We start from the raw sequence: 109,062 nt of genomic DNA, 5'->3' as shown, positions 1-109,062 counted from the left end.
CGGGAATCGCGGGCGTGCTGCGGGAGGAACCGGGAGAAGGGAAACCGCCCTGCGATTCCCCATTCCCGATTCCCTATTCCCGTCAGAGCGTCCGCGCCACCTCGATGCGCTCGAAGCACTCGATCTGGTCGCCCGGCTTGATGTCGTTGTACGCCTTCACGCCGATGCCGCATTCGGTGCCGTTGCGGACTTCGTCCACGTTTTCCTTGAAGCGGCGCAGCGATTCCAGTTCGCCTTCGAAGATGACGGTGCTGTCGCGCAGCACGCGGATCGGCTTGTTGCGCTTGACCACGCCCTCCACGACCATGCAGCCGGCGACCGCGCCGAACTTGGAGCTGCGGAACACGTCGCGGACCTCGGCGGTGCCGATGATCTCTTCGCGGATTTCCTTGCCCAGCAGGCCCGAAGCCACCTGCTTCACCTGATCGATCACGTCATAGATGATCGAGAAGTAGCGCAGGTCGACGCCGTTGGCCTCGATGATGCGGCGTGCGGACGCATCGGCACGCACGTTGAAGCCGATGACCGTCGCCTTGGCGGTGACCGCGGCGTTGGCGTCGGATTCGGTGATGCCACCGACGCCGGCGGTGATCACGTTGATGCGGATCAGCTCGTTGGACAGGCCGACCAGCGACTGCTTCAGCGCTTCCACCGAACCCTGCACGTCGGCCTTGATCACCAGGTTCAGCACCTGCTGGCCTTCGCCCTGGCCCATCTGCGCCAGGATGTCCTCCATGCGGTTGCCGGCCTGCTTGACCAGGCGCGATTCGCGGCGCTTGGCGTCGCGCTGCTGCGCCACGTCCTTGGCCAGGCGCTCGTCCTCGACCACCACGAAATCGTCGCCGGCGTCGGGCACGCCCGACAGGCCCAGCACCTGCACCGGAATCGACGGGCCGGCCGAGGCCGGCTGGCCGCCGGTCTCGTCGAACAGCGCGCGCACGCGGCCGTACTGGATGCCGCACACCAGGTAATCGCCCTTCTTCAGGGTGCCCTGCTGCACCAGCACCGTCGCGACCGGGCCGCGGCCCTTGTCCAGCGAGGATTCGATGACCACGCCGCTGGCGCGGCCGTCCTGCACGGCCTTCAGTTCGAGCACTTCGGCCTGCAGCGAAATCGCGTCCAGCAGTTCGTCGATGCCCTGGCCGGTCTTGGCGGAAATCTCGACCATCTGGGTGTCGCCGCCGAAATCCTCGGCGACCACTTCCTCGGCCAGCAGTTCGTTCTTGACCCGCATCGGATCGGCGTCGGACTTGTCGATCTTGTTGACCGCGACGATCAGCGGCACCTTGGCCGCCTTGGCGTGCTGGATGGCTTCCTTGGTCTGCGGCATGACGCCGTCGTCGGCCGCCACCACCAGTACCACGATGTCGGTCAGCTTGGCGCCGCGGGCACGCATCGCGGTGAACGCGGCGTGGCCGGGGGTATCCAGGAAGCTGATGACGCCCTTCGGCGTTTCCACATGGTACGCACCGATGTGCTGGGTGATGCCGCCGGCTTCGCCGGTGGCGACCTTGGTGCGGCGGATGTAGTCCAGCAGCGAGGTCTTGCCGTGGTCGACGTGGCCCATGATGGTGACCACCGGCGGACGCGAGACCTTGTCGCCCTGGTGCTCCTCGGTGTGGGCCAGCAGTTCGCTCTCGGCGTCGTTGCTCTCGGCGCGGATTGCCTTGTGGCCCAGTTCCTCGGTCACCAGCGCGGCGGTGTCGTGATCGATGGTCTGGGTGATGGTCGCCATCACGCCCATCTTGAACATCGCCTTCACCACGTCGCCGCCCTTCAGGGCCAGTTTCTGCGCCAGGTCGGCCACGGTGATGGTTTCACCGATGGCGACCTCGCGCACGACCGGCGCGGTCGGGCGCTCGAAGCCATGCGCGCCGCCGCCACCGCCACGGCTCTGTTCCATCTGCCGGCGCGGCTTGGGTTTGCCGCGCGAGGTGGTGCGGCGTGCGCGCTCGGCGGCGGACAGGTGCAGCTGGCCGGCGAAGCGGCTGGCCGCGTCGTCGTCCTCGATGCCGCTGACCATCGCGTGCGAGCCGCGGGTCTTGTGCTTGTTCGCCGCCGCGGCGGCGCCGTTGCGGTCGTCGACGCGCGGCGGATCCTTGCGAACCACCTGCTTGGGCACGTGGTGTCCACCGGCACGCGCGGGACGCTCCTCGCCGGAAGTTTCGCCGGCGTTGGCGGCGTTGGCTTCGGCCTCGGCGCGCGCGACGGCTTCGGCGGCCGCGCGGGCGGCTTCCTCTTCCTTGCGCTTGCGCTCGAGTTCCTCGGCACGGCGACGATCGTCCTCGGCCAGGCGTTGCTGTTCCTGCAGGTTGCGCTGCTTGGATTCCTCCAGCTTGCGCAGGATCTCGGCGCGCTCGGGATTGGTCTCCGTCTGCGAGGTGGTCGCGACGACGGGCGCGTCGGCCTCGTTCGGCTTCACGTAGGTGCGCTTCTGGCGCACTTCCACGTTCACCGTGGTCTTGCTGCGGCCGGCGGCGACGGTCACTTCCTGCACCTTGCGGCGATTCAGGGTGATCTTCTTCGGCGCGGCGGTCTCGTCCGCCGGCTTCTCGGTCTTGCCGTGGGTACGGCGCAGGAAGCCGAGCAGCTTCATCTTCTCGGTGCTGGTCACGACCTGGTCGGGACCGCTGAACTTCATGCCGGCCTCGGCCAGCTGTTCCAGCAGTTTCTCGACCGGCGTATTGACCAGTTCAGCCAGCTTGCGGATGGTGGTTTGCTGCGACATTCGGATCCTAGTTTCTTTGTAGCGCCCCTCTGCCGTCAGCGAAGGAGCGCCCCATTTCAAGGTTGGGGATTCTAAGCCCTGCGGGTGCCAGGGCGGTGCTCATCGGTGGATCATTCGCCGCGCTCCAGGCGGGCGATCTCCTCGGCTCGGGCGGCCAGGATCAGCGCCGCGGCGCGTCCCTCGTCCATCCCTTCGATGCCAAATTCCACCACTTCGTCGGCGGCCAGGTCCGACAGGTCCTCGCTGGTACGGACGCCATGCGCGGCCAGCGCGTAGGCGGTTTCCTCGTCCATGCCTTCCAGTGCCAGCAGGTCGTCGGCGGGCTGGTTCTCCTCCAGGCCCTCCTCCTCGGCCAGGGCCTCGTTCAGCAGGGCGTCGCGGGCGCGGGCCCGCAGTTCCTCGACGATGTCCTCGTCGAAGCCTTCCACGGCCAGCAGCTCGCCGACCGGCACGTAGGCGATTTCCTCGACCGTGCTGAAGCCCTCGCTGACCAGGATGGCGGCGATTTCCTCGTCCACTTCCAGCTTGTCCATGAACAGCTGGCGGGCCACGGCCTGCTCGGCCTCGGACTTGGCGGCGACCTGGTCCTGGGTCATGACGTTGAGCTGCCAGCCGGTCAGGCGGCTGGCCAGGCGCACGTTCTGGCCGCCCTTGCCGATGGCCTGGGCCAGCCGGTCCTCGGCCACCGCCAGGTCCATCGAGTGCTTTTCCTCGTCGACGATGATCGACTGCACCTCCGCCGGCGCCATCGCGTTGATGACGAAGGTGGCCGGGTTGTCGTTCCACAGCACGATGTCCACGCGCTCGCCGTTGAGCTCGTTCGACACCGCCTGCACGCGCGAACCGCGCATGCCGATGCAGGCGCCGATGGGATCGGTGCGGCTGTCGTGCGCCAGCACCGCGATCTTGGCGCGGTCGCCCGGATCACGCGCGCAGGCCTTGATCTCGACCAGGCCCTGGCCCACTTCCGGCACTTCCAGCTTGAACAGCTCGATCATGAATTCCGGCGCGGCGCGGCTGATGAACAGCTGCGGGCCGCGGGGCTCGGAACGCACGTCGTACAGGTAACCGCGCACGCGGTCGCCGGCGCGCAGCACGTCGCGCGGGATGCCCTTGTCCTTCGGGATGAAGGCTTCGGCGTTGCCGCCCAGGTCCACGTAGATGTTGCCGCGCTCGGCGCGCTTGACCACGCCGGTGACCAGTTCGCCGACGCGGTCCTTCCACGCATCCACCACCTGCTGGCGCTCGGCTTCGCGCACGCGCTGCACGATCACCTGCTTGGCGGCCTGCGCGGCGATGCGCCCGAAGTCCGGGTTCTCGATCTGTTCCTCGATCCAGTCGCCGACCTCGACGCCCTCGGCTTCGTCCACGGCGTCCATCAGGCGGAGCTGGCGATCCGGCGATTCCATCACCACGTCGTCGGCCACCACTTCCCAGCGGCGGAAGGTTTCGTAGCTGCCGTCCTTGTGATCAATCGAAACGCGCACCGACACGTCCTGATCCAGGTAGCGCTTCTTGGCGGCGGACGCCAGCGCGGCTTCGATGGCATCGAAGATCACCTCGCGCGGCACGCCTTTCTCGTTGGCGACCGCATCCACCACCAGCAAAAGTTCCTTACTCATCAGTTCACTCCGCACGCGGCTTGCGAGCCGCCGGCTTGTTGGGTTGTTGCTTGGATTCCTGCTTCGCCGCGCCCTTCTTGCCGGCTGCGGCTCCGCCAGCGGTACCGGCCTTGCGGCCGCCACCCTTGGGTTTTTCGGGGGCCAGGCCCAGGGCCGCCCAATCGGGGACCAGCCTGGCCTTGTCAATATTATCGAACGCCACGGACAACGCCGCGCCGTCGACGGTGAAAACGATCTGCCCGTCCTCGACCCGGGTGATTTCCCCCTGCAGGCGGCGACGCCCGTCCTGGGGCAGCTTCAGCACCACCTTGGCGCTCTCGCCCTGGTGGCGCGCGAACTGCGCCAGGGTGAACAGGGGCCGGTCGACGCCCGGGGAAGACACTTCCAGGGTGTAGTTGCCGGAAATCGGGTCCTCGACGTCCAGTTGCGCCGATACCTCGCGGCTGACCGCCTCGCAGTCGTCGATGTTGACGAAGCGGCTGTCGCGCTCGGCTTCCTGCACGTCGATGTACAGCCGCACGGTGGCGCCGCCGGGCGCGGGCAGATACTCGATGCCCAGCAGCTCGAGCCCGAGCGCCTGCACGGTGGGGGCCAGGAGTTCCGAGATTTGAGTGGCCTTGTCGCTCACGGAATGACCTTTTTGCCAGGTAAAGTCTGGTTGCAGAAAACGACAAGGGGCCCGGTGGGCCCCTTGTCCGATAACGCTGGATTTCGGTGTGAAAGCGGAAGCATGCGCTTTCACGAGCCCGAGCTTCGGACGTGGAAGTCTTGATGACTTCCGCGACCGCAAAGCTTGGTAGCGGGGGCAGGATTTGAACCTGCGACCTTCGGGTTATGAGCCCGACGAGCTGCCAGACTGCTCCACCCCGCAGCAGAAGCGGAATTATGAAGGCTTCCGTGGATTCTTGCAAGCCTTCCCATCAACAAAAACTATCCGTCGCCCGAAAAACATCGGCCGACGGAGGTGAAACGGTTCAGCCGGCGAACGCCTGCTGGCACCACGCCATGATCGGGTTCCAGAAGATGCCCAGCACCAGCAGCGCCAGCGCGTTCACCCCGAACACCACCGGCACCACCCGGTCCTGACGCGCCGGCTGGCGCTCGCCCACCGGCTCGTCGAAGTACATGACCTTGATGACGCGCAGGTAGTAGAACGCGCCGATCACCGCGCAGACCACGCCCAGGATCGCCAGCCAGGTGAAACCGCCCTTCAACGCGGCGCCCAGCACCACCAGCTTGGCCCAGAAGCCGAGGAACGGCGGCACGCCGGCCAGCGAGGCCATCACGCACAGCACCAGTCCGGCCTGCCAGGGGTTGCGGGCGTTCAGGCCCTTGAAGTCGTCGATCTTGTCGGCCTCGAAACCCTGCCGCGACAGCACCACGATGGCGCCGAACGCCGCCGCGGACATGAGCGCGTAGCTGATCGCGTAGAACAGCGCCGCCGAGTAGCCGGTCGCGCCGCCGCCGGCGAAGCCGACCAGCAGGAAGCCCACGTGCGAGACGGTGGAGTACGCCAGCATGCGCTTGAGGTTGGTCTGGGCGATGGCGATCAGGTTGCCGATCACCAGCGATGCCGCGGCCAGGCCGGCCAGCAGCCACTGCCACTGTTCGTTGACCGGACCGACGCCGCTTTCCAGCAGGCGGTAGGCCATGCCGAACGCGGCCAGCTTGGGACCGGAGCTGATGAACAGCGTGATCGGGGTCGGCGCGCCCTGGTAGACGTCCGGCAGCCACATGTGGAACGGTGCCGCGCCCAGCTTGAAGGCCACACCGGCAACCATGAACACCACGCCGGTCAGCAGCAGGGTGCGATCGGTGGCACCCGCGATGGCGGCATGGATGCCGTCCAGGTGCAGCGTGCCGGTGGCGCCGTAGACCAGCGACATGCCGTACAGCAGCAGGCCCGAGGCCAGCGAACCCAGCACGATGTACTTCATCGCCGCTTCCGCCGACAGGCCGTCCTCGCGATTCAGCGCGACCAGCGCGTACGAGCACAGCGCCAGCAGCTCCAGGCCCAGGTAGACCATCACCAGGCTGCCGGCCGACACCATCATCATCATGCCGGCGGTCGCCAGCATCACCAGCACCGGCACTTCGCCCGGATACAGCTTGCGCTCGCGCAGGTACGGCCAGGCGTAGACCAGCGACAGTCCGCTGACCAGCAGGATCGCCAGCTTGGTGACATTGGCCATCACGTCGCGGACGAACATGCCGTTGAACACGGCCCCGCTGCCACCGACGTCGCCGAGGATCATGAAGAACGAGACCGCCAGCGTGGCCAGGGCCAGCAGGTGGGTGATCACCCGCTGGCGGTCACTCAGGAACAGGTCCAGCATCAGCAACGCGAAGGCGCCTGCGATCAGCACGACTTCCGGCAGCAGCGGCAGCAGGTCGGCGGCGGTGGGGAGCATCGACGTGGTCATCATTCTTCCTTACAGCTTGCTGTTGGCGAGCTGCATCGCCAGGTTCGCAATCGACGGTTCCATCAGGTCAACCAGCGGCTTGGGATACACGCCCAGCACCAGCACGCCGATGGCGAACACGCCCAGCACCAGCGCCTCGCGGCCGTTGATGTCCTTGAGCTCGGCCACGTGCGAATTGGCCACTTCGCCGTACATCACCCGCTTGATCAGCCACAGCGTGTAGGCGGCTCCGATGATCAGGGTCAGCGCGGCGAGCAGCGCGATCAGCGGATGCTTCTGGAAGCTGGCCACGATCACCATGAACTCGCCGACGAAACCGCTGGTGCCCGGCAGGCCCGAGTTGGCCATGCCGAACAGCACGAAGAACACCGCGAACCAGGGCATCACGTTGGCGACGCCGCCGTAGTCCTTGATCATGCGGGTATGCATGCGGTCGTACAGCACGCCGACGCAGGAGAACATCGCGCCGGAGACGAAGCCGTGCGAAATCATCTGCACCATCGCGCCCTGCAGGCCCAGGCGGGCGCCGTCCAGGTTGCCGTAGTCGCGGACCAGGCCGAAGGCGATGAAGATGCCCAGGGTGACGAAGCCCATGTGCGAGACCGACGAATACGCGATCAGCTTCTTCATGTCGTCCTGCACCAGCGCCACCAGGCCGACGTAGACCACGCCGATCAGCGACAGCAGGATCACCAGCCAGGCCCACTCGAAGCCGGCGTCCGGCACGATCGGCAGGGTGAAGCGCAGGAAGCCGTAGCCGCCGATCTTCAGCATGATCGCCGCCAGGATCACCGAACCGGCTGTCGGCGCCTCCACGTGCGCGTCCGGCAACCAGGTATGGACCGGGAACATCGGCACCTTGACCGCGAAGGCGATCAGGAAGGCGAAGAACAGCCAGGTCTGCTCCTTGGCGTTCAGCGGCAGCGTGTACAGGTCCGCCAGCTGGAAGCTGCCGCCCTTCAGGTACAGGTAGATCAGGCCGATCAGCATGAACACCGACCCGAGGAAGGTGTACAGGAAGAACTTGATCGAGGCGTAGATGCGGCGCGGGCCGCCCCACACGCCGATGATCAGGAACATCGGGATCAGCATGCCTTCGAAGAAGACATAGAACAGGATGGCGTCCAGCGCGCAGAACACGCCGATCATCAGGCCTTCCAGGAACAGGAACGCCGCCACGTACTGGCTGACCCGCTTCTCCACCGACGACCACGCGCCGATCAGCGCCAGCACGGTGGTCAGCGTGGTCAGCACGATCAGCGCGACCGAGATGCCGTCGACGCCCAGCGCGTACCAGATGTTGAACGCCGGCACCCACGCACGCTTCTCGGCGAACTGCATGCCGGGATTGGCGAAGTCGAAGCCGGTCAGCAGCGGCAGGCTCGCCAGGAAAGTCAGCAGCGCCACGCCCAATGCCACCCAGCGGGCGGCACTGGCGCGACGGTTGCCCAGGGCGAGGACCAGCGCGCCGCCGAGAATCGGCAGCCAGATCAGAATGCTAAGCAAAGGCCAGTTCGACACGAGTGGTATCCGTTAGTTCAGCGCCAGGGCGGTCATTGCCAGAACCGGATGAGCACGGCCAGCAGTGCAATCAGGCCGAGGATCATCGCGAAGGCGTAGTGGTAGAGGAAACCCGACTGGGTACGGCGCAACAGGTTGGCGGCCAGGTCCACGACGCGGGCGCTGCCGTTGACGGCCACGCCATCGATCAGATGGGTGTCGATCGCACGCGAAGCCTTGCCGAGCTTGATGCCGCCGCCGGCCAGGCCGCCGATCCACAGATGGTCGGCCCAGTACTTCTTGTCCAGGATGTTGGCCAGGAATGCGCCGATCGGGCTGTTGCGCATCCGCTCCGGCACGCTCGGCGGCGCCACGATGTACAGCAGGGTCGCCAGGACGAAGCCGGCCAGGGTCAGCCAGAACGGCGCCGCCTTGATGCCATGCAGGGCGAACTCCCACGGACCGTGGAAGGTTTCCTTCAGCTGGCCCACGGTGTCCGCGGCCGGGTTGATGAAATCGATCGCGCCCAGGAAGAACGGCAACTGCTCGTGGTGGCCGCTCCAGTCGGTGCCGAACAGCATCGGACCGATGGTGAAGTAGCCGACCAGGATCGACGGGATCGCCAGCAGGATCAGGGGAACCGTCACCACCCACGGGGATTCGTGCGGCTCGTGCGCGCCGTGGTGGCCGTGATCATCGCCATGATGATCGTCGTGATGCGCATCGGCATGGTGATCGTCATGGCCGTGATCGGCATGGGCCTCGCGGAAGCGCTCCTTGCCGTGGAAGGTCAGGTACAGCAGGCGGAAGCTGTAGAAGCTGGTGACGAACACGCCCAGCAGCACCGCCCAGTAGCCGTAGTTGGCGACCCATTCGCTGGGGCCGCTGATGCCCTGCGCCATCGTGCCCAGTTCGGCCACCTTGTGGGCGAACTCGCCGGCCTGCTCCTGGTGGTGCTTGGCCGCCTCGATGATGGTGTCCTTGGAATAGAAGCCGGACAGGAACGGCGTGCCCACCAGCGCCAGGGTACCGATCAGGCTGGTGATCCAGGTGATCGGCATGTACTTGCGCAGGCCGCCCATCTTGCGCATGTCCTGCTCGTGGTGCATGCCGATGATGACCGAGCCGGCCGCCAGGAACAGCAGTGCCTTGAAGAAGGCGTGGGTCATCAGGTGGAACACCGCCGCCGAATAGGCCGACACGCCCAGCGCCACGGTCATGTAGCCGAGCTGCGACAGGGTGGAGTAAGCGACCACGCGCTTGATGTCGTTCTGCACGATGCCGATCAGGCCGGTGAAGAACGCGGTGGTGGCGCCGATGAACAGCACGAAGTCCAGCGCGGTCTGCGACAGTTCGAACAGCGGCGACATGCGGGCGACCATGAAGATGCCGGCGGTCACCATCGTCGCCGCGTGGATCAGCGCCGAGATCGGGGTCGGGCCTTCCATCGAGTCCGGCAGCCAGACATGCAGCGGCACCTGCGCCGACTTGCCCATCGCGCCGATGAACAGGCAGATGCAGATCAGGGTGGCCATCGACCAGATCACCGGCTGATCCAGCACCTGCCAGGTAAACACGCCCGGGATGCTGATGGCGCCGGACCATACCGGAATCGCCTTGCCCGCCAGCATCGGCGCGTTGGCGAACACCGTCGCGTAATCGAGCGTGCCGAACATGAACAGAACCGCGGCGATGCCCAGCAGGAAGCCGAAGTCGCCCACGCGGTTGACCAGGAACGCCTTGAGGTTGGCGAAGATCGCAGACGGGCGCTTGAACCAGAAGCCGATCAGCAGGTACGACACCAGGCCCACCGCTTCCCAGCCGAAGAACAGCTGCAGGAAGTTGTTGCTCATCACCAGCATCAGCATGCTGAAGGTGAACAGCGAGATGTAGCTGAAGAAGCGCTGGTAACCCGGGTCCTCGGCCATGTAGCCGATGGTGTAGATGTGCACCAGCAGCGAGACGAAGGTGACCACGACCATCATCATCGCGGTCAGCTTGTCGATCATGAAACCGACGTGCGCGCTGTAGTTGCCCACCTCGAAGAAGGTGTAGACGTTCTGGTTGAACGGCGAAGCGCCCTGCCCGACCAGCTGGTACAGCACCCAGCCCGACAGCGCGCAGCTGACGGCCACGCCCAGGATGGTGACGACGTGCGAGCCGGCACGGCCGACCTGGCGGCCGAACAGCCCGGCGATGATGCTGCCCAGCAGCGGCGCCAGCACGATGGCCAGCAGCACGTTCTTGGAAATAGCGACTTCCAGACCTGTCATGGGTGCATCAGCCTTTGAGCGTGTCGACTTCGGCGACGTTGATCGTGCGCCGGGTGCGGAACAGGGTGACCAGGATCGCCAGGCCGATGGCGGCCTCGGCGGCGGCCACGGTCAGGATGAAGAACACGAAGATCTGGCCGGCGGCGTCGCCCAGTTCGCGGGAGAAGGCGACGAAGTTGATGTTCACCGACAGCAGCATCAGCTCGATGGACATCAGCAGCACGATGACGTTCTTGCGGTTGAGGAATATGCCGGCCAGGCTGATGCAGAACAGCACCGCGCCCAGCGCCAGCAGATGACCCAGGGTAATCATGCCTTGCCCTCCCCTTCGGCGGCTTCATCGGCGGATGCGCGGACCGGCTTCTCGGCCGCCATCTTGACCATGCGGATGCGATCGCCGGCCTTGACCCGCGACTGCTCGGACGGATCCTGGTGCTTGGCGCCCGCGCGACGGCGCAGGGTCAGCATCACGGCGGCGACCACGGCCACGGTCAGGATCACCGCGGCGAATTCGAACGGCAGCAGGAATTCGGTGAACAGGCTGCGCGCCAGCCAGGCGGTGTTGGACACGTCGGCCGCGGCGGCGGCGGCGTTGTCCGGGAACGCGGCGGCGGTGCGCGCCTTGACCCCGATCAGGGTCAGCATCTGCACCAGCATGGCGACCGCGACCACCACGCCGACCGGAAGGAACTTCACCCAGCCCTCGCGCATCTTGGCGACGTCGATGTCCAGCATCATCACCACGAACAGGAACAGCACCATCACCGCGCCCACGTAGACGAGGATCAGCGCCACGCCGAGGAACTCGGCCCCGACCAGCAGCCAGATGCAGGCCACCGAGAAGAAGGTCAGGATGAGGCACAGCACGGCGTGCACCGGGTTGCGCACGCTGATCACCGCGCCGGCGGCGACCGCCGCCATGGCGGCGAAGATCCAGAAAGCGATATTTACCCAATCCATCTCTTGGACCTCAGCGGAATGCGGCGTCGGCGGCGCGACGCTCGGCGATTTCGGCTTCCAGCCGATCGCCCAGCGCCAGCAGCTGCGGCTTGGTGACGATGTTCTGGCCGCGCTTGTCGAAGTGGTACTCCAGCACGTGCGTCTCCACGATCGAGTCCACCGGGCAGCTTTCCTCGCAGAAGCCGCAGAAGATGCACTTGAACAGGTCGATGTCGTAGCGGGTGGTGCGGCGGGTGCCGTCCTCGCGCGGGGCCGAGTCGATGGTGATGGCCAGCGCCGGGCAGACCGCCTCGCACAGCTTGCAGGCGATGCAGCGCTCTTCCCCGTTGGGATAGCGGCGCAGCGCGTGCAGACCGCGGAAACGCGGCGACTGCGGGAACTTCTCCATCGGATACATCACGGTGTACTTGGGCTTGAACGCGTATTTCAGCGTCAGCCACAGTCCGCCCAGCAACTCGAGCAGCATCAGGCTCTTGAAGTAATGGATGACCTTGTTCATTGCGTCAGACACCCTTCTCGAACACGCCAAAGAACACCATCACCGCCGTCACCGCGATCCACGCGATGGTCAGCGGAATGAACACCTTCCAGCCCAGCCGCATGATTTGGTCGTAGCGGTAGCGCGGGAAGCTCGCGCGGAACCAGATGTAGGCGCTGGCGAAGAACAGCACCTTCAGCAGCAGCCACGGCCAGCCGCCGGTCCAGATCCAGTTGACCCAGGGCGACACGTCCGCGGTGATCCAGCCCTGCAGCGGGCTGAGCCAGCCACCCAGGAAGAACAGCGCCACCAGGAAACTGACCAGGATCATGTTGGCGTATTCGGCCAGGAAGAACAGCGCGAACGCCGCGCCCGAATACTCGACCATGTGGCCGGCGACGATTTCCGATTCGCCTTCCACCACGTCGAACGGCGAGCGGTTGGTTTCGGCGACGCCGGACACCCAGTACACGATGAACAGCGGGAACAGCGGCAACCAGAACCATTCGAAGAAGCCATTGTTGCCAGCCTGCGCCATCACGATGTCGCTGAGGTTCAGGCTGCCGGCGGCGATCAGCACGCCGACCAGGGCGAAGCCCATCGCGATTTCGTAGCTGACCACCTGCGCGGCCGAGCGCATCGCGCCCAGGAACGCGTACTTCGAGTTGGACGCCCAGCCGGCGATGATGATGCCGTACACGCCCAGCGAGGTCATCGCCAGCAGGTACAGCAGGCCCGCGTTGGCGTTGGACAGCACCAGCTTGGCGTCGAACGGCACCACCGCCCAGGCGGCGAACGCCGGCGCCAGCGTGATCAGCGGGGCGATGATGTACATCGCCTTCTGCGCGCTGCTGGGCTGGATGATTTCCTTGAACAGCAGTTTGAACACGTCGGCGAAGGCCTGGAAGATGCCCATGCCCACGTACATCGGTCCGTGGCGGACGTGCATCCAGCCGATCAGCTTGCGTTCCCAGACCACGTAGAAGGCCACCGCGATGATCACCGGCACGGCGATCACCAGGATCTTCAGCACGATCCACAACGCGACACCGATGTCGCCCAGCGCGAAGAACCACTCGCGGAGCGGTCCGACGGCATTGATCAACAGCTCGTTCATGCGCTCACCACCGTGACACGTCCGGCGCCCAGCGGCGCGGTCGCGCCGTAGCCGCTCTCAATCCACGCGCTGCCCTTGGCCACGCGGGCATCCACCACCACCGGCAGGGTCGCGGTGCCGTTGGCCGAACCGACCTTGGCCATCGCGCCTTCGGCCACGCCGCTCGACTGCGCGTCGGCGGGATTCAGCACGATGCGCGCGCCCGTGTTGAGCGGATGCGCCTGCAATGCCTCGGCCCGCCGGACCGTGCCGTCGGTGCGGTAAATCCCCGCGGTGACCGCCAGTTCCAGGCCCTCGCCCGCCGCGGCGGACGCCGCCGAACGCGCGATGGTCACCGGCGCGGTGCCGGCGATGGCGGCGCGCAGCCCGGCCAGATCGGTGAACTCGAACGACGGCAACTGCAATTCGCCGCCGAGCGCGCGCAACACGCGCCAGCCGTCGCGGGCCTCGCCCGGCAGCTTGCCGGCGGCCTGGGTACGCTGGTCGGTGCCATCCAGGTTGGTCAGGGTGGCTTCGATTTCCGGCAGCGCGCCAATCGGCAGGATCACGTCGGCGACGTCGCGGGTCGACTTGCAGGCGAAATGGCTGAACGCCACCACCTTGGCCGACGATAGCGCGCGCGCGGCGGCCGGCGTATCGGCGAAGTCCAGGCCCGGCTCGATGCCATAGATGACGTAGGCCTTGCGCGGCTCGGCGAACATGCCGGCCACGTCGCGGCGCGACGGCAGCACGCCGTGGCGGGCCAGGCCCACCGCGTTGGCGCCCTGCGGGATGCGGCACAACGAGGCGCCGGTGGCGGCGGCGAATTCGCCGGCGGCCTGGCGCAGCGCCGAAGCCTGCGGATGGTTCTCGGCGATGCCGCCGACAATCAGCACGGCATGGTTGCCGGCCTTGGCGGCCTCGCGCAGGGCGGCTTCGTTGAGCGCGCCGGCCAGCTGCGACGGCGGCACGATGTGCTTGCCGGCGATGCCGAACGCGAAGTCGAAGTCGACCGGGTTGACCACGTGCACCCTGGCGCCCTTGCGCTGGGCCTTGCGGATGCGCTGGTGCAGCAGCGGCAACTCGTGGCGGATGTTGGTGCCGAACAGCACGATGACGTCGGCCTTTTCGATATCCGCCATCGGCAGCGCGAACGGTTCGGCCACGGCGCCATCGGAGAAGTCGCGGTTGTTGATGCGGTGATCGACGTTGCCGCTGCCGAGGCCGGCGGCCAGCTTCGCGAGCAATCCACCCTCCTCGTTCGAGGTCGCCGGATGCACCAGCACGCCCAGTTCGTCGCCGGCGTTGCCGCGCAGGATCTCGGCGGCGGCGGCCAGGCCCTCGGACCAGGACACTTCGCGCCACTCACCATTGACCTTCTGCAACGGCTTGACCGCGCGGTCGTCGCTGTACAGACCCTGGTGCGAATAGCGATCACGATCCGACAGCCAGCATTCGTTGACCGCCTCGTTCTCGCGCGGCACGGTGCGCAGCACCTGGCCTCGGCGAGAATGCACGAACAGGTTGGAACCCATCGCGTCGTGGTAACCGACGGATTCGCGCGCAATCAATTCCCACGGACGGGCGCGGAACTGGAACACCTTGTTGGTCAGCGCGCCCACCGGGCAGACGTCGATGACGTTGCCGGAGATTTCGGTGGTCAGCGGCTTGCCGTCATAAGTGCCGATCTGCAGGTTCTCGCCGCGGTACATGCCGCCCAGTTCGTAGGTACCGGCGACATCCGCGGTGAAGCGCACGCAACGCGTGCACTGGATGCAGCGGGTCATCTCGGTGGCGACCAGCGGGCCGATGTCCTCGTCGGGCACCACGCGCTTGCGCTCCTGGAAGCGGCTCACGGAGCGGCCGTAGCCCAGCGACAGATCCTGCAGTTCGCACTCGCCACCCTGATCGCAGATCGGGCAGTCGAGCGGATGGTTGATCAGCAGGAACTCCATCACGTTGCGCTGCGACTTCAGCGCCTTCTCGCTGCGGGTCTGGATCTTCATGCCGTCCATGACCGGCGTGGCGCAGGCCGGCGCCGGCTTGGGCATCTTCTCGACGTCGACCAGGCACATGCGGCAGTTGGCCGCGATCGGCAGCTTCTCGTGGTAGCAGAAGCGCGGAATCGGAATCCCGGCCTTGTCCGCGGCCTGGATGATCATCGAACCCTTCGGCGCGGCCATCTCGACACCGTCGATGAAGACGGTGACGTGGTCGGGCGGGAGGTTCGGGTTGACGGGCTGCGCACTCATGCGGCCACCTTGCCTTCAATGACCGTGCCGGCGCGCTGGTCGTCGACCAGGAAACGCTTGTTGACGATCGCGTACTCGAATTCGTGCCAGAAGTGGCGCAGGAAACCCTGTACCGGCCACGCCGCGGCTTCGCCGAAGGCGCAGATGGTATGGCCCTCGATCTGGCCGGCGGCGGCCTTCAGCATGTGCAGGTCGTCCAGGGTCGCCTTCTGTTCGGCGATGCGGGTCAGCATGCGGTACATCCAGCCGGTGCCTTCGCGGCACGGCGTGCACTGGCCGCAGCTTTCCTTGAAGTAGAAACGCGCGATGCGCTGGCAGGCGCGCACCATGCAGGCAGTCTCGTCCATCACCACGACCGCGCCCGAACCCAGGCCGGAACCCGCCTTCTGGATGCTGTCGTAGTCCATGGTCAGGCCCATCATGGTCTCGCCCGGCAGTACCGGCATCGAGGAACCACCCGGAATCACCGCCTTGATCTTGTGGCCGTTGCGGATGCCGCCGGCCATTTCCAGCAGTTCGGCGAACGGCGTGCCCAGGCGGATCTCGTAGTTGCCAGGACGCGCGACATGGCCGGAGACCGAGAAGATCTTCGGACCGCCGTTGTTGGGCTTGCCCAGGTTGAGGAACCACTCCGCGCCGTTGCGGATGATCGCCGGCACCGAGGCGTAGGTCTCGGTGTTGTTGATGGTGGTCGGCTTGCCGTACAGGCCGAAGTTGGCCGGGAACGGCGGCTTGAAGCGCGGCTGGCCCTTCTTGCCTTCCAGCGACTCCATCAGCGCGGTCTCTTCGCCGCAGATGTAGGCACCCGCGCCGAGCGCGTTGAAGATGTCGATGTCGATGCCGGAGCCCAGGATGTTCTTGCCCAGCCAGCCGTGCTTGTAGGCTTCGGCGGTGGCCTCTTCCAGGTGCTCGAACGGCTCGTGGTGGAACTCGCCGCGCAGGTAGTTGTAGCCCACGGTGGAACCGGTGGCGTAGCAGGCGATCGCCATGCCCTCGATGACCGCGTGCGGGTTGAAGCGCAGGATGTCGCGATCCTTGGCGGTGCCCGGCTCGGACTCGTCGGAGTTGCAGAGGATGTACTTCTGCATGTCGCCCTTGGGCATGAAGCTCCACTTCAGGCCGGTCGGGAAGCCCGCGCCGCCGCGGCCGCGCAGGCCGGACTGCTTGACCATCTCGACCACATCGGCCGGCGGGATCTTCTCTTCGAGGATCTTGCGCAGCGCGCTGTAGCCGCCGGTCTTCAGGTAGTTCTCGTACGACCACGGCTTGTCGAAATGCAGCGTGGTGTAGACGACCTGGTGCTCCTTCGGCGCCGGGCCCACCGGGCCGTAACCTTCGGATGTGTGCGGATGATGTGCCATGCGCTTACTCCAGCCCGTCCAGCAATTCGTCGACCTTGGCCGGCGTCAGCTTCTCGTGGTAATGGCCGTTGATCACGACCACCGGCGCGCCGCAGCAGGCGGCGACGCATTCTTCTTCCCGCTTCAGGAACACCCGGCCATCGGCGGTGGATTCGCCCAGCTTGCAGCCGAGCTTCTTCTCGGCGTGCTTGACCAGATCCTCGGCGCCGTTGAGCCAGCAGCTGATGTTGGTGCAGAAGGCGACGTTGTTGCGGCCCACCTTCTCGGTCTCGAACATCGAGTAGAAGCTGGCGACCTCGTAGGCCCACACCGGCGGGATGTCCAGGTACTTGGCGACCGCGGCGATCAGCTCGTCGCTCAGCCAGCCGCCGTTCTGCTCCTGCGCGGCGTGCAGACCCTGCAGCACCGCCGAGCGCTTGCGGTCGGGCGGGAACTTGGTCAGCCAATGATCGATATGCGCGCGCGTCTTGTCGCTCAGCGCCACCAGGGGATCGACGTTCTGCGTCGCCTCGAAATTGCCTGTGGCCCTCATCGGTCCACCTCACCGAAAACCAGATCGTAAGTACCAATCATGGCGACCACGTCCGGCAGCATGTGGCCGCGGACGATGGCATCCATGGAAGAAAGATGGGCGAAGCCCGGCGCGCGCAGCTTCACCCGGAACGGCTTGTTGGCGCCGTCGGACACCAGGTAGCAGCCGAATTCGCCCTTGGGCGCTTCCACCGCCGAGTAGGTCTCGCCGGCCGGCACGCAGTAGCCTTCGCTGAACAGCTTGAAGTGATGGATCAGCGCTTCCATGTCGTCCTTCATCTCCTCGCGCGAGGGAGGGGCGACCTTGAAGTTCTTGACCATCACCGGGCCGGGATTGGCCTTCAGCCACTTCACGCACTGGGCGATGATGCGGTTGGATTCGCGCATCTCGGCCACGCGGACCAGGTAACGGTCGTAGCAGTCGCCTTCCACGCCCAGCGGGATGTCGAAATCCACCGCGTCGTACTTGGCGTACGGCTGCTTCTTGCGCAGATCCCAGGCGATGCCCGAACCGCGCAGCATCACGCCGGTCATGCCCCAGGCGCGGGCCTGATCCGGGCTGATCACGCCGATCCCGACGGTGCGCTGCTTCCAGATGCGGTTGTCGGTGAGCAGGGTTTCGTACTCGTCGACGCGCTTGGGGAACTCGCGGGTGAAGTCTTCCAGGAAGTCCAGCATCGACCCGTCGCGCGCGTTGTTCAGGCGCTTCAGCGCCTGGCCCTTGCGCCAGGGCGATTCCTTGTACTTCGGCATCCGGTCCGGCAGGTCGCGGTAGACACCGCCCGGGCGGTAGTAGGTCGCGTGCATGCGCGCGCCGCTGACCGCCTCGTAGCAGTCCATCAGCTCCTCGCGCTCGCGGAAGGCGTACAGCATCACCGCCATCGCACCCAGGTCGAGCGCGTTGGATCCGATCCACATCAGGTGGTTCAGGATGCGGGTGATCTCGTCGAACATCGTGCGGATGTACTGCGCACGTTCCGGCGCCTCGATCCCCATCAGGGTTTCGATGGCGCGCACGTAGGCGTGCTCGTTGCACATCATCGACACGTAGTCCAGGCGATCCATGTAACCGATCGACTGGTTGAACGGCTTGGACTCGGCCAGCTTCTCGGTGCCGCGATGCAGCAGGCCGACGTGCGGGTCGGCGCGCATGATGGTTTCGCCGTCCATTTCCAGGATCAGGCGGAGAACACCGTGCGCCGCGGGATGCTGCGGGCCGAAGTTCATCGTGTAGTTGCGGATCTCCTGCTTGGACTCTTCAGGATTGCTCGCAAACGCGGTGGGGGACTGTTGCGTACTCATCACTTGCTGCCCTCGCCCGCGGCGGCTTCGCCGATCGCGGTCTGGTAGCGCGCGTCGTCGCGGATCACGCGCGGCACGCCGACGCGCGGCTCGACCGAGGTGACCGGCTCGTAGACCACGCGCTTCTTCTCTTCGTCGTAGCGCACTTCGACGTTGCCGATCAGCGGGAAGTCCTTGCGGAACGGATGGCCGACGAAACCGTAGTCGGTCAGGATGCGGCGCAGATCCGGATGGCCTTCGAACACGATGCCGTACAGGTCGAACGCCTCGCGCTCGAACCAGTTGGCGCCCGGCCACAGGTCGGTGACCGAGGCCACCACCGGCAGATCATCGTTCGGCGCGAAGCAGCGCACGCGCAGGCGCTGGTTGTGCTGGTACGACAGCAGGTGCAGGACCACCGCGAAGCGGCGCTCGGGACCGGCGCCGCGCGGTCGCTGTTCCCAGTCGAAGCGGCCCGGGCCAAAGCCCTCGACGCCACGGCTGAACCCTTCGGACGACACGTCCGAGGTATCCCACTCTGCACTGCCGTAGCCCAGGTAGTCGACGCCGCAGACGTCGACCGCCTGCTCGAATCCGAACTCGTCGCGCAGGGCGCGGCAGACCTCATGCCAGGACGCGGACGGCACCTCGAGGGTGACCTCTTCGCGGGTTCCGGCAACCGTGATCACCGCATCGGCGAAGCGCGCGCGCAACCGGTCGGTGAAATTTGCAGCTTGCTCGGCCATGGGGCGTAGCGTGCTCTCGAAAAGGAAAACGGGTGGAACGGGAAGCAGGCCGGCGCGCTCAGCGCGCGATGGTCTGCGTGCGCCAGATCTTCTTCTGCAACTGCAGGATGCCGTAGACCAGCGCTTCGGCGGTCGGCGGGCAGCCCGGCACGTACACGTCGACGGGCACGATGCGGTCGCAGCCGCGCACCACCGAATACGAGTAGTGGTAGTAGCCACCGCCATTGGCGCAGCTGCCCATCGAGATCACCCACTTGGGGTCGGGCATCTGGTCGTAGACCTTGCGCAGCGCCGGGGCCATCTTGTTGACCAGGGTGCCGGCGACGATCATCACGTCCGACTGGCGCGGCGACGGACGGAACACCACGCCGTAGCGGTCCAGGTCCAGGCGCGAGGCGCCGGCGTGCATCATCTCGACCGCGCAGCAGGCCAGGCCGAAGGTCATCGGCCACATCGAGCCGGTGCGCGCCCAGTTCATCAGCGCGTCGACGCTGGTGGTCACGTAGCCCTTTTCCAGCAGCGGGTTGTCGCCTTCCGGCCGCAGGATGTCGTCCACCCGCCCTTCCGGGATCGGGTTGGTCATCAGGCGATCGAGGGTCTGGATCACTCCCATTCGAGCGCTCCCTTCTTCCAAACGTAAATGAAGCCGAGGAACAGCATGCCGACGAACAGGCCCATGGTGACCAGTGCGCGGGCGCCGAGCTCCTGGAAGACCAGGGTCCACGGGACGATAAAAATGATTTCCAGGTCGAAGACGATGAACTGGATGGCAATCAGGTAATAGCGCACGTCGAACTTCATGCGCGCGTCTTCGAAGGCCTCGAAGCCGCATTCGTACGGCGACAGCTTCTGGGCGTCGGGGCGCCGGGGGCCGAGGAAGCGTCCCGCCAGGATCAGCGCGATGCCGATGCCGGTGGCGACGATCAGGAACAACAGGGTCGGCAGATAGTTGGCCAGCACTCGCGTTTCTCTTCTTGTCCTACCTGCCCCGCTCCCGGCCTGCACGCCGGAGCGTGTCGCCTTGGTGGGGCACTGCATTCCGCTGTGGGACCGCGTGGTACGCGCGGTTTGCGCGGGTGCGCAAGGAGCAGCGGTCGAGGTGACTCGGGCCCGGCCGCGGCATCCACCGTGTCCCGCCGCAGGCGGCGGTGACCGATCCGATCCTGGCCCTTCCGCAGTTCGTACCTGGCCTGGAATGGATCGGCGGAATTGTACCGGTTAGTGAACTGACTAGTAAACGTTTACGAAGCTGTACGCGGCGCTTTTCATGGACAAAAGAAAAGCCCGCTTGCGCGGGCTTCGCTTTCCATTGCCGCGGCCGGCCGGCGTGTCGCCGGTTCGCCGCTTCGATTGGTGCCCAAGAGGGGACTCGAACCCCTACAGCTTTCGCCGCTACCACCTCAAGGTAGTGCGTCTACCAATTCCGCCACCTGGGCATTGAAACTCTGCAACCGGTCACCGATTGCGGGCCGGTATTGTAGCCCGGTTCAACCGCCCTGTGACGGTGCTTCCACCGGCGGCAGGGCCTGCTGCGGCTGGCTGCCGGTTTCCGGTGCCTGCGCCGGCGCGGCCGGCACGGTGGTCGGGGCCGGCTGCGGCTGGGTCGCGGGCGCCGCGGGCACCGTGGTCGGCTGCGCGGGGACGGACAGCTCGCCGGCCGCGGGCGCGCCGGCCGCCGGAGCCTGCTGCTGGGTCATCACGCCCAGGTTCTGCTGGGTGGTCGGGCGCGCGCTGTGCGAGGCGTGCCAGGCCATGAACAGGGTGATGCCGAAGAAGGCGATCGCCAGCCACTTGGTGCTCTTGGACAGGAAGTTGGAGGCGCCGCGCGCGCCGAACACCGTGCCGGAGGCACCGGCGCCGAAGCCGGACCCGGCCTGCGCGCCCGAACCGCGCTGCATCAGCACCAGCGCGATGATCGCGATGGCGATCAGCACGTAGACCACATTGAGGATCAGCATCATTTCGAATTCGTCCCGAAACAGGTTGGAAGGCCCGGCCACGGCCGGACCCGCGGGGGATCAGCCCCGCTCCGCCGCCGCTTTCGCGATGGCGAGAAAATCGCGCGCCACCAACGACGCACCACCCACCAGCCCTCCATCGACATCGGGCTGCGCGAACAGTTCCGCGGCGTTGTCGGGCTTGACGCTGCCGCCATACAGGATGGGCAGCGAATCGGCGATTCTAGCATCGCGTCCGGCCACTTCGCCACGGATGAATGCATGAACGGCCTGGGCCTGGGCCGGGCTGGCATTGCGGCCGGTACCGATGGCCCAGACCGGTTCATAGGCCACGATGGCCCGTTCGAACGCCTCCACCCCGGCGGCGTCCAGGACCGCCCGCAACTGCGCGCCGACCACGGCCTCGGTCTGCCCCGCGTCGCGCTGCGCCAGGCTTTCGCCCAGGCAAAGTACCGGCACCAGGCCGGCGTTGCGCGCGGCGATGAACTTGCGCGCGACCAGTTCGTTGTCCTCGTGGTGGTACTGGCGGCGTTCGGAATGGCCGACCAAGCCATGGGTGGCACCGACATCGACCAGCATCGAGGCGGAGACCTCGCCGGTATACGCGCCCTTCTCGTTGCTGCTCACGTCCTGCGAACCCAGCGCGAAGCCCTGCGGCGCGTAGTCCTCGACCAGCTCGCCCAGATACGGCAGCGGCGGGAGGATCAGCACGTCCACCCCGGCCAGCGGCAGGCCCGTGGCAATCTCGTCCATCAGCGCATAGGCGAACTGGCGGTCGCCGTGGAGCTTCCAGTTTCCGGCCACGATTTTGCGGCGCATAAGACCAATTCCTGTCCAGTGGGCGCGCAAGGATAGCCGATGTGGGATTTCCGGCAAGCGCGGCCGCACGCATTACCATGCGGCGGAACCCGAGTCTTGGCATCGACAGGAGTCCTCGCATGTCCCCTACGCCTTCCGGCTACGCCCTGATCACCGGCGCCTCCAGCGGCATCGGCGCGGAAATCGCGCGTGAATATGCGCGCCGTGGCGTACCGCTGATCCTCACCGCGCGCCGGCGGGAGCGCCTGGAAGTATTGGCGGCGGAACTGCGCCCGCAGGTGCCGGTGGAAGTGATTGCCGCCGATCTCGCCGCCGCCGATGGCGTGGCCGGCCTGTGCGAGGCCATCCAGGCGCGCGGCCTGGCCGTGCGCGTGCTGGTCAACAACGCGGGCTTCGGCGTGCCCGGCCGCTACCAGAACCGCGAATGGCCGGACCATGCCGCGTTCCTGCAGGTGATGATCCATGCGGTGTGCGAACTGACCTGGCGGCTGCTGCCCTCGCTGCGTGCTTTCCCGGACGGTCGCATCCTCAACGTCGCCTCTTTCGCGGGGCTGATGCCGGGCTCCAACGGCCAGACCCTGTACGCCGCCGCCAAGGCCTTCCTGATCAAGTTCAGCGAGTCGCTGGCGCAGGAAAACGCGGATCGCGGCGTGAAGGTCTGCGCGCTCTGTCCCGGTTTCACCTGGTCGGAATTCCACGACGTCACCGGTACCCGCGTAATGATGGACAAGCTGCCGAAGAAGCTCTGGCTGCAGGCCGACGCGGTGGCGCGCGCCGGCATCGACGGACTGGAGCGCGGACGCGTGATCGTGGTGCCGGGCTGGCGCTACCGCCTGCTGCACGGAGTCACCCGGCACCTGTCGGATCACGTGCGGTTCCGGTTGATGAGCCGGAATTCCTCGCGGATCCGCAAGGCCGATTGAGCTTCGGGAAAATCTTGCGGCGGGCGGAAAATCCGTGGCCGGATAGAAAAAGCTCGCGGCCGGAGGCCGCTCCTACCATCTGTCGCATTCCGCGCGGTAGGAGCGCCGTCCCGGCGCGAGCTTCTTGCCTGAGGGCACCGGATGCCACAGGCGTGGCATCGACGCGTGCTTACTTGAGCTTGATCTCGCGCAGGCGCTCTTCGAGGTAGCCCTGCGCGGTGATCGCCTCGGGATAGCGCTTGGGATTGTCGGTGCTGATCGTCGAGGGCAACACGTCGATCAGGAAATCGGGATTCGGATGCAGGAAGAACGGCACCGAATAGCGCGGCTTGCGCGCCTCCTCGCCCGGCGGGTTCACCACCCGATGGGTGGTGGATGGATACACGTGGTTGGTCAGGCGCTGCAGCATGTCGCCGATGTTGACCACGATGGTGTCCGCGTCGGAGGTGAACGGCACCCACTCGCCCTGCTGGGACTTCACTTCCAGGCCGGCGGCGCTGGCGCCGACCAGCAGCGTGATCAGGTTGATGTCCTCGTGCGCGCCGGCCCGTACGTTGGGAATGTCGTCGGCGGTGATCGGCGGATAGTGGATCGGCCGCAGGATCGAATTGCCGGAGTTGGTCTTGTCGGCGAAATAGTCCTCCGCCAGCCCGATGTGCAGCGCCAGCGCCGACAGCACCCGCGCGCCCAGCTTGTCCAGCGCGTCGTAGAGGCCATAGCCGTGCTCGCGGAATCCGGGCACTTCGTCCGGCCACAGGTTCGGCGGCATCACCTCGCGATACTTCGAGTCATCGGGAATCTCGCGGCCGATGTGCCAGAACTCCTTCAGATCGAAATGCTTGGAGTCCTTCGCGGTCTCCACGCCGAACGGCGTGTAGCCACGCGCGCCGCCGCTGCCCGGCACGTGGTACTTGCGCTTGGTCTCTTCCGGCAGTGCGAAGAAGCGCTTGAACACGTCATAGGCGGCGTCGATGTCGGCCTGCGGGATGCCGTGGTTGCGGATGCCGGCAAATCCCCATTCGCGGTAGGCGGCGCCCAGCTCGGCGACGAAGGCCTCGCGGTCGGTGTCGAAACGGGTGATGTCCAGGGTGGGAATACGGGAACTCATTCACTTGCTCCAGGAGGGCGCGGCGGCGTCATTCCAGCCGACCGGCGCCAGGATTGCATTGATCGGCCTCAAGCGGCCGCGGCGCGCACGGCCTCGGCCAGCTTCTCCAGCGTGGCCTGCATCAGCGCGTCGTCGTCGGCCTCGACGGTCACCCGCACCACCGGCTCGGTGCCGGACGGGCGCAGGAAGGCGCGGCCGCGGCCGGACACCGCCGCCTGCGCCTCGGCCAGCGCGGCCTGCACGCTCGCGGCCTCGGCCGGACGCCCGCCGTTGGCCAGCTTCACGTTGATGGTCTTCTGCGGCACCTTGGACAGGCCGGCCAGCGCCTGGCGCAGCGACTGCCCACCGCTCTTGAGCACTTCCAGCACCTGCAGCGCGCTGACGATGGCGTCGCCGGTGGTCGCGCGATCCAGGCACAGCAAGTGGCCCGAGGTTTCGCCGCCCAGCACGCCGCCGCCCTCGACCAGGCCCTGGTGGACATAGCGATCGCCGACCTTGACCCGCAGGAACGGCACCTGGCGCTCGGCCAGCGCGCGCTCCAGGCCGTAGTTGGTCATCAGCGTGCCGACCACCGCGCCCTTCAGCCGCCCGCTCCGCTGCCAGGCCGTGGCCAGGACGTACAGCAGATCATCGCCGTCGACCGGATTGCCCTGGTCGTCGGCCATCAGCACGCGATCGCCGTCGCCGTCGAAGGCGATGCCCAGATCCGCGCCGGTCTCGCGCACCTTGCGGGCGAGATTGTCGATATGCATCGAGCCGACGCCGTCGTTGATGTTCACGCCGTTCGGCTCGGCGCCGATGGCGACAACCTCCGCTCCCAGCTCGCGGAACAGCAGCGGCGCGATGTGATAGGTCGCGCCATGCGCGCAGTCCAGCACGATCTTCAGGCCCCGCAGATCGAAGCCGCGCGGCACGCTGGCCTTGCAGAACTCGATGTAGCGGCCGACCACGTCACGGCTGCGGATCGCCTTGCCCAGCTTTTCCGACTCGACGGTGACGAAGTCGCCATCCAGCGCGGCCTCGATCGCCGCCTCGGTGGCGTCGTCCAGCTTCTCGCCTTCGGCCGAGAAGAACTTGATGCCGTTGTCGTAGTGCGGGTTGTGCGAAGCGCTGATGACGATGCCCGCGTCGGCGCCGAGGGTACGCGACAGGAACGCCACCGCCGGGGTCGGCATCGGCCCCATCAGCTGCACGTCGGCGCCGGCGGCGACCAGCCCGGCTTCCAGCGCGGCTTCGAACATGTAGCCGGAAATGCGGGTGTCCTTGCCGATCACCACGGTCGGGCGCCGCCCGGTGTTCTCGGACAGTACGCGACCCAGCGCGTTGCCCAGGCGCAGGACGAAATCGGCCGAGATCGGGCCCTGCCCGACCCGCCCGCGGATGCCGTCGGTACCAAAATACTTGCGACTCATCGGAGTGCCTCCTTGCTCAAGCGATGACTTCGGTTTCTTGCGGCCGCGGCTGGTTCAGCAGCAGCGCCAGCAGATCGCCCAGGCGATCGCGCATTTCCCGGCGATCGCAGATCTGGTCGATGGCGCCGTGCTCCAGCAGGAATTCGGCGCGCTGGAAACCTTCCGGCAGCGTTTCGCGCACGGTCTGCTCGATCACGCGCGGACCGGCGAAGCCGATCAACGCTTCCGGCTCGGCGATGTTGATGTCGCCCAGCATCGCGAACGAGGCCGAGGCGCCACCGAAGGTGGGATGGGTGCTGACCGAGATGTAGGGGATGCCCTGCTCGCGCAGGCGCGCCAGCGCGGCCGAGGTCTTGGCCATCTGCATCAGCGAGAACAGGCTTTCCTGCATGCGCATGCCGCCGCTGGCGGCGAACGACACCAGCGGCACGCGGTCGGCCAGGGCGCGTTCGGCGGCACGGGCGAACTTCTCGCCGCTGACCGAACCCATCGAACCGCCCATGAAGGCGAAGTCCATGGCGCAGGCCACCAGCGGACGCTGCTTCAGGGTGCCTTTCATCGCCACCAGCGAGTCATGCTCGCCGGTCGCCTTCTGCGCCGCCTTGAAGCGGTCGGAATACTTCTTCTGGTCGCGGAACTTCAGCACGTCGACCGGCGCCAGCCCGGTGCTGATTTCCTCGATGCTGCCCGGGTCGAACAGCGCCTGCAGGCGCGCGCGGGCGCGGATGGACATGTGGAAGCCGCACTTGGGGCAGACCTCCAGGTTTTCTTCCAGTTCCGGGCGGTAGAGCACCGCGCCGCAGCGGTCGCACTTCTCCCACAGCCCTTCGGGCACACTGCGTTTGCTTTTGGCGCCACCGCCCTCGGTGCGGATGCCCGACGGCATCAGTTTGCTGAGCCAGCTCATGCGTTATCGACAATCCCGTTCAGGGGCCCATCCCGCGGATGGGCAGACGGGTCAGTTTAGCAGGCCGTCCAAGGCCGCCCCTCACCCCGGAGGGGTACGGGCTCAGGGCTGGTCCAGGGCGTGCCGGATGTAGCGCCGCGCGATAAATCGCCCGGCGTAGGCGCGATAAATCACTAGCGGCTCGGGTTGCAGGGGGCGCAAGGAAATTGCGTCTCCTGCATTGTACCGGCTAGGCCGCCGACAGCGGCCGCCGGCTGAACGCCGGCTCCCACGTCGCCACCGCCTCCTCCTGCTCGACCCGAGTCACCCGGCCATCGGCCGCCTCGGCGACGACCTGACCCAGCAGCCGGACGCCCATCGGCCCCAACTCCCGCCGCCATAGGGATGCCGCGTCGTCGTCAGGGCGCACATGGCACCAGTCCTGCGCCGCGATCGGGCCGGCATCCGCCCGGTCGGTCATCCAGTACGCCGTCCCGCCGGTCACCGGCTCCCGCATGTGGATGACCCATCGGACCGCATCGCGGCCTCGGTGACGCGGCAGCAGGCTCGGGTGGTAGCCCAGCGCCCCCAGCCTTGCCCGCTGGCGGGCACGCCGGGTAATGAAGCAATGGGCATGCGCCGCGACCAGCAGGTCGACACCTTCGGGCACCCACGCCGCCGCCAGCGACGCGCCGGGGTCGCCGGTCGGAATGCCGGCGGCCACTGCCGCCGTCGCCAGCCGGTCGCCGACTGGCGCCGCTACGGCCGCCACCTCGTGGCCTTGGCTGAGCAACATCGCCAACACCTCCGTGCCCAGCCATTTCTGGCCGATCACCATGACGCGCATCAGGCGGCCTCCCCTAGGTAGCGGAAGCCCTGGACGGCGCGGAAGTGACCGCCGAAGCCGGAACCGATGGCAGACATCCGACCGCGTTCCACTGCCTTGCGCAGCTGCATCACGGACCGAGCACGGTTCTCCCCGACCAGCATGGCGCTTACCTGCGTCCAACGGGGGTCACGGCGCAGGGCGGCGCACAGGCCGGGGTGGCTGGTATGGAACAGCGTGGGGACGCGAATGCCGTGCCGGTTCTTGCCGGTCCGCCAGCGCTCGCAGACGGCCGCCAGAAAGCGAAGGCCGATGCCGGCGCCCTGCCACTCAGGCATCACCACCAGACGGCACGCGCGGGCCTCTCGCAGGCCCGGACGGGTGGACACGGCCACATGCGCAACCAGCTGGTCCTCCACCGTGGCGACGTAGTAAGTCGCAGCGATCATCGCCGGCAACCTCAGATAGTGATGCGGCTCAAACGCCGGCCACAGCCGCCGGTCCGCTTCCCGAACGTCGAAAGTGATCGGCGGCCGTCGCCGAAGACGCCTCCCGGCTTTCGCCCGCTCGAACTTCCCGGAAGCCGTGTCCAGAATCCAATCCGGTTCCACCCAATCGAGGATGTCGTAGTGGCAGGACAGGAGCACCGCCTGCCCGGCGCCGCGCCGCCAACTCTTGGCGAACGCCATCGCGCCGACGCGCGCGATTTGCCGGTCCACCACGCTGCTGAACTCATCGACCACCGCACGGGCGGGCCGTTCCGCTATCAGCCGGGCCAAGTCGGCACGGAAGCGCTCGCCGTTGGAGAGCACGTCATACGGCCGCAGCCACGCCGGCACCGAGCCGAGGCCGACCGCCGACAGCGCCGCCGGCACCGTGTCAAAGTCGCCGCCGGGGGCGATGGCATCGACGATCGGCGCGCCCTTCGGCCAGCGCGGCGCCCACATGGCGCGCGGGCCGAACAGTTGCCGCCCGAGGCTGGTCTTGCCTGAGCCGGACGGGCCGACGATGACGCCCACGGACCAGTCCGGATCATCGATGGTCAGGTCGACCTCGAGGTCGAACCGGGCGCCGCTCTCGCAGTTGAAAAGCGACTTCACGCGCGCCGCGCGGTAGCTGTCGAACTCGGCGCAGGAATGGCTAACGGCCAGCTTCATACGGTCACCACGCGCAGCTTGTTGAACCCGGCGCGCTTGAGGCGCTCGAAAGCCCGCTGCTGGGCCTGTTCGTCATCACAGACGACGACGATGCCGAACTGCTGTTTGTACCGGTAGCCATTGCGACCCGGCGTCTTGCCGGCGGCGCGCGGCGCCGGCCCCTTCTTGCTCGATTGCTTCACGATCTCAGCCTTTGCGATGGGGGAAGGCCAGACTTGTCCTGCTCTCGCGAGAGCAGCAGGGTCTAGGCCAAAGCCACGCGGCTGAATCGCGTGTGTTGCGGCGGCGGGCCGGCAGTTGCCGCTGTCGTCCCGTCGCCCTGTTTCTTACGGGTGACTCAGGTTGTTTGCCACCTGCGAATTCGCGCCGCAGACCATCACACCACGCACATAAGCCTTATAGCCGGGGCCGTTGCCGAGCACCGGGTTGGCGAGGTTCTGCGCGAGCATGTTGTGCCGGATGATGTTGTTGTCCGCCGCGTAGCTCTCGGCCGCGTAGACGAACGGCGCATCCGGTGTGTCGCCGCCGCCGAATTGGCAGAAGTTGCACGCGGTGCTGCCGGCGACGCCCAGGCTGGTCGGCATGTTCTCCAGCCGTGCCGTGTGCGTCCCGGTGACGATGGCGTACCAGTCGCCGGCCGCGTCGCCGTTGCTGATAAAGCAGTTCCAGACCTCGCCCACTTCCAGCCAGAGCGGGTCGTTGGTGGTGAGGACCATCTTGCCGCCGGACGCCACGATCGAGGCGATGGTGTTGGGATTGCCCACCATCTGATAGGTGAAGGTGTTGGCGTCCACCACGGTTGGGGAGAAATAGCCGTTGTAGTCGTTCGGCGCGCCGTTGTAGCAGTGAATGAGCTGACCGGTCTGCACCGTGTGCCCGGCGCGAGTCACCGTCACCGTGGTGCCGCTGCGGGTCACGGTGGTGGGTGCTTCCTCGCGCGTGTCGGCCGGATACTCGACGATGCCGTAATTCTGCGTCCGGCCGCCGTGGTTGATCAGGCGCGGCGGGTTCACCTCGGTCCCGTTCTTCGCGTCCATGTTCAGCGGCACCGAGCCGGCCTGGGGAATGTCGGTGCAGGTGTTGCCCTCCACGATGCACCAGCGGGCGCCGTTGAGCGCGATCCCGTTGTAACCGTTGCCCGGAACGCCGTCAGTTACCGTCAGGCCATTGGACTCGCAGGTATTCCCGTTGATGCGGTGGAACTTGCCGATGACCGCGATCCCGTCGCGGCCGTTGAAAGCGCAGGTGTTGCCCTCGATGATGCAGCCCGCGTTCTCCTGAACGCTGCTGTTGGCAGGGAACGCTTCCAGAACCGCGATGCCGGCACCGAAACTGTCCATCACCCGGTTTCCCCGGATGATGTGCCGGCCGCCTTTGTTGCCGGCGGTGTAGTCGGCCGTGATGCCGTGAATGTTGGAGCCGCCGCCGGCCGCGTACCCGGCATGGACGATGGCATTATCCGCGACGATATTGGTGTGACCGTTGTGCAACCAGATAGCGGAATAGCCGCTATCGACGATCGTGTTGCCGCTGATCTCGCTCAGCGAGCAGCCGGCAACGCGGATGGCCTGATAGCCGGCAGAGTGCGCATACGTGCCCGGATAGATCTTGTTGTTGCGGCAGGCCACGTTCCAGCTGTCGATGAGCAGGATCGCGTAGTAGCCGCTATCGGTAATCACGTTTCCGGAAACGGTGATGTGGCTGGAACCGTCCACCATCGGGCCGCCGCCGTCGATCTGGTAGATGCCGTTGGCATAGCAGCGGTTGTTGATGAACTCGCCGCCCCGGCTAAAAACGAAATAGTTGGTCTCGTAGTAGGAGCCGGTGAACTCGCAGTTCTGGATCAGAAATCCCTCGACGCCACAGAAGCTAACGCCTTCGCCGGACTGTTCAACGAGATTGCCGTTGAATTTTAGGTCATGAACGACGATGTTCCGGTCGACCACGGTCTTCGGCAGGCCGATCGCGCCGCGATTGACCATCATATGCGTGGTCGCGAAGTCGCCACGCCCGTCCGTGGTGCCAGGACTCGGCAAGGTGTCGATCAGCTTGATCTCGCTGCGGCTGCCAACGCCGAAAATCCGCACGTTCGACGGCACCAGCAGGCCGGCGTAGTTACGCCGGTTCGAGGACAACGTGACCCACAGGTGGCTCGTCTCCACCGGCTTGATCATGTAGGTGCCGGCGGGAAAGAAGAGCGAGCCGCCGCCGCGCTGATGGAGCTCGTCCAATGCCTGCTGGATCGCCGCCGTGTCGTCGGTCTGACCGTCACCGCGCGCGCCGTAGACCTTGACGTTGATGACGCCTTCGTCCCGAAGGTGGCGCGGATCCATGTTGCCGTTCTCGTCCAGGCCGGGAACGCCACCCGGCGCTCCCACCACGACACGCACGTCCCGCCCGCCCTGATCGCCAGCCAGGGAGGTGTTGGACGGGTTGATCGTTTGCGGCAGATTCCGGATGTAGTCCGACATGCATCAGTCCTCGGTGGGCGCGACCATCACCGGCCACGAAATTTCATGGGGGAATCCCGCCTGCTGCGGGACTGCCCGCAGCGCCTTCCGATACTCGACCCATGCCGCACGTTCGGCCTCGGGCATCGGATAGTCGGGCAGCATCCGCGCGTCGCTGGCCTTGAGCAGGTTGTCGCGGCGGCGGCGGGCGAACTTTGCCAGTTCCTCGGCATCGGCGGCCCAGCCATCTTGCAGGGCTGGGCGGCCGCCGGCACCGATGCCGATCACCTTGCCCTCGGCTTGACCTCGTTGCAGCAGCTGGTGCTCGGCGGCGGTGATCTCGATGGCGTCATCGGGAATGTCGCGGTGGACGCCTTCGATCAGGAAACCGCGCAAGGAGGGAGAGTAAAAGTGCTTCATATGGTCAGACTCCGAGGGCGAAGAATTCACAGCCGTGCCAGCCGGTGCCGACCACGTCTGGCGTGGACATCGCCTGGATCATGGCGCGGAAGAAAGCGCGATCCTTGATGTAGAGCTCGGCGTAGTTGTCGCTCACGATGGTGGCGTTGAAGTTGATGTCCGTGAGCCAGACGCCGAAGCACTGTGCGGGGAAGGTGATCGGGAAGGAAATCGGCGGCGTCGCGCCTTCCTCTTGGAACGCCTGATACGTGCCCCATTGCATGATCAGGCCGTTGGGCAGCTTGCACCACCCATTCGCTGCCAGCGACTTGCCCGGATCCAGCGCGGCGGCAAGGCCGGCAATATCGGCGATGCCAAAGTTGTGCGTGTGGCCGGTGTTGGACTTACCAGCGAGCGCAGCAACAAGGTCCGCTTGGTTGGCGAGATTGCCGGAAATGCCACCCCACACCAACGGCGCGCCGCCGGTAGCGATCAGCGTAAGGATCGCCGCTACCACCTGCCCACGGTTCGCCTTCGACGGATTGATGCCGGCGGCCGCGAGGATCGCCATGAGCTCTTCCTGCACCATGTTGAACCAGTCCATGCCGGGAATGGTGGCCGGCTGGCCGGTCTGCGGATTGCCTTCGGTGAAGTAGCCCGGCGTGCCGGCGGCAGCAGGCGCACTCAGGGTCTGGGCTGCGGTGGGAACATCGATTCGGAACATGATCGGCCTCGGTTACGAGTTGAGGAGGATGTAGCCGCCGTCGTTGAGCAGAATCGGCGTGCCGTCGTTGAGCAGGAGGTAGGACTCGCGGCCGGTGTAGATGAAGATCAGCACCGAGTGCGCGGGCTTCAGTTCGTTGAGCCGGCATTCCAGGGACTGGTTTCCCCAGCGCGACAGCGGCTCGGCGACCGAGCTCTGTCCCACGGTCCAGAAGGTTTGAGTGACATTGGGCGCGATGACGGCCCAGACGTGCGCCCAACGCCCGTCGTTGATGGGTTCGTTGACCGCGCTATGGCCGACGCGGAACGGGTGATATTCCTGAATCTCGATCGCGTAGCCGAGTGCCTTTGCGATCTCGATGAAGTAGGCCGGCGTCTGGCCGCCCACGGCGTTGAGTTTGCTGACCAGATCCTGCCGGCGACCGAGCAGCGTCGGCCGCAGTTCGCCACTGCAATTATCCGGCAGGCCGGCGGTGCGCTCCCAATCCGGCAGCAGTTCCAGCGTGGTGCGCGGGTCCGCTTCGTCCATGACGGACTCGGCGCGCGCTTCGATGCGCGCGAACTCCTGCGCCAGACCTTCGAGCACACGCGACAACAACGCGCCGGGCGCGCGCGTCCATGCCTTGCCCAGCGGGAGCAAGGCTTGCAGCTGGCGCAGGTAGTCGCGGCCCGTCATACCCACGTAATCAGCCCGAGGACGGGAATCTGCGCAGGACCGGGCTGCACGTCCGCCGAGGGGATCTGCAGATCGTGGTCTTGCTCGCCGGCAGCCAGCGAGATCGCCTCGCGGATGTGGGTCAACGGCAGCCGGACACCGGGCGCGCCCACGCGGCGGTAAAGGTCCGCCAGTTCGGCCTGGACAGCGGCGCGCACGGCGGGCGTGTCCGGCCGCACCGAAAGACGCATGGCCACCGGCATCGGCTGCGGTGCCACGACGTAGACCTCGGCGGTTACCGGGCGGCGTTCCATGATGTAGGCGCGCACCGTCGCGATCTCGCCGGCATCCGGAATAAAATTGCCGTCGCCGTCACGCACGAAGAGCACGCCCACCGTGCCCGGCCCTTGCCACAGCGGGCGACACCATGCGCGCGTCACGCCCGGAATCTGTTTCGCCCAGGTCTCATAGTCGTAAGCCGCGCCGCCCTGCGGTGGGCGCTGGATCCGGTTGAGCAGGTTGGCGCGCAGGGATTCGTCGGATTCCAGATCGCTACCGCCGCCCAGGCCACCGGTTGCGACCTTGGCCGTGGCAGATACGCCGATGATCTGCGCGGCGACTGCGAGTGACACATTGGCGTCGGTGTTGCCGGCTGCGCCCGGCTCAACCGCTGAAACAGGCACCACGGCCTGCCCGACAGCAATGACCGCCTCGGCGGTGGTCGCGAACTCCGCGCCATCCGCCCGCATCATCCGCGTGTCCGCCGGAATCGCGATACCGTTGGTGCCAGTGAACACCACCGAGCCGGTCGCGGGTGCTGCTGGCCGGCGCCCGACGCCCCACACGCTGGCCCAACGGGCAAGGAACTCACCCTCAGCAAGGTCCGGAATGACCTGTCGTGCGAGCCAGCTGATGAAGCCATAGAGGCCGTGTGCAACGCCGGCAACGGCGCGACCGATGACGCCCAGGTTGCTCCGACGGGGAATGGCGTTGCCGCCGGTCACCCGCGAGGAAATATCCGCGAGGACGCGCTCGACGAGCTCTTTCAGGGTGGGGCGGGAAAAGGCCATCTCAGGAATTCCAGAAGGTTTCAAAGCGGTACACGACGGGGCCGCCGATCGCGCGCTCGATCGTCACGGCATAGGCCACGACCTCCGCGCGTGGAAACTCGGCCTGCACGGTGACCGACCGGGCAATGCCGTCCTCGACGAGCCAACGTAGGGATTGCTCCGCATAGCGCCGCAGCCGTTCGAGGACGGACGGCAGCTGCTTCTCGCGCGACAGCAGCCACAGCTTGGAACCGACGTGGTCGCCTTCCTGGTCGGCGTAGTCATCGCCCCACCAGCCCCGGCGGTTGGCCGAACCGTCCGGCACAACGTCGTCGCGGTCGGCAAGCCGATCGGTGAAGAGGCTCAGCACGACCGCCGTTTCGAGGCCGTCGTCGCTTTCCAGATCACCGCCTGCCAGCAACCAGTCGCAGGACTGCTCCTCGCCGACGAACACCGTCCGAATGTCCATCAGGTCATCCTCGGCAAAGGCTGCGGCGTCGCGCCGTGGGTATGCTGGTTGTAGGTCTCGCGCTGCTCCTGCATGGATCCGTTCTTGTCGCTCACGTCGCCATCGCAGGTAATTTGCCCATTGACGTGCAAGTTGCCCAGGAACTCGGCTTCCGGAGCGTCCACGCGTAGCCGCGTGCCGGCTTTCACCTCAACGATGCGCCCACGCTTGAGCAAGACGTAGTCGCCTTCGTCGGTATAGAGCGCGACTTCACCCGGTTTCAGATCGCGCTTCCGGTAGCGCCGGTCGTCGGTGGCCACCACCACCATGTGGGAGCGCGACCCGCCCACCGCTACGGCGATTGCCTCGGCGCCATCGCGCGGCACGCTGGTGAATCCATACTCCTGGAATCGCTCCACACTGGCGCGCGCTTCGTCGTCCAGCATCGTTACCTGATTGCCCTGGACTTTCAGGGCGTCGTCGACCAGCCGGATCACCGCGCGGCTGATCATCAGACGGACCTTGCTCATCATCGGAAAACGTCCTCCGCGTCGTCCGACTTGCGGCCACGGCGGGCGGGCGCCTTGCGCTTCGCCGGCATTTCAATCATCGAGTAAGCCTCGCGCGGGGTAAGCACCATCTGGCAGCGCTGGCCGCCTTCATCCAGCAGGTACTCGACATCACGAATCAGTAGTTCCCGATCAATCCGTAGCACCTCGTCATAGACCTGCGCGAGCGTGTTCTTCCGCCATACGCCCCCGGCGTGCTTCCAGCCCTGCACGGTGCATTCGATGGTCAGACCGCGCGCCGCGCGCACGGTTGCCTCCCATTTCGCGCGGCGCTGGAAGCCGGCAATGTCGCCCTGGTCTTCGTCAATGACGATCAGCGGGCGGTGCCGAGTGATACCGGCGTCCGCCGCCCTCGCCCTGACGGCCGCGGCCGCTTCGCCGTAGGCGTCATCGGTGCCGGCCATCTGTCCCTTCACGATGTATTCGCTGAACCGGTCGCCCTGATCGTTGCGGCTGCGCATGGAAAGCACGTTGTCACCCGTGCGTAGGGCGGTGGGAACCTTCGTGGTGCCCGGCTTGCCAATCACGAGGGCGCCTTGCCCGTCGCTGGTCAGGAGCACGCCCCGCTGCCGGGAAGCGCGTTCCAGCGTGCTAAAGACCGTTTCGCCCGGCTCAATTGTCCACACCGGGAACGGCGCACCGATGTCGCCCTCGACGATGACGCGGATGTTGAAGGGCTTGACCAGATCGCGGGCGATGACGTCCAGACGGGCATTGCGCCATTCCCCTTTCGCATGGACCGCCGAGCAGTCCACGAGGTCGGCGGTGCTGTCCCGGCCGGTCACGCTCAGGTCGTGCGCGTGCCCATCGTGGCCGTGGTCGATGGAATCGACATAGCCGGTGATGATGGCCTCGCCATCGATGCGCAGCCGGGCGAAGGCGCCCTCGGGGATGACCAAGGGGCTGCTCTGTTCCGGCCAGCGCTCCGACAACCCGAGCGTGTACTGGCCGGACATATCTTCCAGGCTGGTGCTGGCTTGAACGCTCTTCCAGCCGCCGAAGGCGGTTCCGCCGATGTCCAGTGTGATCTCAGCCATCGACCAGCACCTCCAGCGTCACGCCGCCCGGCACGAAGCCCGGATGACGAATGCGGTTGCGCTCGGCCAGTTCCAGATCGCGGCCGGAATCCTGATACAGGGTCCACGCCAGCACGACCGCCGGCATCGTCGCCGGCATCGGGTACGACGCCACGCGGGCCAGATTCGCCCCACGCGCGTCCAGGTCGCGCACGACCGCAGCGCGCAGGTCGGACAGCGCGTGATACAGCGCGTCCTCCTGCGTGACTTCGGCGATCGCGTCGATCTGGTCCGTGATGGCGTCGCGCAGGGTCACGGCCTGGTTGTAGTCGGTGAAGACGGTCCGGGACAGCGCAACGGCGGCCTCAGCCACGGCGGCACCGCGCATCAGTTCGAGCATCGTGTCCCGGTTGCGCGCCTGCGCCCGCGTGCTGGGCGTGGTGGGCGGGACGAAGGTCTGCCCGGCCTGGAAGCCTCCGAGCGTCTGTAGCGCGCGCGTGGCGTCTCTGGCGGGCAATGCAAGCCGCAGCGAGCGGACGATGCCGATCACGCTTTCGGCCATCGCCAGAGGCGCGCGCAGCTTCCCGGCCAATCCCGAATTGAGCGAGGAAACCAGCGCCAGCACGTCGCCCCGGTCGATGGCCTGGGCGATCGGCGCGACGACGGCGCGTACCTCCGACAGCCAGTCCTGCGCCCTCAGCAGCGCGTCATCGCTTGCCCATGCCGGCAGGCCACTCAGGTCGAAGATCGACGCGAAGCGCTCGCGTAGCGTTTCCTGCGCGTCCTCGGCGCGCTCTTCCACAACGTCCGCCGTTGCGGCCTGCGCGCTGGGGAATCGGGCATCCCCGGTTTCCACACATGAAAACTGAATCCGGCAGCAGCCACCCTCTGCGGTGCTGGTCTCGATGTCCACGCCGTAGCTGATGCTCACCTGCATCTCGCCGTACTGCGGGTGAACCAGTTTTCCGCTGCCGGCTTCCTCGACGGCCGCGATCAGCGCATCCCGGCGCTCCATGTAATCGGAGCCAACGATGATGGCGCGGATCTGGAGCTCGCGCGCGCGGCGGCCGAGATCTTCGACGAACGGCACGTCGCGGAAGGGGAACTCGTGCAGGACGGTTCTGCGCCCGAAGGTCGCGCGCTCGTCGAGCACCTCGAATGGAACGCCCCGGAACGACGCCGGCAGCAGCTGGTCGCGCCACGCCATTACGAGTCACCCATCACGCGGCCGCGCCGATAGCGCCGGCTCGGCCCGCTGGTTCCGGAAGTGCGCACATTGCCGACGCCGGAAGCGCCGCCAACGGATACCGAAACGCGGTCATCGCGGACATTGATGTTCAGGTCGACCTTTCCCTGCTGCGCCTGGAACTGGCGGAAGAAATCGGTGGTGGCGGAGATCCCGGCGCCACGGTTCACGCGATCACCCAGCCAGCCCCGAAAGCCTCCCGGCATGGGGCCACGGCCCTGCTGCGCGGCTGCGGCTTCGGCGCCGGCATTGCCGCCGTACATGGCGAACGCGAGCGGCACGGTGGCCACGGTGGCGAACCTGCCCAGGCCGGTCGCGGCGCCGGCCAAGCGGCGGCGCAACAAGCCACCGACCGTGGTCGTGGCGCGTCCGCCGGCAGCGGTGGTGCCGCCGGCCACGATCGGGGACATGCCGCCGCCCGCGCCGCCGCCGAACACGCCGGGCGCGGCGCCGACGACAAACACGGGTGTAGCGGCACCCACGTTCTCCAGGGCTTGGCCCATCGCCACGCCGGTTCCCAGCGTCGCGGCGCCGCCGGACAGGCGGCCGAGCAAGCCCTTGCCCAGCCGCCCGCCGGCATAGAGCGCGGCGAGGCTGATGCCGCCAGCCAGGGCCATCTCACCGCCGGACATTTCCAGCCCGCCCTTTTCCTTACTGCGCAGCGCCCAGTCGGTCAACCGGGTGAATGCGTTGTTGATCGGCTTGGCGAAGCGATCGGCGGCTTCGATCAGGTTGGCCTTGAGCCGACCCGAAGCACTGACCGCATTGTTGATGGCGTTCGGCAAGTCGCGCTCGATGGTGCCGGTCGCGCCGCGAATGTCGGCGGTGAAGGTGCTGATCTTGGACAGCGCGCTACCACTGAGCAGAGCGCGCAGACCTTTGATCGTGTCCAGGTCCGCATTACCGAAAGCACGGGAAAGGAAGCCCTCGCGCTGGGCGTCGGTCTTCATCCCATCCATGATCTTTTTCATGTCGGCCAGAATCACCAGCGGATCACGCCGGCCGCCGGCATTGTCGAAAAATCGCACGCCGGTCGCCTTCTGCGCGTCCTTCATGTATTTGGCATTGGTGAACAGCCGCAGCGTGCTATCGGCCAGCGTCGCCAAGCGCTCGGGCTGGCGCTCGATCATGGAAAGCCCTTCGATGAAGGCGAGCGTCGACTCGAACCCGAAACCCGCGCCCCGCGCGTTCATGCCCACGCGGGAAAAGATGCTGCCGAGGTTCTCCAGTTCGGCATTGCCCTTGCGGCCGGCGACGGTCATCTTGTCGAGCAGTTCCAGCGCTTTGCCCGGCTTGGCGAGATCGAAGTCGAAGGCGGTCGACGCGACGCCCAGGGCGCCGGCAAGCGTGTCCGCTTGCGCGCCGGTCACCGCCATTGCCTTGCCGACGCCATTGATGGTCGAGCGCGCTTCATCCCACCGCATGCCCGATGCGATGAGGACATCGACACCCGCCTGGAGATCGGCGACGGCTTCGCCGGTCCCCTGCGCCAGCTGGTGAAGTTCCCCACGCAATCCGGCGATCTGCCCCTTCGTTGCATCGGCGGTTTGCCCCGTCCGCGCCAGGGCTTGATCCATCCGCGCCGACCGCCGCAGTTCGTTGGCAAAGGAGACGCCGGCCCCGATGCCTGCCAGCTTTCCGGTGGTGGAAGCCATGAATCCGCGAAGTTCGGCGAATTCCCGCTTTACACCGGCAACGAAGCCGCGCGTGTCCGCACGGCTTCGGCTCAATCCTTCGGACCACTTGCGCGAGTCCAGTTGCAGGCGGGCGGCGAGAGTCAGATTGCTATTCATCGGGCGTCAGAATCTCGACGTAACTTTGGAATTCGGCCAACGGGAGGGCGCGGATTGTTTCTCGGCTCCAGCCGGTGTACTTGGCGATCAGCAGCTCGGCTCGGTGGAGCGTTTCTAGGCGGGCTGCTCGCCTTCCCCCAGGTTTTCGGCCTCATCCCGCTTGTCCAGGAGCAAGCGCAGATCGCCGGGGTGCAGCTTGCCCAGCATGGACAGCGTGAACGGCCCCTCGAAACTCCCGATCCGCACCAGCTGCCGCACGGCCAGCGACGTGCGGAACGTGATGAACCGGGTCGAATCGGGGCAATCCACTTCCGCCTCGAAATAGTCCGACGCGGTAGGGGCGCGAAGCACGAATTCCTTATGCACCGTTTCGCCGACCTTGAGGCCGCGCTTGAAAGTGCCGCTGACGCGGATGTCTTCGCCGGACATCAGCCGATCTCCTCTGCGGCCGGGCCCTCGAACACGAAGCGCGCGGTGCCGGCGCCAGAGTCCACGACGGGCGTCTCGACGGACCACGCATTCCGGATGGACCAGTTCTGGCCGGTATCGGCCTCGAAGGTGATGGTGGCGTCTTCGACGTGCAGGTCTTCGACGCGCGTGCCGCCCTTGATGGAGACGGTGCATTCCAGGCGGGACTGTTTTTCGGCCTCGGTGAAACCAAGGACGGCATTGGCGCCGACCTGCGACGTGCGGGTCGTACCGCCGATGTCCAGCGTTGCGCCCGGCATCGTTTCGAGCGTCACGCCGCCCATCTTGATCTTCGCCTTGCCGAGGCGCTTCAGGGGATTTGCCATTGTGGACTCCGTTACTTGATGAACTGGATGAGGCCGGCGAAGGTGCGCAGCTGGTTGACCAGATCCGGCGGGATGAGGGCGTCGACACGATCGCGATCGGCCGCGTTCCGCTCGACGACGAGATCCGCCTTGAACTGGTCGAAGTTCTCGACCAGCCCTTCGGCCTCCAACTCGCGGAACAGATGGATCAGTTCCCCACGGATGAGGCTGGGCGTGGCGACCGCCTGACCCGGCGCGAACGCCGTTCCATCATTCGCCAGCTTGTGACGCGGGAACCGCTGCGCGATGCGGGTACGGATCGCGAGGCGGATGTACGCCAGCGTGCGCACCGTTTCGATGTTCAGATAGGACTCGTCGGGATTGCCCGTCGCGTCCTCCTGGTAGGTGGTGATCAGGCGTTCGACCCGGACCATGCCGCCGGCATCGAGCGTGTGCGTGCTGATGCCATCGAAGAGCAGCAGGTTGCGCTCGGCCTCGTCGAAGCGGTCCGCGATGGCGGCCGGCAGCAGGCCGGGCAGCGCGAGCGTTTGGCGCGGACGCGCCGGATCAGTCTCGGTGGCGTCCACGGCCGCCGTGGTGGCCGCCCACAGCCAGGGCGGGCTCGGCGACTTGCCGGCGCCCATGATGGTCAGGTGCGGGCTGTTGCGGGAGTCGCCCAAGGTCACCAGCGCGGCATGGGTGCCGGTCGCGCCCACGAAGGCATGTCCCTCCTTCTGCGCCATCGGCCCCCAACGCCGCGCCAGTTCGGCCTCCATTGCGGCCAGATTCGTGGCATCGGTGAAGCCCAGGGCGATCGTGTGGTACTGCTCGTCCGCCATCGCGGCAATCGCGGCAGTGATGTCCGGATTGCCTGCGCCGCCCCCCATCGCGGCGATGGTCAGGCCGAGCCCGGTCGGCAGGGATTCACCGACGTTGTAGCTATGGCGCACGTCGATGGAGTTGCCGATGACGCCCTTGTGCCGGGCAGTCAGGGTGACGGCGCTACCGACCACGGCCGCCGTCACCGGCAGCTGCGTCACGGCGTTGATAGCTGCGCCGATCGCGGTTGCAATGCTGGCGGTGGTGGCGCCGGCCGCGACGCCCACCTGGATGCGCGTGCCGGCGACGTAGAGCGCCAGAACGCCGGAGGCGGTCGGGGCGTTTGCGACGGTGATCGTACCCGTCGCCGCGACACCGGCCTCGAGGTCGTCCAGCGCGATCACAGTCAGATCCAGACGACGATTGACGGCCTTAACCGCCGCCACCATCGCGGCGGCCTGCGAGCCGCGGCCGAATGCTTCCTCGGCCGCTGCCGTCGACAGGATCGGCGTGGGCACGTTCGCCGCCACCACGCCGACCGCGAGGCGCATGCCGATGATCAGCATCTTGTGCTGGACGATCGGAAGACCGCGCGAGGCTTGGCTGTTGTCGAATTCCAGGTACTGGCCCGGCGTGCGCAGGTTCAGGGGAATCAGGTTGAATGAAATCACTTCTCGGTCTCCTGCGTGGTGGGCTTGGTGGTCTTGGCCTTCGGCGGTGCGCCTTCGGCCACGTCACCGTCATCAATGCGGCGCTGCCAGTAGGCGTCGCGCGCGACCTCTTCACCTTCCGGGGGCAGCGGGCGCCGGGTTTCCGGATTGATGACGCGGAGGCCGCGTGCGGGAATGAGGTACAGCCGGATTTGTGCCATCGGTTACTGCTCCAGGTTGGTGATGTCCGACGCCAGAACCCGGCCATCCTTCGGCGCGGGATCGATGTCGTCGTGGAAGGTGCGGAAGGTGCCCAGGTCGGGTTGTTCCCCGTTCTCTGGTGTCACGAACATGGGCAGGGAAAACTCGACGCCATAGATGGAAGCGCCTTGCTTCTCCACCCCATCGGTAAACAGGTTCTTGATGCTGCGGAGTTTCATCTGTCCATGACCCGGCACGTCGTGGTCGTGCAGCAGCGTGGTCAACACCTCGACGATCTCGTAGGCGCCGATCTCCCGCTGATCGCCGTGCCGCCGAGCGAGCTCGCCGCCGGCATGGGTGGTCACGGCAGTGAATCCCCACTGGCCCTCGATCACCGGCCGGCCCTGCTCGTCGAACGACGGATCGGCGTCACCGCCTCCGAACACGACGAACACGCCCGGCGCTTGCCGCAGAATGCGGCGGAAGGTGTCATCGTCCCAATCCGCCGGTAGGCTCTCGACCGCGCGCACCCTACGCGCGAAACGCGCCTTTATGAGCGCGACGAAATAGTCCTCGACTTCGCGGATGCTCATCCGGTGAAGTCCCCCAGCGTGCGGCGATCGAACACGGTCGGACCGGAACTGAATTCCGGAAGGTCCGTGCCGGTCGGCGTCTGGCCGCCCGGATCCACGCCGATGCTCACTTCGTCGGCGGCGACCTTCGTCAGAAAGTCCAGGCCAGCCTTGTATCGCCGCACCACGTCATCCGTGGCGCGGTCGTCGTACAGGTGATAACGGGCAATGTCGCACGCTACGCGCTTGAGCACGGTCGGCACGGTCGGAAGCGGCAGCTGGAACCGCTTTGCCAGATAGGCGTCGATCTCCGCGTCAGCATCAGCCAGCTTCGCGGCCACCACCGGCACGTTGATCGTGCCGGTGTTGTCGCGATCGCTCAGCTGGATGACCTCGGTTTCACCGAAGCGCTCGACCAGGTCGTTTTGCGTGGCGTAAGGCATCGTGGCCGCCGATTACTCGATGAAGGTTCCGGACGCCGGGTCGAACGGCGACACGTCGAACTCACGGAACTCGACCGGCTTGATGACGCCCTCGCGCAGGTAAGGCGTCAGCGCCTCCAGCGCATCCGGGTTCCCGATGATGTTCATGCCGGGCTTCATCACCACGCCCTGGTACTTGAACGGTGTCACCACGTCGAAGATCGGACGCTCCCCCAGATTCGGCGGCCGCTTGGCGTCATCGAAGGGATTGCGCGACTCCGTGGCCGTGCCCCCGCCGAGGGCTTCCTGCGCTCCCTGGCCGCCCTCGGCGTTGGTGCCGCCGCCGGCATCCTTTTCGGCATCGGCGGCGTCGCTCGCGGTGGTATTCGTTGCGCCGGCATTGGCCTCGGCGGCGGCGGCCTGCATTCCTTGGCCGCCGCCGAGTTCCGCACTTCCTTCGCTGGCGTTGGTGTTGGTGTTGTCGGCGGCGTCGGCCGGCGGTTGGCTGGCGGTCGCCTGAGTGGCGCCCTGGTTGTCTTTTGCCTGCGGCGCGGCGGGCGCGCGGCTGGCGGCATTCGTGCGGTTCCGGGACATGCGGTGCTCCTGGGAAAAGTTGGGGCGACGCGGCTAGGCCGCGCCGCCCCGGTGGTGCCGGATAGCCGGCGGCGTGACGATGCGGCGGATTAGGCCGGCGGCGCGCCCGCGCCCTGGATCAGATAGCCGGCGGTCATACCGGAGAGGACCGGGGTCTGGTCGCTGGCCACCGGATAGACCCACGAACGCGTGCCGCGATCGTTGTAGGGCTCTTCGACCGAAGGCATGCCTTCGATGAGGTAGCTGTAGCCGTAGCTCGGCTCTTCCATGTTGCCCATGCCATCGCCGGAACCCTGCGCGACGTAGGCAACGACCACGTCATCGCCCCACACGTTGCTGAACGCATCGTTCGGGCCGGTCGCGGCCTTCGCGCCGCCCACCACGATGTTCTCGACGTCCCACAGCGCCTTGAGGAGTTCGATGGTCACCGAGTCGCGCGAGGTGTGCTTGATGCGGTCGATGATCTTCGGATTCAGCTTGCAGGCATTGAACGCGGAGCGGGAAAGCAGAACGGTGTTGCCCTCGATGCCGATGCTGTCGCCGATCGCTTCCATGCCCAGCTGGACGTCCTTGTTCGGATCGCTGGTGTCGCTCTTCCAGCGGTCACCAGCCAGCAGCGCCACCTTGTGGTCGTTGTCGTACTTGGTCGCATCACGCGCGATCTGGGCGCAGTCATACTCGTGCCCGAGTTCCATCGCGGCGAGCACCACGTTGACCGCGCGCGAGCCCAGGTTGATGCCGGGCACCGCGTCGGCATCCTTCAGGTGCTCCCACGGGACTTGGCCCTCCAACGCGGACGGGGTGATGGCGTAGGGCTCACCCGCATAGCCCAGATTGATGCGCTTGACGGTCGAGCCGGGGGCGCGCTTGGCGTTGTAGAGGCGGAACGCCTCCTTGCCGAAGGTCAGCACCTTGCCGCCGTAGGCGGTGACGGGAGCGCGCGGGAACAGCGAATAGCCCACGTTGCCGGGGCGGCGGTAGCCGCGCGCGTGCTCCGACAGAATCGGATCGACGACGCGGACCTGGGCGGAATTCTGAGACATGCGGTTTTCCTTGGATGATTGGGATCAGGTAGTGCGGTACTGCGTTGGGAGTCGGCGCGTCAGTTCTGGATGAGCAGGACTTCGATGCGGTCGCCATCGGCGGAGGCCGCCTGGAGCGCTCGCGCGACGGTGATGCCTGCGTTCTTGGTGACCGCCTTACCGGCCGCGCCAACTTCGATGGCGGCTCCCTTCGCAATGGCGCCGCCGGCCGTGACGATGGCGGTGCCGATGGCATTGACGGTGAAGATCTGGCCGATGGCCGCGTCGGTTTCGGAGGCGCCCAGGGCGTTGCCGGCGGGAGCGGCCGGCGCGCCGGCAGCAGATACGAAACGCTCCTGCAGGACGGCAGCGGTGGCGGCGATGGACAGGGCGAGCAGCGTGGTTTTCTGAGTCATGGGTTCGTTCTCTTGGGCGCGATGGCCGTGGTGTGTGGATTAGCCGCCGACCGCCTGGACTGCATCCAGCCAGGACGTGTTCGGATGTTCCTTCTGGTACGCCTTGGCCTTGGCGTGCAGCTGCGCCTTGTCGGCATGCACGTGCGCGCCGTTCGGTGCCGCGAACTCGACCGATTCCAGGTGCTCGCCGCCGCCGCCGGAGCGTTCGGAAAAGCTGATCTGCGCGGGACGCTCGGAGAGCAATTCCCGCAGCAGGGCGACCGGCGGCTTCTCCACGCGATCGTCCCCTTCGCCGAAGGACACGGACGTATCGGCGGGCTGCAACAGCAGCAGCTCGACGGCGGCCGCCTTTTGCTTGGGAAGCAACTTGCCGTCCTTGACCAGCCCTTCGGCGAACTCGGCCGCCTCAGTGCGGCGCGCGGCGAGCGCATGGGCGGCGATCCGCTGTTCGGCGGCGGCCACGGCATCCTCGCGCTGTTTCAGAGCGGTATCGCGCTCGGCGAAGTCGTTGGGTTCTTTCGACACGGCAGGTTCCTCGGTTGGCTCGGTGAAAGTGGATGCGGAATCGGGCTGGCCGGCTTCGTTCAGCGAATCGATCATCCAGCGCGGCAAGACTTCGTCGGCCTTGTCCAGACCCTTCTCGTCGATCAGCCAGTCGCGGAACCTCTGGAAGAGGTCGGAAGCGGTGCGGAAGCCCCAGCGGCGATCAGACAGCGCGAACTCAACGACGCCGTCGTCGTCTGCGGCGAACTCGTAGTGCTTGAGCCCCTTCACGGCCGGCGGCGTCGCGCCCAGCCAGCCGACATGCTTGAGGTAGAACTTGCCCGGCGTCGGATTGGACGGAGATTCGGGGTGGTAGAAAGAAGCGCTGCGGTTCTTGAAACGGCCGGCGTTGCGCATCTCGTTGAACTGCGGTTCGACCTGTTCTTCCTCGACGTAGAGGGAATCACCCTGGACGACGACGCGGCTCACCCAGCCATAGGCGGGGTCATCGGTCTTCGGGTGCCCGACCACGAGCGGCGCCTGCGACAATTGCGGATCGTAGGACTGCGCGATCGCCTGGAGATCGGCGGCAGAGAAATCGTGGACGTGGCCTTTCGAGTCACGGCGCCGGCCGGCGCGGAAAATCTCGATGAGGCGGGGCTTGTTGGGAACAGCGGCGGGCTTGGTCATGGCCGCCATCTTTTTCGATGTTCGGCCGTGCGTCTTGGAAACGAGTTTCCAGACCCATCGACACGCGCGCGATGTCAGTCGATGGCGGAGATCAACCTAGCACACCAGCAGCGCGCTTTCGTTCGGGCATCAATCGAACAGAAAACGGTGTCTGACACTTCCGCGCCCCGGCGCGGGCGTCGTCGTACCGCAAAGGGGGGTCATCGGCCTCAAATCGCCGCGCGTTTAACGCGCCCCCGGCGCTGCGTGTTGGCGCAGGATGGCGAGGATGCGCGCGCGGTCGTTGTCGGTGAAGCCGAAGATCTCGCGCCGTGGCATGAACATCAGGCGGGCGAACGATTTGACGGCGACCGCCTTCACCGACATGCCGCCTTCCCACCGCGTGCGCCGCATGCGGCGGTGCGCCCGCACGTTGACAATCTTCCGGACCCCGTAATGGTGCGCCTTCGCGTAGATCACGTTCGTGCCAACTTCGGCGTAGGCGGCCCCGGCGCGCCATGTGATGGAGCGGAACAGACGGTTCGTATCCCGCAAGGTCTGGCCGCCTTGCTCCTCAGCACGCCGGCTCGGCCACCAGCGGGAGCCGTCTGGTGCTTCGCCGCGTGCGAACCGCAGCTGCGTGCTGGTCTTCATGAACCGCGCCACGGCGGCCATCGCGCGCGGCGCGTTGCCGTTGGTGGCGATGTCCAGGCGGCGCAGTTCCGCCAGCACCGCCGCATCGTTGATGTCGATGCGCGGCTCCATTACTGGCCCCTGAGCGCGGCTTGCTTGGTGGCCAGCGTCTCGTCTAGATGAGATTTCCGATCGGCGCCGGGGTTGTAGTCCCAGCCCGGATCAATGCCCAGGGGAACCTGCATCACTTCGCCCGTTCGCTTGTTGACCCACTCGCGACGCTTCACCGGAGGCGCCTTGTCCGGCGCCTTGCCCATCGCGTGCAAGTCTTCACCCGACAGCTGGATCACCGAGCACCGGCAATTCCATCCGTTCGGCGGCCGATGTGTACGCCACCACGGATCGTCCCAGCGCAGCGCGATTCCATTCCAGGCGCGGTGCTGCTCCCGCGTCCGGTTGTCGTCGACGGCGTCGTACATGAGGAACGGTGCATCCTCGGCCGTCTGTTCGATCTGCGCCCATTCGCCTGCCGAGTAGGCGGTCATCAGGTTGGTGCGAAAGATGGTTTGAAGTCGGCGCGGGCTGCCCAACTGGACGAGCTCGCGCCGCTGCGTGGCCGGGTCTACCTGTTCCCGCACGCCCCACCATCCTGCCTTGACCAATCGCGGGATGATCGCTTCCTTGAATTGCGCCAGCGTCTGGCCTTCGGCAATGGCCTGATCGACCGCATCACGAACGTCGGCCAGCAGATCCACGTCGGCCATCTTGGCAACCGTAAAGGCCGCCTCATGCTCGACGGTCCAGACGTCTTTCCAGCTGAAACTCGTGCGCAACCCTTTGCGCCGAAAGAAGCGGATGGCCTCCTCCGGTGGCAGGTCGAATCGCGCCTCCACGGCGTTGTGCCGCGCCATGTTCCTATGCCCTCAGCCGGGGAGTCCGGCCGAGCAGATGCGCGGCGAAGCCCGAGCGTGCCAGTGCATCGGCAAGATCAGAATTGGGGGGCGCGTCGGCCAGCTCGAGCACGCGCTCGCGGAACTCGGCCAAGTCCCCGGATTCATCCAGCAGCGTTTGAAGCTCAGTCACACGCGGCTCGATGAAGGTCCGCCAGTCCAATCCCAGGGGCTCGGCGGCATCGATCAGCTGCGAGATTCGATTCTGCGCCTCCTCGCGTTGCAGTTCGGCCTCGACGGGTTCGGCAAACTGCGCGGGCGGCGTGTTGGCATCTTCCGGGACAGGAGGCGGTGCGGCGGCGGGTTTGGCTTCCCAATGATCGCCATAGCGCTCCTTGACGTATTCCAGGCTGGGAATGAAGCCGCAGTCGATCAGCTTCTTGTCGCGCTCGGCCGAACTGTCCAGGTCTTCGGGCTCTTCCAGCATGCGGAACACGCGCGGCGGGTCCGCGCCATCGAAATTGAACATGGTCAGCCAACGGGCCGGGCCGAGATTAAAGCTCTCGCAGACGAGATCGGAGTCGGCCTTGATGATGTCCTGCCGGACCTGCATGTGGACCTCAGCCTGCGACTGGCTGCTGCCGTCTTCCGTGGTCATGGTCTGGCCGAGCGTCGCCTTGGCGATGGCTTCATCCATCGTGTCATGCAGAACCTTGTAGTCGGCCGTTCCGCTGCGGGCGGCTTCGAGGAACTCGGCCTCCATGCCCTTCGGAAGAATGATCCCGCTGTCGGTCTGGATAGCCCGCAGCGCGCCCAGCAGACGCTGTTTTTCTTCAGAGGTCGCGCCCGGCTCGAACTTGCCGACCGCCGTGGGCGCGGCGAACTTCTCCAGGAAGCGCATCCAGAACGCGATCCCGTTGCGCTTGAAGAATGCCGGCCAGTAAAGCCAATGCGCCAAGCCCATGCCGAACGGCTCATCATCGTGATCGGCGCCGGTGGCGAAGTGCCAGAAATACGGCTTCGGGGCCGGCTCGCCATCGTGCATGTGCTGGCGCGTGAGCAGGCGCAGTTCGCCCTCGGGAGTGAAGCTGAAACGGCGGCGGTTGCGAACCTTGATTCCGCTCCACCCCAGCAGTCCGTTGCTGTATTCCCACCGAACCTCCGCGACGCTGTACCCATAGAAGACGCCCCACAGCATCAGATCGGTGACGCGATCCCAGCCCACGGCTTGCAGGTTCTTCCTCAGATGGTCGGCGGCCTTCTTGTCCACGCGCCGATCGCTCGCCGCTTCCACTTGCCACTCTGCGCTCGTAACGGCGTTCCGGCGCTGGAGGAAGGTCGACGCAACTTGCCAGTCGCTCTTTACCTGCTCGTAGACGCGCAGGCCGGCCCCGCGTGTACGCAGGATGCCATCGGACGGCATCAGCAGCGGGCCGGTCATGGCGCGGGTGATATCCCGGCCATCGGCGGTCGAAGCAATCTCTAGCCCGATCTGCGGGCGCTCGATGTTCTCGGTCACGAGAAGAAACCTCCAAAGTCTGTGGACCCGCCGACCGTGCCGAACCCGGTATCCGTATAGCCAATCGCGGATTGCGCAAAGTCACCGGCCATCTGCCGGGAGAGTGCCGGCCCGGTGGACTGATGCTCGATCGGCGCGTACTCCAATCGAGCAACGCTGTTGGCGAGCATGAGGGCGACCGCACCGTCGCCGTGGCGCTTCCCGCCGCTCTTGCTGTTGGTGCGGAGTGTGGGAATCTTCGGCGTGCCCTTGATGACCTGGATGATCCGCAGGTCATCCATCCAGTCGCCGCTCTTGGGAAGCCCGCTCAAGGTGTCGTCCTGCAAGTCCGCTTTCAACTTCGGCATGTGCTCGGCATAGACGCCCTCGGTCATCGCCACCTGTTGAATCCGCGACCCCCACCGCTGCGCGGCGACCTCGCCCAGGTACATGCCGTTGCCGGTGGAATCGTGGGCGCCGGCCCGCAGGCGCGGGAGCCGGTCCCCGACGTAAAACAGAATCTGTCGCTGTTGCTCGAACGGCACGTTTCGGAGCTCGATGACAAACGGCGGACGGCGGCGAAGGTCCTTCTTGTTCTCGACCAGCGGAAGGAAGATGGAAAGGTCGACGTGGCGCGCGAAGTCCCAGCCATAGACAGTGCCCCGGATGGCGCTCGCCATCAGGCTGAGCCGCTCCAGATGCGGGTACACCTCCCGCGTCAGCCAGTCATTGACCTCGGCTTCGCGCAAATGCTGGCCCAGCATCTCGAACCCATCGGGGCATTTCAGTTCCAGCACCGGGGTTTCTTTGTCCATGCGGGATTCGATCAGGGCACGCGACAAGTACGCGCCGCCGCCGTTCTTTGGCACGCAATCCAGTTCCTCCTCGGCGTCCGCGCCATAGGTTTTGTAGATGTCGTCGACAAAGGATTTCTCTGCTTCCTCCGAGTACTCACGGCCGAGGCGCAGGCAGATGCGGCGATAGAGCCCTTCCTTGACGGCCTCTTGAAACGTGACCTTATGGACGCTGCCGTTTCGCTTCCCGCCCCGGATCTCTTCGATGAGTTCGTTGAACTGGTTGTCTGCGCCATCGTGGGTGGAGATGATGCGCACCTTGCCGCCCCAGATTAGGAATGCCAGGGCGGCCTTGATCAGTTCCGGCAAGTCATCGACGAAGGCCGCCTCATCGCCCACAAGCACGCCCTGCCGGCCGCGCAGTTTGCGCGGGCGGCTAGCCAGAGCCGTGATCTTGTGGCCGCTCTCCGGAAACCTGATGGTGAAGGTCTTGATGTGCTTGTCGTCCTCATCCTCATCCCAAAAGCCTTCCTCGAGCGCGCTGGCGGCATGGTTGAACGCCTTTGCCCACATGGCACACGCGCCGATGAATTCCTCGGTCATTTCCTTGTCGGTGCCGAGGTAATAGACATTCTGTCCCCCCGCCGACTTCGCGCTCGCGGCGATCAGCACGTCGTCTGCCGCTTCCGCCCAGGTCAAGCCAGTGCGGCGGCCTTTCTCGCAAACCTTCAGGGACGACTTATCCGCGATCCAGCGTTGCTGGTATGGCAGCAACACGGCCGGGACGCTGGCCCCGGCCGTGTTCGGCACCAAGTCTCGGGCGGCCACGGTCATTCGACGATGCCCAGGATCTTCGCCCGCAACTCATTGGCGGCGTCGGCACTGAGCCCGCCCGTGTTGGCAATGCGATCGACCGCCGCTGCGGCGGCCTCGGCGCGCGCCCGCACCTCCACGCCCCATTTGTTCCGGGACACGCTCGCTCGGGTGAGCGTGGCGATGTTCTTCGCGGCCTTGCCAAGGATCTCGACGCGGGTTACCGGATCCTCTTCGTCGGCCGCCTCCCGCAGGTTCATCAGCGCGTCGAAGATCTCGGTTTGAATGATGCTGATGATCGCGTTGCTGCGTTCGTCCGCATCGTCGGGCGCGGCCTGCGAGATGAGCCGCGCCGCCTCGGTGCTGGCTTTGACCGCTGCGAGCCGGCGCTCGAGCTCCTGCCCGTACTTGCCGACTGCCGACTTCCCGATTGAAAATCCGTGCTCGGTGAGCCAATCGGCGAGGCCGACGTAGCCACCGAACCCGGTTTCAATCAGGCGCTTGTCCAACTCGGCGCGGATGCTCTCCGGCAACTGCTCGATTTTGCTCCGTGGCGGCATGGGAAGTACCTCACCCGTTCCAGTACTTAACCGGGCGCCCGATGCCGGGGCCGCAGTCGATGGTGTACTCGGCGATGTCCACGCCGTAGCGGGTCAGTTCCGCGTGCCAGGGGCCGGTGGGCGGCTTCCGCAACTCGACCAGCTTGCGGGAATCCAGATAGTCCAGTTCCCGACGCACCTCGAGCGGGGAGGCGTCTGGATAGACCGCCTGCGCCGTAGCTAGCAGCAGCACCTCGGCGGCGCCATAGGGCCGCGCGTTGTTGAGGGTGAGCAGCAGCAACCACCGCAAGTGCTCGCGGCGGATCTTCCCATTGTCAATTTCCATTTCTTGCCCCCTGGATCTGTACGAGTTCAACCTTGCCGAAGAGCGCATCGAGCTTCGCCTCGATCACACTTTGGCCGCGGATGTAGTCCTCGCGGCGCACGTACTTTTCGGCTAGCTCTGCCTTGTCGACGAGATACATGCGCTCGAAACGGCGCCATTCCCCGCTTTCCTTGGCAAGCTTTTCGCTCTCTTTTTCGAGCTTGCTGAACCGTTCATCCATGCGGCGATCGAACTGCATCAACAGGAGCTTGCCCAGCCCCGCGAATGCGCCTATCACCGAGAGGACGATGGTGATCAGGTGCCACAGTTCAAACGTGATTTTCATGGTCCACTCTTGCCGTCGCTTCCGTTGAGACGAACCCCGGCGGCATCGTCCGTCAGTTTCTTGACGCTTGCCCGGTCCACGTTGGCGCGGTCGTGCAGGCCGAACCACCGCTCCAGCCACAGCAGCGCGTCGAACGCGCAAACCGCTGGCGTCGCGTGCCGCAACAGGCAATTCCTGGGCGGCGGCGCCGGGCGCGGCAGGGGAGCGGTGGTTTCGGCCGGGACCGGTGCGTATGCCGTGACCGGGACTTCGACAACCTCAGTCCGGACCGGCGGGTTTTGCTTGGTCAGTCCATGCGTCTCCCCACAGGCGCTCAGCGAGAGCAGAACAAACAGGGAGAGTGCGCAGCACAGTGCAGTCTTCATCGGCCATAGCCTTCGTTCGGGTTTCTTCCTCGCGCGCCCTTGCGGCGCGCGTCAGTTCTTTGATGCGGGCATCGCGCGCACCGAGCTCGATGTCGGCGGCGCGCTGCTGGTCGGTTCGGCGCTGCCGCTCCGTCGCCAGCGTCGCGCGCAGAGAGAGCAATGCGGTCGCGTTGCCATCTGCCCGGTCCCTTTCCGCCCCGGCGATCGTGTTCGCGCTGTTGACCTTGGTCTGTAGCGCGTCGACCTGCTCCTTGTGGGCTTCCGCGTCCGCGCTATGGCCGGCCCAGTACCCGGCGCCGAACAGACCGCCGAGGACCAGCAGGATCCCTAGTACCTGGCCGGCGGGGTTCACGCCTGCGCTGCCTTATCCGCGCGTCGCAACCGCCACCATGCGTACAGGCTGGCGCCGACGCTGAGCAGAACCAGCACGCCGGCCGCCGCACGCACGCCGGGCGGGAGGCTGCCAGTGATCGCGGTGATCTGCCCGATGGACTGCAATGCGGGCAATGCCTGCTGGAAGCCCTCAACGATTGGCGGCAAGACCTGCGGCAGTTCCACCACAGCGGCGGCGGCGCCAGCGGTCAGGGCGGTGACGGTTGCGCGCGACGCGGCGGTCGGTGCAGGCACCAGCTTCTGCCCCGGCTTGACGACGCCTGCCAATCGCAGCCCTTCGTCGATGGTGTCGGCGCTGTAGGGCTGCTGTCCGTTTTCGTGCTGGATGATTGAGACCACCAGCGGCCGCAGGCGCCGATACTCGTGCAGGTTGATGAAGTCGTCGGGCTTCACGCCAATAGCATCGGCCACGGCGTTGACGTAGGCGCTGGTGTTGTTCTCGCCGGGCGGCGCCCAACGACTGATCACCTTCCGCACGGTGTTCAACCCGTGCTTGTCGAAGTAGGTGATCAGGGTGACGCACAGGGCGCGGATGCCCCACGCGGCGGAAGCGAACACCTCGAAGCGAGGTTCTTCGCGCTGCTTAGGCGTCATCTTCTCGCGCGGCATGCGCCCCTGCCATTTGTTCGCAGGGTTGCGATCGATGTTGCCCGGATTGTTGTTGCGGATTCCACGGGATTGCATGGCCGTCTCCAGTTAGAAGGCGGCCGGCGATCCAGACGAGGGGAATGGACCGCCGGCCTAGTCCGCCCCCCCGAGGGCGAACCAAATCGACGATCACAGTCTGGTGATCACCTCATGCGTTGTATTGGAAACGCGTTCCCAAGAATTCCACGCGCGCGCGCGGGACAGTGCGCCACCACCTTTCGGAGCGCATCAATGGGCAACGCCAGCAGCAAGGTAAGCGACGAAGACATCGACGACACGATCGTCGAGGAGTATTACCACGTGCCGCCGGGTTCGACGCTCACGATCTGCGTGCTCACCCTTCGCAACGGACATCGTGTTGTTGGGACCAGTGCGTGTATTGACCCCGCACGGTTCGACATCGGCTTAGGCCAGCACTATGCGCGCGTCAACGCGCGGCGGACCATCTGGGATCTGGAAGGCTATGCGCGGCGCGAGCAGCTGCGCGTGGCGGCTCAGCGGGATGCGGCGACCTGAGTCCAACCGGCAGCGGCGCCCTGCGCCATCGTGGCCGCCTCCTCGTGAGTGCGGCCATTCGCACGGAACGCTGCATATGCGGCCAGCAGCGACGTCAGCGCTTCACCATTGGCCGTGTCCGGCGCCTTCGCATCGAACGCGAAACCGAGGATCCCGAGCGCGTCGGCTTCGATGCCGGCCTCGCGCAACGCCTTGGTCGTGGCCCACAGTTGATCCGCGACCAGATCTGACGGCACGCCGTAGCGCTTCGCCAGCGTTTCGACTCCGGCCGTCGCGGCAACTGCATCCGCACTGTCTGCTGCTGCCGGCTGCTCGGTGTTCAAGAGCACCAGCTTTTGACCGACCGTCATCGCATCAGGATCCATCGCGGTTGAGTTCTCCGCGCCACAGCCGGCCAGCGCGAACAGCGCGGCGAGCGCGATCACTTTCATTCCCTTCATGGCTTGCTCCGTTTCTTGCTCTTCGGCGGCGGATTCTGTTCCGCCAGCAGCTGGTCGATCGTGGACTTGAGAAGTTCCGCGCTACCGAACGCGGCGCCGACGAGGACATCGCGGACGAATTCCTGATAGCGCGGTTCGAGATCGAATGTGGACGCCTTCGCGGAAGCCTCTCGCATGGCGATCACGCGCCGGTCGAACTCCTGCTCCTGCGGGGTCTGAAAGACCGGCCCGACCCCGGTGGCGAGGAAGTCCCCCCGGACGTGGAGTTTTTCCACCAGGGCGCGGGTTTCGTCCGGGGACAGCTTTTTGACCCGGCCGCTGGTCAGGCTCTTCACCCGATCGATAGACACACCAAGGGTTTCGGCCAGTTCGCGCTGGCTCAGACCCCGGTCCGCCATGACCCTTTTGACGAGTGAAGAAACCACACCAACCCTCTTGTCAGGTGTAAAAATTACACTTATCCTTTGTTCCGGCTTTGACGAAATCCGTCATCCAAACCGGAAACAAGAATCGAAGGATACACCGCGAATGGCCCATCCAACCCCCGGACCTGATCTCGTCAACAAGGTGAAGGCCGGCTTCATCCTCCAGGGCACCACGTTGACCCAGTGGTGCCGCGAGAACGGCACCAATATCTCGAACGCCCGCAATGCGCTGTTCGGTACATGGAACGGCCCGAAGGGCAAGGCAATGCGCCTGCGCGTCGTCAAGGCCGCGAAGATCGTCGAGGCCCGCGCATGAGCGACAACGCCAAGCAGCCGGTGCGCCGCGCGCTCCGGATCCTGTTCGTGCTGCAAGGGCACAGCTTCGAGGGCTTGCGCCTCAAGCAGGTCGCCGACGCCGTGCGCGCCACCCCGAGCACCGTACTGCGCGACCTCGAAGTCCTGCTCGACGAGGGCATCGTCGAACGCATCCCCGGCCGCGACGAGTACTGGCGCCTGTCGCCACGGCTCGTGCAGATCGCCGTCGCCCACCAAGAAGAAACGCGCCGCCTCCAGCAACGCCTGGAGGAGTTCAACCAGCGCTACACCCGCCAACCGTCCTGACGAGGAAACGCAATGTCACAGAGAAAATCCCCCGGCCGTAATGCTGTCGCCCCAGCCGAAACCGTTGGCGCCGAGTTCATCGGCAAGGCCACCGACGCGGATGCGGCGGCAGAGGCCGCGCTCCACCAGCGGCAGATGCAACTGGTTGAGCAGTTCGGCGACAGCCTGCCGTGGCACCCCGACCACTACGAGGCCGCCATCCGGAACGAACTGCGGCGCGGCTGCGAGGCGTTCCTGCGCGCGGGCCGCTACATGACCGTCGCCCGCGAGTGTGCTGCCCACGGCGAATGGTCCGGCATGCTCCAGCGCCTGGGCATCAGCCAGCCGCAGGCGTACCGAATGATCGAGGCGGCCCGGCGGGTATCGGCCATCCCGAATCATTCGCGCGCGAATGATTTGGTCGAGGCGGCCGGCAACCAGACCAAGCTGATCGAGCTCCTTTCCCTGCCGGAGGACCAGTTCACCGAACTGGCCGTGACCGGCGAAACCGGCGGCCTCGCGCTGGACGCCATCGAGCACATGACGCGCGACGAACTGCGCGCCGCTCTCCGTGAAACCCGCGCCGATGTTGAGGCCAAGGACGAGCGCATCGCCAAGCTGAGCGAAGACCTCAACAAGGAGCACGAGAAGCTCGCCAAGGCGCAACGCAAGTGGAAGTCCGCGTCGCCTGATGAACGACAGCTGACCTTGGAGCACGCGGTCACCGATGCAGAGGCGGCCGTCATCGCCGACCTGGGCAATGAAAAGTCCGGGCTGCGCGCCGCCGTCCTCGCGCTGGCCGAGCACTGCGCGGCCAACGAACTCGATTGCGCCGAATTCCTGGGCGACGTGTTCGGGCGCATCTTGAACCGCGTCCGCACCGTGCGCGACGACGAGGACATCGCCGCCGCCGTCGAAATCCCTGTCGTGGCTGACGGGGACCAGTAAGCATGTCCGCCGACGTACTCATCCGGAATGCCGCCAGCGAACTGCTGTCGGCGCCGCACGGCAGTAAGGGCCGCATTGCGGCCCAGCTGGCCGAGCAGATGGGATGCTCGGTCCAGACCGCTTACCGCCGCCTGAGCGAAGTCATGGCGGTGGCGAAGCCGCGCAAGCGCCGGTCCGATGCCGGCGACATGGCGTTGACACGCGAGGAAGCCTGCGCCATTGCGGCGCTCGTGGAGGAGACGCGACGCCAGAACGGACGCGGCACGCTACCGATCGAGGAAGCGGTCAACATCCTGCGCAGCAACGACCGCATCGAAGCCGCACGCGTGGACAAGACGACCGGCGAATGGCGCGAACTCAGTACGTCCGCCATCTGCCGCGCGATTCGCGCCTACGGCTTCCACCCCGACCAACTGTCGGCGCCCACACCGGCCGCCCGCCTGTCCAGCCCGCATCCCAATCACCTATGGCAGACCGACGCCTCAGTGAGCCGCCAGTTCTACCTGGGCGACTCGGGCATGGAGGTAATGCTGAAACGCGAGTTCTACCGGGGCAAGCCGCAGAACTTCCAGCGCATCGCCGACCGGCGCTTGTGGCGCTACGTCACCACTGACCACGCCAGCGGCGCCATCGAGGTGCTCTATGTGCAGGGCGCCGAGAGCAGCGCCAACCTGCTCACCGCACTGATCCACGCGATGACGCACCGCGCCGACGGAACGATGCACGGGATCCCGAAGTACCTGATGGTGGACCCCGGCAGCGCGATGACCGCCGCCACGACGCGGAACTTCCTCGCGGCTACTGGCATCGAGCTCATCATCAACGAAGTCGGCAACGCCCGCGCGAAGGGCCAGGTCGAGAACGCGCACTACATCGTCGAAACCCATTTCGAGGCTGCGCTCAAGTTGAGAGAGGCGGTCACCAGCCTGGAAGAAATCAACCGGCTGGCACAGCAATGGTCGCGCGCCTACAACGCCACCCGCATGCATAGCCGCACCGGCATGACGCGGCGCGATGGCTGGCTGCGCATCACGCCGCAGCAGCTGGTCGTGGCACCCGCCATCGACGTGCTCCGTCAGTTGGCGACCTCGGCACCGAAGCCCTGCACGGTACGCGATTGCATGATTCGGTTCCGTGGCGGCGTGTACGACGTGCGCGGGATTCCGGGCCTCATAAACGGGCAGCGCGTGCCAGTCGTGGTCAATGCGCTGGATGCCGAGGGCAGCGTGCGGGTGCTGATGCCCGGCGAGCAGGACAACAAGCCCATTCACTACGTCGCACCGCTGCTCAATCGCGACGAGTGGGGTTTCCTGTCCACCGCCGCACAGGTCGGCACCGAGTACAAGGCCGCGCCGGAAACGCCCGCAGACGCCGCGCGGAAGGAACTGGACCGGGTTGCGATGGAAGTGCGCACGGACGCGGAAGCCGCGGCCGCCCGCAAGGCCAAGCGCCTGCCGTTCGGCGGCAAGGTCGACCCGATGAAGCACTACCGCGAGGCCAACGTGCCCGACAGCCTGCCGCGCGCCGGCACCGCGTCGGACATCGCGGCCCCCGCCATCGCGGCAAAGCGCATCGAACCCGAGCCCGTTCGTGCCGAACTGGAAGCGCTGAATCACGTCGAGGCGGCAATGCGGTTGAAGTCGCTCGTCGAGCGTGCAGGCGTTGCCTGGACGCCGGATATGTACGCCCGTACCGCGCAGCGCTGGCCTGACGGCGTGCCCGTGGATTCGGTCGAGTCCTGGGCGGTCGAACTGGCAACGCCGCAGCGCAGTGGCCTGCGCGTGATTGAAGGAGGCGCCGCGTGACCTTGCGCCTGAAATCCATCCTTGAAGGCGCCGGCATCAAGCAGGGCGCGCTGGCCGGCGCCATCGGCCTCAGCCGGCAGGCGTTGAACGGCCTCATCAACCAGGACTACCTGCCGCGCAGCGCTGACCGCGCGGCGGTCGAAACCGGCATCACGCGCTACCTGCGCGAGCACGCTCCCGGCCCGGCCTGGGCCGAATGGTCACAACAAGAAGCGCCGCGCGATGAAGCGGCAACCGATGGTCCCACTGAAACCCCCGAAGAAGTAGCAACCCAAGACGAGGAGAAAGTCATGCTTTTGCGCAAGGTCAACATCACCCCGCAGGCCCGCCGCCATTTCAGTATCGTCGGCGATCCGTTCGCGGACCCGACCAGCACCGATCAGGTTTTCCTCAATCACGACTACCGCTACGTGCGCGAGTCCATGTATCAGGTCGCGCGCAACGGCGGATTCCTGGGCGTGTACGCCGAATCCGGCGCCGGCAAGTCCACGATGGTCGAAGAGCTCATCGACCGGATCCAGCGCGAGGAGAAGTCGATCGTCGTGATTCGCCCCTACGTGCTGGCGATGGAGGGTGACGACAAGCAGGGCAAGACGCTCAAGGCCCAGCACATTGCGGAAGCGATCATGTCGGAAGTCGCGCCGCTGGCAAAGACCAAGAGCAGCCCGGAGGCACGGTTCCGCCAGATGCACCAAGCGCTCCGGGACAGCGCCGTCGCTGGTCATGCGCATGTGCTCATCATCGACGAAGCGCACGCGCTGCCGCTGGCGACCCTTCGCCACCTCAAGCGGTTCCGGGAACTGAAAGACGGTCTGCGCCCGCTGCTGTCGATCGTGCTGGTCGGACAACGCGAATTGAAAGACAAGCTGTCCGAGCACAATCCGGAGGTGCGTGAAGTAGTCCAGCGCATCGAACTGCTGAACCTGCCGCCGCTCGGTAACGATGTCGGCGAGTACCTGAGCCAGCGGTTCCAGCGCGTGAACATGCCGCTCAACAAGGTACTCGCCGACGACGCCCTGACGGCGCTGCGCGCCAAGCTGACGCCGACGCGGAACGAGGGTTCGCTGCTCTATCCGCTGGCGATTCACAACGCGGTGGCCGCCGCCATGAATCGCGCCGCCGACCTGGGCGTGCCGCTGGTGACCGGCGATGTCATCCGGGGCTCCTGATATGGCGACCACGCAAGCCGACCGCAGTCGATTGGAGGGCCGCGTGTGGGCGCGCCTGCACGAGGCCGAGCTCTCGATGCGCGAAGTCACCGTGATGCACCGAGACATTTTCCACCGCGCCGGTATCGAGTGGCGCGACGGCCAGTCGATGGAGGAACTCATTTCCTCCGTCTCCGATGACCAGCTGCGCCGCCTCGTGGCGGAGCTCCCCAACGACGACGAGGAGGAGGACTGATGCAGCAATTTCCCCTGCTACCGCGAGAACTGACACCCGAATCGGTCCTGTGCGCGTTGCAGGGGCGCCGGGGCGCCGCCAACGGCGCCACCGCCCGCGACCTTGTTTTCATCATCACCGGCAAGGTCAGCGGTGCGGAGGAGCGGCGGCTCCGGCAGATCATCGAAAAGCTGCGCTGCGATGGCCACCCGATTTGCGCGCACCCCGCGCTCGGCTATCACTTCGCCGCCACGGCCAGCGAGCTCGAAGCGACGTGCATGTTTCTGACGCGCCGCATGGTCACCACCGGCCGGCAGGTTGCCGCGATGAATCGCGTTGCGATGCCGGACTTCTACGGACAACTCGGGCTCCCGCAGCCCACCGACGACGAGGAAATCGAACAATGAACGCTGTCCCCGCAGCAAGCTCCCCGGCTTCGCGCGTGTGCCAATCGACGCTCCTGGCGGATGCGTCCAACGTGGCTGCGATGCTGGAAAAGGAAGGCACCACCATCTTCTCGACCTTCAACAACGGCCGCACGATGGTTTTCATCATCGACCAGCCGCCTGCGTTCGTGCGCGGCGGAATGAAGTGGCGCGTTCCGAACGGCAACGGTTACGACCGCGTCATGGCGGCGCCGTTTCACGGCATGCAACTGGAGTGGCGCACCGCCGAGAGCGCGGAAGAATCCGGGGTGCTGCTGTCGTGAGCACCTACCACCTGAGCACAGAAAACGAGTTCATCGTGCGCCGGATCCTGCAATCCAGCGCGCAGCCGATGGCCGCCCGCGACTTGGTGAAGCGCCTGCACGGCTGCGGCATCTATCCGTCGTATGCCTACCACGTCATCAGCGCCGGCTTTCGCCTGGGCTTTCTCGTGCGGCACGGCGTCGCGGGGAACTACAGCTACAGCCTCAATCCCGATTACGTGCGCGGAGCGCAGACCTACGTCGAGCCACACGCCAAAGTCCAGCGCAGCAAGCCGGTTCCGGCAGCGACGTGGCCTGCGTTCACCAGCGGCCCACTGGTGCCGGCGCTGGGCCTGCCTTTCACGTCGCAGGAAGAAGCCGAGGGCGAACTGCCGCCGTGCGTAGGCGCGCGGCTGGTGACTGACCTGCGCGTCCAGTTCGACCGGGTTTTCGGATCCGCCGAGTGACCATCCAGCCGGCGGCAAACGGCGCCCATTTCCAATCACTGCAAGGAAACACCATGAACACCGAAACCATCCCCGCCGGCTACCGCAAAGACGCCAAGGGGCGCCTCGTTCCCGAAGCGCAGATCCGCGAAATCGACCTGATGCGCGACAAGATGGTCATGGAGATCGTCGCCAAGGCGCGCGAACTGAGCGCGCTGCTCAGCGCCTTCCGCCTCGGCACGCTCGATGACATCGCCGCCTTCGTGTCGCTGAGCGCCGAGCAGTACAAGGTCGCCCTGGGCGGCAAGAAGGGCAATGTACAGCTGCTCAGCTACGACGGGCAGTTCAAGGTGCTGCGCGCCATCGCCGACCGCATCACGTTCGACGAACGCATCCAGGCGGCCAAGGCGCTGATCGACGAGTGCCTGACCGAATGGACCGAAGGTGCCGCTAGCGAACTTCGCCTCATCGTCCAGGACGCTTTCGACGTGGACAAGCAGGGCAATATCAGCACCGGGAAGATCCTCGAACTGCGCCGGTACAAGATCGACGACGCCCGGTGGAAGCGCGCCATGACCGCGATCGCCGAAGGGTTACAGGTTGTCTCGACGAAGCCCTACATTCGGATCTACGAGCTCAACCAGCGGACCGGCAAGTACGAGCCGCTTGTTCTCGACGTGGCGGGGGTCTGACGTGAAGGCCCTCCCCGAGAGCAAGGAAGTCCTGCAACTGGCCGTCGCTATCGCCGACGACGCCGCGCGCTTCGACATCGAAATGAACTCCCGCCGTGTGACCACGGACGAGGGCGACGTGGCCTACGACATCGACGCCGCCGAACCCCACGCGGAACAGTCCGAGGAAGACCGCGCGAGGACCGTGCGCACGGCGCAGCGCGCCGCGCTCTACATCATCCTGCGCGGCGAGGACTACCCGGCGCGTATGCGGCAGGTTCCCGGCACCCGTGGCCGCTTTGTCGTCTTCTCCGAGCGGGAGGGCTGAGGCATGGCCTGCGACTGCTTGAAGACCGTCGACCAGAGGATGCTTGATGCCGGGCACAACTGCGCCATCGCCCGCAGCTACGTCTTCGACGGCCCGAAGACGGGCGTCTATCCGACCATCACGACGAAGCTGATCGAGAAGAAGCGCGGGGAAAAGCCGCTTGCGCTGATTCCGACGTTCTGCCCGTTCTGCGGCAAGCGCTACGCCGACGAGCCGTCGGCCGCCGTGGGTAGTGAGGAGGCCAGCGATGAAGGGTAAGCGCGCATCGCGTCCGGCTGTGCTGGAGGGCTGCGTGCGCTTCTCCGGCGGCACCTACATCGCCCGCGCCCTGGGCAAGCAGGCCACGAGCACGGCGAGCGGAGCGGCGGCCGTGGGCGCGCTGGCGCGCAAGCTGGGCTATGGCCCTGATCTCGACGTACAGCTGGGGGAGAAGTCCGATCATCAGGCGTTCTGTTTCGAGGTGCGGACGCTGGTGTTGCCGGCCGCCACGAAGGCCGCGAAAAGGGCCATCGAATGGATCGACACGGCGCGGGACGACGTTCTGCGCGGCGACCGTCTGGACGCTATCGATTCGCTGAGCATGGCTATCAAGGAGCTCCAGAAGTCGCGCCTGATCACCATGCACGAATCGCGCCGCGCCATCCGCAAGGAGGCCCAGCGATGATCGCTTTCTGCTGGGTCAACGGGCAGATCGAGTTCGGCCGCCGCCTGCCCACGGGCGCCATTGAGGTCGCACGCGGCGGGCAGGACGTGCTCGAGCCCGCCGTGCGCGTGCTGGCGCGGCAGGGCTACGACGGCAAGACCCTATTCGTCCCCGGCATCCCGGAAGCGCAGTCCGAAAAAGAGCGCCTCGACGCGCTGCTGGCATGGATGCGCTGGGCCGCGCAGACGAAGGCCGCGCGCCGGATCCATTTCAATGCCCTGGGCGCGCAGCGCGATAGCGAGGACTGACGATGTTCTTCCGTGCCCTGACCATGCTGCGCTTCCCGCCGACGCTGGACTTGAGCCAGCTCGACGCGCTGCTGGAAGAATTCCGGCTTAAGCCGATTGGCGCCCTGGAATTAAGTGCGCACGGTTTCGTGTCGCCGTTCGGCAAAGGCGAGCAAGCCCTCTCTCACCGCATCGGCAATGCCATCTGGCTGACGGTGGGCGGCGAGCAAAAGCTGCTGCCGCCCGCCACGGTCAACCAAGCCCTCGAGGAGCGTCTAGAATCCATCTATGCAAAGGAAGGCAGGCGCCCCGGTGGCCGCGCACGCCAGCGGCTACGGGATGACATCGTGATGGAGCTATTGCCGCGTGCGCTGACCAAGCCGCACCGCACCGACCTGCTTATCGACTTGCAGGACGGCTTTATTGCCGTGGATACCAGCAGCCGGAAAACCGCCGAGGGCGTGGCGTCGGAGATTCGCCGCGCCCTGGGCAGCTTCCCGGCGGTCCACCTGAACGCCGAAGTCTCACCCCGCGCCGTGATGACGGGGTGGGTTGCCGGCGAACCGCTCCCGAAAGGACTCTCCCTCGGCGAGGACTGCCGGCTTGAGGATGCGATGGACGGCGGGTCCAAGGTGGCCTGTTACCGCATCGACTTGCAGAGCGAGGAGATCGCCGAGCACCTGCGCGCGGGCCGACAGGTCACCCGCGTCGCGCTGGTGCTGGACGACCATTTGTCCTTCGACCTGGACGAAACCCTGATCGTCCACAAGCTGAAATTTCTAGACGGCGCCATCGACGCGCTGTCGAACATCGAGCGCGAAGACCTCCGCGCTGAACTGGATGCGCGCTTCGCGCTGCTGGCCGGTGAAGTGAGCCGGCTGTTCCGGGTGCTGGAAGGCGCCCTTCATCTGACGAAAGGAGATATCGCATGAGCACGGCCCCGACCAAGCTCGATCAACTTCCCACCGAGTGGGTGGCACTGGCGAAGAGATACGCCAATTCCGCCGTGGAGTTCGACCACGGCAAGGCAACCGCGTTCCAAGCCTGCGCCAGCGCCCTCAAGCGCTCGCTCAACGTCGTGGCGGCGCCAGAGGCGACCCCGGCTCGTGCATGGATTGTGGAGGGCTTGAAGCGCTCATTCTTCACCCGCTCCCTCAAGCCCTTCCGCAAGGTGGTGCTGGACTATCCGGCCGACGCCGAAGCTAAGGGCTATCTCATCACGCCGTTGTACGCCGATGCGGCGCCGGGCCAAGCCCGGCCGCCCGTGGCGACCGAGATTGCCGTATGAGCAGCCGCCGCGCCCAAGACGCCGCCCAGCTGCGTAAGCGCGTCCTGGGCGCGATCCACGCCATGCGCCGCGAGCTCGAAGTGAAGCAGGGCATGGTCGAAGATTCCTACCGCGACCTGGTCCAGCGCGTGAGCGCCGAGCATGGCCCGGCGCAGCGTAGCGCCGGGGACTGCAACCGCGCCCAGTTGAACGCGATCGCCAACGAAATGCGCCGCCTGCTCGGACAACCCATCCAGGCGGCCGAGAGAGCCAAGCAGTGGGCCGGGCGTCCGAAGGGCGCCCTGTCCCCGCAGATGGCGAAGATCGAGGCCCTGCTGGCCGACGCCGGCAGGGAATGGGCCTACGCCCACAGCCTCGCCGAGCGCATCTGCAAAGTTCCCCGTGTCGAGTGGTGCAACCACGACCAGCTGAGCAAGCTGATCGCCGCCCTCCAGATCGACGCGGACCGCCGCAGCAAGAGGAGCACCCCGTGAATATCGAGCCCTTCCTTTCCGCTCTGGCCGTGGCCGGCTTGTCCTTCGGCTTCGGCTTCGTCCTCGGCGCAGCCCGCAGCCGGGCGGCCGGCCGTGCCGAGCCGGCGTCGGTGGAACTCCGGTCCGGGACGCTTCCGGTCCGGCCGCTGACCCGTCTCCCGGACGCTCAGCAGGCGGTGCGGGAATGACCGCCGCCCACGGCTCCAGCCACCCGAGGGCGGCGTCGGCGACGGCGCGGGATGGCGCCGCGACGACGATGGCGGCCCGCCGGGAGGAATTCCTTGAGGACTTGGCCGGGTACGTTCGGCAAACCCTCGCCGAGCACGGCATCGACGCCGGGCTGGCTGAGCAGTGCGGGGCGTCGGTGGCGGACGAGGTAGCCGAAGCCCACGGCGGGCAGGACGTGTACGTGCCCCGCAATCACGCGTTCCGGCTGGTGGAACGCGACCGCAAGATTCTGGAAGAGCACCGGGCCGGCGTCCCCCTGGGCGAACTCCGGCGCCGCCACGGCATGACCGAGAAGGGGCTCCGCAAGCTCCTGCGCCGGGCCAACGCCCGCGACCCGCACCTGAATCAGATTCCCCTGTTCGGCGGCTGACCGCCGCCGCCGGGCCGGGTAAACTGGCGGCCCGCGCGACGATTCCGGCCGGCCGCCTCAATTGCATCCCCTGCAACGCTATTGCAACGGCCTCCGAAATCTTCCGGCTTCATCCGGGTTCTTCCGGCCAGTTATCTCAGGTTTCCCCCCGATATATCTCACCCCGGAACAGCCGGAGCGGCGCCAGGAAGGCGGCGGCGCGGGCCGGAGCGGTTTCGGCGGCATCGGTACGGGCCAGCTCGGTGACCAGCGCGCTGCCCACCACCACTCCGTCGGCGTCCACCGCCATCGCACGGGCGCTGGCGGCGTCCCGGATGCCAAAGCCGGCGGCGACCGGCGCCTTGGCCAGGGAACGGATGCGGCGCAGCCGGTCGCCCGCGGCGCGCGTATCCAGCCGCTCGGACGCCCCGGTGACGCCGGCGAAGCTGACGTAGTACAGGTAGCCCTGGGCTTCGTCGCAGAGCATGGCCATGCGCTCGTCGGAGGTGGTCGGCGAAGCGAGCATGATCAGGGCCAGACCGTGCCGGTTGAAGGCGGCGCGGGTTTCGTCGGCCTCTTCCGGCGGCAGGTCCACCAGCAGCACGCCGTCCACCCCGGCCTGCACGGCCGCTTCCGCGAACCGCGCCGTGCCGTGGATCTCGACCGGGTTCAGGTACCCCATCAGCACGATGGGAGTGGCCGTGTCCTGGTTGCGGAACGCCGCCACGGCATCGAGCACGTAGCGCAGGCCGGCGCCACGCGCGAGCGCGCGCTCGGAGCTGCGCTGGATGGTCGGGCCATCGGCCATGGGGTCGGAGAACGGGACGCCGAGTTCGATCACGTCGGCGCCCGCCTCCACCAGCGCATGCATCACCGGCACGGTGTCCTCCAGCGAAGGATCCCCGGCGGTGATGAACGGAATGAGCGCCTTGCGGCCGGCGGCGCGCAATTCCGAAAAGCGCTGGTCGAATCGGCTCATTCCGGCTTGGTTTCCTGGTTGTCCGTCGAGCCGGCCTGTGCATCGTTGAAGGCGGCGTATTCGGCGGCCAGTTCCGATTCGCCGACGTTCAGGCCGCGCTCGGCACCCAGCGCGTCCAGGTGCTCGTTGAGCATCCGCCGGTACATGTTGGTCATGTAGTCGAGGAAATCCTTGCGCGAAGCCGCGGCGTCACCTTCGAAGGACAGGTAGACGTGCGAGTTGAAACGCGCGGCGGCATACAGCGAGGCAACGCTGATGCGCTTGAGGCCCTGCTGCTTGGCCTGGCGGTTGGTCAGTTCCAGGTATTCGTTGACGCAGGTGAAGAAGGCCGGATCGAGCTGGTTCGGATTCTGGCTGGCCTGCGGATCGTTCTGCTGTTCGGTCATTGCACTGCCTTAGAAATGGAGGTTCTCGCGCGCGGCGATGGTATGCACGTCCTTGTCGCCCCGTCCGGACAGGTTGCACAGGACCAGGGCGTCGCGCGGCAGATCCCGGGCGAGCTTGATGGCCTGGGCCACGGCGTGGCTGGACTCGAGCGCCGCAAGGATACCCTCGGTGCGGGCCAGTTGGTGGAAGGCGGCCAGCGCCTCTTCGTCGGTCACGCCGACATACTGCGCACGGCCGGTGTCGGCCAGGAAAGCGTGTTCCGGGCCGACGCCCGGGTAGTCGAGCCCGGCGGAAACCGAATGGGTCTCGATGATTTGGCCGTCGTCGTCGCACAGCACGTAGGTGCGGTTGCCGTGCAGCACGCCGGGCCGGCCAGCGGCAATCGAAGCGGCGTGACGGCCGCTGTCGATGCCGTCGCCGGCCGCCTCGGCACCGACGATCTTCACGTCCGCATCGTTGAGGAAGGCGTGGAACAGGCCGATGGCGTTGCTGCCGCCACCGACGCAAGCGGTGATCACGTCGGGCAGCCGGCCGTAGTCCTCCAGCATCTGCGCGCGTGCCTCGCGCCCGACCACGGCGTTGAAGTCGCGGACCATGCGCGGATACGGATCCGGGCCGGCCACGGTACCGATGATGTAGAAGGTGTCGTGCACGTTGGTCACCCAGTCGCGCATCGCTTCGTTCAAGGCATCCTTCAGGGTCGCCGAGCCGGACGTCACCGGCACCACGGTCGCGCCCAGCAGCTTCATCCGGTAGACGTTGATCTTCTGGCGTTCGATATCGGTGGCGCCCATGTAGACCACGCATTCCAGGCCCAGCCGGGCGGCCACGGTGGCACTGGCCACGCCGTGCTGGCCGGCGCCGGTCTCGGCGATGATGCGCGGCTTGCCCATCCGGCTGGCCAGCAGGGCCTGGCCGATGGTGTTGTTGATCTTGTGCGCGCCGGTGTGGTTCAGGTCCTCGCGCTTGAGCAGGATGCGCGCGCCGCCGACTTCGCGCGACAGCCGGGTGGCTTCATAGATCGGGCTGGGACGGCCGACGTAGTGCTTCAGGTCGTGATCGAAGGCGGCCAGGAACGCCGGATCCTGGCGGGCCTGGTCGTACGCCGCCGCCAGTTCCTGCAACGGGCCGATCAGGGTCTCGGCGACGAAGCGGCCGCCGAACCGGCCGAAATGGCCGCGGGCGTCGGGGAAGGCGTGGAAGTCGGCGGGGCGGGATTCGGACATGGACAGCGGCGGCGCGAATGGGCGGATGCCGAGCATAACGCACACATCCCCCAGCAAGAATCGATGATTTCTGCATGATTCGTGAGATAAACTCACATGTCATGACCGCCCGCCTGCCTTCGCTCAACGCCCTGCGCGCCTTCGAGGCCGCGGCCCGGCTGGGCGGCGTCAGCCAGGCCGCGCGGGAACTGCATGTCACCCATGGCGCTGTCAGCCGCCAGATCCGGTTGCTGGAAGCGGAGCTGGGACTGGTGCTGTTCTCCCGCGAAGGACGTGGGCTGCGGCTCACCCCGGCGGGCCGGCAGTTGCAGGAAGCCGCCGCGGCCGCCTTCGCCCGGTTGCAGGACGCCACCGCTCGGCTGCGCCGCGATACGCCGTCGGCGCTGGTGCTGGGCTGTCCGGGCAGCCTGCTCGCGCGCTGGATGATTCCCCGCATGGAACGGCTCGGCCGGGACCTGCCCGGCCTGACCCTGCACCTGGCCGCGCAGGAAGACGGCTTCGACACGGAACTGACCGGACTGGACGCCGCCCTGCTGCTGGCCGAGCCGCCATGGCCGTCCGGCTGGCAGGTCCGCGAGCTGGCGCCGGAGCGGATCGGCCCGGTGGTGAGCCCGCGTCATCCCGCCAGTCACGATCCCCGCCGCCTGCTGGAAGAGCCGCTGCTGCATACTGCATCGCGCCCGCAGGCCTGGCCGGTCTGGGCCGCCCAGCACGGCATCGATCCCGACCGCCTGCGTTACGGCAGCGGATTCGAGCACCTCTACTACCTGCTGGAAGCCGCGCTTGCCGGAATGGGCGTGGCGATCGCCCCCGAGCCGCTGGTGGCCGCGGATCTGGCGGCCGGCCGCCTGCTCGCTCCCTGGGGATTCAGCGCGACCGGCGGTGCCTGGATTCTCGCCACCCGGCGTGGCCCGTTGGATCCGCGGGTGGAGCGGCTGGGCGACTGGCTCGAACGGGAACTCGGCGCCGACGCAATGGCTCCGGTCCCGAACTAGATCGGCTGCGCGCGCTGATCGGCGTAGCGGACCGCATCGACGAACTGGCGCATCTTCTCCGCATCCTTCACCCCGGGCGCGGATTCGATGCCGCTGGATACATCCACCCCCCAGGGGTGCGCGGTGCGGACCGCGACGGCCACGTTGTCCACGGACAGGCCGCCGGCCAGCAGATACGGCCGTTCGGTCGCCTGCGGCATTTGCTTCCAGTCGAAACGCTTGCCGCTGCCGCCCTGCTCGCCCGCGGCGTGGCCGTCGAACAGGAAGCCATGCGCGGAGGGATAACGCGCGATCGCGGTGAAGGCGCTCTCGCTGGCGCCGCCCATCGCGATGGCTTTCAGGAACGGCACGGCGAAGCCGGCGCAGAACGCATCCTCTTCGCCACCATGGAACTGCAGCAGATCCGGACGCACGTGCTCAATCACGCCTTCCACGTCATCGGCGCTGTTGTCCATCATCAGCGCCACCACCGCGATTTCCTCGGGCACCAGTTCGCGCAGCATGCGGGCCTGCCCGATCAGCAATCGGCGCGGGCTGCGCGGCGCGAACACCAGGCCGACGTAGTCCACGCCCAGTTCCACCGCGGCGCGCACGTCCTCGGCTCGGGTCAGTCCACAGAATTTGATGCGGGTGGGCATGAGGAATCGGGAATCGGGAATCGGGAATCGGGAATCGGGAATCAGGAATCGGGAATCGGGAATCGGGAATCGGGAATCGGGAATCGGGAATCGGGAAGAGCATCCGCGCCACCCTACCCTCCACGCAAGCGCCGGCGCGTGACGGCCAGGTGCGTGGGCCGCGGGTCAATCCGGCAGGGTCACTTCGGGCGGCAATCGCCAATGCGACGGATACAGCGGACTGACGAACACCAGGCCGTCGGGCGGCGCGGTCGGCCCGGCCACGGTGCGGTCGCGACCGGCGAGCAGCTCCGCGATCCAGCTTTCCGGTTTCTCGCCGCGCCCGACCACCAGCAGCGAACCGACGATGTTGCGCACCATGTGGTGCAGGAACGCGTTGGCCTGCACGTCGACCCGGACCTGTTCGCCTTCGCGCCGCACCGAAATCGCCTGCAGGTCGCGGAATGCGTGCGGCGACTGGCAATGCACGGTCCGGAACGCGTTGAAATCGTTCTCGCCGAGCAGCGCCTGCGCGGCGCGGTGCATCGCGTCCGCATCCAGCGGCATCCGCTCCCAGCTCAGCATGTGCCGTTCCAGCGCGGGGCGGACGATGCGGTTGACCAGGCGATAACGGTAGCGGCGCGCCCGCGCGGAAAAGCGCGCATTGAAGTCGTCCGGCATCGGCTGGCACCAGCGCACGCACACCGCGGGCGGAAGATTGGCGGTGGCACCCAGCACCCAGCTGCGGGGATCGCGCGGCGCATCGCTGTCGAAGTGGACGACCTGGCACTGCGCATGCACGCCCGCGTCGGTACGCCCCGCGCAGATCGTGTCGACCTGCGCGTTGGCCACCCGCGAGAGTGCGTTTTCCAGCACCGACTGCACGCTGGTCTCGTCCGGCGTACCGGACTTGCTCAGGCGCTGCCAGCCCTGGAAACCGCTGCCGTCGTATTCGACGCCCAGCGCGTACCGCATCAGCGACTCCTTGCCCGTGCCCGCATCAACCCAGATCGCGCAGCAGTTGCAGGGCTTCCTGACGCGCCGTTTCGTCGTTGCCGGCGGCCACTTCGTTCAGCAGATCGCGCGCGGTGACGGTGTCGCCCAGATCCAGGTACGCGACTGCCAGTTCCAGTCGTTCGCGGCCGGCCGGAGCCGGATTCAACGGCGCCACGCGGGCGACCGGATCCGCCGCCGGTTCGCCGCCGGAGTGCCAGGTCGGCGAATTCGGTTTGACCGGCGCGGCCGGCGTGACCGGGATCGCCGGTGCCACCGCCGGTGCGGGTTCGCGCGGCGCCTCGGGTGCCGGTGCTTCTTCCGCCTGCTCCGGGACCGCCGGCGCTGCCGTCGCCACTGGTGCTTCGAACAACGGTTTGCGCGAGGCGGGCTTCGGCGGCGAGGTGCGCTGGCGACGGCTGCTGATCAACCAGGCCAACGCGCCGACGATCAGCAGCGCCCAGCCAATCCACGCCCACAGCGGTGTTCCCTGCGATGCGCCCTGCGACGGGTCGTTGGACTGCGCCAGCCGTTGCTGGGCGGCGGCCAGATCGCTGTCCTTCATCGCGATCAGCTTGTCCTGCTGCTGCTTGAGCTTTTCCAGCTCGGCGACCTGCGCGCGCAGTTCCTGCACTTCGGATTCGCGGGCGGCCAGGTCTTCCTTGCTCTGTTGCAGTTGTTCGTTCGCCAGCATGTCGCCCTCGCCACCGGCTTCAACGCCGGATTGTGTTCCCGCCCGTGCCGCCGCGCCCGCCAGCGGCGGCGCGATTTCCAGGCGGGCTTCCGCCGTGCGCGACGGCGCTTCGGCCGCCGGTGATGCCGTGTTCGCCGCGATCGCCGCTGGTTGCGGAATCGGCCGGCGCGCCTGCCGCCATTCGTCGATCTGGTTGCGCACCAGCGCCGCGGCCTCGATCTGCCCCAGCCTGGCGACTTCCTCCGAGGCCGGAATGCGCAACACCGCGCCCTGTTTCAGACGGTTGATGTTGCCGCCGATGAACGCCTCGGGATTCGCCCGCAGCAGGGCGATCATGGTCTGGTCCAGGCTGCTTCCGCCGCCGATGTCGCGCGCGATCGCCGACAGGGTCTGGCCGCGTGCGACGGTCAGTTGATCGCCCGCCTGTGCGGCCGGTGCCGGTGCCGGCGGCACCGCCGCGGTTGCCCCGGCGGGAGCCGCGGTGGTCGGTGCCGGCGCCGGCGGCGCGTCGGCGGGCGGTGCGGGCTCGACCGCCGCGACCGGCGGTTCGGCCGGACGCACGATGGCATCCTCCGGCGCGGCCTGCGGGGCGTCGATGACCGGCTGGGCGGCGGCCGCGACCGCGCCCGGCGAGTCGACCATCGCCGAGTACTCGCGCACCAGCCGGCCCTGGCCCCAGTCCACTTCGACCAGGAAGTTGAGCACCGGCACGGTGACCGGCTCCTGCGTGGTGACCCGGATCACCGGGCGACCGGCCTCGTCCAGCGCCACCGCGAAATCGAGATTGCCGACCAGGCCGGTCGGCCTGGGCAGGCCGACCCGCTCGAAGGTGGTCGGGGAAGCGAGCTGGGCGCGCAATTGCTCCAGCTCGCCGGGTTCGGTGGAGATGATCGGGATCTCGGCCAGCAACGGCTGTCCGGGCGCGGATTTCACCCGGATCTCGCCCAGCCCCAGCGCCAGCGCCGAGCTGCTGATCAACAGCAGCGCCAGCGCGGCCAGGCCACGCCATCGGTATCCCGCCCTCGGCATCAAGCCGTCCCCTTTGCCACGATGGCGCCGACTATAACGGTTCAACCGTTTTTCGCCACCAGTTCCGCCAGCTGCACGGCGTTCAGGGCCGCGCCCTTGCGGATGTTGTCCGCGACGATCCACAGGTTCAGGCCGCGCGGATGCGACAGGTCCTCGCGGATGCGGCCGACATAGACCGGATCGGTGCCGGAGGCGTGCGTGACCGGGGTCGGATAGCCGCCGGGCGCGCGGTCGTCCACCACTTCTACGCCCGGGGCGTTCTCCAGCAGCGCACGGGCTTCCGCGGCGCTCAGCTTGACCCTGGTCTCGACGTTGACCGCCTCGGAGTGGCCGTAGAACACCGGCACCCGCACCGCGGTCGGATTCACCTGGATGCTGTCGTCGCCGAGGATCTTGCGGGTCTCCCAGACGAGCTTCATTTCCTCCTTGGTGAAGCCGTTGTCGAGGAATTCATCGATGTGCGGAATCAGGTTGAAGGCGATCTGGACCGGGAAGCGCTGCGGATCCGGATCCTGGAAGTTCAGCAGCGCGCCGGTCTGGCGGCCCAGTTCCTCCAGCGCCGAACGGCCACCGCCGGACACCGATTGGTAGGTCGCCACGTTGATGCGCTCGATGCCGGCCTTGCGGTGGATCGGCGCCAGCGCGACCAGCATCTGCATGGTCGAGCAGTTGGGATTGGCGATGATGCCGCGCGGACGGTTCTGCACCTGTTCCGGGTTGACCTCGCTGACCACCAGCGGCACGTCGTCGTCGTAGCGGAAGGCCGAGGAGTTGTCGATCACCACCGCGCCCGCGGCGGCGAACTTCGGCGCGTATTCCTTGGACACGCCGCCACCGGCGGAGAACAGGGCGATGTCGATGCCGGCCGGATCGAACGTGGCCAGATCCTGGATGGTGATCTTCTGGCCGTTGAACTCGACCTCGCCGCCGGCCGAACGCTCGGAGGCCAGCGCCACCAGCTTGCCGACGGGGAAATCGCGCTCGGCGAGGATGGACAGCATGGTTTCGCCGACGGCACCGGTGGCGCCCACGACGGCGACGTTGAAACTGCGGTTCTGATTGCTCATGGAATGGGATTCGCGAAAGTGATGAAGATAGGGATGCGGAAGACAGCGGACAGCAATGGGGGGCTGTGTTCGGGGAACCTCCGGGAAGGCCAGAGGCTCCCTATCGTTTAATCGCGGTGGTTTTGCGGTTGCCGCCGGCGATTGCCAGCACGCCCGGATTGACCGGGGTGGCGGGACGACCGGCGTCCGGGCCTTCGCCCAGCGCGGCGATGAGATTGTCCACCGCCAGGCCGACCATCGCACGCCGCGTCGCCAGGCTCGCGCTGGCGATATGGGGAGTCAGCACCACGTTGCACAGCGCGAGCAGTTCCGGGCGAACCTCCGGCTCGCCCTCGTAGACGTCCAGCCCGGCCGCGGCCAGGCAGCCCTGCGACAACGCCTGCGCCAGCGCCAACTCGTCGACCAGGCCACCACGGGCGATGTTCACCAGCGTCGCGGTCGGCTTCATCTTCGCCAGCGCGGCCGCGTCGATCAGATGGTGGACGGCCGGCGAATACGGCAGCACCAGCACGAGATGATCTGAGCCGGTCAGCAGTGTGTCGAAATCGACGTACTCGGCGCGGCACTCGCGCTCGATCGCGGCATCGACGCGATGGCGGTTGTGGTAGTGCACGCGCATGCCGAAACCCGCCGCGCGGCGGGCGATGCCCTGCCCGATCCGGCCCATGCCGAGGATGCCCAGCGTACTGCCGTGCAGATCCACGCCGAGCATGCTGCTGAACGACCATTGCCGCCATTGACCCTCGCGCAGCCAGCGCTCGGCCTCGGTGATGCGGCGGGCGGTGGCCATCAGCAGGGCGAAACCGAAATCGGCGGTGGTCTCGGTCAATACGTCCGGTGTGTTGGTCGCCAGGATGCCGGCCGCTTCCAGCGCGGGAATGTCGAGATTGTTGTAGCCGACGCCAACGTTGGCGACGGCCTTCAGCCGCGGCGCCTCCGCGATCTCGGCCGCGCCGATGCGTTCGTTGAGGGTGACCACGGCGCCGTCCGCCTCGCGCAGGTGCGCGGCGATCTGTGCAGCCGTGTACGCCTGAACCTCGGCGGTCCCGTGCACGTCGAAGTACTCGCCCAGCCGTCCGATGACGTCATCGAACAGCGGCTGCGAGACCCAGACGCGGCGGCGGGATTCAGCCATCGGCGCGTCCCGGCACCCGGGGCGGCACTTCGCCCACGTCGCCGCACTGGGCGCGGTGGCGCAAGGCGTGGTCCATCAGCACCAGCGCCATCATCGCCTCGGCGATCGGCGTGGCGCGGATGCCCACGCAGGGATCGTGGCGACCGGTGGTGATCACGTCCACCGGCTGGCCGTCCACATTCACCGTGCGGCCGGGCAGGCGCAGGCTGGAGGTGGGCTTGAGCACGATCGAGGCGGTGACCTGCTGGCCGGTCGAGATGCCGCCGAGGATGCCGCCGGCGTGGTTGGAGAGGAAGCCTTGCGGAGTCATCTCATCGCGGTGCTCGGTGCCCTTCTGGGTGACCGCCGCGAAGCCGTCGCCGATTTCCACGCCCTTGACCGCGTTGATGCTCATCAGCGCGGCGGCCAGATCCCCGTCGAGCTTGCCGTAGATGGGTTCGCCCCAGCCCGGCGGCACGCCGTCGGCGACCACGTTCACGCGCGCGCCGATCGAATCGCCGGACTTGCGCAGCGCGTCCATGTAGCTTTCCAGTTCGGGCACCTGCGCCGCATGCGGCCAGAAGAACGGGTTGTCCTCGACCACGCTCCAGTCGAAGCCTTCCGGCGTGATCGGTCCCAGTTGCGACAAATAGCCGCGCACCGTCACGCCATGGCGCTGCGCCAGCCACTTCTTGGCGATGACGCCGGCAGCGACGCGCATGGTCGTTTCGCGCGCCGAGGAACGCCCGCCGCCGCGCGGATCCCGGATGCCGTACTTCTGCCAATAGGCATAGTCGGCATGGCCGGGACGGAACTGGCTGGCGATGTTGGCGTAGTCCTTGCTGCGCTGATCGGTATTGCGGATGAGCAGCGCGATCGGCGTGCCGGTGGTCAGGCCCTCGTAGACGCCGCTGAGGATTTCCACGTCGTCGGCCTCGCGCCGCGCCGAGGTGTGTCGGCTCTTGCCGGTCGCACGGCGCTCCAGGTCATGGCGGAATTCCTCCGGCGCGATCGCCAGCCCGGGCGGACAGCCGTCGAGCACGCAGCCGATCGCCGGCCCGTGCGATTCGCCGAACGTGGTGACGGTGAGGAGTTTTCCGAAACTGTTGCTGCTCAAGGCCTGCTTGACTCCGGTAAAAGGCTCTGATAACTGGATGGCGTCACACTGACGTGACAAAAGGAGAAATCATGAAGATTAACAAGCGTCTTGTTGCTTTCTGCATGCTTCTCGTCGCCATGGTAGCTGCGACCACTGCCCTTGCCGCACGCAGATATGCCTGGCAGGTTGGATACTTCGATGAAAACGGATACATGGTGGGTTCCATCACCTACCCTTGCGGTGGTGGGCAGACGATCGAAGGTGTTCTGGAAGGAACGCCAATCGAGATATGGAGCCAACCCTGCTACGGCTACGAGCCACCCATCGAACACTGACCAATAGACCGCCCGCCACTTCGTAATCGAGGTGGCGGGCACTCGCACCTATTTCAGTCCTTTCATTCGCGCGTACCTCACATCCTTGCATCCGCCAGCGCACGAATGTGCTTGTTGTGCCGGATCAGTTCGGCGCATTCCACCGCGAAGATGCCCATCTGCCCGACCTTGAATTCGATCCAGGCGAATTCAACTTCCGGCAGCAGCTTCGTCAGCGCGTGCTCGGATTCGCCGACCTCGCAGATCAGCAGGCCTTCCTGGCTCAGGTGCAGTGGTGCGTCGCGCAGGATCTTCAACACCAGATCCAGGCCGTCGTCTCCGGCGCGCAGGCCGAGTTCCGGCTCGAAGGAATATTCCTTCGGCAGCGCATCGGTCTCGTCGTTGGTGACATAGGGCGGATTGGTGACGATCAGGTCGTAGTGGCGACCGCCGAGGCCGGCGAACAGATCCGACTTCACCAGTTGCACATTGTCCGCATGCAGGCGCGCCTTGTTCTCGGCGGCCAGCGCCAGCGCGTCGTCGCTGATGTCGACGCCATCGACCTGCCAGTCGGGGTTGTAGTGGCCCATGGCGATGGCGATGCAGCCGGAACCGGTGCACAGGTCCAGCGCATGGTTGACCTCGCGTCCGCCCAACCAGGGCTCGAAACCGGATTCGATCAATTCGGCGATCGGCGAGCGCGGCACCAGCGCGCGCGCGTCGCTCTTGAAGCTCAGGCCGGCGAACCAGGCCTCGCCGGTCAGGTAGGCGACCGGCACGCGTTCCTCCACGCGGCGCTTGAACAGCGCCAGGATTTCCGCCTTCTCGGCACTGGTGACCCGCGCCTGGCCATAGGCCGGGCCCAGATCCGGCGGCAGATGCAGCGTGTGCAGCACCAGATGGGTCGCCTCATCGAGGGCGTTGTCGTAGCTGTGGCCGAAGGTCAGGCCGGCCTCGTTGAAACGGCTGGCGCCGTAACGGATCAGGTCGATGAGGGTGTGCAGTTCTGCGGCTGCGTCGGCAGTCATGGCGTAAAGGCGGGGAAATGGCCGGTGGGGTCCGGTTCCCGATTATAGGCGCTGCGCCGGTATCATGTCGGGTCCGCCGGCAAGCCCCGAAACCGCGGCCACGCCGGCCCTTCCGCGAGACCCGCCATGTTCAACAAGAAGTTCGGGATCATCCTGCTGCTGGCGCTGGCCGCCGGCCTGGGCCTGCTGGCCGCGCAGAAGTTCTTCGGTCCCGCCCGCCCCGCCCAGGCGTGGCCGGCCACGCAGGCGGTGACGATGTTCCCGCAGGCGCGCCCGCTGCCCGAATTCTCGCTGCGCCAGTCCGATGGTACGCAATTGGCCTCCGGCGAACTGAAGGGCCATTGGACCCTGGTGTTCCTCGGCTTCACCTTCTGCCCAGACGTCTGCCCGACCACCCTGGCCGAATTGGCCCAGTCGCAGAACCAGTGGCGTGCCCTGCCCGATTCCACGCGCCCGCGGGTGCTGTTCGTGTCGGTGGATCCGGAGCGCGACACGCCCAACAAGGTCGGCGAGTACGCGCACGCCTTCCATCCGGACACGCTGGCGGCGACCGCCGACGCGCCGACCCTGGAGAACTTCGCCAAGTCGCTGGGCTTCGTCTTCATGAAGGTGCCGGGCAAGGGCTTCGAGCAGAATCCCAACGACTATTCGATGGATCATTCCTCGGCCATCGCCGTGCTGGATCCGCAGGGTCGCCTGGCCGGCCTGATCCGCCCGCCTTTCCGGCCGGACGCAATCGCCACCGACATGAAGGCGCTGACCGAGGCCGCCGCGCGATGAGTCCGGTCACCGCGCTCACCTACGTCCTGCCGCATCGCCTGCTGTCTTCGCTGGCGCGCAAGCTGGCCTACTCCACTTCGCCGGCCATCAAGCAATGGCTGATCGACGCAGTGGTGCGCCGCTTCGGCGTGGATCTGTCCGAAGCCGCCGAACCCGACGCGCGTGCCTATCCAAGCTTCAACGCCTTCTTCACCCGCGCCCTCAAGCCGGGCGCGCGCGTCGCAGCCCCGGATCCACGCGCATTGCTGATGCCGGCCGATGGCCACATCAGCCAGTGCGGGCCGATCCAGGATGGCCGCATCTTCCAGGCCAAGGGCCAGTCGTTCACCGCCTCGGAGCTGCTGGGCGACGCCACCGACGCCGAACCGTTCCGCGACGGCCTGTACGCCACCGTGTACCTGTCGCCGCGCGACTACCACCGGGTGCACATGCCCTGGCGCGGCACGTTGCGTGAAACCGTGCACGTGCCCGGCCGCCTTTTCAGCGTCGGTACCGACGCGGTCGCCAGCGTACCGGGTCTGTTCGCACGCAACGAGCGCCTGGTCTGCCACTTCGATACCGACTTCGGCCCGATGGTCTCGGTGATGGTCGGCGCGCTGCTGGTGTCGGGCGTGGAGACGGTCTGGAGCGGCCTGGAGATTCCCGCCTACGGGGATCGCGTCACCCGCAAGGACTACCGCGGCCAGGGCATCACCCTGGACCGCTTCGAGGAGATGGCCCGGTTCAACTACGGCTCGACCGTGATCGTCCTGATGCCACCCGGCGTGGCGGAATTGTCACCGGAACTGCATGCCGAATCGCCGGTGCGGTTGGGGCAGGCGCTGGCAAGGCTGGAAGTCGCTACGGCGCAGTGACGGGCCAGGTCCGCCTACGACGCCGTCGATCTCGCGATACACCACTGCGCCGCCCAATAGCTCAGCAGCACCCACACGCTCGCCAGGGGAATTGCCATCGCGAAGCGGTCGATCGCCAGCAAGGCGTCGGAGAGCACGAAGCAGGCGCCGCCCACTGCGGCCAGGGTCGCGGCCCCGTCCGGACGCTGCCGCCAGACGCAGGCCGCTTGCGCCGCCATGCCCGCCAGCGCCACCACGTAGACGACCACGGGAGTCTTCAGTTCCGCCGGCAGATGCGGCCACAAGTACGCCAGGACAGCCGTGGCGATCACGCCATACGCGAGCACGGGCCAAATGGGACGGAGCCACTCGCCGCGCAACCGGAACGCCCGCAGGTAGCACAGGTGCGCCAGCAGGAAACTGCCCAGTCCGAAGGCGAACCAATCTCCCGGCAGCATCAGGAACACATCGCCCAGCAGCGACAGCAGCAGTCCCGCCAGCACCGCGCGCCGATAACCGTGTTCGTTCGCGGCGGTCCGCCACACCATGGCCGCGACCAGCAGCGTGGTCAGCGGTTTGAACAGGTAGTGCAGGATGCGCAGACCATCCGCCTCGGCGCCGACGATGGCGAGTGCCGCGCTGACGGCGACGGCAGCGACGGACAACCAGATTGCATTCCTTTGCATCGTTCCTCCGCCCCCGGTTCTTCAGATCATTTTTTGCAGCTTTCCAATTGGATCGACTGGCCCGGCCGCACGTTGTAGGCAGGCCCCTTCAGGCCATTGGCGCGCGCCAGCTTCTTCAGGTCGCACTGGTAGCGCTGCGAGATGCGGCCCAGCGTATCGCCCTTGGCGATACGGTACTCGCGCGCCTGCTTCGCCTTGGGTTCGGCGGGCTTGGGTTCGCCGGAAGCGACCGTGGTCGGCACGCCGGCCACCGGGGTCACGTCGCCGACCGCGACCGTACCGGTCAGGGCGGTGCGCTTGATGGCGGCGTTGACGTCGGCGCGCACCAGCGTGCGGGCCAGGTCGGCGCGCGGGCCGCTGACACAATGGCGGTTGTACAGGCTGACGATGCGGGTATTGGCCTTGAGCATCGTCCCGGCCGGAATCCATGCCTCGGCCTCGTAGCGCGGGTTGAGGTTGCGCAGCGCGCGCATGAAGCCCTCGCGGGTGCCGCCGTTGCCCAGGCAGATGGTCAGTTCGTAGATCGAGCTGTCGCGTGCCAGCCTCAGCGAGGCCGGATGCACGTCGACCTTGGGGAATTCCAGTCCGTACTGCTTGGGATGCAGGAACAGCCACGCCGCCGCGATCACCATCGGCACGTAGTCGCGGGTCTCGCCGGGGAACTGGCTGTAGACCACCTCGTCCCAGAAGCTGCGGCCCGGGTACTGCCGGTAGACGCGCCCGGCACGGCCCTCGCCGCCGTTGTAGGCGGCCAGCGCGAACTCGATGTTGTTGTTGAGTTCGCGCATGCGCTCGTTCATGTAGGCGGCGCTGGCCTCGCCGGCGAACGCCGGGTCGTAGCGGGTGTCGAAGCCGGTCCCGTCCGGGCCCAGGCCGAAGCGCTTGCCGGTCGCATACATGAACTGCAGCGGGCCGGCCGCGCCGGCGCGCGAAGTCGCGTGCACGCGGCCGTTGGATTCCTTGGCCATGATGCCGAACAGCAGCGCTTCCGGCAGCTTGCTGCGCTCCCAGTCCGGGTACATCTCCGCGCGCATGTTCTGGTAGTTCTCGTAGCTGGTGATCAGCGCGCTGCGCATGTCGGTCAGCCAGCGCCGGATACCCGCCTGCACCGCCGGGTTGTACTCGACCATCTTGTCGAAGGCGTGGCGCTGGTCGTTCAGCAGCGACGCGGCGCGCTGGGCTTCCGGGATGGCCTGTGCCACCGCGGAATGATCGCTGCCATCGTCGAGCGGATCGACGGTGGTTTCCTCTTCCTCCGCGCCACCGCCGTCGGACGCCTCCTTGAGCAGGCGCTTGTAGGTGGTCAGCAGGGTGTGGGTCTGGCAGCCGCGCTGCTTGATGCAGGCATCCAGCACGTCCTCCATGTCCTCCAGCGCGGCATCGGTTTCGGCGGTGCCCTTGGGGTCGTTGTTGGTCACCAGCACCAACCCGTCGCGGTAGCGCTTCTCGGCCGCGGCCATGCGCGCGTTCAGCACTTCGATGGCGGCCTTGTCCTTGGCCGAGACCCGCTGGGCATGCGCGGCCGGGGCCAGCGCCAGGAGGGGCAGGAAAACGGCCAGCAGGGGCCAGGGACGCAGCAAGGACTTCGGCAGGGACATCAGCACGCGCAATCGAAAACGGTCGCGGCAGGGTAGCGGCGCCCGGATCCGGGGGCAAGCCGAATACGTCACGACATTACGCCCGCAGACATGCCGGATCGCTAGAATCACCCGACCAGACCGCGAGGCACTCATGGATCCGATCCTGTTGGGCAAAGGCACCACCGACGACATCCCCGTCACCCTGCAGCCGAAGTTCGGCAACCGCCACGGCCTGGTGGCCGGGGCCACCGGCACCGGCAAGACCGTCACCCTGATGACCCTGGCCGAAGGTTTCTCGCGGCTGGGCGTGCCGGTGTTCCTGGCCGACGTGAAGGGCGATGTCGCCGGGCTCGCGGTGGCCGGCGACGGCAACGAGAAGGTGCTCCAGCGCGCCCGCGACATCGGCATCGCCGACTACGCCCCCGGCGCAAGCCCGGTGGTGTTCTGGGATCTGTACGGAAAGCTCGGCCATCCGGTGCGCACCACGGTCAGCGAAATGGGCCCCACCCTGCTCTCGCGCATCCTGGAGCTCAACGACACCCAGTCCGGCGTGCTGGACATCGTGTTCAAGCTGGCCGACGACCGCGGCCTGCTGCTGCTGGACCTGGAAGACCTGCGCGCCCTGCTCGGGCTGGTCGCCGACGAGCGCAAGGACATCTCCACCAGCTACGGCCTGGTCAGCGCGCAATCGATCGGCGCCATCCAGCGCGCCCTGTTGCGGCTGGAGCAGGAAGGCGGCGAGATGTTCTTCGGCGAGCCGGCGCTGGAACTGGCTGACCTGATGCGCACCCAGACCGATGGCCGCGGCGTGGTCAACATCCTGGCCGCGGACCAGCTGATCCTCAAGCCGCGCCTGTATTCCAGCTTCCTGCTGTGGCTGTTGTCGGAACTGTTCGAGACCCTGCCCGAAGTCGGTGATCTGGACAAACCCAAGCTGGTGTTCGTGTTCGACGAGGCGCACCTGCTGTTCGACGACGCCCCGCCCGCGCTGAAGCAGCGCATCGAGCAGGTCGTGCGCCTGATCCGCTCCAAGGGCGTCGGCGTGTATTTCTGCTCGCAGTTCCCCGACGACGTGCCGGACAACATCCTCGGCCAGCTCGGCAACCGCGTGCAGCACGCGCTGCGCGCGTTCACCCCGCGCGACCAGAAGGCGGTGAAGACCGCGGCGCAGACCTTCGTGCCCAATCCCAAGCTGGACGTGGCCGAGGCGATATCGCGCCTGGGGACCGGCGAAGCCTTGGTCTCGACCCTGCAGGACAAGGGCGTGCCCTCGCCCGTGCAGCAGACCCTGATCTCGCCCCCGCGCTGCCGGATGGGCGCCATCAACGAAAGCGAGCGGGCGCAGGTACGCGCCGGCAGCCCGGTCGGCGCCAAGTACGACAATCACATCGATCGCGAGTCCGCGTCTGAGATGCTGGCCAAGCGCGCCGACGCGGCCATGCAGACCGCGAATGCACCGGCCGCCAAGGCCGAGAAGGACGACCCCGATGCCGGCGGTTTCGGCCAGGCGGTCAAGGACGCGGTGTTCGGCACCAAGCGTCGCCAGGGCATGATCGAGACCATGGCCAAGCAGACCACCCGCACCATCGGGACCAAGCTGGGCAACCAGATCGTGCGCGGCATCCTGGGCAGCATCTTCGGCGGCCGTCGCTGATCACGACGCCGCGACGACATGTCCTTGGCCATGCAGGCGAGGCGGGCCGACGCCACCGAGATCGACGCGCTGGCGCGCCTGTGGCATGACGGCTGGCAGGACGCGCACGCCGCGATCCTGCCGCTGGAGCTGGCCCGCCATCGCACCCTTGCGAGCTTCGCCCGGCGCCTCGCGGACGGATTGCCGGCGGTGCGCACGCTCGGCGCGATCGGCCAGCCGCTGGGCTTCGCCATGATCCAGGGCGATGAGATGTACCAATTGTACGTAGGCGCCGCCGCGCGCGGCACGGGCGCCGCGGCCCTGTTGCTGGCGGACGCGGAAATCCGCCTCGCCGACACCGGGGTCACGCGGGCATGGCTGGCCTGCGCCATCGGCAACGAGCGCGCGGCGCGCTTCTACGCCCGCCAGGGCTGGGCGCGGGTGGGCAACATGATCAACCGCCTGGACACGCCGGACGGCGCCTTCGATCTGGAGGTGTGGCGCTACGAGAAGAACGTGGCCCGCGCTTGATTCCGCCGTCCCCGCCCTGATCTACCCTGTTCTCCACGTTCCTCCGCAAGGCTTTCCCACCCGCATGTCCCGCTGGCGTCCCCCTGCCGAAAAGAGCACCGCCCTGATCACCCGCGAAGGCCACGATCGGCTGAAGGCGGAACTGGACGATCTGTGGCGCGCCCGGCGTCCGGAAGTGGTCAAGGCGCTGGCCGCCGCCGCCGCCGAAGGCGATCGCTCGGAGAACGCCGAGTACACCTACCGCAAGAAACAACTGGGCGAGATCGATCGCCGGGTGCGCTATCTCAGCAAGCGGCTGGAAGCCCTGCGGGTGGTCGAGGGCGCGCCCTCGGATCCGGAAGCGGTGTTCTTCGGCGCCTGGGTGGAGGTGGAGAACGTCGCCAGCGGAGAGACCTCGCGCTACCGCATCGTCGGTCCCGACGAAACCGACGCGCCGCGCGGCTGGATCAGCATCGACTCGCCGCTGGCGCGGGCGATGCTGAAGAAGCGCATTGACGACGAATTCCCGGTGGAGCTGCCCGGCGGTCCGGCCCGATTCGCGGTGGTGGACGTCAGTTATGGCGCCTGATCAGAACAGCGGCGGCGGATAAGCGCGACCTTCGCGCAACGGACGAAAATAGTCTGCGTCTGCGTAGAAACCGGCATCCTGTTGCGGATGCCAGCCGGGGATGCCGGCCAGCGGCAATGGCCGCAGTTCCCTCGGATCTTCCAGGACTTCGCCGTTCCGGATCGCCGCCACGACACGCGCCACGTCCGTTTCCACCGCCGCGTCCCGCGCCACCACCACGCACTTGCCGACCAGTCGACGTCCCGGCAGCAGCGCCTGTTCCAGCAAGGCATGCCCGATCACCGCGATGACGGCGATGTCGCCCCGGCGCCAGCTGTCGGCATGCCCCCGGAACAACCCGGACCAATCGTGGCGATCCCAGGCATCGAGCAGCGATGCCTCGCGCACCCGCACGATCACGCCGCTTTCATCGAACTGGGTCAGCGCCTGCTGCGCGCGGTTGCGCTGGCCGTCGTCGCGGTCCGCGACATGCAGGCACTGGCGCGCATTGAGCGCTGCCTTGAGCGCGGGATGACGCGCCCAGACCAGGGCATTGAACAGATCGTGCCAATTGCCCGGACGCGTGGCGATGCGTCCCTGTGCGACGCGCACCTCGTAATGCAGGCCATCGGCCAGCAGCGCCTCGTCCTGGGCGATGAAATGCCGTCCGGGCAGCGGCAACCGCGTGTTGAGCAGGTCGATGCCGGGCCACTCGGCCGCAAGCAGCAGATCGCGACAAGCCGCCAGATCATCGAACAGCGGATGCGTGAAGGTGGCGGCCAGCACGTCGCCACGCGCCGGGGCCACGAAGCGGCGACGCTCCGCAACCGCGGCAGGCGCCGCTGCGTTCACAGCACCTTGAGGTCGATCGGTCCGGCGGCCGGCTGGGCGATCGCATCGCCGAACAGATCGTGCTCGTCGCTGTCGGTGATTTCCACGTCGACGAACTGGCCCGGCTTGAGCCCGAACTCCTCGCCGTTCTGGATGTGCACCAGGCCGTCGATCTCCGGCGCGTCCGCCGAGGAACGCGCCACCGCGATGCCGTCTTCCAGCAGGTCCACCAGGCAACGCTGCACGCTGCCGATCTTGGCTTCCAGGCGCGCGGCGGAAATCGCCGCCTGCCGTTCCATGAAGCGGGCCAGGCGCTCCTGCTTCACTTCCTCCGGCACCGGATCAGGCAACGCGTTGGCGGCCGCGCCTTCCACCGGCGAATAGGCGAACGCGCCCACCCGATCCAGTTGCGCCTCGTCGAGGAAATCCAGCAGCGCCTCGAATTCGGCCTCGGTCTCGCCGGGGAAGCCGACGATGAAGGTCGAGCGCAGGGTCAGCTCCGGACACATCGCCCGCCAGCGCTGCACGCGTTCCAGGGTCTTGTCGACCGCACCCGGGCGCTTCATCAGCTTGAGGATGCGTGGACTGGCGTGCTGGAACGGAATGTCCAGGTACGGCAGCACCTTGCCCTCGGCCATCAGCGGGATGACGTCGTCGACATGCGGATACGGATAGACGTAATGCAGGCGCGTCCACGCACCGAGTTCCGACAGTCCTTCGCACAACGCCTTCATGCGGGTGGCGTAGGTCTTGCCGCCCCATTCGCGCTCGGCGTACTTCAGATCGACACCGTAGGCGGAGGTGTCCTGCGACACCACCAGCAGTTCCTTCACCCCGCCGCGAACCAGGCGTTCGGCCTCGCGCAGCACCTCGTCGACCGGCCGCGAGACCAGGTCGCCACGCATCGACGGGATGATGCAGAAGCTGCAGCGGTGATTGCAGCCCTCGGAAATCTTCAGATAGGCGTAGTGGCGCGGGGTCAGCTTCAGGCCGTAGTCCGGCACCAGGTCCAGGAACGGGTCGTGCCTGGGCGGCAGCGCCGCGTGCACCGCCTCCATCACGCTCTGGTAGTCCTGCGGGCCGCTGATCGCCAGCACGTCGGGGTGCGCCTCGCGGATCTGCTCCGGGCGCTTGCCCAGGCAACCGGTGACGATGACCTTGCCGTTTTCCGCCAGCGCCTCGCCGATCGCGTCCAGCGATTCGGTCACCGCCGCGTCGATGAAGCCGCAGGTGTTGACCACCACCACGTCGGCCGCCTGGTAGGTGGGCACGATGTCGTAACCCTCCACGCGCAACTGGGTGAGGATGCGTTCGGAGTCGACCAGGGCTTTCGGACAGCCGAGGCTGACGAAGCCCACCTTGGGGTTCTGCAGGGACATGGAGACGGAAACGGAGAAAACGGCGGCACGCCGACGGGGCGCGGATTATAGCGCCTCGCCCCGGCCGCCCCTTCCCGGTGCCTGAATCCGGCGACCGTCACCCGCCGGTCCGGACGGATGGGCGACAATGCGCGCCTCGCTGGCAACGCAGGACTCTCCCCCATGGGCGAATGGATCACCCTCGAAACCGCGCGCGGCCCGGTGGCGGCCTGGCAGGCCAAACCGGCGGGTGCGCCCCGTGGCGGCCTGGTGATCATCCAGGAAATCTTCGGCGCCAACGCGCACATCCGCAGCGTCGCCGAACGCTACGCCGAGGCCGGCTACGCGACCCTGGCGCCGGCGTTCTTCGATCTGGTCGAGCCGGGTGTCGAACTGCCCTACGACCCGTCCGCCCACGATCGCGGCCGCGAGCTCATCGGCAAGCTGGGATTCGACGCCGCGCTCGACGTGGTATCCGCCGCCGCCGCCGCGCTGGCCTGGGCTGGAAAAGTCGGCACCGTCGGCTACTGCTGGGGCGGCACGGTCGCCTTCCTGTCCGCGCTTCGGCTGGGCCTGCCGGGCGTGAGCTATTACGGCTCCCGCAACCGCCTGTTCCTGGAGGAAATGCCATCCGGTTCGGCGTTGCCTGCGCCGGTGATGTTCCATTTCGGCGAACAGGACGCGTCGATTCCACCGGAAGCCGTGCAACTTCATCGCGACCGCTTGCCCGGCCTGCCCGTTTTCACCTATCCAGCCGGCCATGCCTTCAACCGCGACGCCAGTCCCGACATCCACGACGCGCCAAGCGCGGACCTGGCACTTTCGCGCAGCCTGGCATTCCTCGCGGAGCAGATCGGGTGAGCGGCTTCGAACCGGATTCCCGCCTGGCCCGCGACAGCCTGTTCATCGCCGATGGCCCGCTGTCGCAGGTGCGACTGATGAACGATCGTCGTTATTCCTGGCTGGTCCTGGTGCCGCGGGTGGACAACGTGAGCGAATGGCTGGATCTGGATGGCGGCCAGCAACGCCTGCTGCTCGCGGAGATCAACCAGGCGGGCGGATTGATCCGTGCGGTTCCAGGGGTGCAGAAGCTCAATATCGGCGCGCTCGGCAACATCGTGCGCCAGTTGCACATCCACCTGGTGGGACGCCACGAAGGCGATCCGGCCTGGCCGGGCCCCGTGTGGGGACATGGCCAAGCCGAGCGTTTTTCCGAAGCCGAACTGGCGACCGAGGTGGCGCGCTGGCGTCGGCTTCTGATCGCGTAGCGGCCCGTGTTCAGCGCGCGGCAACCACGCGTGTTCCGGCCAACAGATCGTGCAGGCAACGCCGGTCGCGGCGGAAGATGAAGAGGGGCTCTAGCGCGACAAGGAGTGTGCCAAATGGCACCAACGCCAACAGCCACCATGGCAGCTCACGCGCCAGCAGGATGCGCCGCAGGCCGGCGGGCTGGCCCGATGCATCGGTGATGCGCACACCCAGCATCAGCTTGCCGATGGTCTGCTGCCTCCTGGCCAGCAACCCCCCCTGCAACACCAGGAACGCCGCGAAACCAAGCAGGTAGTCGAGCGGGTGGCCGGCGGTGATGAAAGGCTCCAGCCAATACTCCAGCGTTGTCGTCGGGACACGCGCAGGCTGTTCCGCGCTCAATTGCCAGCCTGTCAGCGATTGCAGGCCATGACCCGCCCCGATCCACAACGCCGCCTGCAGCAATGTATCGATAATGCAAGCCACCAATCGTCGCCAACGCGCGGCCAGGACCACTTCGTGGCCCTTGTCATTCTCGACGAGTGCCGTGACGGGTGGCGTATACGGATTGGCGTCCATGTACCTGCGCCACGTTCAGGTCCGCGGCAGCGTCACGCCGGTCTGGCCCTGGTACTTGCCGCCGCGATCCTTGTACGAGGTTTCGCAGACTTCGTCGGACTGGAAGAACAGCATCTGCGCCACGCCCTCGTTGGCGTAGATGCGCGCCGGCAGCGGCGTGGTGTTGCTGAACTCCAGGGTGACGTGCCCTTCCCACTCCGGTTCCAGCGGGGTCACGTTGACGATGATTCCGCAGCGCGCGTACGTGCTCTTGCCCAGGCACACCACCAGGGTGTCGCGCGGGATGCGGAAGTACTCGACCGTGCGGGCCAGCGCGAACGAATTCGGCGGGATGATGCAGACGTCGGATTCGATGTCGACGAAGCTGCCGGGATCGAAGTGCTTCGGATCGACGATCGTCGAGTTGATGTTGGTGAACACCTTGAACTCGCGCGAGCAGCGCACGTCGTAGCCGTAGCTGGAGGTGCCGTAGCTGACGATGCGCTCGCCGTTGACCTGCTTCACCTGTCCCGGCTCGTACGGCTCGATCATGCCGTGCTGCTCGGACATGCGGCGGATCCAACGGTCACTCTTGATGCTCATGCAGGGTTCCTGTTGCGGAGACGGGTGCGGACGGGGCCGCCATTGTAGGGCAGCCCGGCCCCTCGCCCGAGCGGGCCGGGACGAGGCCGGGTCAGACCAGCGAGGAAAGAATCGAAGGCTTGGCCCGTGGCCGGGATTCCAGTTGCGCCACCAGCGCTCGCGCCGCCTGCCGGTAGGCCTGCGCGGCGGCCGAATCCGGCGCGGCCACGACCACCGGCCGCCCGGCATCGCCCTGCTCCCGGATCGCGATGTCCAGCGGCAACGATCCCAGCAGCGGCACGCCGTACTGCGCCGCCATCCGCTGGCCGCCCCCCTCGCCGAACAGGTGCTCGACGTGTCCGCAACTGGAACAGGTATGCACCGCCATGTTCTCGACGATGCCCAGCACCGCGACCTCGACCTTTTCAAACATCTTCAGTGCCTTGCGCGCATCCAGGGTGGCGATGTCCTGCGGGGTGGTGACCACCACCGCGCCCGCCACCGGAATCTTCTGGGCCAGGGTCAACTGGATGTCGCCCGTACCCGGCGGCAGATCGATCAGCAGGTAGTCCAGATCACCCCACAGGGTGTCGGTGAACAACTGCATCAGCGCCGAAGTCGCCATCGGGCCGCGCCAGATCATCGGCGTGTCCTGATCCACGAGCAGGCCAATCGACATCGCCTCCACGCCGAACGCCCGCATCGGCTCGATGGACTTGTTGTCCGGGCTGTCGGGCCGCCCCGACAAACCGAGCATGGCCGGGATGCTGGGGCCGTAGACGTCGGCGTCCAGCAGCCCCACCCGGGCTCCGTCGGCATGAAGCGCCAACGCCAGGTTGACCGCGGTGGTGGACTTGCCCACCCCGCCCTTGCCGGAACCGACGGCGATGACGTTCTTGACGCGGGGGGAAGGGCTCAGGGTGCCCTGGACGGCATGGGGGACGACGGTTTGGGGGGTCATGTTCTGCGTTGGATGAGCGATGCCCGTCGCCCGGAAGGGCGCTGGCCGCCTGGGCGGGGCGCCGGGCAACAAGGAAGGTGCGGCGCACAGTTTAGGTGATCGGGGGGAAAGGTCCGGCTGCCCGCTCTGGCGCCTGCGACGGCGGCTCCACCTGCCCAGTTAACGGTGCCTCAGCACGGCCTTCGACCGGATCAAAAGGGTCTTGGCGGGATTTCCGTAACATATTGATTTAAAACAAATTACCCAAAAGTGACATTGTGCAACGCTACAAATCCGCCAAGAGTTTTGCGACAAACATCACAAAATAAAAAGAATTTTGATTTCACTGAGACGCGAATCACACCATTCGTTAATGTCATGTTAGTTTCGTAACAAGGATTTCACTTTGATGCGGCAGGCCAATGGAATGGCCATGGGGCCCGCATCTATATCTCAAGGGGATTCACTACATGCCAGTTCGCAATACGCGCGCATTGAAGCGCAACCGCCTGTGCGCCGCCCTTTTCGCGGCGTTCGTGCTGCCCGCCACCGCCGCAGCCGCCCAGGAAACCCAGCAAGAACAGGAACAAGCCTCGGCTCCCGCCAAGGCCCAGAATCTGGACAAGGTCGTCGTCACTGGCTCACGCATCTCGCGCGTGGACGTGGAAGGTCCGTCGCCGGTGACCGTGATCACCGCGGCCGACATCGAGAAGGAAGGTTTCTCGACCGTCTATGACGCGCTCAACACGTTGAGCCAATTCACCGGCTCCGTGCAGAACGAATTGAACCAGGACGGCTTCACCCCGAATGGCAGCTTCCTGAACCTGCGCGGCCTCGGCCCTGGCTACCAGTTGGTCCTGATCAACGGCCGTCGCACCTCCGACTATCCCATGCCGTACAACAGCCAGTCGAACGCGGTGAACCTGGCCGCCATCCCGTCGGCGGCGATCGACCGTATCGAAGTCCTGTCGGGTGGTGCTTCCGCGATCTACGGTTCGGACGCGGTGGCCGGCGTGGTCAATGTGATCCTGAAGACGAATTACGAAGGCGACCTGGTAACCGTGCGCGCAGGCACCACGACCCGTGGCGGCGGCGACACCGGTCGTTTCCAGTGGGTCGGTGGCAAGACCGGCGACAAGTGGAGCTTGACCTACGCCACCGAGTATCTGGAGCGCGAAGCCATCTACGGCTTCCAGCGTGAATTCATGGACTCGTTCCGCGACGACCCCAGCCTGTCGGATCCGGCCAATGCGACCACCGCCTATGAAGGTGTGCGTTTCACCGTACGTCGCGACGCCAATGGCAACCCGACCACCGGTCCGGGCAGCGCGGTGCGCGAGTACCCGGGCGGCGCCCAGGCCGTCTGCGATCGCTTCAGCGAGTTTGAAGCCTTCAAGTCCAATCCCGCGCTCGCTGCGCCCGATCGCTGCGGCTACTTCGGCTGGCCGGCCGGCCAGTCCATCCGCAACTCGGACAAGAACCTGTCCGCGTACCTCTATGGCACCTACGATTTCGACGGCAATACCCAGGCCTGGGCGCAGTTGAACATCGTCTCCTCGGAAGCGAAGGTAGCGAGTTCGTCCCGCTTCGTTCAGAGCGGCGGCGGGCTCGGCGTCGGCAACTTCTACGATCCGAACTACAACGCCGTGCTCGGCAACGTGCTGCGTTTCATCACCCCGAGCGAAATCGGTTCCGGCGGTGGCCAGCCCAGCACGTTCAAGGAAACCTCCATCGACATCGCGGCCGGTCTGCGCGGCACCCTCTTCGACAACAAGTTCGACTGGGATGCCACCATCTCGCATGCCCGTTACGATATGAAGGAGGAATTCTCCTATCTCGTCGCCGGCAAAGTGCGCGACTACTTCTTCGGACCGAACCTGGGCACGCATGCCGCAACCGGCCTGCCGATCTACGCGCTCAACGTCGGCCGCCTGATGAACCCGCTCAGCCCGGGCCAAGTCGCGGAGATGACGTCGCGCTACAAGAACGAAGCCGATTCGCAAGTCACCCAGGGCTCCTTCGTGATCAGCGGCGACCTGTTCGAACTGCCCGCCGGTCCGCTGGCCATGGCCGCGGTGCTGGAAGGTGCTACCCAGAAGTACGACGTCAGTCCCGATGATCGCCTGCTGCTCAACTACACGGGCAACGACGCGCCGATGGGCCTGACCGCCACTGCAGGCGGTGGCAAGCGTGATCGCTATTCGTTCGGCCTGGAGTTCAGCATTCCGATCTTCGAAACCCTGAAGGCCAGCCTGGCCGGCCGCTACGACAAGTTCAACGACGCCAGTGACATCAATGGTGCGTTCACCTGGTCCACCGGCCTGGAATGGCGTCCGATCGACAGCCTGCTGCTGCGCGGCTCCTACGCCACCAGCTTCAAGGCCCCGGACATGCACTACATCTACGCGGGTGAGTCGGGCTTCTATCTGTACATCATGGACGAGTATGCCTGCCGCGAGGCTGGCCTGAACCCGACCGTGACCACGGAGTGCGGCGGCGGCACCGACTACAACTACCAGGTGTTCGGCACCCGCAAGGGCGACCCGCGCCTGGACGCGGAGGAAGGCAAGTCCTACACCGCGGGCGTGGTGTGGGATGCACGTGACAACCTGTCGCTGTCGGTCGATTACTACAACATCGAGCTGGAAGGCGCGATCAGCGATCTGACCGGCCTGCTGTTCCGCGAGGAAGCCGCCTGCCTTCTGGGCACCAATCGAGATGGCAGCGCGGTGGATCAGAACTCGCCGCGTTGCGCGGACTTCACCAGCCGCGTGGTCCGCGACCCGACCACCGGTGAAGTGCTCGAGTTCCACACCTATCCGCAGAACCAGGTGCTCACCAGGACCTCCGGTATCGATGCCCGTGCCACCTACAACATCGATACCGATCGTTTCGGCGATTTCAATGCCGAGCTGTCCTGGACCCACGTGCTGAAGCTGGAAGCGCAACAGTTCCCCGGCGAGCGGATGGAAGATCGTCGCGATCATCCGCAGTTCTTCAACTTCCGCAGCCGCCTGAACTGGCAGATGGGTTGGACCAAGAACGACTGGAACGCCACGGTATACGGCTATCGCTGGGGTTCGCTGCCAAACTGGGCCGAGACCTCGCGCATCGCGCCGTACATCATGTGGAACGCCAGCCTGCGCAAGAAGATCACGGACAAGGCCACCATCGGTGTCTACGTCAACAACGTGTTCAACAAGCTGCATCCGCGTGACGACACGTTCAACTCGTATCCCTACTTCTGGCGCGCGTTCAGCCCGGTCGGTCGCGAGGTGTTCGTCCAGTTCGACTACAAGTTCAACTAATCGACTGGTACCGCAACGGAAAAGCCCGGCTCACGCCGGGCTTTTTTGTTTTTGACCGCAGGCCATTCAAGGCTCATCCCGGCTGGGATAATTAAAATTACTCTTTAAGAATCAATCCCTTGAGATTGTAGAAATGTGAATTTCGTCGTGTTAACGTCGATTTAACGGAGGATTCGGGGGTGCCAGGGACTGGCCAGTCGTCACATTTCGACCAGAATTGGGGGTGGTGTTTATGCGTAATGGCAATGCGCGCTCGTTCCAGCGCAATCGGCTCGCGACCGCGATGTTCGCGGTCCTCCTGACACCTGTCCTGGCTTACGGCCAGGAGACACAGCAACCGGAATCCTCCTCGCCTCCGGCGGAGGGCACGCAGACGCTGGACAAGGTCACCGTGACTGGATCGCGCATCAAGCGCGTGGATGTCGAAGGTCCCGCTCCTGTCGTCGTGGTGACTGCCGCGGACATCGAGAAGGAAGGTTTTTCCACTGTTTACGACGCGCTCAATACGCTGACCCAGTTCACCGGCAGCGTGCAGAACGAACTGGTCCAGAACGGTTTCACCCCGAATGCCAGCTTCCTCAATCTGCGTGGCCTGGGTCCCGGCTATCAGCTGATCCTGATCAACGGCCGGCGCGCCGCCGACTATCCGCTGCCGTACAACAGCCAGTCCAATGCCGTGAATCTGGCCAACATCCCGGCAGCGGCCATCGAGCGCATCGAGGTGCTGACGGGCGGCGCATCGGCGATCTACGGTTCAGATGCGGTCGCCGGCGTCGTCAACATCATCATGAAGACCAACTTCGAGGGTGATCAGCTCTCGGTGCGTGCCGGCGCCACCACCCGCGGTGGCGGCGATACCGGTCGGCTCCAATGGGTTGGCGGCAAGACCGGCGACAACTGGAGCCTCACCTACGCCTTCGAGGCACTCGAACGCGAAGAGATCTTCGCCTCCCAGCGCAGCTTCATGGATTCCTTCTACGACGAGCCTGGCCGCTCGCGTGACGATATCAATCCCACCGAAGGCCTGTTGCTGTTCGACGGCTTCAACAGCTCGCGCATTTTCCCGGATGGCGCGCAGGCCACCTGCGACCGCTTCAAGGATTTCGAGGTCTACTTCTTCGAGACCTCGTCGGTCTACACGGGCCCGCGCTGCGGTTACCCCGGTTACCCGGCCACCCAGTCCATCCGCAACTCCGACAGCAACCAGTCCGCCTATCTGTACGGGACCTGGGACTTCGACGGCGGCATGCAGGGCTGGGCGCAGTTCAACTACACGCGGGCCAAGGCGCAGTTCACCTCCGGCACCCAGTTCTGGACCACGCCGGATTACATCTTCGCGCCCAACGTGACCTCCGAGGCGATTCCCTTCGGCGCCTTCGTGCAGCCCCAGCGCATCTTCACTCCCTCGGAAACGGGCGGCAACCTCGTGACCACCAGCGAGGAGAAGTCACTCGACTTCGCGGCCGGCCTGCGGGGCAGTTTCGCCAATGGCCGTTTCGACTGGGATGCCACGCTCTCGCGCTCCGAGTACAAGCTCAATACGTCCCAGCCGCGCTTCCTCGCCAATCCGCTGAACGATTACTTCCTCGGCGAATCCCTGGGCCCGGATCCTTATTTTGGCGCCTACGATTCCTTCGAGCTCAATCTCGACCGTTTCTTCAATCCAATCGATCCGGCGACCTTCGCTTCGCTGAACACCATGGTCCGGGATCGCGCGGAATCCAGCGTTACCCAGGCGAACTTCGTACTTTCGGGCGACCTGTTCGAGTTGCCGGCCGGCGCGGTCGGCATGGCGGCGGTCCTGGAAGGCGCCAAGCAGAAGTACGAAGTCAAGCCCGATGCGCGTACCTCGCCCACATATACCGGCCCGGAGCCGATCTACAATCTGACCAGTTCCGGCGGGCAGGGCGATCGCACGCGCTACGCGCTCGGCGTCGAGTTCAGCGTGCCCATCACCAGCAACTTCAAGGCCAACCTGGCGGGCCGTTACGACAAGTTCGATGACATCAGCGAGATCGATGGCGCCAGCACTTGGCAGGTCGGCCTCGAATGGCGGCCGATGGAAAGCCTGCTGCTGCGTGCCAGCCATGCCACCAGCTTCCGCGCTCCGGACATGCACTACATCTTCGCCGAGGAATCCGGATTCTTCACCCAGATCTTCGACGAGTACAAGTGCCGTCGCGATGGTTTCGATCCGCGCGTGAGTCCCAACCCCTGCGCAGGCGCGGACTACAACTACCAGGTGTTCGGCACTCGCCGTGGCGATCCGAACCTGGAGGCCGAAACCGGCAAATCGACCACCGTCGGTTTTGTCTGGGACGTCACCGAGCAGATGTCGTTCTCCGTGGATTACTACAACATCGAGCTGAAGGACGCGGTGGGCGACATCTCCGGCCTGCTGTTCCGCAACGAAGCCGACTGCCTGCTGGGGCAGACGCGCGACGGGCAGCCGGTGGACCCCAACTCCAGCACCTGCCAGTTCTACACCGCTCTGGTCGAGCGTGCCGGTTCCGGCGGATTGGCTGACGAGCAGGTCGAACAGTTCCGTTCGTTCCCCATCAACCAATCGCTCAACAAGACCAGCGGCATCGATGCGGCATGGCGTTACGATCTGGACACGGATCGCTGGGGTTCGTTCGGCTTCCAGCTGAACTGGACGCATGTGCTGAAGCTCGACTTCCAGGAGTTCGAAGGTGGCGACATGATCAATGTCCGCGACCATCCCCAGTACTTCAATTTCCGCAGCCGCATCAACGGTACGGTCAGCTGGGAGAAGAACGACTGGCGCGCCGCGGCCTACTACACCCGTTGGGGTTCATTGCCGAACTGGGCCGAAACCGGACGCATCGCGCCCTACATCCTGTGGAACCTCAACGTCGCGAAGAAGATCACGGACAAGGCAACGGTGGGTGTGTACGTCAACAACGTGTTCGACAAGCTGCATCCGCGCGACGACACCTTCAACACGTACCCCTACTTCTGGCGCGCGTACAGCCCGATTGGTCGCGAGGTGTTCCTGCAGTTCGACTACAAGTTCAATTGATCGGACCCGTAGTCCACGCAATATCGAAAGCCCGGCGCAAGCCGGGCTTTCTTTTTGGCGACTGCTTAACCAAGCCTGTCCACTCGCCTTCACAAAACGTAACAAACGTTACAGTGGCAGTTAAATGCGTGTTAAGTTCGCCGCCCCCCAGGAATGTCGGGGAACTCTGTGGTCTGGCTGAGGGAACAGCGCGAAGGGCCGCACCTTTTGCAATCCGTTCCAAGGAATAACAAGCAAATGCCAGTTCGCAACATCAAGCGGAGCCGCCTGACCGCGGCGATGGTCGCCGTCCTGTTGGCCCCGACCGCCGCTTTCGCTCAAGACGCCTCCCCCGCTCCCGCCGGCGACACCACCAACCTCGACAAGGTCACGGTCACCGGTTCGCTCATCCCCCAGACCCAGCTGGAAAACTTCACCCCGGTCACCACGATTTCCGCCGAGGACATCAAGACCCGTGGTTTCACCAGCATCGCCGATGCCCTGCAGCAGTCCGCGTTCTCCACCGGCGGCATCCAGGGCGGCCAGACCTCTGCCGCGTTCACCCAGGGCGCCGAGACGGTCAGCATGTTCGGCCTGGATCCGGGCTACACCAAGTACCTGATCGACGGCCGCCCGATGGCCAACTATCCGGCGCTGTACAACGGTAGCGATACCTTCAACAACATCAGCGGCATTCCGATCGATCTGGTCGAGCGCATCGAGATCCTGCCGGGCGGCCAGTCCTCCCTGTACGGTTCGGACGCGATCGCCGGCGTCATCAACATCATCCTGAAGAAGAACATGGACGGCGGCGCGCTCAGCGTGCGCGGCGGCGCCTATGGCGACGGCGGCGGCGACAGCTTCCGCTTCAGCCTGGCCAAGGGCTTCACCGGCTACGACGGCCGCCTGAACGTGCTGGCCGGCATCCAGGCCGAGACCAAGGATCCGATCTGGGGCTACCAGCGCGATCTGACCAAGCAATACAACGTCAACGGCTACACCGCGCCGCTGGCCAGCCGCGACTACCTGGTCGCCGGCTACCGCGACTACGCGGCCAGCGGCGGCATCCGCCCGGCCAACAACGGCTACCTGTTCCTGGATCCGAACAACTGCGCCAACGTCAGCGGCCAGTTCGGTGGCACCGAAGGGCTGCAGAACCGTCCGGGCTTCGGCCAGTACTGCGGCTCGTTCAGCACGCCGGGTTACCGCACCATCACCAACGGCAAGGAATCCGCGCAGGCCTACGGCCACGCGACCTTCGATGTCAGCGACAGCCTGCAGTTGTACGGCGACGTGCTGTACAGCCATGAAGAAGTGAAGTACGCCACCGGTTCGGCCTACACCTGGTGGAGCACCAGCGCCAAGTACGGCTACTTCTACGATCCGGACCTCGATGCGCTGGTCAACCTGCAGCGCGCGTTCTCGCCCGAGGACATCGGCGGCGAAGGCTACCGCGACATCATGAACACCGATCGCAGCAGTTCCTACTCGGTGACCTTCGGCGCCAACGGCGTGCTGGGCAACTGGGACTGGGATCTGGGCCTGACCCGCACCGAGTACCGCCTGAAGCAGCGCCGCTTCGCCCGCTGGGCGGATCCGATCAACGACTACTTCGAGCAGAACGTGCTGGGCCCGCAGCTGGGCCTGGATCCGGTGCAGGGCCTGTATCCGGTGTTCCGTCCGGACTACGCGGCGTTCTATACCCCGATGTCGCCGGCCGACTTCGCCAGCTTCACCGGTTTCGCGACCTCGCGCAGCAAGACCTGGGACAACATGCTGCGCGCGCAGGTGACCAACAGCGCGCTGTTCTCGCTGCCGGGCGGCGACGCCGGCCTGGCCGTGGTGGTCGAAGGCGGCAACCAGGGTTGGGACTACACGCCCGACGCACGCCTGATCGCGGATCCGGAAACGCTGGAATCGCAGGTGTGGGGCACCACCGCCGTGAGCGGCGCCGGCCACCGCACCCGCTACGCGGTCACCAGCGAACTGCGCCTGCCCGTGCTGGAGCCGCTGACCGTGACCCTGTCCGGCCGCTATGACGCGTTCGACGCCTACGGCGAAACCGTCGACAAGCCGACCTACAGCATCGGCCTGGAGTACCGCCCGATCGAAAGCCTGCTGCTGCGCGGCAAGTACGGCACCGCGTTCCGCGCGCCGACCCTGTCCGACACCTTCCAGGGTGTCAGCGGCTACTACGACCAGGTGACCGACTACTATCGCTGCGCCCAGGAAGGCTACCTGCCGGGCAACACCGCCGACTGCGCCTATGACGACTCGCAGTTCTTCGGCCAGCAGGCGGGCAATCCGAAGCTGGAGCCGATCACCGCGGACGTGTGGAGCGCCGGCGTGGTCTGGGCGCCGAGCAGCAACCTGTCGATGTCGGTGGACTACTTCGCGTGGGACATCGAGAACGAAGTCGACCTGCAGAGCACCGACCAGCTGTCGCTGATGGAGTACTACTGCCGCACCGGCCAGATGGACACCGGTTCGCAGGGTTGCCAGAACGCGCTGGCCTGGATCACGCGTGACGGCACCGGCGCGATCGAGACCGTGTTCACCCCGAAGGTCAATGTCGCCAAGCAGAAGCTGCGCGCGGTCAACGCCAGCGTCAACTACCTGCTGGACATCGGTCGCTTCGGCGCGCTGAAGTTCGCCGGCAACTACACCAACACGCTGAAGCACACGGTCACCCCGCTGCCGGGCGATCCCGCGATCGACCTGCTGCGCGACCCGTACTCGATGTGGGTGTATGACGCGTACGCCAAGACCCGCGCCGACCTGTCGGTGGCCTGGAACAAGGACAAGTGGACCACCACGGTCTATGCGAACCGCATCGGCAAGACGCCGAACTGGGTCGCGTACAACACCCGTGGCTTCACCGATCCGCGCGCCGGCTGGTGGGCGCCGTACATCACGTACAACATGAGCGTGAACTACGCGCCGATGGACAACCTGGAATTCTCGTTCATGGTCAACAACGTCCTGGACAAGACCCCGGAAGACCAGGCCCGCAGCTACCCCGGCAACGAGGCCACGCCGTACAACAACTACCTGTACAACGTGTACGGCCGTTCGTTCTTCGTGGAAGCGCGCTACAAGTTCGGCAAGTAACCGCTGGACACACAGCAGTACCAAAAGCCCCGCCGCAAGGCGGGGCTTTTCTTTTTCGTGTCCGGCAGGCTTTCCGGGCCAGGCGTCGGGGCGACCGGCCGCGGCCTGAACCGCCCGGCCCCGCCGCTTCCATACGCCAGCGGATGCGGTATAAAGGAGGCCATTCCGGCGGGTTCCGCCGGTTCGTCCAAGACTCCCTGGGAGGGGAACATGCGCAAGATCCTGACCGCCACCCTGCTGGCCCTGCCGCTGCTGGCGGCATCCCTGGCCGCTTCCGCCGCCGACGGCGCGGTGGGCCGCTGGAAGACCATCGACGACAAGACCGGCAAGGTGAAGTCGATCGTGGAGATCTACACCACCACCAATGGCTCGCTGGCCGGCAAGGTGGTCGACGTGCTGCACTCGGATCGCGGCCCCAACCCGACCTGCGACAAGTGCACCGGCGATCGCAAGGACAAGCCGGTCAAGGGCATGGTGATCCTGTGGGGCCTGAAGGCCGACGGCGCCAACGAATGGAGCGGCGGCACCATCCTGGATCCGGCCAACGGCAAGACCTACAAGTCGAAGATGGAACTGCAGGCCGGCGGGCAGAAACTGGACGTCTCCGGCTGCATCGCATTCATCTGCCGCGCACAGACCTGGCAGCGCGAGTAAGCGCCGTCACATCCAGCGTTCCCGACAGCCCGGCCCCGCCGGGCTGTCTTTTTTGGGCCATGCGATAATGACCGACTCCCCGCAAGCCGCCCGCCATGAGCCGCACCGCCCTCGTCACCACCGCCCTGCCCTACGCCAACGGTCCGCTGCACCTGGGCCACCTGGTGGGCTACATCCAGGCCGACATCTGGGTCCGTGCCCGCCGCCTGGCCGGGAACACCACCCATTTCGTCTGCGCCGACGACACCCACGGCACCCCGATCATGCTGGCGGCGGAGAAGGCGGGCACGACGCCGGAAGCTTTCGTGGCGGACGTACAGGCCGGCCACGAGCGTGATTTCGCCGCCTTCGGCGTGGCGTTCGATCACTACGATTCCACCAACTCGGCGATCAACCGCGAGCTGACCGAAGCGTTCTACGCCAGGCTGGCTGCCGGCGGCCATATCGCGCGCCGCAATGTCGCCCAGTTCTACGATCCGGCCAAGGGCATGTTCCTGCCGGATCGCTACATCAAGGGCATCTGCCCCAACTGCGGTTCGCCGGATCAGTACGGCGACAACTGCGAGGTCTGTGGTGCGACCTATGCGCCGACCGATCTGAAGGAACCGAAGTCGGTGCTGTCGGGCGCGACGCCGGAAATCCGCGACTCCGAACATTTCTTCTTCGAGGTCGGTCGTTTCGAAGGCTTCCTGCGCGAATGGCTGGCGGGAGACGTGGCCCTGCCGGGCGTGAAGGCCAAGCTGATGGAGTGGCTGGACGCCGAGGGCGGCCTGCGCGCCTGGGACATTTCCCGCGATGCGCCCTACTTCGGCTTCGGCATTCCGGGTGCGCCGGGCAAGTATTTCTATGTCTGGCTGGACGCGCCGATCGGCTACCTGAGCAGCTTCAGGGTGTTGTGCGAAAAGAAGGGCCTGGATTTCGACGCGCATCTGCGCGCCGGGACCGAGGTGGAACTCCATCACTTCATCGGCAAGGACATCGTCAACTTCCATGGCCTGTTCTGGCCGGCGGTGCTGCACGGCACCGGCCATCGCGCGCCGACCCGCCTGCACGTCAACGGCTACCTGACCGTGGACGGCGCCAAGATGTCCAAGTCGCGCGGCACCTTCGTGAAGGCGCGCACCTACCTGGATGTCGGTCTGGAAGCCGAAGCCTTGCGCTACTACTACGCCGCAAAATCCTCCGGCGGCGTGGACGATCTGGATCTGAACCTGGGCGACTTCACCGCGCGGGTGAACGCCGATCTGGTCGGCAAGTTCGTCAACCTGGCCAGTCGCTGCGCCGGTTTCATCGACAAGCGCTTCGGCGGCCGCCTCGCCGACTCCCTGCCGGATCCCGCGATGTACGACCGCTTCGTCGCCGCGCTGGCGCCGGTGCGCGAGGCGTACGAGCGCAACGATCCGGCCGCCGCGATCCGCGCCACCATGGCGCTGGCCGACGAAGCCAACCGCTACATCGACGACCGGAAGCCGTGGGTGATCGCCAAGCAGGAAGGCGCCGATGCCGAGTTGCAGGCGGTCTGCACCCAGGGCCTGAACCTGTTCCGCGTGCTGGCCGCCGCGCTCAAGCCGGTGCTGCCGCGCACCGCGGAACAGGCCGAGGCCTTCCTCGCCGCGCCCGTCACCGCCTGGCCGGATCTGGATGCGCCGCTCACCGGCCGGAACATCCAGCCGTACGCCGCACTGTTTACCCGCATTGACCCGAAGTTGATCGACGCCATGACCGAAGCCTCCAAGGAAACCCTCGCTCCCGCCACCACCGCCACGCCGGCACCGGCCAAGGCCGCCCCGGCCGCGCCCGCCAAGCCGGAGACGGCCGGCGACGCGACCAGCCATATCGGCATCGACGACTTCGCCAAGCTCGATCTGCGCATCGGCAAGGTGCTGGCCTGCGAGTTCGTCGACGGTTCGGACAAGCTGCTGCGCTTCGAGCTGGACGCGGGCGATCTGGGCAAGCGCCAGATCTTCTCGGGCATCCGCGCCAGCTACGGCGAGCCGGAGAAGCTGGTTGGCCGCAACGTGGTGTTCATCGCCAACCTGGCGCCGCGCAAGATGCGTTTCGGCCTCAGCGAGGGAATGATCCTGTCGGCCGGTTTCGACGGCGGCGCGCTGGCCCTGCTGGACGCCGACGACGGCGCGCAGCCGGGCATGCCGGTCCGCTGATTCGTCCCCGCGATCGGACGTCCGCGACAGAGATCGGTCACGCGTCCATGTCTCGCGCCCCCCTCGCATGAACCACGCCACGCCCGCATTGGTCGAACGCCTGGACAGGCTGCTGCCGCAGACCCAGTGCGGCCAGTGCGGTTTCGACGGCTGCCGGCCCTATGCCGAGGCGATGGCGCGCGGCGAGGCGGATGTGGATCGCTGTCCGCCCGGCGGCGACGCCGGCGCGCATGCGCTGGCGCGGCTGCTCGACCGTCCCGCGCTTCCCTATGACCGCGCGCGTGGCGAACACAAGCCGCCGGCGGTCGCGGTAGTCGTCGAAGCCGACTGCATCGGCTGCACCAAGTGCATCCAGGCCTGCCCGGTCGACGCCATCATCGGCGGCGCCAAGCACATGCACGTGGTCATCGATCCGCTGTGCACCGGCTGCGAACTCTGCGTGCCGGCCTGCCCGGTCGATTGCATCGTGATGACGCCGGCTCCATAGCCGGCGTTTTCATCGTGCGCAGATATCCGCACGTATCCAGATTACTTCTACCGGCTACTTCCGCGGTGCCTTGCACGCCGAGCAGATGCGCTCGACCTGGTAGCCGCGCGCGCGCAGCTTCTCGACCACGCCGTCGCTGCCCAGCAGATGCAGCGCTCCCACGATCACCAGCGTGTCGTCGCTGGCGGACTCGGTCAGCCGCTTTTCGATCTTCGGCACCCAGTTGTCATTGCGATCGACGTTGATGCGCTGGTACAGGCGCGGGTACTCGCGCTTCATCTCGGCGGCCATTTCCTCCCACAGCATCGCGGCATCACCACGCCGCCAGGCCGCATGCAGTTTCTCGGTCTGGCCGGGCCCCTTCTCCGCCTGGTCCAGGACCTCCTTGAGGAATTGCCGCTGCTCCACCGCGTCCATGCCGTCCAGCAGGGTGATCTGATCCAGGGCCTGCTCCAGGCCGCTGGCCGGCTTGCCGGCGGATTTGGCCTGTTCCATGAAGTGCGCGTCCAGGCCGATCTTGGGATCCAGCCCCTGCCGCATCATCTCGGTCACGCTGATGGTCAAGCCGACGAACCAGGGCTTGAATGCGGCGAGATTGGCCACTGGCATCCCGTTCTTGGCGGCATAGGCCTCCAGCTTCGTCCAGGTGGCTTCGTCCAGATCATCGCGCAGGCTCTTGCCGTCGCTGCGCAGCGCAGCCTGCATCATCCGGGTCGACAGCGCCGGTCCCATTTCGTCCGGGGACAGTTCGAACATCACCGACTCGGCGTCCGCGAAAGCGCCGTCCACGTCCCGCGCCAGCGGATAGTCCGCAGGTTTCAGCATGTGGAAAGAACCGAGCAGATAGACGGCGTTGTCGCTGTCGGAAACCTTCCACAGCAGCGGTACCGGCGCTTCGCCCTGCGATTTTGGCGCATCGGCGAATGCCGGGGATGCAACCGCGGCGAGCACGGCCAGGCCAACGGCGCGCAGTCGGCGCATCTTCTTTCCGCGAGGTGTCTGATTCATTGCGTGGCCTTCTGTGAGGGGGGCGCCGTCGCCGCGGGCGCCGGCTTGTAGGTCTGTTCGCCGGCGCTGATCGCCAGATCCAGGCGGTTTTCCGGCGGTGGCAGCGGACAGGTCGCGAACGGCGTGAATGCGCAGGGCGGGTTGTAGGCTTGGTTGAAATCCAGCCAGACCTTGCCGTCGACGACTGGTGGCGCGTCCAGGAAGCGGCCGGCCGGATAGCTGCCATGGCCGCTGGTGCGATCAGCCAGCACGAAGAACAGTTCCCCGCCGGGATCGCCCAGCGCTTCGAGCCGATAACGGCGCCCGTCGCGTTCGAACTCCACCGCACCGGGGTTCGGCGACGGCGTGGTGGTGCCGGTGATGTCGACGATCGGGATCGTCTTGCCCGGCGGATGCGGCACGAAGCGGGCCTGGATTTTCCAGTCCGCGGCCGCCGGCCAGTACTTCAGGCCTGCGAACCGCACCCGACTTTCCGCGTCGGCGTGCTTCACCCGCAGCGCGTGGCGGCCACCGCGTTCGATCACCGTCAACCATCCTTTGCCGTCGTCGAAGCCGATGACACCGGGCGACTCGTCGTGATCGCTCGGTATCTCCACCTTGCTCCGGACAGGCCGGCCGTTGAAGGTCACCGCCACGCCCGGTTCGGGAGTGAAATGGATGCGCCCTTTCTCGTCGGACAGCATGCCCAGCCTGGCCGGTCCGACCGCCAGGCGGATGCCGCTGTCCGGCCCGCTGCCGATGTAGTGCGCCTTCAACTGGATCCAGTGCAGCCCGACCAGGCTGGTCCAGCCATCCGGCTTCAGCAATTCCTCGCGCCGCTGCGCGCGCCACTGATCCTCGGCCGCCAGGAACGCGGGATCCTGCGCCTTGCGTGCGGCATTGCTCCCGTCATCCGCCGCGTCGCGCTGGCACGAGGCCAGCAACAGCAGTCCAGCCATGCAGGCAAATCGTCGCCACGTTCCCATCACGTCCCCCGACTGAATCCCTGTTCGATTTCAGCAAGCCCGAATCGCCGCCACAGTACACCCGTATCGCCATGGCTCGCTTCGATCCGTTCGACCTCGCGCAGCAGGGCGTTCATTTCCGCCAGCGTCATGCCGCGCGGCGCGGGCACGCCGTGGCCGGCCATCACCGCGAGCAAGCGCTCCACGCGCGCGTCTTCCGGTTCCCGTGCATCATCGCCGCCAACAGCCGCCAGCACATCGCGCAGCAGCGCTTCCGGGTCGGCGTCCACCAGCAGCGCCGGAACCGCGCGCAGGCGCAGGCGTGTTTCGCCCGCCGGTTCGACGACCAGGCCCAGCGACGCCAGCCATGCCGCATTCCGCGCACCCCGTCGCGCCGCTTCCGGATCGACTTCCAGTTCCAGCGGCAACAGCAACGGCTGTGCGTGCAATCCGATGCCCGCGCGCGCCGCGTGCAGGCGTGCCAGCATCAACCGGCGGTGGGTGGCCGGCAGATCGAGCAGGACCATGCCCTGCGTGTCCTGGGCCAGCAGATAACGACCGTGCAGCACCGCGACCGCGAATCCCAGCGGCGGCACCTCGCCGTCCAGCATTGGTGAAAGCGGTGGCATCGAGGGCTGCGACGGCAACGCGCCATGTTCGCCATACAGGGCTTCATAGAAGGCACGCGCCTCACGCACCTGCGCCACCGCCGGCAAGGCGTGCGTGCCATCGGCGCCCTGCGGCATCGCCAGCGCGCGCGCCATCGTCGCGCGGGTTTCCGCCAGCGCTTCGTGCAGCGTCCCCAGGACGAAATCGTAGATCAGCCGCGCGTCGCGGAAACGCACCTCGTGCTTGGCCGGATGCACGTTGACGTCGACGCGGGTCGGTTCCAGTTCCAGGAACAGCACGTACGCCGGCTGGCGGCCATGGAACAGCACGTCCTTGTAGGCGCTCTTGGCTGCATGGCCGATGTTGCGATCGCGCACCGCGCGACCGTTGACGTACAGGTACTGCTGATCGCCGGTCGCGCGCGAATATTGCGGTTGCGCGATCCAGCCGTGCAGGCGCAGGCCGGCGGCGGCGTGCTCGATGCGCAGCGCCTGCTCCACGAAGGTGTCGCCGAGGGTCTCGCGCACCCGCGCCAGCGGATCCATGCCATCCGGCCGGTAGCGGCGCGCGGGCTTGCCGTCCACGCCGACCCGCAGTTCGATTTCCGGCCGGGCCAGCGCGAGCGAACGCAGCCACTCCTCGATATGTCCCAGTTCGGTGCGCCCGGCGCGCAGGAACTTGCGCCGCGCCGGCACGTTGTAGAACAGGTCCCGCACCTCCACGGTCGTGCCGGGCGGATGCGGCGCCGGCGCCACTTCACCCAGTTGGCCGCCATCCACGCGCAACGCCGCGCCATGCGCGTCATCGAGGCGCCGCGACGTCAACAGGAAACGGCTCACCGACGCGATCGAAGGCAATGCCTCGCCGCGGAAACCCAGGGTGGCGACGGCTTCCAGATCATCCAGCGACGCAATCTTGCTGGTCGCGTGGCGCGAGATCGCCAGCGGCAGTTCCGCGGCCGGAATGCCGCCGCCATCGTCGCGAATCCGGATCAGGCGGATGCCGCCCTCCTCCAGATCGATGTCGACGCGGCGCGCGCCCGCGTCCAGGGCGTTCTCCACCAGTTCCTTGACCACCGACGCCGGGCGCTCCACCACCTCGCCCGCGGCGATCTGGTTGATGAGGGTGTCGGGCAGTTGGCGGATCGGCACGTCGGGGCGGCGTGTTCGCCGTCGCGGGAAGTCAGTGCGGATGATAGCCGAGCGCTGGCCCGACGCGGTGCGCTCAGGGGGCGCCGGCGGCTCCGCCCGCGGCGGCGCTGCGCGCCTCGGCTTCCGCCTGCGCGCGCGCGGCGAACAGCGTGCCCGGCGGCGGCTGGCGGGTGAAATAGGTATTGACGCCATCCAGCACGGCGGCGGCGACCTTGCGCTGGTAGGCCGGATCCTTCAGCCGCTTCTCTTCGTCCGGATTGGAGATGAAGGCGGTTTCCACCAGCATCGACGGCATGTCCGAGGTACGCAGCACCGCGAAGTTGGCGCGTTCGATGTTCGGCTTGTGGTTGTTGCCGACCCGTTTCAGGCCGTCGAGCACGTGGTTGGCCGCGTCTTCCGAGGCGCGCATGTGACCGCTCTGGGCCAGATCCAGCAGCACCGAACCCAACGTGTTGTCGACCTTCTGCAGGGCCACGCCGCCGATCAGGTCGGAGGCGTTTTCCTTGTCCGCCAGCCAGCGCGCGCGTTGCGAGGACGCGCCTTTCAGCGACAGCACGTACACGGAGGAACCCCGCGCCGAGCGGTTTTCCGCCGCGTCCGCGTGGATCGACACGAACATGTCGGCGCCCGCCGCACGGGCCTTGCGGGCGCGCATGTTGAGCGGGATGAAGACATCGCTGTCGCGGGTCATGTACGCCTTCATGCCCGGCGTGGCGTTGATCTGGCGCGCCAGTTCGCGGCCGATCGCCAGCACGACGTTCTTCTCGTAGGTGCCGCCCATGCCGACGGCGCCCGAATCCTGGCCGCCGTGGCCGGGATCGATGGCCACGATCAGTGGACGCATGCCGGCGCGCATGCCGACCCGCGGCGCCGGTTCCTGCGGCACGGACGCGACCGTGGAAGCCACCTCTCCCGGTGCCGGCGTGGCCGGCTTTCCGGTGGCGATGGTGTACGGAACGCCACCTGGCGTCACACCGGCGGCGTTCGGCTGGGCCGGCGCGACCTGCGTGGTCGCCTGCCCGTTGAGGATGGCCTGCGGCGATGGCGACGACGTCGGTTGCGACGGCGCGTTCTGTTCGGCCGGACGCGTGGCCGGCGTGGTGGCCGGTGCGTTGGCCTGCTGCGCGACCTGCGCCGCCAGGGCGGCGGTGGCCTGGCCGGCCGAAGGCGTCGATGCAGCCGGTGGCGGCGCGGTCGTTGCCGGGGTCGTCGCGTTGTTCGATGCGGATGCAGGCGTGGTCGCGGCCGGCGCCTTGGCGACGGCGGGACCATCGCCGGGCCACTCGATGACCAGGCGCGCGCCGCCCTCCGCGGCCTCCACGCGTGGCTTGAGCGCGGTGACGGGGCCGGCCAGATCGAACACGACCCGCAGCGTGCCGGGATTGGGTTGGCCGGTGCGCACCGCCGTGACGATGCCCTGTCCGGCCGGCAGTTTCAGGCCACGCGTGGCGCTGGAAGCCGGCAGGTCGACCACCAGGCGCTCGGGCCCATGCAGCGCCAGGGTCTTGAACTCGCCCTTGCCCTGCAGGTGGATTTCAGCCCGGGTGCCGGTCGCGCCGTTGCTCAGCTGGACCGCGCTGACCTCGCCGGCGGAGGCCGTTCCAGCGCACGCCGAAGCCATCACCAACCCGAGGGCGGCGATGCGGAGGCGTCGAAATGGAGGTTTCCCCAGGGACATGCGGCGGATTCAAGCACCAACCGCCCAGGAATGCAAGAAGTTTTCCCTTAATAATCCGTGACCTGCCGGATCTTCCTACACCGTCGGGACAGGTGATCGAGGCAACTGGCCACTTTTTTTCAGGCGCGCCAGCCACGCCTGCCCGGTTTCGCCCGCGGCTTCCAGCCTGACCGCACGACCGTCGCCCTCGACCGCCAGCCGCACCCGCAGGTCGCAGGCCGGCAAGCCGGCGCCGCCGCGCTCGGGCCATTCCACCAGCCAGAGCGTGGCGCTGCCCTCGTCCAGGCCCAGGAAATCCAGTTCCCCGGCGTCGCCGATGCGGTACAGATCCAGGTGCCAGGCTTCGCCGTCGGCGATCGGGTAGCGCTCGACCAGGGTATAGGTCGGGCTGCGGATCGCGCCCTGCACGCCCAAGGCCCGCAGCAATGCGCGCGCCAGGGTGGATTTGCCCGCGCCCAGATCGCCTTGCAGGTGGACCACGGCGCTGGCCGGCCGGGTGGCCGCGAGCGCGCGCCCGAGTGCATCGGTCGCTTCGCTGTCGGAAAGGAACAGGGACAAGGATTCCATGCCGCGATTCTAGCCTTCGCCGCACACGCTCAGGGATTGGCAAGCCGCCGCACGATCGGCATCAGATCCGAAGGCAGCAGGCCGCGTTCGCCTTCCGCCGCGGCGACGTCGCCCGCCAGCGAATGCAGCAGCGCGCCTGCGCGCGCGGCGTCGAACGCGGGCAGTCCCTGCGCGCGCAACGCCGCGATGATGCCGGTCAGCACATCGCCCATGCCGCCTACGGCCATGCCTGGGTTGCCGGCATCCAGCACGCAGGGAATTTCGCCCCGCGCAGCGACGATCGTGCCGGCGCCCTTCAGCACAATCACCGCGCGATGGCGCTCCGCCAGCGCGCCCGCGGCGGCGAAGCGATCCTGCTGCACCTCGTGCGTCTCCACGCCCAGCAGGCGCGCCGCTTCACCGGGATGCGGGGTCAGGATCGCGTCACGCAGTTCGTGCGGATACGCGGCCAGCAGGTTCAGGGCATCGGCATCCAGCACGCAGGGCGGTTGCGCGCGCAGCACCAGTTCGAACAGCCCGCGTCCCCAGTCCTCCTGCCCCAGTCCGGGGCCAAGCGCGACGACATCGGCCTGCGGCAGCAGCGGCGCCAGTTCCTCGCCGGATTCGACCGCGCGCACCATCGCTTCCGGCCGTCGCGCCAGCAGGGGCGCGACGTGGCGTTCACGGGTGGCGACGCGGAGCAGGCCGGCGCCGGCACGCAGCGCCGCTTCCGCGCACAACGCGATGGCGCCACCGCTGCCGTGATCACCGCCGATGCACAGCACCCGGCCGGACTCGCCCTTGTGGGTATTGCGCCGGCGCGGCAACAGCCAGCGCGCGAGCGCTTCCGCGCCCAGGCCGTTGGCGGCGGCGGGGACGCCGGCGAAGGTTTCGTCATCGACTTCGAGTTCGTCCAGCGCGCACGCGCCGGTGTATTCCAGCGCCTGGCCGGTGCGCAGTCCCACGTGCTCGGCAATGAACTGCAACGTGCGCGAGGCCACCACTGCCACGCCGGGCACGTGTCCGCGATCGGCATCCACGCCGCTGGGAACATCGAGCGCGAACACCGGCGCGCCCTGCGCGTTGATCGCCTCGATCAGGCGCGCGGAACCCGCATCCGGCGCACGCGACAGGCCGATGCCGAACAAGGCGTCGACCACCATGTCGGCAGGCGGCAGCGGTCCACCGCTATGAAGTGCGATGCGCCCGCCCGCGGCGATGTAGTCGGTGCAGGCGCGCTGGCTGGACGGCGTGCGCGGCACGTGCTCGTCCAGGTGCACCACCGTGACCACGTGCCCGGAGCGCTGCGCCAGTCGCGCCAGCACGTAGCCGTCTCCGCCGTTGTTGCCGGGTCCGCACACCACCACCAGGCGCTGGGCCCGCGGCCAGTGATCCCGCAGGTGCCGCCAGGCCGCCTGCCCCGCCCGCAGCATCAGGACATGCGGGTCGCCGCCCAGGCGGACGGTGGCGCGCGCGTCCAGGTCGCGCGCGGCGGCGGTGTCGTACAGGGGAAAGCTGCCGGACATGCGGGCGATTCTATACTTGTCGCATGCCTGCCACCGCGCCCGCCACGCTTCCGGATCCCGCCGCGCTCGCCGCGCGGGTGCGCGGGCTGGCGCGCGAGTTCGGCTTCCAGCGCTGCGGCATCGCCGGTGTCGAACTGGGAGAGGACGAGGCCCATCTGCGCGACTGGCTGGCGCAGGGCCTGTACGGGTCGATGGACTGGATGGCGCGCCACGGCGACCTGCGCAGCCGGCCGCAGGAACTCCTGCCCGGCACCCTGCGGGTGATTTCGGTGGGACTGGATTACGGCCGCAACGACAGTGACGACGCCTGGCGAACGCTGGCCGACGGCGAACGCGCCTATGTGGCCCGCTACGCGCTGGGACGCGACTACCACAAGCTGATGCGCAATCGCCTGCAGCGGCTGGCCGAACGCCTGCAGCAGGAAGTCGGCGCGTTCGGCCATCGCGTGTTCGTGGATTCGGCGCCGGTGCTGGAACGCGCGCTAGCGCGCAACGCCGGGCTCGGCTGGATCGGCAAGCACACCTGTCTCATCGACAAGGATGGCGGCTCCTGGTTCTTCCTCGGTGAAATCTACGTCGACCTGCCGCTGCCGATTGACGCGCCCGCCAGCGCGCACTGCGGCACCTGCACGCGCTGCATCGACATCTGCCCGACCGACGCGATCACCGCGCCGTATCGTCTCGACGCGCGGCGCTGCATTTCCTACCTGACCATCGAGCACGACGGCGCGATTCCCGAGGATCTGCGCGTGCCGATGGGCAACCGCATCTTCGGTTGCGACGACTGCCAGCTGGTCTGTCCCTGGAACAAGTTCGCCAAGCGCCATGACGAACCGGATTTCCGCGCCCGCAACGATCTGGATACCGCGACGCTGCCGCAGTTGTTCGCGTGGGACGAAGCCGAATTCCTGCGCCGCACGGAAGGTTCGGCGATCCGCCGCAGCGGCCATGAGCGCTGGCTGCGCAACATCGCCGTCGCGCTGGGCAATGCGCCGGCCACGCCGGACGTGCTGGCGGCATTGGCTTCGCGCCGCGAGGACCCCTCGCCGCTGGTGCGCGAGCACGTGGCGTGGGCGCTGCGGCGGCATGGGGTGCAATGAGCCGGCATGCCCTGTGGGAGCGACGTCAGTCGCGAA

The 109,062-nt window shown here is 66.7% G+C and carries 117 protein-coding genes and 2 tRNA genes; 37 read left to right on the top strand and 82 right to left on the bottom strand.

The genetic code is table 11. The features are described 5' to 3' along the window. Window positions 1-82: 82 nt before the first annotated feature. From infB to tpiA, 21 genes are all read right to left on the bottom strand, one after another. Window positions 83-2,728: a translation initiation factor IF-2 gene (gene infB, locus ACTJI2_RS13920; protein WP_192197624.1), complete on the bottom strand. Its 2,646-nt coding sequence runs from the start codon at window positions 2,726-2,728 to the stop codon at window positions 83-85. A 110-nt stretch (window positions 2,729-2,838) separates the two neighbouring features. Further along, complete coding sequence (nusA, locus tag ACTJI2_RS13915; RefSeq protein ID WP_183642328.1) at window positions 2,839-4,350, bottom strand: transcription termination factor NusA; 1,512 nt, start codon at window positions 4,348-4,350, stop codon at window positions 2,839-2,841. A gap of 4 nt (window positions 4,351-4,354) precedes the next feature. Next, complete coding sequence (gene rimP / locus ACTJI2_RS13910; RefSeq protein WP_192197623.1) at window positions 4,355-4,978, bottom strand: ribosome maturation factor RimP; 624 nt, start codon at window positions 4,976-4,978, stop codon at window positions 4,355-4,357. A 166-nt stretch (window positions 4,979-5,144) separates the two neighbouring features. Next, window positions 5,145-5,221: transfer RNA gene (locus ACTJI2_RS13905), tRNA-Met, on the bottom strand. Between the two features lie 103 nt (window positions 5,222-5,324). Next, window positions 5,325-6,776 carry an NADH-quinone oxidoreductase subunit NuoN gene (gene nuoN, locus ACTJI2_RS13900; RefSeq protein WP_183642334.1) on the bottom strand — a complete coding sequence of 484 codons (1,452 nt, stop codon included), beginning with the start codon at window positions 6,774-6,776 and terminating at the stop codon, window positions 5,325-5,327. Between the two features lie 6 nt (window positions 6,777-6,782). Further along, window positions 6,783-8,294 (bottom strand): NADH-quinone oxidoreductase subunit M, encoded by a 1,512-nt coding sequence (locus ACTJI2_RS13895; RefSeq protein WP_183642337.1) that lies wholly within the window; start codon window positions 8,292-8,294, stop codon window positions 6,783-6,785. A gap of 32 nt (window positions 8,295-8,326) precedes the next feature. After that, a complete protein-coding gene (gene nuoL, locus ACTJI2_RS13890) occupies window positions 8,327-10,546 on the bottom strand; it encodes an NADH-quinone oxidoreductase subunit L (RefSeq protein ID WP_440842507.1) in 2,220 nt (739 codons plus the stop codon). A 7-nt stretch (window positions 10,547-10,553) separates the two neighbouring features. Continuing rightward, window positions 10,554-10,859, bottom strand: a complete 306-nt coding sequence (gene nuoK, locus ACTJI2_RS13885) for an NADH-quinone oxidoreductase subunit NuoK (protein WP_141453291.1) — start codon at window positions 10,857-10,859, stop codon at window positions 10,554-10,556. Next, a complete protein-coding gene (locus ACTJI2_RS13880) occupies window positions 10,856-11,506 on the bottom strand; it encodes an NADH-quinone oxidoreductase subunit J (protein WP_183642340.1) in 651 nt (216 codons plus the stop codon). Before ACTJI2_RS13880 ends, nuoK begins: the two co-directional genes overlap by 4 nt. A 10-nt stretch (window positions 11,507-11,516) precedes the next feature. Continuing rightward, on the bottom strand, window positions 11,517-12,005 hold the full coding sequence (nuoI, locus tag ACTJI2_RS13875; RefSeq protein WP_183642343.1) for an NADH-quinone oxidoreductase subunit NuoI: 489 nt from the start codon (window positions 12,003-12,005) through the stop codon (window positions 11,517-11,519). Between the two features lie 4 nt (window positions 12,006-12,009). Then, on the bottom strand, window positions 12,010-13,101 hold the full coding sequence (gene nuoH / locus ACTJI2_RS13870; RefSeq protein ID WP_183642346.1) for an NADH-quinone oxidoreductase subunit NuoH: 1,092 nt from the start codon (window positions 13,099-13,101) through the stop codon (window positions 12,010-12,012). Beyond that, complete coding sequence (gene nuoG, locus ACTJI2_RS13865) at window positions 13,098-15,332, bottom strand: NADH-quinone oxidoreductase subunit NuoG (RefSeq protein ID WP_183642349.1); 2,235 nt, start codon at window positions 15,330-15,332, stop codon at window positions 13,098-13,100. Before nuoG ends, nuoH begins: the two co-directional genes overlap by 4 nt. Then, window positions 15,329-16,693 carry an NADH-quinone oxidoreductase subunit NuoF gene (gene nuoF, locus ACTJI2_RS13860; protein ID WP_141453296.1) on the bottom strand — a complete coding sequence of 455 codons (1,365 nt, stop codon included), beginning with the start codon at window positions 16,691-16,693 and terminating at the stop codon, window positions 15,329-15,331. Before nuoF ends, nuoG begins: the two co-directional genes overlap by 4 nt. A gap of 4 nt (window positions 16,694-16,697) precedes the next feature. Beyond that, window positions 16,698-17,225, bottom strand: a complete 528-nt coding sequence (nuoE, locus tag ACTJI2_RS13855) for an NADH-quinone oxidoreductase subunit NuoE (protein ID WP_183642352.1) — start codon at window positions 17,223-17,225, stop codon at window positions 16,698-16,700. Continuing rightward, window positions 17,222-18,526, bottom strand: coding sequence for an NADH-quinone oxidoreductase subunit D (locus tag ACTJI2_RS13850; RefSeq protein ID WP_440842506.1), 1,305 nt, complete (start codon window positions 18,524-18,526; stop codon window positions 17,222-17,224). Before ACTJI2_RS13850 ends, nuoE begins: the two co-directional genes overlap by 4 nt. After that, a complete protein-coding gene (locus ACTJI2_RS13845; RefSeq protein WP_141453299.1) occupies window positions 18,526-19,251 on the bottom strand; it encodes an NADH-quinone oxidoreductase subunit C in 726 nt (241 codons plus the stop codon). Before ACTJI2_RS13845 ends, ACTJI2_RS13850 begins: the two co-directional genes overlap by 1 nt. Before the next feature lie 58 nt (window positions 19,252-19,309). Next, a complete protein-coding gene (locus ACTJI2_RS13840; RefSeq protein ID WP_141453300.1) occupies window positions 19,310-19,864 on the bottom strand; it encodes a NuoB/complex I 20 kDa subunit family protein in 555 nt (184 codons plus the stop codon). After that, on the bottom strand, window positions 19,855-20,211 hold the full coding sequence (locus ACTJI2_RS13835) for an NADH-quinone oxidoreductase subunit A (protein ID WP_183642358.1): 357 nt from the start codon (window positions 20,209-20,211) through the stop codon (window positions 19,855-19,857). Before ACTJI2_RS13835 ends, ACTJI2_RS13840 begins: the two co-directional genes overlap by 10 nt. A 391-nt stretch (window positions 20,212-20,602) precedes the next feature. Continuing rightward, window positions 20,603-20,687, bottom strand: a tRNA-Leu gene (locus ACTJI2_RS13830). Window positions 20,688-20,738: 51 nt separating this feature from the next. Continuing rightward, window positions 20,739-21,212, bottom strand: a complete 474-nt coding sequence (gene secG / locus ACTJI2_RS13825; protein ID WP_225562217.1) for a preprotein translocase subunit SecG — start codon at window positions 21,210-21,212, stop codon at window positions 20,739-20,741. A 57-nt stretch (window positions 21,213-21,269) separates the two neighbouring features. Beyond that, complete coding sequence (tpiA, locus tag ACTJI2_RS13820) at window positions 21,270-22,028, bottom strand: triose-phosphate isomerase (RefSeq protein WP_318288839.1); 759 nt, start codon at window positions 22,026-22,028, stop codon at window positions 21,270-21,272. Between the two features lie 119 nt (window positions 22,029-22,147). Here tpiA and ACTJI2_RS13815 point away from each other — a divergent pair, with 119 nt between their 5' ends. Further along, the gene (locus tag ACTJI2_RS13815; RefSeq protein WP_318288838.1) at window positions 22,148-22,951 is read left to right on the top strand and encodes an SDR family NAD(P)-dependent oxidoreductase; all 804 of its coding nucleotides are present in this window, start codon (window positions 22,148-22,150) and stop codon (window positions 22,949-22,951) included. 169 nt (window positions 22,952-23,120) lie between these two features. On the opposite strand, the gene ACTJI2_RS13810 is transcribed toward ACTJI2_RS13815, so the two are convergent. The 36 genes from ACTJI2_RS13810 to ACTJI2_RS13635 form a co-directional block, all read right to left on the bottom strand. Then, on the bottom strand, window positions 23,121-24,059 hold the full coding sequence (locus tag ACTJI2_RS13810; RefSeq protein WP_183642371.1) for an isopenicillin N synthase family dioxygenase: 939 nt from the start codon (window positions 24,057-24,059) through the stop codon (window positions 23,121-23,123). Between the two features lie 68 nt (window positions 24,060-24,127). After that, complete coding sequence (gene glmM / locus ACTJI2_RS13805; RefSeq protein ID WP_183642372.1) at window positions 24,128-25,471, bottom strand: phosphoglucosamine mutase; 1,344 nt, start codon at window positions 25,469-25,471, stop codon at window positions 24,128-24,130. Between the two features lie 16 nt (window positions 25,472-25,487). Further along, entirely contained in the window at window positions 25,488-26,378 is an 891-nt protein-coding gene (gene accD, locus ACTJI2_RS13800) for an acetyl-CoA carboxylase, carboxyltransferase subunit beta (RefSeq protein WP_141453307.1), read from the bottom strand. 229 nt (window positions 26,379-26,607) lie between these two features. Beyond that, on the bottom strand, window positions 26,608-27,204 hold the full coding sequence (locus ACTJI2_RS13795; protein ID WP_440842501.1) for a formyltransferase family protein: 597 nt from the start codon (window positions 27,202-27,204) through the stop codon (window positions 26,608-26,610). Further along, on the bottom strand, window positions 27,204-28,340 hold the full coding sequence (locus ACTJI2_RS13790; protein ID WP_440842499.1) for a GNAT family N-acetyltransferase: 1,137 nt from the start codon (window positions 28,338-28,340) through the stop codon (window positions 27,204-27,206). The genes ACTJI2_RS13795 and ACTJI2_RS13790 overlap by 1 nt, the downstream gene beginning before the upstream one ends. Further along, window positions 28,337-28,522, bottom strand: a complete 186-nt coding sequence (locus ACTJI2_RS13785; protein WP_440842497.1) for a hypothetical protein — start codon at window positions 28,520-28,522, stop codon at window positions 28,337-28,339. The genes ACTJI2_RS13790 and ACTJI2_RS13785 overlap by 4 nt, the downstream gene beginning before the upstream one ends. A 144-nt stretch (window positions 28,523-28,666) precedes the next feature. Beyond that, window positions 28,667-30,811, bottom strand: a complete 2,145-nt coding sequence (locus ACTJI2_RS13780) for a right-handed parallel beta-helix repeat-containing protein (protein ID WP_440842495.1) — start codon at window positions 30,809-30,811, stop codon at window positions 28,667-28,669. A 3-nt stretch (window positions 30,812-30,814) separates the two neighbouring features. Further along, a complete protein-coding gene (locus ACTJI2_RS13775; protein ID WP_440842493.1) occupies window positions 30,815-31,210 on the bottom strand; it encodes a tail fiber assembly protein in 396 nt (131 codons plus the stop codon). A gap of 4 nt (window positions 31,211-31,214) precedes the next feature. Next, window positions 31,215-31,913, bottom strand: coding sequence for a gp53-like domain-containing protein (locus ACTJI2_RS13770; RefSeq protein WP_440842491.1), 699 nt, complete (start codon window positions 31,911-31,913; stop codon window positions 31,215-31,217). Between the two features lie 12 nt (window positions 31,914-31,925). Further along, a complete protein-coding gene (locus ACTJI2_RS13765) occupies window positions 31,926-32,588 on the bottom strand; it encodes a YmfQ family protein (protein ID WP_440842489.1) in 663 nt (220 codons plus the stop codon). Further along, a complete protein-coding gene (locus tag ACTJI2_RS13760; RefSeq protein WP_440842487.1) occupies window positions 32,585-33,637 on the bottom strand; it encodes a baseplate J/gp47 family protein in 1,053 nt (350 codons plus the stop codon). The genes ACTJI2_RS13765 and ACTJI2_RS13760 overlap by 4 nt, the downstream gene beginning before the upstream one ends. 1 nt (window position 33,638) lies before the next feature. Further along, entirely contained in the window at window positions 33,639-34,085 is a 447-nt protein-coding gene (locus tag ACTJI2_RS13755) for a phage GP46 family protein (protein WP_440842485.1), read from the bottom strand. Next, window positions 34,085-34,594 (bottom strand): phage baseplate assembly protein V, encoded by a 510-nt coding sequence (locus tag ACTJI2_RS13750; protein ID WP_440842483.1) that lies wholly within the window; start codon window positions 34,592-34,594, stop codon window positions 34,085-34,087. The genes ACTJI2_RS13755 and ACTJI2_RS13750 overlap by 1 nt, the downstream gene beginning before the upstream one ends. Next, window positions 34,594-35,670: a phage baseplate assembly protein gene (locus ACTJI2_RS13745; RefSeq protein ID WP_440842481.1), complete on the bottom strand. Its 1,077-nt coding sequence runs from the start codon at window positions 35,668-35,670 to the stop codon at window positions 34,594-34,596. The genes ACTJI2_RS13750 and ACTJI2_RS13745 overlap by 1 nt, the downstream gene beginning before the upstream one ends. Further along, window positions 35,663-36,856, bottom strand: a complete 1,194-nt coding sequence (locus tag ACTJI2_RS13740) for a DNA circularization protein (RefSeq protein ID WP_440842479.1) — start codon at window positions 36,854-36,856, stop codon at window positions 35,663-35,665. The genes ACTJI2_RS13745 and ACTJI2_RS13740 overlap by 8 nt, the downstream gene beginning before the upstream one ends. Continuing rightward, the gene (locus tag ACTJI2_RS13735; RefSeq protein WP_440842477.1) at window positions 36,856-38,688 is read right to left on the bottom strand and encodes a phage tail tape measure protein; all 1,833 of its coding nucleotides are present in this window, start codon (window positions 38,686-38,688) and stop codon (window positions 36,856-36,858) included. The genes ACTJI2_RS13740 and ACTJI2_RS13735 overlap by 1 nt, the downstream gene beginning before the upstream one ends. A 114-nt stretch (window positions 38,689-38,802) precedes the next feature. Next, window positions 38,803-39,117 carry a hypothetical protein gene (locus tag ACTJI2_RS13730; protein ID WP_440842476.1) on the bottom strand — a complete coding sequence of 105 codons (315 nt, stop codon included), beginning with the start codon at window positions 39,115-39,117 and terminating at the stop codon, window positions 38,803-38,805. Continuing rightward, on the bottom strand, window positions 39,117-39,482 hold the full coding sequence (locus ACTJI2_RS13725) for a phage tail tube protein (protein ID WP_440842475.1): 366 nt from the start codon (window positions 39,480-39,482) through the stop codon (window positions 39,117-39,119). Before ACTJI2_RS13725 ends, ACTJI2_RS13730 begins: the two co-directional genes overlap by 1 nt. Window positions 39,483-39,493: 11 nt before the next feature. Continuing rightward, the gene (locus ACTJI2_RS13720; protein ID WP_440842473.1) at window positions 39,494-40,951 is read right to left on the bottom strand and encodes a phage tail sheath subtilisin-like domain-containing protein; all 1,458 of its coding nucleotides are present in this window, start codon (window positions 40,949-40,951) and stop codon (window positions 39,494-39,496) included. Next, window positions 40,948-41,151, bottom strand: a complete 204-nt coding sequence (locus tag ACTJI2_RS13715; protein WP_440842472.1) for a DUF2635 domain-containing protein — start codon at window positions 41,149-41,151, stop codon at window positions 40,948-40,950. Before ACTJI2_RS13715 ends, ACTJI2_RS13720 begins: the two co-directional genes overlap by 4 nt. A 3-nt stretch (window positions 41,152-41,154) precedes the next feature. After that, complete coding sequence (locus ACTJI2_RS13710) at window positions 41,155-41,724, bottom strand: phage protein Gp37 (protein WP_440842470.1); 570 nt, start codon at window positions 41,722-41,724, stop codon at window positions 41,155-41,157. Continuing rightward, window positions 41,721-42,146, bottom strand: coding sequence for a gp436 family protein (locus ACTJI2_RS13705; protein WP_440842468.1), 426 nt, complete (start codon window positions 42,144-42,146; stop codon window positions 41,721-41,723). The genes ACTJI2_RS13710 and ACTJI2_RS13705 overlap by 4 nt, the downstream gene beginning before the upstream one ends. Before the next feature lie 12 nt (window positions 42,147-42,158). Next, window positions 42,159-42,719 (bottom strand): hypothetical protein, encoded by a 561-nt coding sequence (locus tag ACTJI2_RS13700; RefSeq protein WP_440842466.1) that lies wholly within the window; start codon window positions 42,717-42,719, stop codon window positions 42,159-42,161. Window positions 42,720-42,808: 89 nt separating this feature from the next. Then, a complete protein-coding gene (locus ACTJI2_RS13695) occupies window positions 42,809-43,762 on the bottom strand; it encodes a hypothetical protein (RefSeq protein ID WP_440842465.1) in 954 nt (317 codons plus the stop codon). A gap of 59 nt (window positions 43,763-43,821) precedes the next feature. After that, window positions 43,822-44,157: a capsid cement protein gene (locus ACTJI2_RS13690; RefSeq protein WP_440842464.1), complete on the bottom strand. Its 336-nt coding sequence runs from the start codon at window positions 44,155-44,157 to the stop codon at window positions 43,822-43,824. A gap of 39 nt (window positions 44,158-44,196) precedes the next feature. Beyond that, a complete protein-coding gene (locus ACTJI2_RS13685) occupies window positions 44,197-45,330 on the bottom strand; it encodes a hypothetical protein (RefSeq protein WP_440842463.1) in 1,134 nt (377 codons plus the stop codon). Window positions 45,331-45,555: 225 nt separating this feature from the next. After that, entirely contained in the window at window positions 45,556-46,074 is a 519-nt protein-coding gene (locus ACTJI2_RS13680; RefSeq protein WP_440842462.1) for a phage virion morphogenesis protein, read from the bottom strand. After that, entirely contained in the window at window positions 46,074-46,853 is a 780-nt protein-coding gene (locus ACTJI2_RS13675) for a phage head morphogenesis protein (RefSeq protein ID WP_440842461.1), read from the bottom strand. Before ACTJI2_RS13675 ends, ACTJI2_RS13680 begins: the two co-directional genes overlap by 1 nt. Before the next feature lie 4 nt (window positions 46,854-46,857). Further along, on the bottom strand, window positions 46,858-48,351 hold the full coding sequence (locus ACTJI2_RS13670) for a DUF935 domain-containing protein (protein ID WP_440842460.1): 1,494 nt from the start codon (window positions 48,349-48,351) through the stop codon (window positions 46,858-46,860). After that, window positions 48,348-49,958 (bottom strand): hypothetical protein, encoded by a 1,611-nt coding sequence (locus tag ACTJI2_RS13665; RefSeq protein ID WP_440842459.1) that lies wholly within the window; start codon window positions 49,956-49,958, stop codon window positions 48,348-48,350. The genes ACTJI2_RS13670 and ACTJI2_RS13665 overlap by 4 nt, the downstream gene beginning before the upstream one ends. Beyond that, window positions 49,955-50,497, bottom strand: a complete 543-nt coding sequence (locus ACTJI2_RS13660) for a DUF3486 family protein (protein ID WP_440842457.1) — start codon at window positions 50,495-50,497, stop codon at window positions 49,955-49,957. Before ACTJI2_RS13660 ends, ACTJI2_RS13665 begins: the two co-directional genes overlap by 4 nt. Window positions 50,498-50,507: 10 nt before the next feature. Continuing rightward, the gene (locus tag ACTJI2_RS13655; protein ID WP_440842455.1) at window positions 50,508-50,822 is read right to left on the bottom strand and encodes a hypothetical protein; all 315 of its coding nucleotides are present in this window, start codon (window positions 50,820-50,822) and stop codon (window positions 50,508-50,510) included. Continuing rightward, entirely contained in the window at window positions 50,812-51,147 is a 336-nt protein-coding gene (locus ACTJI2_RS13650) for a hypothetical protein (protein WP_440842454.1), read from the bottom strand. The genes ACTJI2_RS13655 and ACTJI2_RS13650 overlap by 11 nt, the downstream gene beginning before the upstream one ends. After that, window positions 51,144-51,311, bottom strand: coding sequence for a hypothetical protein (locus ACTJI2_RS13645; protein WP_440842453.1), 168 nt, complete (start codon window positions 51,309-51,311; stop codon window positions 51,144-51,146). The genes ACTJI2_RS13650 and ACTJI2_RS13645 overlap by 4 nt, the downstream gene beginning before the upstream one ends. Window positions 51,312-51,405: 94 nt before the next feature. After that, window positions 51,406-51,864, bottom strand: coding sequence for a hypothetical protein (locus tag ACTJI2_RS13640; protein ID WP_440842452.1), 459 nt, complete (start codon window positions 51,862-51,864; stop codon window positions 51,406-51,408). Continuing rightward, window positions 51,861-52,589, bottom strand: a complete 729-nt coding sequence (locus ACTJI2_RS13635; protein WP_440842451.1) for a hypothetical protein — start codon at window positions 52,587-52,589, stop codon at window positions 51,861-51,863. The genes ACTJI2_RS13640 and ACTJI2_RS13635 overlap by 4 nt, the downstream gene beginning before the upstream one ends. A gap of 195 nt (window positions 52,590-52,784) precedes the next feature. Between ACTJI2_RS13635 and ACTJI2_RS13630 the strand changes: the two genes are divergently transcribed. Beyond that, window positions 52,785-53,069 carry a Gp49 family protein gene (locus ACTJI2_RS13630; RefSeq protein ID WP_440842450.1) on the top strand — a complete coding sequence of 95 codons (285 nt, stop codon included), beginning with the start codon at window positions 52,785-52,787 and terminating at the stop codon, window positions 53,067-53,069. On the opposite strand, the gene ACTJI2_RS13625 is transcribed toward ACTJI2_RS13630, so the two are convergent. Continuing rightward, window positions 53,048-53,509: a hypothetical protein gene (locus ACTJI2_RS13625; protein ID WP_440842449.1), complete on the bottom strand. Its 462-nt coding sequence runs from the start codon at window positions 53,507-53,509 to the stop codon at window positions 53,048-53,050. The genes ACTJI2_RS13630 and ACTJI2_RS13625 overlap by 22 nt on opposite strands. Next, window positions 53,506-53,934 (bottom strand): helix-turn-helix domain-containing protein, encoded by a 429-nt coding sequence (locus ACTJI2_RS13620; RefSeq protein WP_440842448.1) that lies wholly within the window; start codon window positions 53,932-53,934, stop codon window positions 53,506-53,508. The genes ACTJI2_RS13625 and ACTJI2_RS13620 overlap by 4 nt, the downstream gene beginning before the upstream one ends. A 103-nt stretch (window positions 53,935-54,037) precedes the next feature. Between ACTJI2_RS13620 and ACTJI2_RS13615 the strand changes: the two genes are divergently transcribed. From ACTJI2_RS13615 to ACTJI2_RS13525, 19 genes are read left to right on the top strand one after another with little or no spacing between them, the layout of a single operon-like run. Continuing rightward, entirely contained in the window at window positions 54,038-54,250 is a 213-nt protein-coding gene (locus ACTJI2_RS13615) for a hypothetical protein (RefSeq protein WP_440842447.1), read from the top strand. Continuing rightward, on the top strand, window positions 54,247-54,555 hold the full coding sequence (locus ACTJI2_RS13610) for a helix-turn-helix domain-containing protein (RefSeq protein ID WP_440842446.1): 309 nt from the start codon (window positions 54,247-54,249) through the stop codon (window positions 54,553-54,555). The genes ACTJI2_RS13615 and ACTJI2_RS13610 overlap by 4 nt, the downstream gene beginning before the upstream one ends. A 12-nt stretch (window positions 54,556-54,567) precedes the next feature. Next, the gene (locus tag ACTJI2_RS13605) at window positions 54,568-55,482 is read left to right on the top strand and encodes a hypothetical protein (protein WP_440842445.1); all 915 of its coding nucleotides are present in this window, start codon (window positions 54,568-54,570) and stop codon (window positions 55,480-55,482) included. 2 nt (window positions 55,483-55,484) lie between these two features. Then, window positions 55,485-57,287 carry a hypothetical protein gene (locus ACTJI2_RS13600; RefSeq protein WP_440842444.1) on the top strand — a complete coding sequence of 601 codons (1,803 nt, stop codon included), beginning with the start codon at window positions 55,485-55,487 and terminating at the stop codon, window positions 57,285-57,287. Continuing rightward, on the top strand, window positions 57,284-58,456 hold the full coding sequence (locus ACTJI2_RS13595) for an AAA family ATPase (RefSeq protein ID WP_440842443.1): 1,173 nt from the start codon (window positions 57,284-57,286) through the stop codon (window positions 58,454-58,456). Before ACTJI2_RS13600 ends, ACTJI2_RS13595 begins: the two co-directional genes overlap by 4 nt. Window position 58,457: 1 nt before the next feature. Continuing rightward, window positions 58,458-58,691: a hypothetical protein gene (locus ACTJI2_RS13590; RefSeq protein WP_440842442.1), complete on the top strand. Its 234-nt coding sequence runs from the start codon at window positions 58,458-58,460 to the stop codon at window positions 58,689-58,691. Then, complete coding sequence (locus ACTJI2_RS13585; protein ID WP_440842441.1) at window positions 58,691-59,077, top strand: hypothetical protein; 387 nt, start codon at window positions 58,691-58,693, stop codon at window positions 59,075-59,077. Before ACTJI2_RS13590 ends, ACTJI2_RS13585 begins: the two co-directional genes overlap by 1 nt. Further along, window positions 59,074-59,379, top strand: a complete 306-nt coding sequence (locus ACTJI2_RS13580) for a hypothetical protein (protein ID WP_440842440.1) — start codon at window positions 59,074-59,076, stop codon at window positions 59,377-59,379. The genes ACTJI2_RS13585 and ACTJI2_RS13580 overlap by 4 nt, the downstream gene beginning before the upstream one ends. Further along, window positions 59,376-59,825, top strand: coding sequence for a hypothetical protein (locus ACTJI2_RS13575; protein ID WP_440842439.1), 450 nt, complete (start codon window positions 59,376-59,378; stop codon window positions 59,823-59,825). Before ACTJI2_RS13580 ends, ACTJI2_RS13575 begins: the two co-directional genes overlap by 4 nt. A 53-nt stretch (window positions 59,826-59,878) precedes the next feature. Further along, a complete protein-coding gene (locus ACTJI2_RS13570) occupies window positions 59,879-60,496 on the top strand; it encodes a DUF3164 family protein (RefSeq protein ID WP_440842438.1) in 618 nt (205 codons plus the stop codon). 1 nt (window position 60,497) lies between these two features. Further along, window positions 60,498-60,803, top strand: coding sequence for a hypothetical protein (locus ACTJI2_RS13565; RefSeq protein ID WP_440842437.1), 306 nt, complete (start codon window positions 60,498-60,500; stop codon window positions 60,801-60,803). Window positions 60,804-60,806: 3 nt separating this feature from the next. Then, window positions 60,807-61,061, top strand: coding sequence for a hypothetical protein (locus ACTJI2_RS13560; RefSeq protein WP_440842436.1), 255 nt, complete (start codon window positions 60,807-60,809; stop codon window positions 61,059-61,061). Continuing rightward, window positions 61,051-61,467, top strand: coding sequence for a hypothetical protein (locus ACTJI2_RS13555; RefSeq protein WP_440842435.1), 417 nt, complete (start codon window positions 61,051-61,053; stop codon window positions 61,465-61,467). The genes ACTJI2_RS13560 and ACTJI2_RS13555 overlap by 11 nt, the downstream gene beginning before the upstream one ends. Then, a complete protein-coding gene (locus ACTJI2_RS13550) occupies window positions 61,464-61,754 on the top strand; it encodes a hypothetical protein (protein WP_440842434.1) in 291 nt (96 codons plus the stop codon). Before ACTJI2_RS13555 ends, ACTJI2_RS13550 begins: the two co-directional genes overlap by 4 nt. Before the next feature lie 2 nt (window positions 61,755-61,756). Beyond that, window positions 61,757-62,665, top strand: coding sequence for a recombination-associated protein RdgC (locus ACTJI2_RS13545; protein WP_440842433.1), 909 nt, complete (start codon window positions 61,757-61,759; stop codon window positions 62,663-62,665). Next, window positions 62,662-63,021 (top strand): hypothetical protein, encoded by a 360-nt coding sequence (locus ACTJI2_RS13540; protein WP_440842432.1) that lies wholly within the window; start codon window positions 62,662-62,664, stop codon window positions 63,019-63,021. Before ACTJI2_RS13545 ends, ACTJI2_RS13540 begins: the two co-directional genes overlap by 4 nt. Further along, a complete protein-coding gene (locus ACTJI2_RS13535; RefSeq protein ID WP_440842430.1) occupies window positions 63,018-63,494 on the top strand; it encodes a phage protein GemA/Gp16 family protein in 477 nt (158 codons plus the stop codon). Before ACTJI2_RS13540 ends, ACTJI2_RS13535 begins: the two co-directional genes overlap by 4 nt. After that, window positions 63,491-63,682 carry a hypothetical protein gene (locus ACTJI2_RS13530; protein WP_440842429.1) on the top strand — a complete coding sequence of 64 codons (192 nt, stop codon included), beginning with the start codon at window positions 63,491-63,493 and terminating at the stop codon, window positions 63,680-63,682. The genes ACTJI2_RS13535 and ACTJI2_RS13530 overlap by 4 nt, the downstream gene beginning before the upstream one ends. Beyond that, window positions 63,679-64,092, top strand: coding sequence for a Mor transcription activator family protein (locus ACTJI2_RS13525; protein WP_440842428.1), 414 nt, complete (start codon window positions 63,679-63,681; stop codon window positions 64,090-64,092). Before ACTJI2_RS13530 ends, ACTJI2_RS13525 begins: the two co-directional genes overlap by 4 nt. 136 nt (window positions 64,093-64,228) lie before the next feature. On the opposite strand, the gene trpA is transcribed toward ACTJI2_RS13525, so the two are convergent. From trpA to trpB, 3 genes are read right to left on the bottom strand one after another with little or no spacing between them, the layout of a single operon-like run. Continuing rightward, the gene (gene trpA, locus ACTJI2_RS13520) at window positions 64,229-65,050 is read right to left on the bottom strand and encodes a tryptophan synthase subunit alpha (RefSeq protein WP_440842427.1); all 822 of its coding nucleotides are present in this window, start codon (window positions 65,048-65,050) and stop codon (window positions 64,229-64,231) included. Continuing rightward, window positions 65,047-65,436, bottom strand: a complete 390-nt coding sequence (locus ACTJI2_RS13515) for a DUF3144 domain-containing protein (protein WP_192197618.1) — start codon at window positions 65,434-65,436, stop codon at window positions 65,047-65,049. The genes trpA and ACTJI2_RS13515 overlap by 4 nt, the downstream gene beginning before the upstream one ends. Window positions 65,437-65,445: 9 nt before the next feature. After that, window positions 65,446-66,663, bottom strand: coding sequence for a tryptophan synthase subunit beta (gene trpB / locus ACTJI2_RS13510; RefSeq protein ID WP_192197617.1), 1,218 nt, complete (start codon window positions 66,661-66,663; stop codon window positions 65,446-65,448). 101 nt (window positions 66,664-66,764) lie between these two features. On the opposite strand from trpB, the gene ACTJI2_RS13505 reads away from it, so the two are divergent. After that, on the top strand, window positions 66,765-67,658 hold the full coding sequence (locus tag ACTJI2_RS13505; RefSeq protein ID WP_192197616.1) for a LysR family transcriptional regulator: 894 nt from the start codon (window positions 66,765-66,767) through the stop codon (window positions 67,656-67,658). Here ACTJI2_RS13505 and ACTJI2_RS13500 read toward each other — a convergent pair. The 6 genes from ACTJI2_RS13500 to aroC all read right to left on the bottom strand — a co-directional run bounded on the left by ACTJI2_RS13500 (window position 67,655) and on the right by aroC (window position 74,289). Continuing rightward, window positions 67,655-68,296: a phosphoribosylanthranilate isomerase gene (locus tag ACTJI2_RS13500; RefSeq protein ID WP_183642388.1), complete on the bottom strand. Its 642-nt coding sequence runs from the start codon at window positions 68,294-68,296 to the stop codon at window positions 67,655-67,657. The two genes, ACTJI2_RS13505 and ACTJI2_RS13500, sit on opposite strands and share 4 nt — an antisense overlap. A 165-nt stretch (window positions 68,297-68,461) precedes the next feature. Then, complete coding sequence (gene truA, locus ACTJI2_RS13495) at window positions 68,462-69,250, bottom strand: tRNA pseudouridine(38-40) synthase TruA (RefSeq protein ID WP_183642391.1); 789 nt, start codon at window positions 69,248-69,250, stop codon at window positions 68,462-68,464. A gap of 25 nt (window positions 69,251-69,275) precedes the next feature. Further along, on the bottom strand, window positions 69,276-70,991 hold the full coding sequence (locus ACTJI2_RS13490; protein WP_318288837.1) for a type IV pilus assembly protein FimV: 1,716 nt from the start codon (window positions 70,989-70,991) through the stop codon (window positions 69,276-69,278). Between the two features lie 41 nt (window positions 70,992-71,032). Next, complete coding sequence (locus ACTJI2_RS13485) at window positions 71,033-72,058, bottom strand: aspartate-semialdehyde dehydrogenase (protein ID WP_183642397.1); 1,026 nt, start codon at window positions 72,056-72,058, stop codon at window positions 71,033-71,035. Between the two features lie 100 nt (window positions 72,059-72,158). Next, window positions 72,159-73,193 (bottom strand): 2-hydroxyacid dehydrogenase, encoded by a 1,035-nt coding sequence (locus tag ACTJI2_RS13480; protein WP_318288836.1) that lies wholly within the window; start codon window positions 73,191-73,193, stop codon window positions 72,159-72,161. Then, window positions 73,186-74,289, bottom strand: a complete 1,104-nt coding sequence (aroC, locus tag ACTJI2_RS13475) for a chorismate synthase (protein WP_318288835.1) — start codon at window positions 74,287-74,289, stop codon at window positions 73,186-73,188. The genes ACTJI2_RS13480 and aroC overlap by 8 nt, the downstream gene beginning before the upstream one ends. 71 nt (window positions 74,290-74,360) lie before the next feature. On the opposite strand from aroC, the gene ACTJI2_RS13470 reads away from it, so the two are divergent. Continuing rightward, a complete protein-coding gene (locus ACTJI2_RS13470) occupies window positions 74,361-74,606 on the top strand; it encodes a hypothetical protein (RefSeq protein WP_318288834.1) in 246 nt (81 codons plus the stop codon). Window positions 74,607-74,683: 77 nt separating this feature from the next. Here the strand turns inward: ACTJI2_RS13470 and prmB are convergent, their stop codons facing one another. Further along, window positions 74,684-75,613, bottom strand: coding sequence for a 50S ribosomal protein L3 N(5)-glutamine methyltransferase (prmB, locus tag ACTJI2_RS13465; RefSeq protein ID WP_318288833.1), 930 nt, complete (start codon window positions 75,611-75,613; stop codon window positions 74,684-74,686). Between the two features lie 126 nt (window positions 75,614-75,739). Here prmB and ACTJI2_RS13460 point away from each other — a divergent pair, with 126 nt between their 5' ends. Beyond that, on the top strand, window positions 75,740-76,393 hold the full coding sequence (locus ACTJI2_RS13460; protein WP_183642411.1) for an SCO family protein: 654 nt from the start codon (window positions 75,740-75,742) through the stop codon (window positions 76,391-76,393). After that, complete coding sequence (gene asd / locus ACTJI2_RS13455) at window positions 76,390-77,247, top strand: archaetidylserine decarboxylase (protein ID WP_440842426.1); 858 nt, start codon at window positions 76,390-76,392, stop codon at window positions 77,245-77,247. Before ACTJI2_RS13460 ends, asd begins: the two co-directional genes overlap by 4 nt. A gap of 14 nt (window positions 77,248-77,261) precedes the next feature. Here asd and ACTJI2_RS13450 read toward each other — a convergent pair whose 3' ends face one another. After that, a complete protein-coding gene (locus ACTJI2_RS13450) occupies window positions 77,262-77,891 on the bottom strand; it encodes a lysoplasmalogenase (RefSeq protein WP_440842425.1) in 630 nt (209 codons plus the stop codon). A 47-nt stretch (window positions 77,892-77,938) separates the two neighbouring features. Continuing rightward, window positions 77,939-79,510, bottom strand: a complete 1,572-nt coding sequence (locus ACTJI2_RS13445) for a transglycosylase SLT domain-containing protein (RefSeq protein WP_440842532.1) — start codon at window positions 79,508-79,510, stop codon at window positions 77,939-77,941. A gap of 133 nt (window positions 79,511-79,643) precedes the next feature. Here ACTJI2_RS13445 and ACTJI2_RS13440 point away from each other — a divergent pair, with 133 nt between their 5' ends. The 3 genes from ACTJI2_RS13440 to greB all read left to right on the top strand — a co-directional run bounded on the left by ACTJI2_RS13440 (window position 79,644) and on the right by greB (window position 82,224). Beyond that, window positions 79,644-81,146, top strand: coding sequence for a helicase HerA-like domain-containing protein (locus ACTJI2_RS13440; protein WP_440842424.1), 1,503 nt, complete (start codon window positions 79,644-79,646; stop codon window positions 81,144-81,146). Window positions 81,147-81,164: 18 nt separating this feature from the next. After that, window positions 81,165-81,656 (top strand): GNAT family N-acetyltransferase, encoded by a 492-nt coding sequence (locus tag ACTJI2_RS13435; RefSeq protein WP_440842423.1) that lies wholly within the window; start codon window positions 81,165-81,167, stop codon window positions 81,654-81,656. Window positions 81,657-81,720: 64 nt separating this feature from the next. Continuing rightward, window positions 81,721-82,224: a transcription elongation factor GreB gene (gene greB / locus ACTJI2_RS13430; protein ID WP_440842422.1), complete on the top strand. Its 504-nt coding sequence runs from the start codon at window positions 81,721-81,723 to the stop codon at window positions 82,222-82,224. Here greB and ACTJI2_RS13425 read toward each other — a convergent pair whose 3' ends face one another. Next, complete coding sequence (locus ACTJI2_RS13425) at window positions 82,225-83,055, bottom strand: DUF3025 domain-containing protein (protein WP_440842421.1); 831 nt, start codon at window positions 83,053-83,055, stop codon at window positions 82,225-82,227. It lies immediately after the preceding gene. Beyond that, window positions 83,052-84,413, bottom strand: coding sequence for a 30S ribosomal protein S12 methylthiotransferase RimO (rimO, locus tag ACTJI2_RS13420; protein WP_183642436.1), 1,362 nt, complete (start codon window positions 84,411-84,413; stop codon window positions 83,052-83,054). Before rimO ends, ACTJI2_RS13425 begins: the two co-directional genes overlap by 4 nt. Window positions 84,414-84,575: 162 nt before the next feature. On the opposite strand from rimO, the gene ACTJI2_RS13415 reads away from it, so the two are divergent. After that, on the top strand, window positions 84,576-85,253 hold the full coding sequence (locus ACTJI2_RS13415) for a dienelactone hydrolase family protein (RefSeq protein ID WP_440842420.1): 678 nt from the start codon (window positions 84,576-84,578) through the stop codon (window positions 85,251-85,253). Next, complete coding sequence (locus ACTJI2_RS13410; RefSeq protein WP_440842419.1) at window positions 85,250-85,660, top strand: HIT family protein; 411 nt, start codon at window positions 85,250-85,252, stop codon at window positions 85,658-85,660. Before ACTJI2_RS13415 ends, ACTJI2_RS13410 begins: the two co-directional genes overlap by 4 nt. 10 nt (window positions 85,661-85,670) lie before the next feature. Here the strand turns inward: ACTJI2_RS13410 and ACTJI2_RS13405 are convergent, their stop codons facing one another. The 3 genes from ACTJI2_RS13405 to apbC all read right to left on the bottom strand — a co-directional run bounded on the left by ACTJI2_RS13405 (window position 85,671) and on the right by apbC (window position 87,741). Then, window positions 85,671-86,219 carry an RDD family protein gene (locus ACTJI2_RS13405; protein ID WP_440842417.1) on the bottom strand — a complete coding sequence of 183 codons (549 nt, stop codon included), beginning with the start codon at window positions 86,217-86,219 and terminating at the stop codon, window positions 85,671-85,673. Between the two features lie 15 nt (window positions 86,220-86,234). After that, window positions 86,235-86,801, bottom strand: a complete 567-nt coding sequence (gene dcd, locus ACTJI2_RS13400; RefSeq protein WP_141453330.1) for a dCTP deaminase — start codon at window positions 86,799-86,801, stop codon at window positions 86,235-86,237. 91 nt (window positions 86,802-86,892) lie between these two features. Beyond that, the gene (gene apbC / locus ACTJI2_RS13395) at window positions 86,893-87,741 is read right to left on the bottom strand and encodes an iron-sulfur cluster carrier protein ApbC (protein ID WP_183642447.1); all 849 of its coding nucleotides are present in this window, start codon (window positions 87,739-87,741) and stop codon (window positions 86,893-86,895) included. A gap of 449 nt (window positions 87,742-88,190) precedes the next feature. On the opposite strand from apbC, the gene ACTJI2_RS13390 reads away from it, so the two are divergent. The 6 genes from ACTJI2_RS13390 to rnfB all read left to right on the top strand — a co-directional run bounded on the left by ACTJI2_RS13390 (window position 88,191) and on the right by rnfB (window position 100,464). Then, window positions 88,191-91,028, top strand: a complete 2,838-nt coding sequence (locus ACTJI2_RS13390; protein WP_318288827.1) for a TonB-dependent receptor plug domain-containing protein — start codon at window positions 88,191-88,193, stop codon at window positions 91,026-91,028. A gap of 232 nt (window positions 91,029-91,260) precedes the next feature. Beyond that, window positions 91,261-94,071, top strand: a complete 2,811-nt coding sequence (locus tag ACTJI2_RS13385; RefSeq protein ID WP_440842531.1) for a TonB-dependent receptor plug domain-containing protein — start codon at window positions 91,261-91,263, stop codon at window positions 94,069-94,071. Between the two features lie 237 nt (window positions 94,072-94,308). Then, entirely contained in the window at window positions 94,309-97,161 is a 2,853-nt protein-coding gene (locus ACTJI2_RS13380) for a TonB-dependent receptor plug domain-containing protein (protein ID WP_440842415.1), read from the top strand. A gap of 210 nt (window positions 97,162-97,371) precedes the next feature. Next, complete coding sequence (locus tag ACTJI2_RS13375; RefSeq protein WP_141453335.1) at window positions 97,372-97,815, top strand: DUF2147 domain-containing protein; 444 nt, start codon at window positions 97,372-97,374, stop codon at window positions 97,813-97,815. Window positions 97,816-97,910: 95 nt separating this feature from the next. After that, window positions 97,911-99,977, top strand: coding sequence for a methionine--tRNA ligase (gene metG / locus ACTJI2_RS13370; RefSeq protein ID WP_440842413.1), 2,067 nt, complete (start codon window positions 97,911-97,913; stop codon window positions 99,975-99,977). Between the two features lie 67 nt (window positions 99,978-100,044). Next, window positions 100,045-100,464, top strand: coding sequence for an Rnf electron transport complex subunit RnfB (gene rnfB / locus ACTJI2_RS13365; RefSeq protein WP_183642455.1), 420 nt, complete (start codon window positions 100,045-100,047; stop codon window positions 100,462-100,464). A gap of 54 nt (window positions 100,465-100,518) precedes the next feature. On the opposite strand, the gene ACTJI2_RS13360 is transcribed toward rnfB, so the two are convergent. From ACTJI2_RS13360 to ACTJI2_RS13335, 6 genes are all read right to left on the bottom strand, one after another. Next, on the bottom strand, window positions 100,519-101,445 hold the full coding sequence (locus ACTJI2_RS13360; RefSeq protein ID WP_440842412.1) for a TraB/GumN family protein: 927 nt from the start codon (window positions 101,443-101,445) through the stop codon (window positions 100,519-100,521). Window positions 101,446-101,468: 23 nt separating this feature from the next. Then, window positions 101,469-102,410 carry a DUF1684 domain-containing protein gene (locus tag ACTJI2_RS13355; RefSeq protein ID WP_440842411.1) on the bottom strand — a complete coding sequence of 314 codons (942 nt, stop codon included), beginning with the start codon at window positions 102,408-102,410 and terminating at the stop codon, window positions 101,469-101,471. Window positions 102,411-102,436: 26 nt separating this feature from the next. Beyond that, a complete protein-coding gene (gene mutL, locus ACTJI2_RS13350) occupies window positions 102,437-104,176 on the bottom strand; it encodes a DNA mismatch repair endonuclease MutL (protein WP_440842410.1) in 1,740 nt (579 codons plus the stop codon). Window positions 104,177-104,249: 73 nt separating this feature from the next. Then, window positions 104,250-105,797, bottom strand: coding sequence for an N-acetylmuramoyl-L-alanine amidase (locus ACTJI2_RS13345; RefSeq protein WP_318288818.1), 1,548 nt, complete (start codon window positions 105,795-105,797; stop codon window positions 104,250-104,252). A 132-nt stretch (window positions 105,798-105,929) separates the two neighbouring features. Next, window positions 105,930-106,421 (bottom strand): tRNA (adenosine(37)-N6)-threonylcarbamoyltransferase complex ATPase subunit type 1 TsaE, encoded by a 492-nt coding sequence (gene tsaE / locus ACTJI2_RS13340; RefSeq protein ID WP_318288817.1) that lies wholly within the window; start codon window positions 106,419-106,421, stop codon window positions 105,930-105,932. Between the two features lie 29 nt (window positions 106,422-106,450). Then, a complete protein-coding gene (locus tag ACTJI2_RS13335; RefSeq protein WP_440842409.1) occupies window positions 106,451-107,926 on the bottom strand; it encodes an NAD(P)H-hydrate dehydratase in 1,476 nt (491 codons plus the stop codon). A gap of 23 nt (window positions 107,927-107,949) precedes the next feature. On the opposite strand from ACTJI2_RS13335, the gene queG reads away from it, so the two are divergent. After that, window positions 107,950-109,026, top strand: coding sequence for a tRNA epoxyqueuosine(34) reductase QueG (queG, locus tag ACTJI2_RS13330; RefSeq protein ID WP_183642471.1), 1,077 nt, complete (start codon window positions 107,950-107,952; stop codon window positions 109,024-109,026). Window positions 109,027-109,062: the final 36 nt, after the last annotated feature.

This window comes from Pseudoxanthomonas sp. 22568 (assembly GCF_052044485.1).
GTDB classification, from domain to species: Bacteria; Pseudomonadota; Gammaproteobacteria; order Xanthomonadales; family Xanthomonadaceae; genus Pseudoxanthomonas_A; species Pseudoxanthomonas_A beigongshangi.
This window is presented reverse-complemented; position numbering and strand designations above follow the sequence as displayed.

Excerpts from the sequence above, each read along its gene's own strand:
- infB (WP_192197624.1), bottom strand. The coding sequence starts at position 2,728 with ATGTCGCAGCAAACCACCATCCGCAAGCTGGCTGAACTGGTCAATACG.
- nusA (WP_183642328.1), bottom strand. The coding sequence starts at position 4,350 with ATGAGTAAGGAACTTTTGCTGGTGGTGGATGCGGTCGCCAACGAGAAA.
- nuoN (WP_183642334.1), bottom strand. The coding sequence starts at position 6,776 with ATGATGACCACGTCGATGCTCCCCACCGCCGCCGACCTGCTGCCGCTG.
- nuoL (WP_440842507.1), bottom strand. The coding sequence starts at position 10,546 with ATGACAGGTCTGGAAGTCGCTATTTCCAAGAACGTGCTGCTGGCCATC.
- nuoK (WP_141453291.1), bottom strand. The coding sequence starts at position 10,859 with ATGATTACCCTGGGTCATCTGCTGGCGCTGGGCGCGGTGCTGTTCTGC.
- ACTJI2_RS13880 (WP_183642340.1), bottom strand. The coding sequence starts at position 11,506 with ATGGATTGGGTAAATATCGCTTTCTGGATCTTCGCCGCCATGGCGGCG.
- nuoI (WP_183642343.1), bottom strand. The coding sequence starts at position 12,005 with ATGAACAAGGTCATCCATTACTTCAAGAGCCTGATGCTGCTCGAGTTG.
- nuoH (WP_183642346.1), bottom strand. The coding sequence starts at position 13,101 with ATGAACGAGCTGTTGATCAATGCCGTCGGACCGCTCCGCGAGTGGTTC.
- nuoG (WP_183642349.1), bottom strand. The coding sequence starts at position 15,332 with ATGAGTGCGCAGCCCGTCAACCCGAACCTCCCGCCCGACCACGTCACC.
- nuoF (WP_141453296.1), bottom strand. The coding sequence starts at position 16,693 with ATGGCACATCATCCGCACACATCCGAAGGTTACGGCCCGGTGGGCCCG.
- nuoE (WP_183642352.1), bottom strand. The coding sequence starts at position 17,225 with ATGAGGGCCACAGGCAATTTCGAGGCGACGCAGAACGTCGATCCCCTG.
- ACTJI2_RS13850 (WP_440842506.1), bottom strand. The coding sequence starts at position 18,526 with ATGAGTACGCAACAGTCCCCCACCGCGTTTGCGAGCAATCCTGAAGAG.
- ACTJI2_RS13845 (WP_141453299.1), bottom strand. The coding sequence starts at position 19,251 with ATGGCCGAGCAAGCTGCAAATTTCACCGACCGGTTGCGCGCGCGCTTC.
- ACTJI2_RS13840 (WP_141453300.1), bottom strand. The coding sequence starts at position 19,864 with ATGGGAGTGATCCAGACCCTCGATCGCCTGATGACCAACCCGATCCCG.
- secG (WP_225562217.1), bottom strand. The coding sequence starts at position 21,212 with ATGATGCTGATCCTCAATGTGGTCTACGTGCTGATCGCCATCGCGATC.
- tpiA (WP_318288839.1), bottom strand. The coding sequence starts at position 22,028 with ATGCGCCGCAAAATCGTGGCCGGAAACTGGAAGCTCCACGGCGACCGC.
- ACTJI2_RS13815 (WP_318288838.1), top strand. The coding sequence starts at position 22,148 with ATGTCCCCTACGCCTTCCGGCTACGCCCTGATCACCGGCGCCTCCAGC.
- ACTJI2_RS13810 (WP_183642371.1), bottom strand. The coding sequence starts at position 24,059 with ATGAGTTCCCGTATTCCCACCCTGGACATCACCCGTTTCGACACCGAC.
- glmM (WP_183642372.1), bottom strand. The coding sequence starts at position 25,471 with ATGAGTCGCAAGTATTTTGGTACCGACGGCATCCGCGGGCGGGTCGGG.
- accD (WP_141453307.1), bottom strand. The coding sequence starts at position 26,378 with ATGAGCTGGCTCAGCAAACTGATGCCGTCGGGCATCCGCACCGAGGGC.
- ACTJI2_RS13795 (WP_440842501.1), bottom strand. The coding sequence starts at position 27,204 with ATGCGCGTCATGGTGATCGGCCAGAAATGGCTGGGCACGGAGGTGTTG.
- ACTJI2_RS13790 (WP_440842499.1), bottom strand. The coding sequence starts at position 28,340 with ATGAAGCTGGCCGTTAGCCATTCCTGCGCCGAGTTCGACAGCTACCGC.
- ACTJI2_RS13780 (WP_440842495.1), bottom strand. The coding sequence starts at position 30,811 with ATGTCGGACTACATCCGGAATCTGCCGCAAACGATCAACCCGTCCAAC.
- ACTJI2_RS13775 (WP_440842493.1), bottom strand. The coding sequence starts at position 31,210 with ATGAAGCACTTTTACTCTCCCTCCTTGCGCGGTTTCCTGATCGAAGGC.
- ACTJI2_RS13770 (WP_440842491.1), bottom strand. The coding sequence starts at position 31,913 with ATGTTCCGAATCGATGTTCCCACCGCAGCCCAGACCCTGAGTGCGCCT.
- ACTJI2_RS13765 (WP_440842489.1), bottom strand. The coding sequence starts at position 32,588 with ATGACGGGCCGCGACTACCTGCGCCAGCTGCAAGCCTTGCTCCCGCTG.
- ACTJI2_RS13760 (WP_440842487.1), bottom strand. The coding sequence starts at position 33,637 with ATGGCCTTTTCCCGCCCCACCCTGAAAGAGCTCGTCGAGCGCGTCCTC.
- ACTJI2_RS13755 (WP_440842485.1), bottom strand. The coding sequence starts at position 34,085 with ATGGACATTCGGACGGTGTTCGTCGGCGAGGAGCAGTCCTGCGACTGG.
- ACTJI2_RS13750 (WP_440842483.1), bottom strand. The coding sequence starts at position 34,594 with ATGAGCAAGGTCCGTCTGATGATCAGCCGCGCGGTGATCCGGCTGGTC.
- ACTJI2_RS13745 (WP_440842481.1), bottom strand. The coding sequence starts at position 35,670 with ATGGCTGAGATCACACTGGACATCGGCGGAACCGCCTTCGGCGGCTGG.
- ACTJI2_RS13740 (WP_440842479.1), bottom strand. The coding sequence starts at position 36,856 with ATGGCGTGGCGCGACCAGCTGCTGCCGGCGTCGTTCCGGGGCGTTCCA.
- ACTJI2_RS13735 (WP_440842477.1), bottom strand. The coding sequence starts at position 38,688 with ATGAATAGCAATCTGACTCTCGCCGCCCGCCTGCAACTGGACTCGCGC.
- ACTJI2_RS13730 (WP_440842476.1), bottom strand. The coding sequence starts at position 39,117 with ATGTCCGGCGAAGACATCCGCGTCAGCGGCACTTTCAAGCGCGGCCTC.
- ACTJI2_RS13725 (WP_440842475.1), bottom strand. The coding sequence starts at position 39,482 with ATGGCAAATCCCCTGAAGCGCCTCGGCAAGGCGAAGATCAAGATGGGC.
- ACTJI2_RS13715 (WP_440842472.1), bottom strand. The coding sequence starts at position 41,151 with ATGGCACAAATCCGGCTGTACCTCATTCCCGCACGCGGCCTCCGCGTC.
- ACTJI2_RS13710 (WP_440842470.1), bottom strand. The coding sequence starts at position 41,724 with ATGAGCATCCGCGAAGTCGAGGACTATTTCGTCGCGCTCATAAAGGCG.
- ACTJI2_RS13705 (WP_440842468.1), bottom strand. The coding sequence starts at position 42,146 with ATGCCTTACGCCACGCAAAACGACCTGGTCGAGCGCTTCGGTGAAACC.
- ACTJI2_RS13700 (WP_440842466.1), bottom strand. The coding sequence starts at position 42,719 with ATGTCCCGGAACCGCACGAATGCCGCCAGCCGCGCGCCCGCCGCGCCG.
- ACTJI2_RS13695 (WP_440842465.1), bottom strand. The coding sequence starts at position 43,762 with ATGTCTCAGAATTCCGCCCAGGTCCGCGTCGTCGATCCGATTCTGTCG.
- ACTJI2_RS13690 (WP_440842464.1), bottom strand. The coding sequence starts at position 44,157 with ATGACTCAGAAAACCACGCTGCTCGCCCTGTCCATCGCCGCCACCGCT.
- ACTJI2_RS13685 (WP_440842463.1), bottom strand. The coding sequence starts at position 45,330 with ATGACCAAGCCCGCCGCTGTTCCCAACAAGCCCCGCCTCATCGAGATT.
- ACTJI2_RS13680 (WP_440842462.1), bottom strand. The coding sequence starts at position 46,074 with ATGGAGCCGCGCATCGACATCAACGATGCGGCGGTGCTGGCGGAACTG.
- ACTJI2_RS13675 (WP_440842461.1), bottom strand. The coding sequence starts at position 46,853 with ATGGCGCGGCACAACGCCGTGGAGGCGCGATTCGACCTGCCACCGGAG.
- ACTJI2_RS13665 (WP_440842459.1), bottom strand. The coding sequence starts at position 49,958 with ATGACCGTGGCCGCCCGAGACTTGGTGCCGAACACGGCCGGGGCCAGC.
- ACTJI2_RS13660 (WP_440842457.1), bottom strand. The coding sequence starts at position 50,497 with ATGCCGCCACGGAGCAAAATCGAGCAGTTGCCGGAGAGCATCCGCGCC.
- ACTJI2_RS13655 (WP_440842455.1), bottom strand. The coding sequence starts at position 50,822 with ATGGAAATTGACAATGGGAAGATCCGCCGCGAGCACTTGCGGTGGTTG.
- ACTJI2_RS13650 (WP_440842454.1), bottom strand. The coding sequence starts at position 51,147 with ATGAAAATCACGTTTGAACTGTGGCACCTGATCACCATCGTCCTCTCG.
- ACTJI2_RS13635 (WP_440842451.1), bottom strand. The coding sequence starts at position 52,589 with ATGCAATCCCGTGGAATCCGCAACAACAATCCGGGCAACATCGATCGC.
- ACTJI2_RS13630 (WP_440842450.1), top strand. The coding sequence starts at position 52,785 with ATGGGCAACGCCAGCAGCAAGGTAAGCGACGAAGACATCGACGACACG.
- ACTJI2_RS13625 (WP_440842449.1), bottom strand. The coding sequence starts at position 53,509 with ATGAAGGGAATGAAAGTGATCGCGCTCGCCGCGCTGTTCGCGCTGGCC.
- ACTJI2_RS13615 (WP_440842447.1), top strand. The coding sequence starts at position 54,038 with ATGGCCCATCCAACCCCCGGACCTGATCTCGTCAACAAGGTGAAGGCC.
- ACTJI2_RS13610 (WP_440842446.1), top strand. The coding sequence starts at position 54,247 with ATGAGCGACAACGCCAAGCAGCCGGTGCGCCGCGCGCTCCGGATCCTG.
- ACTJI2_RS13605 (WP_440842445.1), top strand. The coding sequence starts at position 54,568 with ATGTCACAGAGAAAATCCCCCGGCCGTAATGCTGTCGCCCCAGCCGAA.
- ACTJI2_RS13600 (WP_440842444.1), top strand. The coding sequence starts at position 55,485 with ATGTCCGCCGACGTACTCATCCGGAATGCCGCCAGCGAACTGCTGTCG.
- ACTJI2_RS13590 (WP_440842442.1), top strand. The coding sequence starts at position 58,458 with ATGGCGACCACGCAAGCCGACCGCAGTCGATTGGAGGGCCGCGTGTGG.
- ACTJI2_RS13585 (WP_440842441.1), top strand. The coding sequence starts at position 58,691 with ATGCAGCAATTTCCCCTGCTACCGCGAGAACTGACACCCGAATCGGTC.
- ACTJI2_RS13580 (WP_440842440.1), top strand. The coding sequence starts at position 59,074 with ATGAACGCTGTCCCCGCAGCAAGCTCCCCGGCTTCGCGCGTGTGCCAA.
- ACTJI2_RS13570 (WP_440842438.1), top strand. The coding sequence starts at position 59,879 with ATGAACACCGAAACCATCCCCGCCGGCTACCGCAAAGACGCCAAGGGG.
- ACTJI2_RS13560 (WP_440842436.1), top strand. The coding sequence starts at position 60,807 with ATGGCCTGCGACTGCTTGAAGACCGTCGACCAGAGGATGCTTGATGCC.
- ACTJI2_RS13555 (WP_440842435.1), top strand. The coding sequence starts at position 61,051 with ATGAAGGGTAAGCGCGCATCGCGTCCGGCTGTGCTGGAGGGCTGCGTG.
- ACTJI2_RS13550 (WP_440842434.1), top strand. The coding sequence starts at position 61,464 with ATGATCGCTTTCTGCTGGGTCAACGGGCAGATCGAGTTCGGCCGCCGC.
- ACTJI2_RS13545 (WP_440842433.1), top strand. The coding sequence starts at position 61,757 with ATGTTCTTCCGTGCCCTGACCATGCTGCGCTTCCCGCCGACGCTGGAC.
- ACTJI2_RS13540 (WP_440842432.1), top strand. The coding sequence starts at position 62,662 with ATGAGCACGGCCCCGACCAAGCTCGATCAACTTCCCACCGAGTGGGTG.
- ACTJI2_RS13535 (WP_440842430.1), top strand. The coding sequence starts at position 63,018 with ATGAGCAGCCGCCGCGCCCAAGACGCCGCCCAGCTGCGTAAGCGCGTC.
- ACTJI2_RS13525 (WP_440842428.1), top strand. The coding sequence starts at position 63,679 with ATGACCGCCGCCCACGGCTCCAGCCACCCGAGGGCGGCGTCGGCGACG.
- trpA (WP_440842427.1), bottom strand. The coding sequence starts at position 65,050 with ATGAGCCGATTCGACCAGCGCTTTTCGGAATTGCGCGCCGCCGGCCGC.
- ACTJI2_RS13515 (WP_192197618.1), bottom strand. The coding sequence starts at position 65,436 with ATGACCGAACAGCAGAACGATCCGCAGGCCAGCCAGAATCCGAACCAG.
- trpB (WP_192197617.1), bottom strand. The coding sequence starts at position 66,663 with ATGTCCGAATCCCGCCCCGCCGACTTCCACGCCTTCCCCGACGCCCGC.
- ACTJI2_RS13505 (WP_192197616.1), top strand. The coding sequence starts at position 66,765 with ATGACCGCCCGCCTGCCTTCGCTCAACGCCCTGCGCGCCTTCGAGGCC.
- ACTJI2_RS13500 (WP_183642388.1), bottom strand. The coding sequence starts at position 68,296 with ATGCCCACCCGCATCAAATTCTGTGGACTGACCCGAGCCGAGGACGTG.
- truA (WP_183642391.1), bottom strand. The coding sequence starts at position 69,250 with ATGCGGTACGCGCTGGGCGTCGAATACGACGGCAGCGGTTTCCAGGGC.
- ACTJI2_RS13490 (WP_318288837.1), bottom strand. The coding sequence starts at position 70,991 with ATGCCGAGGGCGGGATACCGATGGCGTGGCCTGGCCGCGCTGGCGCTG.
- ACTJI2_RS13485 (WP_183642397.1), bottom strand. The coding sequence starts at position 72,058 with ATGAGCAATCAGAACCGCAGTTTCAACGTCGCCGTCGTGGGCGCCACC.
- ACTJI2_RS13480 (WP_318288836.1), bottom strand. The coding sequence starts at position 73,193 with ATGGCTGAATCCCGCCGCCGCGTCTGGGTCTCGCAGCCGCTGTTCGAT.
- ACTJI2_RS13470 (WP_318288834.1), top strand. The coding sequence starts at position 74,361 with ATGAAGATTAACAAGCGTCTTGTTGCTTTCTGCATGCTTCTCGTCGCC.
- prmB (WP_318288833.1), bottom strand. The coding sequence starts at position 75,613 with ATGACTGCCGACGCAGCCGCAGAACTGCACACCCTCATCGACCTGATC.
- ACTJI2_RS13460 (WP_183642411.1), top strand. The coding sequence starts at position 75,740 with ATGTTCAACAAGAAGTTCGGGATCATCCTGCTGCTGGCGCTGGCCGCC.
- asd (WP_440842426.1), top strand. The coding sequence starts at position 76,390 with ATGAGTCCGGTCACCGCGCTCACCTACGTCCTGCCGCATCGCCTGCTG.
- ACTJI2_RS13445 (WP_440842532.1), bottom strand. The coding sequence starts at position 79,510 with ATGTCCCTGCCGAAGTCCTTGCTGCGTCCCTGGCCCCTGCTGGCCGTT.
- ACTJI2_RS13440 (WP_440842424.1), top strand. The coding sequence starts at position 79,644 with ATGGATCCGATCCTGTTGGGCAAAGGCACCACCGACGACATCCCCGTC.
- ACTJI2_RS13435 (WP_440842423.1), top strand. The coding sequence starts at position 81,165 with ATGTCCTTGGCCATGCAGGCGAGGCGGGCCGACGCCACCGAGATCGAC.
- greB (WP_440842422.1), top strand. The coding sequence starts at position 81,721 with ATGTCCCGCTGGCGTCCCCCTGCCGAAAAGAGCACCGCCCTGATCACC.
- rimO (WP_183642436.1), bottom strand. The coding sequence starts at position 84,413 with ATGTCCCTGCAGAACCCCAAGGTGGGCTTCGTCAGCCTCGGCTGTCCG.
- ACTJI2_RS13415 (WP_440842420.1), top strand. The coding sequence starts at position 84,576 with ATGGGCGAATGGATCACCCTCGAAACCGCGCGCGGCCCGGTGGCGGCC.
- ACTJI2_RS13405 (WP_440842417.1), bottom strand. The coding sequence starts at position 86,219 with ATGGACGCCAATCCGTATACGCCACCCGTCACGGCACTCGTCGAGAAT.
- dcd (WP_141453330.1), bottom strand. The coding sequence starts at position 86,801 with ATGAGCATCAAGAGTGACCGTTGGATCCGCCGCATGTCCGAGCAGCAC.
- apbC (WP_183642447.1), bottom strand. The coding sequence starts at position 87,741 with ATGACCCCCCAAACCGTCGTCCCCCATGCCGTCCAGGGCACCCTGAGC.
- ACTJI2_RS13390 (WP_318288827.1), top strand. The coding sequence starts at position 88,191 with ATGCCAGTTCGCAATACGCGCGCATTGAAGCGCAACCGCCTGTGCGCC.
- ACTJI2_RS13385 (WP_440842531.1), top strand. The coding sequence starts at position 91,261 with ATGCGTAATGGCAATGCGCGCTCGTTCCAGCGCAATCGGCTCGCGACC.
- ACTJI2_RS13380 (WP_440842415.1), top strand. The coding sequence starts at position 94,309 with ATGCCAGTTCGCAACATCAAGCGGAGCCGCCTGACCGCGGCGATGGTC.
- ACTJI2_RS13375 (WP_141453335.1), top strand. The coding sequence starts at position 97,372 with ATGCGCAAGATCCTGACCGCCACCCTGCTGGCCCTGCCGCTGCTGGCG.
- metG (WP_440842413.1), top strand. The coding sequence starts at position 97,911 with ATGAGCCGCACCGCCCTCGTCACCACCGCCCTGCCCTACGCCAACGGT.
- rnfB (WP_183642455.1), top strand. The coding sequence starts at position 100,045 with ATGAACCACGCCACGCCCGCATTGGTCGAACGCCTGGACAGGCTGCTG.
- ACTJI2_RS13360 (WP_440842412.1), bottom strand. The coding sequence starts at position 101,445 with ATGCGCCGACTGCGCGCCGTTGGCCTGGCCGTGCTCGCCGCGGTTGCA.
- ACTJI2_RS13355 (WP_440842411.1), bottom strand. The coding sequence starts at position 102,410 with ATGGCTGGACTGCTGTTGCTGGCCTCGTGCCAGCGCGACGCGGCGGAT.
- ACTJI2_RS13345 (WP_318288818.1), bottom strand. The coding sequence starts at position 105,797 with ATGGCTTCGGCGTGCGCTGGAACGGCCTCCGCCGGCGAGGTCAGCGCG.
- tsaE (WP_318288817.1), bottom strand. The coding sequence starts at position 106,421 with ATGGAATCCTTGTCCCTGTTCCTTTCCGACAGCGAAGCGACCGATGCA.
- ACTJI2_RS13335 (WP_440842409.1), bottom strand. The coding sequence starts at position 107,926 with ATGTCCGGCAGCTTTCCCCTGTACGACACCGCCGCCGCGCGCGACCTG.
- queG (WP_183642471.1), top strand. The coding sequence starts at position 107,950 with ATGCCTGCCACCGCGCCCGCCACGCTTCCGGATCCCGCCGCGCTCGCC.